The following is an 86905-nucleotide window of genomic DNA, read 5'->3' on the forward strand; positions in this document are numbered from 1 at the left end:
TATATAGTACCTATGGCTAGTTAACTGATTAATAAGCAAAAATTCGAAAACAAACATAAACGCGGCTACCTAAGGTAGCCGCGTTTATTACTTTTAAAAGGTACTATTTGTTCAAAGGCTCTTGTTATTGAAGATTTTGAGCAATACGTTTTCCTAACTCTACGCTCTGGGCAAGTTCACTTTCATCAGGTGTCCACATAAGGCGGACTCCATCATCGATTACTTCAAACCCAGCTTTTTTCAGTTCCTCATTTAAAAGCTTAGTGGCTTCGCCACTCCACCCGTAACTTCCAAAGGCAACTCCCTTTTTATTCTTAAACTTCAACCCTTTGATCTCCTCCATAATCGCAGCTATCGAAGAAAGATAGCCGTTGTTCACAGTGGGAGAGCCTACGGCGATGGCTTTGGAACGGAACACCTCACCGATAATTTCTGTCTTATCAGAACGAGCAGAATTATATAGCTTCACAGTGAGCTTTGGATTAACCATGCGAATTCCAGCAGCAATGGATTCTGCCATTTTCCTTGTAGCGTTCCACATCGTATCATAAATGACGGTGACTTGATCTTCCTGATAGTCGTTAGCCCATTCTAAGTATTTATGCACAATCTGCAGCGGATTGTCCCGCCAGATCACCCCATGACTGGGGCAGATCATATTAATCGGCAACTCCATTTTGACAATCTCATTGATTTTTGCAGTGACCATTTTGCTGAAGGGTGCAAGAATATTACCATAATATTTGAGGGCTTCAGTATAAAGCTCACTCGTATCTACTAAATCATTATACATATGTTCAGAAGCAAAATGTTGACCGAAACCATCATTACTAAAGAGGATATTATCCCCGGTTAAATAGCAAAACATCGTATCCGGCCAATGAAGCATCCGAGCTTCAATGAAGATAAGTTCACGGCTCCCGATATTCAGGCGATCCCCGGTTTTAACTTCGACAAAATTCCAGTCCTTATGATAGCTTCCTTGGAGAATCTTTTTGCCATTTCCAGTACAATAAATTGGTGTATCTGGAATTTCTTCCATGAGAAAGGGAAGCGCACCACTATGATCCACCTCATTGTGGTTCATAATAATATAATCAATCTCATGCAAATCAATTTCTTGCTTTAATTTTGCTACAAACTCACGACCGAAAGGCTCCCAAACTGTATCAATAAGGACTGTCTTTTCATCTCGAATGAGATAAGAATTATAGGATGATCCCTTCTTCGTTTTGTACTCTTCCCCATGAAAATTTCGCAGCTCCCAATCGATTTTACCTACATATGTAATCGTTTCATTGATTTTAAAAGACATGACTATAATTCCTCCTTCCATTAAATCCAATTTAATATATATTGTCCCCGAAAGCAAGTTTTTTAAAGAAACCTATCGATAAGAAAATTAAACTTATACTGAATGGTACAAAACAAAGGACCGATTTTATCTTATAGTCATAGACGAAAAATCGGTCCTACTCACCCTATTTTTAGGGATTTATAAAGAAGACCAGTCCCATGGTAAATGAATAGATTAAGAAGAGCACTTGCAAAGAAACTAATAATCTTGCGGTGATGGATTCTGGAAAAACAGAGCTTCCTGTGGTAGCAAAGGTTGTGATGCTAAAATAAATAAAAGTAATGATTTCTTCAATAGGATCATCTTTGATATTATCTGTAAAACTACTCTTATCCAAACGGTAAAGCCAAATATAAACCGAAGCAAAATACATAAGCTGGACCGCAATAGCGCCCGCAATAGGCCAATAGATATCCATCAGATGTCCATCTGCTACAACGAGAACAGAGTAGACATAGGCAGCGAGTCCCGCTGTCACAATAGCGCTATAGGTAACACTACCTAACTTCCCCTTTAGCGCCTTATCATTCTCTCCCTCTAATCCCCTAAAAAGTGTAGTAAATATAAAGTATGCCGCTGTCCCTACCATGGCTGGGGCCAGGAGCCATACATTAGATACTGCAGTAATTTTTGCGTTAATTCGTTCCGCTTCCTGGGAAATAACAGGGGCAACCTTTTTCATATGACCAAGAAAACTAGGTCCTGAATAACTTAAGGGGTAAGAATCCGGGTAAGATGAATAATCTCCTAATGGTCCATGCACTAATAACCCCCCTTTCAACTCTCCTGCATATGGTATTTTATTCCACAGCGGAGATTCTGTTCACCTTTCCTCTTCTTTCAACTATGTTAAAGAAGATCCCAGAAACTTGCGCTCTGGGATTTTATTATTTCAGCTTGCTCTTCTGAACCGGTTTAACACTCTCAAAATTTCTTAGTTCGGAAACGGTCCCAAAGCGATAGCCCTGTTCCCTTAACCGATCAATTATCGGGCCTAAAGCTTGGATGGTTTGTTCCCGCCTTTCTCCCCCATCATGGAGCAAGATGATTCCTCCGGGAAAACTGTTCTTGACCACGTTTTGGATAATTCGCGGCGGCCCCGGATTTTGCCAATCCTTGCTATCAATACTCCACAAGGTCAAGGTATGCCCTTGTTCCTTTACTCCTGCTAAGACGGATTCAGAGATAATCCCTCCCGGCGGGCGGTAATAGGTAGTGCGTTTTTGAAGCAGCTCATATAAAAGTTCGTCTGTACGTGTAAGTTCGCGAACAAATTTACTGGGAGTATAGCTATGTGAGTAGCCATGGTTTGCTATTTCGTGCCCTTCCTCACTGATTCGTTTGAGTAACTCGGGGTTGCCTTGAGCATTCATCCCTAAAACAAAGAAGGTGGCTTTCACGTTTTTTTCCTTAAGTACGTCGAGAATATATCCTGTATAAAGGGGATCCGGCCCATCATCAAAGGTTAAGGCCAATACTTTTTCTTGCGTGTGGACTAAATAGTAAGTCCCCGGATGCTTAGCAATGGAGGGAAGCGCCAAGTCCATGGTCCGGATACTAACCCCCAGTAATACTAAGCTAAGAACTATAATGCTCAGATATAATCCTTTACGAGATAAGGTTATAATACGCAAAAATGCTTCCCTCCTTTGCACCATATTTAAGCATATGCATCACTGCAGGCCCTAAAACCTGAAGTCGGAGGTTCTGTTTAAAAAAGAAACAGAAGAGTAACCGTACAAGAATGACTTGTAAGGTTTTATACGAACAAGTATAATGCTTACAGCACTTCATACTCTCACAAAAGTTGCTATTTACGAACTTACAGTCTTGATAAGCGAGGAATATTATATGACTTCCATCGTTATTGCGATAGGCGGCGCCTTAGGTGCATTATCGCGTTATGAATTGAGCCTTTGGATATCAGACCGTTGGACTCAAGTTTTCCCCCTGCCAACTTTTGTTATCAATATTAGCGGCGCTTTCTTATTGGGTTTTATTAATGTCCTCTTTCTAGACAAGTTATCTTTAGCACCTGAGTGGCGACTAGGAATTGGGGTAGGATTTCTCGGAGCTTTTACCACCTTCTCGACTTTTGGCTTTGAGGTTTTCACTTTACTAGAAAAGGGATTATATTCGACCGCGATTTCTTATGTTCTGTTGAGCACTCTGGTTGGATTGTTTGGGGTTTCTACAGGTGTCGCGCTTGCCAGGTGGCTTTGATAATAACAAATGCTCTCTTATCGATGTGAGTTCTTACTTAGCCTCATCATCTGTAAGAGAGCATTACTTTTATTTGATCGTTTTGCTATCAATATTAATAGGTATTCCTGTGAATTTTCTCCATGAGGAGTTCGTCGCTTGTATGATCCGGACGTGTTTCTGCCGGATATCCCAACGCAATAATGGTCCCAACCTGAAGATGTTCTGGTATTCCCAGTAGTTTTTTCACATATTCGCCGGCTGGTGTGCCATCTTGATAATTCCGCTCCCGAATCTGAATCCAGCAGGAACCAAGACCTAAGTCTTGAGCTTGCAGCTGAATCAAAATAGTAGCGATTGATATGTCTTCTACCCACACATCACTTTTTTGGGAATCTGCGCAGACGACTATCCCTAAGGTAGCTCCTTTGAGTAATTGAGCCCCCACTTTAGCTGCAGCAAGCTGCTCTAAAAGTTCCTGATCCTCTACCAGGATAAATTCCCATGGCCTCCCATTACGAGAGGTTGGCGAGAGTAAAGCCGCACGAATGAGTTGGTCCACTTTTTCTTTTTCGATGGGGGTATCCGTATACTTCCGAATACTCCGACGCCTTTGCAGAAGATCCTTAATAGCCATCTTTGCCTCATCCTTTCTATAGTCACCCATAACAGTAATATCGTATTCCGAACAGCCTATTATTCTTAGCTTTGGTTTTCCATAAGCCGAAGCATCTTTAATCCCATCTCCAGTTCAAGACGATTCTTACTATCCTCGAGGTCGAGTTGAGCAATTTCCTTAATACGCTCCAAACGGTAGAGTATTGTTTTGTAATGGATGAACAATTCCTTAGCCGCTTTACTGGCGTTACCATTGCACTCAAGAAAGATTTCTAGAGTTTTTAGTAGCTCCGCAGCGTTTTCTTGATCATGCTTAAGAATTTTAAGTAACGACTTGGGGATAAACTCTTCTAAAGAGTTCCTTTCCGCGAATTTGCAAAGAATACGAAAAACCCCCAAATCTGAAAAGGCGACTACAGCATTCCCATCATGAAGCATTCCTCCATAGCTCAGCGCATCCAAGGCCTCTTTATAGCTACGGGGGATTTCCTCGGCGCCATTAGCAACATCACCGATACCCACTTCAACACAAAGCTTTTTCATTCTTTTCCTAAGCTGAACTTGAGCCTCTTGTACTATTCTTTTCACCTTAACTAATGAATTTTCTTGGGAATCGTTTACGGGCAAGAGCAGAACAATCTTATCGACTTTATTACCAATAATGAAGTCCCGAGTATGCGTTTTAATCATCCCTGAAATGAGGGACGTTATCTCAGTTTTGATGCTTTGTAAAGCCATCTTATGCTGGGAACGATGCTCCGCATGATATGAGTCCAAATTTTTAAGGTTAAAGAGGACGACATAATAGGAGCGATTCAAATCCCATTCCATCAGATTGATGCGTTCTTGAGCATTGGTTGAGCCTAATTCACCTGAGAGGATATGCTCAAGCAAATCATTCTTAAATTTGTACTCTACTTCCTTAACCGCAAAACGCTTAACCATATCTAAGGTGGTCACAGTAGCTGCTTGCTCAATGCTAATGAAATCCATATCGATTATCGGTTTATTGAGTTCCACAATCGTTAAATAACCTTTAATTTGATTAAAGGCTTGGATTGGGACGACCACTTGAGGTATGCATTGTCCTTCCAGTTCCGGGTAGGTGACGGATTGTCGATAATAAAAAAACTTATCATTTAGATTTTCTCGCAAAGCAAATTCTTCCGGTACCTGAAACCGCTCTAAAGCCGAATGAGTACTTTGGATACATTTAAAGTTTTTGTCATATACTGCAACAGGGTTTCCCACTAATTCTTCTAGGGTATTGACGATCGCTTCCGGCCCTTCGCATTGTAAGGCTAAGGTGGTAAAACGCTCTTGCACATCCTTATAGTACTTTAGCTTCACCACTTGGGAGTTAAAAAGCTCCTCCATGACCGGATACATAACATCGACAAAGCGAATGCTGCCTTCCAGCTCAATGACGGGTAGTCCGTATTGGTTAGCCGCCTCAATGATTTCGGTCGGGATATCTTGAACAAAGCGTCGTACTTTAATGGCCAGAGCGGAAACCTCTTTCTCAGCCATTTTCCGGATAAATTCTTGGTAATCCATCCCCTCACCCGGTCCTGAGTACAAGCTGGTCAAAAGGAGTTCACCACCGGATAACCAATTCACAATATCAGGAGCTTCGATGATGGTAACACCTTTGACCACATTATCAAGTTTCTGGTACCCTGCAACCACTTGGGAGGTTTTCAGAGGGCCTACCCTCAACAAATCCTTTACAGTAATCTCCATGTGTTACCACCTCTTCGCTCTCATTTTGCTGTTACGCTGTCTTTTCAGTTCAATGAACTATAATTGAATATCGCGATTGCAATCCTTCGTATAGATATAGGTAAAGGGTGTACGCCCTACACCATAGCACGCCTGGGGTACATAGGGACCAAACCATATGAAGTCTTCTTTCTTCACCGGAATCCATTGATTATCAATCAGATAGACCCCTTCACCTTCTAAAAGGTAGAGCCCATGTTCTTGGACATGAGTTTCAATAAAAGGATGGCAACCACCCGGTAAAAAGCTCAAGGTATGGAAGTTGACATCGAAGCCTAAATCCGTAGGCAATAAATCCTTAATCCGGACGTTTTCCATTCCATCATAAGGAGCATCAGGCATATCATTGAGTCTTCCGACCACAACCCTCGCTGCAAAGCCTTCTACTGGACGATAACGTTGCTTGTAAAGAAGAAGTCGCCAGGATGCTGAGGAATCATTCTTAAGGCTCATACCTGAAGAAGCAGGAGCAAAAACATAGCCACTCTCGTCGATGCTGTATTCTTTACCCTCAACTAAAACTTTACCCTGACCGTTTAAGCAGTAGACAAACGTTTCGATTCCTTCTTCCTGAAAAGGCTTTACGGTGCCGCCTCCTGGCAAGACCTCGACTGTATACATAGCAAATTGGGGACCATAATGAGGCGAAGCGATAATGCTCACATTACACTTCTCAAGATTCGGCAGAACATTTTTCACACGTCCTTCGGGGGGAATCAAAGCATACCTCCCATGTTGGACCACTGCTCTTGACGATAATAAATCCTGAGGATAACCCATATTACATTCTCCTTTCATTATACCATTGAAATTTAGTTAATTAGCATTATATTCTTAATGTTCGTTACTCCTGCATTTTTACCTTTATCCTAATATGATAAAGCTTCGGGCTCATTAACCCTAGTATTTTACCCTATTATACTAAGAAACATGCTCACTGTCTGAAAAATCAATCCTCAAACTTTATCAATTGGGGATAAAGGAAGTACAAAGGTAATACCGAATAGTATTGCCATGATCATAAAAGGAGATGACGTTGATGAGCCGTATACTTAAAGTCGAAACCTTAACTAAGGAAGCCTTTAAACCCTTTGGCTATCTTTTAAGTCCTAATCCCGGAATTGCACCTTTTAAAAATACCCCTCCCGTGTTTACGGATCGGATGCCCTTTGAGGTGGATGAGGGAGAATCCGAATTCGTCTATGCCCTCTTGGATCGCAAAGAATTTAAGTTTTCGAACTTAGAACGTCATAATAAAGTAACCCAAGGTTTTTTTATGATGACCAGCGGACCGGCAATCATTACAGTTGCTCCGGCCACCGACCCCTCTGACCTAGAATCCTTACCTTCCCTCGACTCGGTACGCGCCTTCCTCTGGGAACGGGATATGTGTTTCGTCCTCCATCGCGGGGTATGGCATGGAACCATTCTTCCTCTGGAACCAAAATTCGCCTATATTTTAGCCACCCGCAAGCAAACCTCGGACGAATCCATCGCTCCACTCTATGACGGCGATGTCCAAATCCGTGAATTAGGAGAGACTTTTGAGTTAAAGCTCTAAAAGAGACTCAGGTTAGCCCGGTGTTAACTCTTTGTACCAGGCAACTGTTCATCTTGTTGTTCAGTTGCCTATTTATAAATAAAAAAACTGAAGGCGTCCCTTACTACTTGCAAAAGTAGTATGGCGACGCCTTCTTTCATAAAACCCTAACCCTAACCCTAACTCCTAATTCCCAAATCCTAAACTTAACCCTATTTCCATCCTTATCCTTATATTTCAACAACACACATAATTTCCACTGCAGCACCACCGGGAAGCTGGTTGGTACCCAAAGCCATGCGGGTATGTCTTCCTCTTTCCCCAAAACAAGTCAACAGCAACTCGGACGCCCCATTCATTACTAAAGGCTGCTGGGTAAAGCTGTCGGCACTGCGAACATAGCCAATGACCTGAACAAATTGCTTAATCCGGTTTAAATCTCCCAGATATTCCTGCAAAGCCGCCAAACAATTACTCATGGCAATACGGGCTGCCTCTTGCCCTTGGTCCACAGTGAAATCCTCTCCCAACTTACCTAAAAACACGTACTCGCCATGGAGTTTTGGGGTATGTCCACAGACATACAGTAGATTTCCTGTCTGAATCACTCTGGCATAAAATCCATCAGGTTCGGAAGGGGCTGGCAGCTCTAGATTGTACTTCACTTTCAAAATCTCTTCAATGTTCAACATAGAGGACTTCACTCCCCTCATCCCTCGATACGCACTGCCGAATCAAGTAGAACATGGTACAATACATTCACTCCATCAGCGCAATCTTCCATACTGCTCCATTCAAGCGGATTATGACTAATTCCATCTTTGGAGCGGATAAAAATCATACCTATAGGGCAAATATTAACCATTTGCATCGCGTCATGTCCCGCGCCGCTGGGTAAACAGTAATATTCCAAGCCTAGATCTTGGCAGGCTTTTTTGGCTGCTAGCTGAAATTCTTGAGAACAAGGTGTCGGAGGAATCCGCTGCAGAATCTCCGTTTCAATCTGTACTCCTCGTTCTTGGCAGATTCCCTCAATTTCCTTAAATATTGAGGTTTCTACTTGATCACTTACTTCTTGAGAGATATCCCGCAAATCCAAGGTAAATTCCACACGCCCGGGAATAATGTTAATACCGCCCGGGAAGACATTGAATCTACCGACGGTCGCCACAGTGCTTCCTGTCTTCTTGGCTTCGCGCTCTATGACCTGGACCATCTCAGCGGCAGCCACCAAAGCATCCTGACGCAGATTCATGGGAGTTGCTCCGGCATGGCCCGCCTCACCTTTGACAATAACCTTCATCCACAGTTCATTGACAATGCCTGTGACGATACCGACGGAGAGATCTTTGCATTCCAATACTTTCCCCTGTTCAATATGAAGCTCGATAAAGGCCTTCAGCTCTTCCTTGGCGCGTATGGCCTCCTGAAGTTTCAGGGAGTCAAAGCCTTGCTCACTCATGGCTTGGGCAACAGTTATCCCTGCTTTATCCTTCATTTCCAAGTCTTTGGGTGAAAGGTCACCGATGACACCACGGCTGCCAAACATGCTAAAGCTAAACCGAGAACCCTCTTCATCATTGAAAGCATACACCTCAATGGGGTGTTGGGTTTCAATTCCTTGCTCCTTTAAAGTCTGAAGCACTTCGATGCCTCCTATTATCCCTAGAGCTCCATCAAAGATTCCGCCATCGCAGACCGTATCAATGTGGGAACCCGTTAGAACCACGGTGGCGTTGGGATCCCTTCCTTCGCGGCGGCCAATCAGATTCCCAACAGCATCTTCACGGATACTTAAGCCTGCTTGCCGCATGTACTCAGCCACTAAGTCCTTCGAGGCCCGATGTTCAGTTGTAAAAGCATGACGGGTTACCCCGCCGGATTCTCTATGACCGATTTTCCCCAATTCTTGTAATCGCTGATATACACGTTCTTTGTTAATCATAACTGCCACCTCTTCATTACTGCTTCAATGGTTAAGCGTTTCTGTTTAATTCACATATTAAGTTAAAATGTTGAAATATTATCTCAATTCTTATATCTAGTTTATCCTTATTTTTTATTATTTCGCGCCCTTTGTCTTTGGCAACTCTGGATAATATTCTTCAGGTCATTCTATCCTTTTAATCCACAGACCTAACAAATCAACCATGTGTAATTACATACCAATTAACTAACCTTAAGTTATCTAGTCAGTAGAAACGCTTTATATAGGACTGTTAGAGATAGATTAATAGGACTGTTAGAGGTAGATTAAAGAAGGGTTGAACTGGCCAAACTAAATATCTTAGTCTTTATAGGATAAACCTTTTTGTGTTTTATTGTCCCAACTTGATAATGTCAAATTATAATATTCAGTATATTCTTAATGTAAATTCACAATCAAATATACTCTATTTCTCCGTTTCGTTAACCATGTAGACCTATTTTAGTTTAGGGGGGCATGAATGTGTTTAATCTCGTCATCAAAAACGGTAAGGTTGTGACTGTTGACAAAGTTATTGAAGCAAGTATCGGAATTAATAGCGGAAAGATAGCCGCCATCATCGAGTCAGGAACAGAGGTCGCAGCCGAAAAGGTCATCGATGCCCAAGGAAAATACGTTTTTCCCGGAGCCATCGATACCCACGCACACTTAAATGATCCCGGTTACCTCTGGAGAGAAGACTATACACACGGGACAGCTGCCGCTGGGGTCGGCGGTTTTACCACCATCATTGATATGCCAATGCAAAATGAACCGGCCATGACCGATGGTAAAATCCTCACCAAAAAGTTAGAAGCAGTTTCTCCTAACGCCTATGTGGATTATTGTTTCTGGGGTGGTCTCGTCGATTATAACCTTAACCATTTAAAAGAACTGGATGAGAAAGGTTGCGTAGCATTTAAATCCTTTATCGGACCAGTTTCTCCAGACTATGTCTCTTTATCCATCGGTCAAGCAAAAGAAGCCATGGAGATTTGCAAAGAGTTCGATGGCCGAGCAGGATTCCACTGCGAAGATTATTCCATTATTAAATGGGAAGAAGCTAGAGCAAAACGTAAAGAGAAAAATGATTGGCAGGATTTCCTGGATTCTCGCCCCGTCCTAGCTGAATTGATTGCTACTCAAAATATCATCGATGTAGCTAAAGAAGTAGGAGCCAAAGTTCACATCTGTCATGTCAGTCATCCAAGAGTTGCCGAAATTATTCGCCAAGCCCAAATTGAAGGTGTAGATGTCACCGCTGAAACCTGCGGTCATTATCTCGTCTTTACTGATCAAGATGTCATTAAAAACGGTAGCCTCTTTAAATGCGCACCTCCCTTGCGTGATGCCGCAGCTATGGAAGGCATGTGGGAGTACATCAACAATGGCACCTTATCCGCCATTGCCTCGGATCACTCTCCTTGCGAGCTCAGTGAAAAAAGCGAAGCACAGCATGGCGTCTTTGGCGCTTGGGGAGGAATTAGTGGCATCCAAAACGTGATGCAAGTGGTTTTCAGTGAAGGTGTCGTGAAGAGAGGCTATTCTCCAACCCTCTTAGCCCGTTCTCTAAGTGAAGGACCGGCCAAAGCTTTTGGTATCTTTGGCAAAAAAGGTGCCCTTCAAGTTGGATTTGATGCTGACTTGGTCATCCTCGATCCTGACAAGGAATGGGAAATCACACCTGAGTCCTTACATTATGTTAACCCGATCTCTGCTTTTGTCGGACTGAAAGGTCAAGGCCTTCCTGTATGCACCTTAGTCAGAGGTCAAGTGGTCGCCCAAGATGGTCAAATCGTTGGTCAAAAGGGCTTTGGAGAGTATGTTAAGAAGTTAAAATAAAAGGAGGTACCTCATGAGCAGTCATTATGATTTGATTATCCGCAACGGACATGTGGTTTGCCCCGATGGTGTACGGAAGGCTGACATCGCTGTCTATGATGAGAAAATCGTTCAGATCGCCGATGAAATTCCCGGCGAGGCCAAGGAAGTGGTGGATGCCACTGGCAAATATGTCTTTCCCGGCATGACCGATGGGCACGTCCATTTTAATGATCCTGGTAGAACTGAATGGGAGACCATCACCACTGGTTCGAGTGCTTTAGCCGCTGGCGGTGGAGTTGCTTTCTTCGATATGCCTCTCAATTGTAGTCCATGCACTTTAGATGCAGTGAACTTCAACAATAAACTGGCCGTAGCACAAAAAGATTCTATAGTGGATTACGGCTTCTGGGGTGGTTTGACTTCTGCCAATTTGGATAAATTGGATGAGCTAGCTGAGTGTGGAGTAATCGGATTCAAGGCTTTCTCCTGCCACAGTGGCATCGATGAATTTCCAAGAATGGACGATTATACTGCTTTAGTCGGTATGGAAAAACTAGCTAAGCTTGGGCTTCCTTTAATGGTTCATTGCGAAAACGCCGAGATTACCAAAGAGTTGACCGAGCTTTCTCTAGCTACTAATCGAGCAGGCGTGCGAGATTATTTCGCCGCTCGTCCACCAATTACTGAGATTGAAAACGTCTCGCGGATGATTACCTTCGCAGAAGAAACTGGTTGTAAGCTGCTTATCGCCCATATTAGCACCGCGAAAGCCATTGAACTTGTCACTGAGGCCCGTAAAAGAGGTGTTGATGTCCGCTGCGAAACCATTGGCCATTATCTCTACCTCACCGGCGACGATGTAGAGCGGCTAGGAACTGTAGCCAAGTGCTCTCCTCCTATTCGCGATAACGCAAACCAATCCAAAATGTGGGGAAAACTTTTCAATAATGAGATCGCTTTTGTTTCTTCTGATCACTCTCCCTGTGATCCTAAACTCAAGGATGGAGAATTCATGCGAGTTTGGGGTGGCATATCAGCCTGCCAAACCACCCTGCAAGGCTTGCTCACTCATGCTTACCATGATCGGAAATTCCCTCTTGTGGATATTGCCAAATTAACCGCCCAAAATGTTAACGAGATTTTTAAGATTCAAGGTAAGGGGAAAATCGAAGTCGGCTATGATGCAGACTTTGCTCTAGTGGACTTAAATCAAGAATTCACTTTGCAAGCAGATGATCTCTTCTACAAGCACAAAGTTAGCCCTTATGTAGGAGATCGTTTCCGGGGTAATGTTACCCAAACCATTCTGAGAGGAACGACTATTTTTAAGGACGGAAAGATTACCTCCAAGCCCATTGGTAAGCATCTCAAACCCACTCTATAGGCTAGACGAAGGTTTTATCTTAGAGAATAATCAAAAAAGGAAGTGAAGACATGTCTGTAAACGCTGAAGCTCAAGATGTTGTGATAGAACATGCTCCAGGGGTAGAAGAAACTCTCTATCCCAAGAAAACCAGCGAACGCACCATGGGACCTATCCCTTACATGTTTATGTGGATTGGCGATGGAGTTAACCTCGGCAATATGACCCTCGGCGGCAGTATGATTATTGCCGGAATAGCTACCTTAAATATTTACCAAACCTTTGCAGCAGCCATCATCGCTATCGGAATCATCTCCCTTATCTTCACTCTAAATGATAGACTCGGCTATAGAACCGGTATTCCTTATGTTATGCAACTACGGATGTCTTTCGGTGAAAAAGGTTCTGTTATATCTTCGCTCTTACGTGGTATCCCGGCGATTGTCTGGTACGGATTCCAAAGCTGGGTTGGCGCCACCGCCTTAAACGAAATTCTCAAAGTCTTTACGGGGGGCTCCTTTGATAGCATTCCCATCTGCTTCGTAGTCCTTCAGTTGGTACAGATTGTCCTTTCCATGTATGGTTTTCATGCCATTAAATGGGTAGAAACTCTTATCTCGGTTGTCTTAATGGTCGCTTTCGTCTATGTATTCGTTCTCCTCATTTCGAACTATAGTGGTGTTATCGCTGAAAAGTGGATCAATACTCAAGGCACCTGGGGTATCGAATTCTTTGCTTTCATTATGGTCCTCATGGGCAATTACGCTGCCATATTCCTTAGTGCAGCAGATTACTCTCGTGAGCTCAAACCTGGAATTAGCGATGCTAAGCGCGGTTTTCTCTACTTCTCCCCTATCGTCATAGCCTATGGTGCAGTCATTGTCATCGGTGCCATGCTGGCTTCGGCTACCGGTAACTCCAACCCTGTTAAAGCTTTAGCCATCGTTTTCAATAATGATGCTGTCACCGTCTTTGTTTCCGCCTTCATCGTCATGGGTGCAGTCGCAGTGAACATGGTTGCCAATATTATTGCACCGACCTATGTCATTCAATTGCTCACCAAAATGAAATATAAGCCTGCCGTTGTTATCACTGGTCTCCTCGGCCTTTGCTCCTTCCCTTGGGTACTAGTCCAAGATTCCTCTTCCGCAGGTTTAGCCATGTTCATTCTTATCTACTCCGCTTTCTTAGGACCTATTGTAGCCATACTCTTAATCGAGTACTATATTCTAAGAAAACAAAAAGTAAATGTGGCAGATCTTTACAAAGCTGATGGCCCCTTCTCCGGGTATAATCCCGCTGCTATCACGGCCATGCTCCTAGGCGCAGCTGCAGCCTTTATGCTGGTAGATCTCGCTTGGATTATCGGTCTTATCGTAGGCGGCACCTCCTACTTCCTCCTCACGAAATACGCCTTTAAAGGCTCCAAGTTCAAGGTGGGTACCATCTTCGAAAACAAATAGAATTAAATTCTGTCTTTTAAAAATAACTACTTCCAGCATATCTGTTGGGAGTAGTTATTTTTTATCGGATTTCAAGGTTACTAAGGCTAGTCTATTGCCGAGTTGAACGCTACTAGACTTTCAAGTTCAACCGATAAACCCTTCATTTCGACTATTGAAAGAAAATCTGTGGACCGTAGAGTAGATTTAGAACATAATAGTATCATATTATGAAACTAGGTTTTATATATTAAAACAAAAACTCTTTGCGATTCTTCTACAACGGTTTAGGCGACCGTGATTTCAATCGTTAAACTGTGAAACCTAGTTTTATCGTTCGAAACAAGGAGGAGTAATTATGGCACTTTGGGGAAATGAAAACGATGTCACCACTTTTGAGGGGTCCAAGGATACAAGTCTGGAACGCATGACTGGAGCTCAGTTTATTGCCGCCTTTTTAGAAAGAAGAGGGGTCAAACAAGTCTACGGGATTCCTGGAGCAGCCATTCTCCCCTTCTACGATGCGATTCGGGAGCGAAACTTTGCATCCTACAACGTCCGCCATGAACAGACTGCGATCTTTATGGCTGACGGCTTTGCACGAACTACCGGCCAAGTAGGAGTTTGTGCAGCCACATCAGGTCCTGGAGCCACCAATTTTCTGACGGGTTTATACAGCGCCTACAGCGACTCGATTCCCCTCCTAGCTTTGACCGGTCAGGTTCCCACTTCATTAGTCGGTAAGGATTCCTTTCAAGAAGCCCCCATTGTAGAAATGGCTTGTCCAGTGACCAAGGCCGCTTATCTGATCATGAAAACAGAAAATCTGCCGACGATCATGAACGAAGCCTGGCAGCTAGCCACAACCGGCAGAAAAGGTCCTATTCTACTCGATCTTCCCTTAGATGTGCAGAAAGGGAGCTTGGAAGTCGATTGGAATGCTCTTGATGCTGTCCTGGATTTAAATTTACAAAACACTCCCAAGCAGGAAATTGCGCAAAGTGAATTGAATACTATCCACAAAATGCTCTGCGCAGCCAAGGCGCCAACTCTGCTGGTAGGTGGGGGCGTTACTCTTGGTAACGCAGCGGCAGAACTTCTCGACTTAGCTGAGCTTCTGCACATCCCCGTGGTATCCAGCTTGATGGGCAAAGATGCATTTCCTAACGATCATCCACTTTATGCAGGGTTGATGGGCACGATGTGCCAAACTCCTCTAGGAAATAAAACCATCCTCGAATCAGATCTTATCATCAATCTAGGGGGACGTTTTGATGGTCGTAGCACCGGAAATATGGAGCAATTTAAGGCCGGAAGAAAAGTAATTCATATTAACCTAGACGAAAAAGAGCTCTCTCGCCATATTCCCACAGAGATTTCCTTAGCTGTGGATATCAAAGACTTCCTAGACCAGTTTCTCAATTTACTACGGGACAAAAACTACTCCCCAAACGCTCAGGCTCAAGACCGCATTCACTCACTTCAGGAGGAACGGACCCGTTTAGCTCGTCAAACGGTGTTCAACACTTTTCCTCTCAAGCCCCAACAAGCCATTGCAGAGGTACGTGAAGCCCTCGACCGAGATGCGATTGTAACTCTGGATTGCGGCATTAGTCAAATCTGGACAACTCAGCTTTTCAATACCTATGTCCCCCGCTCCTTCCTGATCACTGGTCGGGCAGGAACCATGGGCTGGGGATTGGGTGCCGCACTAGGGGCAAAGCTTGCTTATCCGGAGCGCCAAGTCGTTAACCTTTTAGGGGACGCTAGCTTGGGAATGTCCCTACAGGAGCTGGCCACCGCCGCCAAACACAATATTCCTGTCGTTGTTGTGGTATTGAATAACTCGCTCTTTGGCTTAATCCGCCAACAGCAAAATCTTCTTTTTGACCAACGTCGCATTTCCACAGATCTTGAGTACGCGAATCGTGTACAAGGCCATTCCCGAGGGCTGGACTTTGTGGTAACTGCTCAAGGCATGGGCGTGGAGGCGGAATTGGTCGATAAACCCGGTAAGCTGCCAGAAGCCTTGCAAAGGGCCTTTAGTAGCAACCGTCCTTATTTAATCGAAGTTTTAGTCGATCCCCTAGCCCAGTGCTCCGTTTCCTTGGATGGAACCTTAACGGGAGTCCGCGAACTAGAGTAACAAAGAACTTAGGGAGGAATCAACACATGTCTGTAAAAAAAGCAAACCTCGTCGCCAATCTGTCCTTTCTCTTTACTGATCTACCTCTACTGGATCGCTTCGAAGCGGCCAAAGCAGCCGGACTGAAACGAGTGGAATTCATGTTCCCTTACGACTATGAGCCAGCCGAGCTTAAAGAAGCACTGGAAATCAACGGCTTAGAACTGGTCCTCTTTAATCTCCCAGCCGGGAATTGGGATGCCGGCGAACGAGGAATCGCCCTCGATCCCAGCCGTCAACAAGAATTTCAAGCTGGGGTGGCCAAAGCCATTACCTTCGCCCAAGCTCTTCAGGTTAAACAAGTCAACTGCTTAGTAGGTAAGGCCCTTCCTGATCAATCAACGGAGGTATTGTGGTCAACCCTAATTGCCAATATTCGCTATGCAGCCGAACATCTCCAATCTGTCGGTGTTAAACTACTGGTTGAACCGCTCAATCACCTCGATGCGCCTGGATTCTTTCTTAATACGACAGACGATGTGCTCAATGTCATTTCCGCCTCGGAAAGTGATAATGTTTTCCTCCAATACGATACCTATCACGCGGCCCGCGAAGGAGAAGATCTCTTGCAAGTCTTACGTGATAAACTTCCACAGATTGCTCATATCCAAATTGCAGATAACCCTGGCCGTCATCAACCCGGTACCGGTGAGCTAGATTACCATACTTTCTTTAAGACCTTAGAAGAAGTGGGCTATCCCTTTGCCGTCGCTATGGAGTATGTGCCCCAGTCTGATACAGTGACTTCCTTAGCATGGATCAAGGACTTCGAGTAAAAATAGCAACACATGACACCACAGCGGTGCGGATGTATGTTATACAACTCGACTCAGATACAATTATAAATTCACAGGTGATGAAGGCATAGCTGTATAAAAAACCCGATAGCAAAATTACGAGGAGGTACTCATAATGAAAATTGGTTTTATCGGCTTAGGTATTATGGGCAAACCCATGAGTTTGAATTTACTCAAGGCTGGTCATGAACTGGTTGTCTATAATCGCAGTCAAGGATCTGTCCAAGAATTAGTTAAGGCCGGTGCTGAAGCTGGTCTATCTCCAAAAGATGTAGCCGAGCGTTGCTCCCTGATTATCACCATGGTCCCCAACTCTCCCCAAGTCAAAGAAGTGATTCTCGGAGAGAACGGAGTGATCGAAGGCGCCCAACCTGGCAGTATGGTGATCGATATGAGCTCTATTGCACCAGGAGCGAGTCAAGAAGTGGCCCAAAAGCTGGCTGAGAAAAGCATTCGTTTCATGGACGCACCCGTCAGCGGTGGCGAACCCAAAGCTATTGAGGGAACCCTATCGATTATGGCCGGCGGGAATCCTGCCGACTTCGAAGAATTCCTTCCTATATTAAAAGCCATGAGCTCTTCGGCTGTTCTCTGCGGTAATGTAGGTGCCGGGAATGTGACAAAGCTTGCTAATCAAATTATCGTCGCCATCAATATTGCAGCGGTTTCTGAGGCCTTAACCCTTGCCACTAAGGCTGGAGCAAATCCTGAAACGGTTTACAAAGCTATCCGAGGCGGATTAGCAGGAAGTACCGTCATGGACGCCAAAGCACCGATGATGTTTGAACGCCGCTTTAACCCAGGTTTCCGCATCAATCTTCATATAAAGGACCTCAACAACGTCCTGGAAACCGGACATGATATCGGGTCTCCTTTACCGCTGACCGCTTCCGTCATGGAAATGATGCAAACCCTTAACCATAGTGGCTTGGATCAAGCAGATCATAGTGCCTTAGTCCAATACTACGAAAAGCTAGCTAATATCGAGGTAAACAACGAAGCTTAAGCCACTTCAGTTGAATTTTTCAATAATGCTATATACCCCACAATATATACCCCACCGTCCCCACTCCTTGAGTGGGGACTTTTTATATGGTTGAAATTTTTTTTGATTTCAGCCTCATTTAGGATGTTTACCTAACTAACTTCGCATAATAAGCAATGGCAGATTAGCACAGACTATTTTCCATCTACATCAACATGTACTTCACAATCAACAACCAAAAGTTAGCAACAAAAATCTAAAATTCTCGAGAAGGGAGGGAGCAAACACATGAAAAGATCGGGTGAGATTCAGAGACGACCTGAAGGAAGAAATAGCGCCAAATATGAATCCCGTAGCGCCCAGGATAAGCAGGAACAGAAAAAGGAAAAAGACCCTTCAGTATTAGAACAATCCTAGATTCGAGAGCTATTTAAAATTTGAAATGCGCAAAAACGCCAGACATGAACTACTCTGGCGTTTTTACTGTATAGAGTTACGCTATAGTGATGGTCTACTTTATAGCGTTGTCAGCTCTTTAGTAACGGTCTGATCTATGGCGATGTCAGCTCTAAAATGACTTCTGCGCTTTGTGACGGTGTGCTCTATGGTAACGGCTACTACTTAGCAAGGGCTTTCACGCTCTTATGGAGTGCGATCTGTCTTTCACGACACTCTAACATCTTCATTAAGGCCGTAAACATCAAAGCTGATACACCTAAGGCTATCCACCCTGTTGCCATATTGATATAGGTTAAGGCAATCCCCATGCCGAGTGGGCCTAAGGTATATCCCGCATCAGAAATGATAGCTAGGGTAGAAGTCATCCGCCCCCGATGGGATGCTGGGGTATTATCCGCAATAAAGGGAGATACCGTAATCGCCAGAACAATCTCTCCTAAAGTAAAGATAAATGCCCACAGGAATAAAAGTTCAAGTGAATGCAGTATGCCAATCATTCCAAAGCCTACCGCGTAGAGCATTCCACCAATCACCGCTCGCTGCAAGTAAGGAAGATGCCCCGCAAAGCGGGTAACGATCGGGGTAAAGACCATAACGATAAAGCCGTTAAAGGCTGCTAAGAATCCAAAATACTGAGCTCCCATAATAGGATAGTCCTTCATAATCTGCATAGGAAGCATGAACGACCACTGGGAGTACGTGAAATTGTAGCCACACATAATCAGGGCAAAGAAAATCAGCAGGGGCCGTTGCCTAATAACCTTAAAAATAGATCCTTCGACGCAGCGTTCTAAATAGCGCTCCTCATCTTGGATTTCTTCACGAGTCTTACCCAGGGTTTCTGGAATGAAAATAAAGATCAGGGATACTGTCACGAAGATAGCTATACTTTCTGCGAAAAAGAGCCAAGATAAATGGTGTCTGTAAAGAAACCCTCCTAAAATGGGACCTATAGCGAAGCCGATATTCCATCCCAAGTAGGAAAGGGCATAAGCCCCACTCCGGTTAGCGGGTGTTGTAAGGTCAGCTATCAGTGAATCATAAGCCGGCTTTGTCGTTGCGCTGAAAGCTGCGGCTACGATAATGAAATGAATCATATCCTCAGTCGGTTCCATAAACCCAATCCCGAAATAGGCCACAGCAGCTAAGACGGTGAATAAGACAATAATACTTTTTCTGCCGAAGCGATCTACAAGCTTTCCTCCTGATAGGGAGGATACTAGACAAACTACCCCTAAAAGGCTGAGATAAAAACCTGCCTTTCCTTCGGATAGACCTATACTTTGGGTCATTATGATAGTCATCAAGGGTCCCACAAAGGCCCCTATAGCATTGATAATTCGGGCAACGAAGATAACATAGATTTCTCTGGGCATTCCACGATAGGGGTTAAGCATATTGCGTAGTATTGACATCTTCTATCTCTCTCTTCCGTCAATCAACAAAGCCACGGACTTCTCTCCATAGAGAGTTCCGTGGCTTTGTTGAACAAATAAAATAAAGTCACGGTATTAGCCCGTGACTCCACCATCCATTTCCAATTCAATAAATCTTAATGGGTCAAATGGGTAGTCTCAGGCCGTAGAATGAAGTTACAGGATAATTGGTGTACACATAAGCTGGGGTGATATATAGAGTCATAGTAACGGCCTCCTTCCAATAATACGTTAAGTAAGATTTTTCCTATGTAGAAAACTGTACTAAGTATACAATCCACCGAGCAAGTCTGTCAATCCTTATATTTACATTTTCTTTTTGTACTATTAAGTCTTGTACTATTAAACTCTGTACCAATAAGCTCTGTATTATCAAGTCTGTCGTCAAAGCTTCCTATTTTCGATCAGAGCTTATTCAGCATTTCGCTTGATGAAATTCAACACTCTTCGTCTATCTCGTGCTTTTCATGAAGCGAAAAGGAGCGCCGGCTTATGCCCACGCTCCATACTATTTAATTTACTGCAAACCCAATCCTTTGCGTTTCTTTACAATGTGGGCCTCGATGCCTTGGGCCACTTCTACGGGGTCATCGCCGAGAGCGACTTTTCCTCCGGTCAACCCCTCTACATCTTCAGTCAATAGCTTGACTAATTGGGGGGCACCCGAAACAAAAGGAGTGGGTGAAAGATGGGTATAGGCTCCGTAGGCAATGGCGAAGACGCCATCAATCGTGGCCTTTTGCTCCATCCATTCCGGTGCTGTGACGGCAATCGGAAGCTGGGGAATATCCACATCCAAGTGATCGGCAAGTGCGGTGACCAGCATGCTGATCCGTCCGGTATCTGTACAGGTGCCAAAGCTGAGAACCGGGGGTATCTTTAAAGCAGTACAGATTTCTTTAAGTCCTGAACCTGCCATGTTTACAGCATCCATGTTGCATAGTCCGGCTACCTCTAAGGCGTGGTTACCACATCCACCGGCGACCACGAGAATATCCCGTTTAATCAACTCCTTAGTCAGGTTCACGGTATTCCAATCCTGGGGACCATTCCTTAAGGTTGAGCAGTTGGCCAAGGCAACGACGCCTTTGATTTTCCCGGCTGCAATAACTTCGACCAAGGGGTCCAGCTTATTTCCTAACGCCCCCAAGACAGCTTCGGTGGAAAATCCGGCAATCGCTTTCATCTTCTTCTGGGGAACCAAGGGTTTCACTTTACCTTTGCGCTTTTTAAAGTTCTCAATGGCCAGGTCAATAAGTTTTTCGACAATATTATCCGTTTCTGATGGGTCATAGGGGAACTTATGTTGAAGTCCTGGGATATCAATGATGGTGCTGATAGAAACAAGGGTAGCTTGATATTTCTCGGCATACATATCAATCGCCGGCGGGGAACAGTTTTCTTCCATAGCAAAGACATCAACCGTTCCGGTTGCCAAAAGGGGCTCGATGGCCAACCAGTTACCCATTAACCCAACAAAAACATCATCTACCTCAAAACGCTGAAGTAGTTCTTGCCCGGTCTCGATGGACCCCACCACCCGCAGACCTTTTGCACCGGCGGCTCTTGCCTTTTCTTGAACATCCGCCGAACGCGCTCTTTCAATGGTTGCTGCTCCAATCCATGGCTGATGGCCATTGAAGACAATATTGATATGTTCAGGACACATGATCCCTAAATCCACCTCGACCTCGTGCGGTTTGGGGGTGCCATAGAGAATATCCTGTACCATTTCCAATCCGATCTGGGAATTATAGATAGTGGCTAATCCTAAACGTAGAGCTTTTAGCGCCAAAGAAACATGGTTGCCGTCCACGTTGGTTAAGCAGCTTGCCACACAATTTTGTTCTTCATGAACTGTTCCTGAAGGATAGATATTCAAATCTCGCCAAACTTGCTTCCTCTTCTTTGGCGCAAAGGCTTCGACCATCAGGTTAGGTTCTTCCACCCCGACTCGTTGTTGATTCTCTAGAAGATCTGCCAGCTGAATAGCCATTTGGTTAACATCTTGATTCGTATTGATGCCTAGCTTTTCACACATCCATTTTAGTTTTTCGGGTTCCTTAATCTTAAAGGGGGTCTTCCCTTCTGCTGTGGCCTTCAGCGTCCGAAAAGCTTCATAGGCATGGTGACTATATGTACCTGCACCCATAATGTTTTGCAGGAGGAATTTCCGCATAGCCATGGCATCAGGGCCAATACCGCAAACCCCTTTGTCCTGACCTCCCTTATCACTGATCCGACAAGGACCATTGGAGCATAGTTGACAACTTCGGCCTTCAAGGCAGAACTTGCAGCGAATTTTCTCTTGCAATGCGTAGCGATCAAATACATTGGACATCTCATCTTCGCGAATTCTCTTGAGCATCTCCTCCACGGAATCGTGATAACTTACCCGTCCTTCGGTTTTTTCCAGAATCGATTCAGACATTTGCTTCACTCCTTATTCTTTGACCAGTTCCATAAAGAAAAGACCATCAACAAAGAGTTTGCGCCTTTTTAAGGATGAATATGTATCTGCTCGCCGCTAATACTTATTATTAAAAATAATGTATACTTATTCATTTACTACTTATCAACCTACCGGCATTATGGTATTATGTGTATATGTGTACTATAATAGGGGCTCGTTTCTACAGAAATATTAATAGATTGAGGAGAGTGATAGTTGAGTGATTGCTTTTTCGGTCATCTGCTATATGGTCATGATGTTGGCCATCGGGTATTATTCCTATCGAAAGACCGCGAATCTATCCGACTACATGATTGGAGGGAGAACCCTTGGCCCAGCCGTCACCGCTTTAAGCGCCGGAGCCTCTGACATGAGCGGTTGGTTGATGATGGGCCTGCCCGGAGCAATGTTTGTCTCCGGAATAAGCTCAGGCTGGATTGTCGTCGGCCTTACCATCGGTGCTTATTTTAACTGGCTCTATGTAGCACCTCGTTTGCGCTCCTATACGGAAATCGCCAGTGACTCCATTACGATTCCTTCCTTGGACATCGTTTTCATGATACTTCACATGTACTTCGTTTAGTATCCGCACTTGTTATTATTATCTTCTTTACTTTTTATGTCTCTTCTGGTTTAGTTTCCGGTGCCGTTCTCTTTAACACAACCTTTGGCATGGATTACCATACCGGTCTTTGGCTAATTCTTGCCGTCATCGTGACTTACACCCTCATCGGTGGTTTCTTAGCAGTGAGCTTCACTGACTTCGTCCAAGGACTCATCATGGTTATCGCTTTGATTATGGTTCCTGTAGTAACCCTCTGGCACACGGGGGGCCTTGGTGATAGCTTTGATACTATCCGAACCATTGATCCCAACCTCTTAAATATTTTCACCGGGACCACAACCATCGGTATTATCTCCCTATTGGCTTGGGGGTTAGGTTACTTCGGACAGCCCCACATCATCGTCCGTTTTATGGCGATTTCCTCTGTCGGTGAGATCAACAAATCGCGCAAAATCGGCATGAGTTGGATGATCTTCTCGGAAGTCGGCGCCATGTTTACCGGTCTGATAGGGATTGCCTACTTTGCTACACATGGCTTGACCTTAGCCGACCCTGAGACAGTATTCATCGAGCTAGGCAAAATCCTTTTCCACCCGATCATCACAGGATTCTTGATTTCTGCTATTCTTGCGGCAATTATGAGTACGATCTCCTCGCAGCTGCTCGTAACCTCTAGTTCCCTGACTGAAGATATCTATCGTATTCTGTTCCGCCGTTCAGCCTCGGATAAAGAGCTGGTTTTCGTCAGCCGTCTTTGTGTTTTGCTGGTTGCTCTGCTGGCCACCTATCTAGCCTGGACCCAAAATGATACGATTCTCAACCTAGTAGGCTATGCTTGGGCGGGCTTCGGTTCTGCCTTTGGCCCGGTTATTATCATGAGCCTCTACTGGAAACGAATGACGAAGTGGGGAGCACTCGCCGGTATGGTCATGGGTTCACTCACCGTTATCCTTTGGGAACAGTTCCCTGCCCTTAGTGCTGTCTATGAAATTATTCCTGGTTTCATCATCGGCTTGCTCTCGATTATTATCGTTAGCCTTTTGACGACTGAACCTTCAAAAGCAGTTCAAGATGAGTTTGATAAATCTGCGGCTGAGACCAAGAGTAAATAGTAAATAGGATAAGTAACGTAATTCCTCAATTAGCAGCAACCCGTTACGGAATATTTGGTCACAATAACGCAAAATTAAAGTGCACCTCCAAATGTTGGACACAAAATCTAACATTCGGAGGTGCACCTTTTTATATAATCTCGTTTAGTAAAAAATCCAGCTTAAATCTGATCCTAGGGCGAAAGATGAGCGGTGTTAGCCATTTTCCTCCATGATATTGCGGGCAATCATCACTCCGCAAGCCTCTGCCTGAGCTAGACCGCGCGTAATCCCTGCACCATCTCCCCCTGCATAAAGTCCCGCTATTTCGGTTTCAAAATTGCTTTTCAGCTTAGGACGCGAGGAATAGAATTTGGCTTCAACCCCGTAAAGCAAGGTGTGCTCGGAGGCAATACCGGGAGTTACTTTATCTAAGGCCTCGATCATTTCAATAACGCTTTTCATAGTGGAATAAGGCAGCACAAGCCCCAAGTTACCGGGAACGGCTTCCTTTAAGGTAGGCTCGACGAAGCTCTCTTTAATCCGCTTGTCCGTGGAGCGACGCCCTTTCATAATATCTCCAAAGGTTTGAACTAAGACACTACCGTTAGATAAGTCATTAGCTAGTCGGGAAATATTCTTGGCATATTCTGTGGGCTTATTAAAAGGATAAGAGAAGTTGTGGGAAACCAGCAGGGCAAAGTTAGTATTATTGCTACCCAGATTTTTATCGCGGTAAGCATGTCCGTTAGCCAGCATTACACCCGTGTGGTTTTCAATAACCACATGCCCGGAAGGGTTGCTACAAAAACTTCTTACAGTGGTACCTACAGAAGTCCGATAAATAAACTTCCCTTCATATAGGTTCTCATTAATATCTTCCATGATGGTGTCTAGAGTTTCCACACGAACCCCCACATCGACTTGGTTGCTGCCCATTTCCAACTTGTATTTCTTCAAGACATCAGCAAACCACTCTGAGCCATCTCGGCCAGGAACCACCACAACCTTGGGCGCGTGGTACTCCTCTCCCTTAGCGGTGCGGATTCCCTTGACCTGCAGTTGCCCTGCCACTTCATCTGCCATAATATCAGCGACTTCTGTTTCGAAGACCATATCGATTTTCCCTTTAAGAAACTCGTAAATATCCTTAAGAATTTCTAGGTTTAATTCCGTTCCCAGATGGCGAACTTGGGCGCGGAGCAATTTGAGGCCGGCACCTAGAGCCTTCTTTTCAATCTCCTTCACTGTAGGAGTGTTGGGATCCGTTAAAGCGGAGGTGGCTCCATGCTTTAGGTTAATCTCGTCCACATATTTGATCAGGCTCAAAACTTCTGACGGTGGCAGATACTCGGTGAGCCATCCCCCAAACTCTGTGGTTATATTGAACTTCCCATCCGAATAGGCTCCGGCACCACCAAAGCCATTGGTGATTGAGCATGCCGGCGTACAGCTGGCAAACTCCCTTTGCTTATTGGGCGGCGGGCATTTAGAAAGGGTCTTCTTTAAAATGGGACAACTGCGTTTATAGATATCCCGTCCCTTTTCAATCAAAAGGACAGCGAGCTGGGGGGCCTTGATCGCTAATTCGTAACTTGCAAAAACTCCGGCGGGACCTGCTCCAATGATGATCACGTCATACTTTTTCAAGATATATTCCTCCTCGGTTAAGCTTGACACTACGCAAACCTTATAAACTATACCTTATGTTTTTAAATAATTCAACTCTAAATCCGAACATTCCTTTAAAAAACCACAATTTTGTTTGGATTGAACGAGGCTCCGTTTAGGGGGGGCATTCACCCTCTAGACGTTAGTCCAGTGCTGAGCTAGTTTGGTTTATTCCTCCACTATATACATAATAATCTAGCATGATAGAATGTTTGTTTCTATTGATATAGAACATACATTCGCATATAATAGATAGAGCAGGACTAAATTCAGCCGTTCGTTACCAAAGGATTTCTATTCAGGTGGTGCTTGATATTGAGCAAACATATTATCTTTCACATTGATGTGAATTCGGCGTATCTTTCTTGGGAAGCAACTTACCGACTCCAACAAGGGGATTCCTTGGATCTAAGAACCGTCCCTTCTGTAGTAGGGGGGGATCCTTTAACCCGGCATGGTATTGTCTTAGCTAAATCCATACCTGCGAAAAAATACGATATCAAAACCGGAGAAACCTTATACTCTGCCCTCACTAAATGTCCGGACCTGATCATCGCTAAGCCTAATTATCTCCTCTTTCGCCAATGCAGCCAAGCTTTAGGAGATATCTTAAAAGAGTATTCCCCTCTTATCCAGCAATTTTCCGTGGATGAATACTTTGTGGATTTCACCTCGCTGGATCAGCTTTGGGGAGATCCCCTTAAAGCGGCCCATGTGATTAAGGATCGGGTTAAAAACGAGCTGGGCTTTACCGTAAATATCGGTATTTCCACCAATAAGCTGTTGGCAAAAATGGCCTCGGAATTCCAAAAGCCCGACAAGGTCCATACCTTATTTTCTGAGGAAATCCCCGAAAAAATGTGGCCCCTACCCATCGGAGAGCTCTTCATGGTGGGAAGAGCAACCTCCCAAAAGCTTCTCTCACGCAATATTAAAACCATTGGCGACCTAGCACATACCGATCCGCGCATCTTAAGAACAGCCCTAAAAAGCCACGGTATCCTGATTTGGAATTATGCCCATGGGATTGAGAATTCCCCCGTTCGACCCGGCGGCCACGTGAAAGTCAAAGGTATGGGCAATTCAACCACCCTGCCCTTCGATGTGGATCGTCGCCAGGAAGCTCACCTAGTCCTGCTCTCGCTCGTGGAAACCGTCAGCGCTCGCTTAAGACATGATCAGTATTTCGCCCAACTTGTAGCCGTTTCCTTTCGGACCCACGAATTTCTCTCCTACTCTCATCAACGAAAAATCACTCACCCCACAGACTGTACCAACGAAATCTGGGAGATCGCCTGTGAGCTCTTCGACGAATTATGGAAGGGCCAACCCCTAAGACATATGGGCGTGCGGGTCTCCGAGCTTTGCCATAATGATTTTCTGCAGTTATCCTTCTTCACTAAGAACTATGAGAAGGAGCGAAAAATCGACCAGGCTATCGATGTGATTCGAGAGCGCTTTGGCTCGAGTGCGATCATGCGTTCCTCTTATCTTCACTCCGGTCTCAAAGCCATGACCGGAGGGGTAATCGCCGAAGAGGAATATCCCATGATGACCAGTCTGCTTTAGGCTCATCAAATCATCAACAACAATAACACACCACACAAGGAGGAATGTTTAAGTGAAGGTTATCATGCAACCCATTGAGATGGTGGCTCGTTTCAATGAGCAGGGCATTCCCTGTCCTGTAAAATTCAAAGCCCGCTTCGAAGGAGTTCCTGTGGTCATTTCCATTGATAAAATCATCCTAAAAACTGAGGAGAAGCTGGCCGGCAATCGCATGATTATTTTTCGCTGCCAAAGCGTTATCAATGGGCTTCTCAAGGTTTTTGAACTGAAGTATGAACTCAACACCTGCAAGTGGTTTTTAGCCAAGATGTAATCAGTTCTTAGCCAAAAATATAATAGTCCACGGCTGTCCCCTGTGAGGGTAAAAGCCGTGGACTTTTGAATTGCACCTATTGCTTTGAGCTGCTATTTAACCCTACTGCAGCTCATCCTACTCGTTGTCAGCGCCGATTTTTTCCTGTGCTCTCTTCTGTAACCAGCTTTTAAGATAAGCATAAAACGGTGGTATTGCCGAGATTCCAATGATCGCAAAAATCACTAGGGTGAAGTTATCTCGTACAAAGGGCAAATTGCCAAAGAAAAAACCACTGAAAAGGGCAACCGTGACCCATAAGAGGGCTCCGATGACATTGTAAGAAATAAACCGCATATATTTCATGGCACCGACACCCGCTACAAAAGGAGCAAAGGTTCGAATGATCGGCAGAAAACGGGCGATGATAATGGTCTTTCCGCCGTGTTTTTCATAGAACCTCTGTGTCTTCATTAGATTCTCATGATTAAGGAAACGCATTTCCTTCGCGAATACCTTCGGCCCAAGGAAGCGTCCGATCTCGTAATTGACGGTGTCGCCGAGGACAGCAGCTCCGAGAAGCAAAAAGAACAAAATCTTAACATCCAAAGCACCAGCGGCGGCAAATGTTCCCGCCACAAAAAGCAAAGAATCTCCGGGAAGAAACGGTGTCACAACAAATCCTGTTTCTGCAAAAATAATCAAAAAAAGTATGAGATAAGTCCATAATCCATAGGTACTAATAATTTCACCAAGGTGCTTGTCTAGATGAATAAATATATCGAGCGCAGTCTGTATAAATTCCAAGATCGAACCTCCTATTTTTCAGCCTATCTGTCGCAAAAACTTCAATATATCTTTGCATCATAAATCTCTGAGCCAATTTCCGAATTATCATGTCATCTGAATTATCATATCTTCTCGAGGGTAAAAAATCAATTTAAGAACAACGAATTTAAGAAAAGCTTAATAAATACCTTGGAAAAGAAGACAAAAAGAAACTCGAAAAGAAAAACCGCCAATAAAGACGGTTCAGGTCGACAAGAGCAAACCCTTGTCTATATAAAAAAGGTAGGAGAAGAATGTCATGTCTGAATCATAACACACAAAATTAAAATGCGAGTGAAGAAACAGCAAACTCTTTGTTAACATTGTGTGAAAACAAGTTAAGCGCCCCTTGGCACCTGTCGCTATGAAGGCGGGTGTCAAAGGGCGCTTAGTCGGGTGTTAATCTTCTTGGAATAAGACAGTCGAAAGATATCTTTCTCCTGTGTCTGGGAGAAGGACAACGATCTTTTTGCCCTTATTTTCGGGTCTCTTAGCAATTTGTGTGGCCGCATAAGCTGCTGCACCGGAGGAAATTCCGACAAGGAGGCCTTCAGTTTTCGAGAGCTTGCGGGAGGTTTCAAACGCCTCTTCATTCTTCACCTGAAAGATTTCATCAATGAGTTCCGAGTTATAGACACCGGGAACAAATCCAGCGCCGATGCCTTGAATCTTATGGGATCCGGGATTTCCTCCTGAAAGAACAGGGGAATCGGCAGGCTCCACAGCAATGACTTTTACGCCTGGTTTTTTCTTCTTAAGCACTTCACCCACACCAGTTACGGTGCCACCCGTTCCGACCCCGGCGACAAAGATGTCGACTTCTCCGTCCGTGTCGCGCCAAATCTCTTCGGCCGTGGTTTTTCTATGAATCTCGGGGTTAGCCGGATTATTAAATTGTTGCGGAATGAAGGAATTCGGATATTCTGCTGCTAATTCTTCGGCTTTTTGAATAGCACCTTTCATGCCGGCAGGTCCCGGAGTAAGAACAAGTTCGGCTCCGAGGGCTTTGAGCAGGTTTCTTCTCTCCACACTCATTGTTTCCGGCATGGTTAAAATCAAACGATAGCCGCGTGCAGCAGATACGAAGGCCAGAGCAATTCCTGTATTACCACTGGTCGGTTCAATGATCACAGTATCCTTAGTAATCAAGCCTTTTTCTTCAGCATCTTTGATCATGGCATAACCAATTCTGTCCTTAACACTGGAAAGGGGATTGAAGTATTCCAGCTTCGCTATGACCGTGGCTTCTAATTCATTAGCTTGATTATAATTGGACAACTCTAATAGTGGGGTATTTCCGATAAGGTCGGTTAAACTCTTAGCAATCTTTGACATGCGATTTCCTCCTAAATATTAAACTTAAGCATTCGACGCCAGTCTTGCGCGTGATGTTTGTTTTTTTATTATCCTAGTATTCTTATATGTTTTATTGTCTTTATTTTAATACGCCCTCTCGGAGCTGTCAAGAGCAAATTTAAGAAACCTTAGGCGCATCTAAAAGCTCAGGTGTATCTAAAGTTCATGCATATTTAAAGTTCATGTGTATCTTTATTATTCTACAATGTCCGGAGAAATACTCTCTTGTTCATCCTGGCTAAACTGACTCAATTCAGCGATAAAGGCCTCGGCAGCCTTGGTGAAATAAGTATCGTATCCTCTGGCAATGACAAAGTCGCGAGCCAGATAGGGAGTGCTTTTATCGAGGGTTATAATCATCAATTCTTTGGCCTTTAATTCTTTTTGGATAATCAATTTAGATACCATGGCAATTCCCAAACCACTGATGACGGCCGCCTTAACTCCTGTATTGCTGCTAAACACATAGGAATGTCGCATTTTAATTTTTAAAGCTTGCATAAAATGATCACTAAATTCACGAGTTCCGGAGCCTGCTTCGCGGAGGATCCAGACAAAATCTTGGAGATCCTTTGCGGAAACGCTCTTGCTCTTTGTTAATGGATGAACCGGGGGAGCAATCAATACCATCTCATCTTCCATGAAAGGCTCAACCATAAACTCCCTATCATTCATTTCCCCTTCTGCCAAAGCAATATCTAAACGCTTTTGGCGTAGTCCTTGAGCAATCTCTTCTGTATTCGCGATAGTCACTGAAATGTTGAGTTGGGGATATCTGGTTGCCATTTGGCTAACGAGTTCCGGCAAAATATATTCGCCGATGGTAAAGCTTGCCCCGATCCGGAGTGTTCCTGTAACCACACTCTGGATTTGATTAATTTTCTCTTTCGTTTCTTTGTATTGATTAATGATCTTGGTCGCTTCTTCATAGAATATTTCTCCCGCCGGTGTAAGCTCTACATGCTTTGATGATCGATTGATTAACTTAGTCCCAAATTCACTCTCCAGATTACGGACATGTGAGCTAACAGCAGGTTGAGAAATGAAAAGATCCTCCGCAGCTTTTGAGAAGTTTTTTTCTTCCGCCACTTTTTTAAAAATCTCCAACGGTTCAATGATCAAAAGTATTACCTCCGTTCAAATATATTCAAGTTATAATTTTTCCCTATGGGATCTATTTGCAATTCAATTTGCATTGACTTCCCTGTCAAGAGTAAAGTATGAATGTGCTTAATCTTTATCTTTACTTTACGTCAGGAGGTTCTCATGTCAATTATAAACTACATAACAGAAAAAACTGAACGTCCTTTTCATTGGGCCCATAGTAATTTTGCACCTTTTTTCTTCGGTGTTCTTTTTACGATAGGCATTGCCGCATTCGCCGTAGGGCTTGCTAACTTACCCGGCCTTAACAAGATTGGAGCTATGCTCTGTGCCATTTTTGTTGCGGTTCTTTATCGCAATACAGTTGGCTATCCTGAAAGCTGCCGTGTCGGCATTCAGTTTTCAGCTCAGAAAATCCTCCGCTTAGCTATTATTCTATATGGCTTTCGCTTGAATATCCAACTAATCTTTCAACAAGGTCCTTCACTGCTGCTCCAAGGCGGACTGACAATTGCTATCGCTATCATTACGACCCTTTGTGTCTCTAAATTGATCAAGGGGGATCCGCAGCTTTCCCTTCTCTTGGGAATCGGAACCGGGATTTGCGGAGCTGCAGCTATTGCCGCAGTTTCTCCTATCCTCAAAGCAAAAGATGAAGATACTGCTATTGGTGTGGGTATCATTGCCTTAATCGGTACATTTTTTACATTAGCGTACACACTACTTTATCCTTATTTGGGACTTACCCCCGCTCAATACGGTATGTGGAGCGGGATCAGCCTTCATGAGATTGCTCATACCGCTGCAGCCGCCGGTCCCTTAGGGTCTGAGGCTTTAACTACAGCATTAATGGCCAAGTTGGCAAGAGTCTTCCTCCTAATCCCCGTCAGCTTCATTCTGCTCTGGTGGGTGCGTCGCAATTCGAAGGAAGAAAAAGACCCAACTCAAACAGCTTCCTTCCCTTGGTTTTTACTGGGATTCATCCTGACAAGTATTATTGGGACATATTTCTCCATTCCCACTGCAGTATTAGATAGCATCGCCACTCTCTCCACCTTTTTGATGACTGCCGCAATGGTTGGCTTAGGGTTAAATGTTCATTTAGCAAGCCTACGCGCTCGTGCTCTCCGCCCTCTCCTCGCCATGTTCATCGCATCCATCTTAGTCTCCGCAGTTTCCTACTTTGCTCTGTTCATTTAAGTATACCTTGACTAGTTATTTTCTAAAAGCAACCCGATACTTCAGTCATTCCGCAGGCGAGATGACTGAAGTATCTTGATCCGGCCCCCTCAGGGTAATATAAATAATTATTAGCTAAAAAAGGATGCTCCAACAAAGGAGCATCCTTTTTACTTCTATTTTTACTTCTATTCTTACTTCTGTTTTTCATCCACTATTCTACAGCTTTGATAATCAGCCTACGGCTTTTCTAAGCGCTTGATCAAGATCATAGATAAGGTCGTCCGCATCTTCAATGCCAATGGAAAGTCTGACCATATCCGGGGTCACCCCGGCTGCTAACAGATCCTTCTCTGACAATTGAGCGTGGGTCGTGCTGGCCGGATGAATGACCAGTGATTTGGCATCCGCAACATTAGCCAGCAAAGAGAATATTTCTAAGCTATCAATGAATTTTTTACCGGCCTCCACTCCTCCTTTGATGCCAAAGGTGAAGATTGAACCCGCTCCTTGGGGAAGATATTTTTGAGCGAGCTCATAATACTTGCTCTCTTTAAGATTCGGATAGTTGACCCAGGACACATGAGGATGGCTGTTTAAGAATTCCACAACCTTCTTCGTATTCGCCACATGTCTTTCCACCCGCAGCGATAAAGTCTCTAAGCCTTGGAGGAACAAGAATGAATTAAAGGGACTTAAGCAAGCACCCGTATCCCGCAAAAGCTGCACTCTGGCTTTGGTGATATAGGCAACAGGACCAAGAGCCTCCACGTATTTTAGCCCATGATAACTCTCATCCGGCTCCGTTAAGCCGGGAAAGCGCCCACTACCCGCCCAATCAAACTGCCCTGAATCCACGATGACTCCACCGATGGATGAGCCGTGACCGCCAATAAATTTCGTCGCTGAATGTACGACAATATCAGCTCCCCATTCGATAGGACGAATCAGGTAGGGCGTGCCAAAGGTATTGTCCACAATCAAAGGCACCCCATTTTCATGGGCGATTTTGGCTATGGCTTCGATATCCACCAGATTGATTCCCGGGTTACCGATGGTTTCAATATAAAGAGCTTTGGTCTTCTCCGTAATGGCCTTGCGGAAATTTTCCGGATCATCGGGATTGACAAAAATGGTCTTAATCCCTAGTTTGGGGAAAGTTGCTGAAAAAAGATTATAGGTTCCCCCATAGAGAGTGCTGGCTGAAACGATCTCATCACCCGCTCCGGCAATATTGAGCACCGCATAGGTGATGGCTGCAGAACCCGAAGCCACCGCAAGAGCCGCAACTCCGCCCTCTAAGGCGGCCACACGTTGCTCGAAAACATCCGTGGTCGGATTCATAATCCGGGTATAAATATTACCTGGTTCTTTTAAACCAAATAAATTTGCCGCATGCTCTGCATCGTTGAACACATAAGATGAAGTCTGATAAATCGGCACCGCCCTCGAGCCTGTCGTGGGATCGGCTACTTGTCCGGCATGAACCTGTAATGTATCAAATTTCAATTTTCTCTCGCTCATAGTGTCACTCCCTTAATCCTTATTAATCTACCTTAGCGGGACCAGAACTATTAGTAAATCCTCGCAGGCCAAGTGAACTCCAGTATTTTAATATGTTTACTTGGCTTTAAAATGATTTTAATTATATTCTCTATCTTTGTCAATAGAAAATCACTCTGTATTATATATTTTTTATCTTTTTTGCTCTCTATCATTGAACAGATTGGCATAAAAAAAGCTGCCTTCATCTAAAGGCAGCTTTACGCTTAAATATAATACATAATGGCACCATTGCCACTCATCGCTTTATACTCCTGAACGAGATCCTCCAAGGTGATGGAATCAACAAATTCATTAACCCGTTCAGTCATCTGATCCCACACCTTAATTTGGATGCACTCCTGAATGCTTGCCCCGCTGTCATGGTTCAATTCCTCATTGGCTACGGATAAATCTCCTTCTAAAACCCTAAGAATCGTACCCACTCTTATATCCGAGGCTTTATCGGCTAAGATATAACCGCCCTGTGCACCCTTCACGCTTTTGATAATTCCAGCCTTGCGCAAGGAGGAAAAAACCTGCTCCAAATAATTTTCGGAAATAGTTTGACGCTCTGCAATATTCGAAAGAGGAACATGCTCCCCCTGGGAATGAACAGCTAAGTCCAGCAATGCTCTTAGTCCGTATCTTCCTTTGGTCGATATTTTCATTCCTTAACACTCCAAGCTTAAGAATTCTGATTGGTTTAGTATCAATGGTAATATGAATGCTGAACTTTGTCAAACGCTTAGGGGTTTCAATTATCTGACCGAAATATACCCCGTCTTCTCTACGAGACTTTGACCCTCTTCCGATAAGATCCACTGGATGAGCTTTTGATTATTCTCATTCGTATTGGACTTTAGGGTTACTGCATAGACTGGAACAGTGAATGGGTAGCTGGCATTGCGCACGGTTTCCGGGGTGGGTAGAACCCCGTTCACTGCAAGATACTTAATCTGATTGTTTTTCACCATTTCTGAAGAATAGTATAGGAAAGAGTAACCTAAGGAATTCTTGGCATTTTTATAGTCCGCAACTCGGCTGATGATTTCTCCCATCCCCCCCGCATAAGATTCTCGGGTGGGTTCGACCATCTTCAAGCCCTTCATCACTCGGTTCTGCATGATGGTCTGGCTTCCAGAGTTCTCCGGACGCTGGTACGCCAAGATTTCCCGATTGGGTCCCCCAACCTCTTTCCAGTTGGTGATCTCCCCGGTATAGATCCCTTGAAGCTGTTCTAAAGACAGATTTTCAAGGGGGTTTTGCGCATTGGTAAAAAACACAAACGCCTCATTGGCGATCGGGGTAAGCAGAAATTCGTCTCCTTGGGCTTGAATATATTCCCGATGGGCCTGCGAGGGTTCGGCCACGAAAATGATATCTGTCTCTCCAGCCATGAGCCTTTCATAGGCTCGATTGGTTTTTGAACATTGCACAATGTTCAGGGGATACTCTTCGCTCTGGACAAAAGCAAGCTCATAGTTTTTCTCTGACTTATCCACATTCTCTCGGTAGTATTCCTCTAGACCTTGGTATACCGCCTCGACAAAGGCACCGTAAACCGGATAAGCAGCGGTTGCTCCATCCAAGCGAGGCATGGACTCCAGTTCATTAAACTGGAGGCTGGCCTTTTGGTCGAGCTGAGCCAGACCATTCTTCTCTTTAAAAGGGGCAATGCTCATCAGATCGAATTCGCTTAGTTCACTTCCTAAGCTAGATTTCCCATAACGAATTTCAATCAACCCGTCGGCAATATTATCTTTGGCTATCAGCCCTGAAATCAGCATACCGCTTGCGCACAACACGGCCAAGCCCACTTTTAGTTTTTTGTCCGGGACACCATCTTCTACTACAGGCGAGGATTTCCGCCCAGCGATCTCTTGAAGCAGAACTCCGACAACAAAACCTGTGTATCCCATCAAATCAGCCACGATAAAGGCTACCTGATGCCCTGACAAAAAGAGCAGAAAGCCCAAAGGAAAATACACAGGATTTTTTAATACGGCCCAAAACCAAAGTGACGAATTGATATTTCCCCCGCTCATCACCATAAGTATTGTTATCGCTATTAGGGTGTAGATGACAGGAATCACTACGGGAACATATCTCCTCCGCGGGGATTCAGGCTGATTCTTGATCAAGCGAGAGTGCATAAAACCGATAACTCCCCCCACAAGGAGGGGAAGGATAAGAGCTACCAGTCCATAGATAAACCTTTCCGTATCTCTGCCACTGTCAGCAGGTAAAAATCCACCATCAAGACTATATAACATAAAAAATCCCAGACTTAATAGGATAGGCAAAATAACCATCTGATTGAGCAAAGTAATGGAAAAATATTTTTTATTGGCTTGCATAGGGTTGCTAACTCCTCTCCGTGTCTCTCAGTCGTTCAAAGCCTAAATAGCGTGTTCCTTGAAAGCTAAGCCTTCCTATATCTCCCTCAGCCAACATCCCATACTCCTGCGCCTGAACTTGAAATTCCATCCTATCTCCACTCTCTACTTCAAAAGTCACATAGTATGTCGTACTGCGATGATTATGATGTACCCCGCTGCCATTGTTATGATGATGTGAGGTCACATGATCTCTCTTAGTCACAATTTGTGAGGGCACAATTAGTACCGGCTGCGCATTATTATATCTCCAGGTCCGGATTCCTTGAATAATCCCTACAAATATCATGCCAAAAACAACAACAAATCCTATGGTTACCAAGATCGGAACTACGGAAAACATCATATCCGATTGAAAAAACAAATCAAAAGCGCCTCCTCTTCGTTGTATTAACACGTTATACTATTCTCGACTGGAATTTAATATCCTTTTAATCCGCCATTAATTTACAAGGGCTTCCGGTTAAGCTGATGAGCTTAGCCGGAAGCCCTTGACGTAGTTTTACTGCCTCAAACCATAGGTCTGGTTTACATCAAGCACAAAAATAATGCCATGACCAGGATTATCTATATGAAGCTCTTGGCGAATGGCCGTAACAATCGCTTCTGTGGTAGAGGTCTCTGCGAGAATCATCACGATTTCCTTCTCCGGCTCAATAGCCATCGAGAAAAGGGTATGAGTCTCATGGATACCCGAACCCCGAGCATTGATGATGGTTCCCCCTCTAGAGCCAGCTTTTGTCGCTGCTTCCATGACATCTTCGGCCATGCCCCTGTCGACAACGGTGTATATCGCATTGTACATTGGGTTTTCTGCACCTCGTCTTTCTTCTTCATTGCGATAAATATGATGATGGCCTACAAAACCCCTTACAGAGCTTGTAAAAGCAATCCCGTGATTTGGTTTATGCAATGCTAGCTTTTCATTAAGGGCTACGAGGGCGTTTTGCGCTGCGTCTTTTTCCCCAATCATCATAACAATTTCTTTGCGAGTGTCTGTTAAATCTAACAGCTTGAGGATAGGATTGTTGACCGTCCCTCGCCCTAAACAAATGGTCCCGCCGGATATTCCGTGCTGCTTGGCAAACTTAAGCACCTTAGTTCCCACGCCATGATTCACCACAAAGGAAATCAATTCAAATTCCATTGTCTTAGGGCTATCCATCATGTTCTTCTAACCCTTCCTTTACCGATTTAATCTTAAAAATAAACCCTAGAGTTTGCAGAGCAATGATCGGTGTCATGGCGACCATCGCAATAACTCCAAAACCATCGACCAGCACATTCGCGCCCTCAATCGCCTCCGCGGCGCCTTGAGCAAAGGCTAAAATAAAGGTTGCCGTCATCGGTCCGGAAGCGACTCCTCCTGCGTCAAAGGCTATTCCCACGAATAATTTAGGCACAAAATACATCATGAGGATGGAAACCACATAACCCGGTAAAAGAAAATGCCATAACTGGAGTCCGGGAATAAGGATTCTTACCATGGACAGGGCCACCGCAAAGGCAACCCCAATGGATAAAGCAATGAGTACCACCGGTCTCCTTACATATCCACTTGTAACATCTTCTATTTGATGTGTCAATACGTAAACAGCAGGTTCAGCTAAAACTACCACAAGCCCGATGAGAAAGCCAATGCCCACGACGATTAACTTATTATCTAAAGCGGCTACACTGTAGCCGATCTTAGTTCCGACTTCCATAAAACCGGCATTAACACCTGTTAAGAACAGGACCAACCCGATAAACGTATAAAGCAAACCCTTAAGCACTTTGCGAAAGGCTTTTTTCGATATTTTAAAAGAAATTTTTTGGAACACTAAGAATACCAGAATAATCGGTGCTAAGGCAATCAAAATCTCCCAAGCCACAATGGGCAGTTTATGCAGAAAAGGGGCAAGAACCGACGTGGAAGTAGCCGCAGCCTCTTGCAGACTCCCCGTAATCTTATCTTGCTTTGATAGAATGCTCATAATCATTACGGCCAGAATTGCACCAGTCGAGGTCACCGCCACAAGACCAAAGCTATCTTTTTCCGAAGCCTTGCCATCTTTTTTCAAGGATGAAACCCCTAAAGCAAGCGCCAGCATGAAAGGCACTGTTAGTGCCCCGGTGGTTGCTCCGGAAGCATCAAAGGATATGGCCAGAAATTCCGAGGAAGTAAAAAAACTTAATCCCAATATCAATAAATAGAGAACCGTCAGCAGCTTGTATAAAGGAATATTATAAACGATACGCACCAGACCACTCGTAAGCATCACTGCAATGCCGATGGATACCACAACCACAATGCTCAGCTTAGATATCACTCCTGAGGTCACCATATCCACTTGTCCTGCTAGAATATGCAGATCAGGTTCGGCAATGGAAATGAAAAATCCGAGCAACAAGCCTGCCCCAATAATGATCCACAATTTATTGCTCTTCGCTAAGGTTCCCCCCATGAGGGTTCCTACTTTGCTAATGCCAATATCCACCCCAAAAAGGAAAATCGCTAAACCAATCACAATCAATAAGGCCCCTAGAAGGAATCGATAGATTAAATAGGGTTCTAGAGCGGTGATCGTGAAATTAAGAACCAACACGATGACAACGATAGGGATAACGGACCATAGAACTTCTTTTAGCTTTTCTAAAAGTACACTCAAATAAACTTCCCTTCCCTTCTGTCTTTTAGTTTTTACGCCTGGCGGCGCTTATAACGCAAGTATTCAATAAATCTTTCCACCTCCTCAATCTCAAGTTCCGTTAGATCATCCACATTGATCTCCTTAGGAGAATGAGCTTCAGGAAATGAATTCTCATCGAGATATCCCGCAACTCTCATCAGTTCGTAGTAATTTAGATGGAGAGCCAGCGCAATGGCTTTGAGTACGCTGGGAGATGGGTGCTTTCGTTCCCCATTTTCTAAACGATAAATTTCTGTATGGCTCAAATTTGCCAGGGTCGCCAATTTCCGGATGGAGATCTTTTGCGCTGTTCTATGAACGGATAGATAATCTCCTAAAGCAATCATTTTAGCACCTCTTCATTTTATCCGCTGATTACCAGCCATAAGTCAGGAATCACTCAATCTAATCAATTGGAATATTTCGATTATTACTAACTTAAAAAGTATAACATTTTTTGTATCCTCGTGTCACCAGTTATCTCTTTTTTGGTGACACTAGGATAATCTTTCATCATAACTATTGAACAAATGAACCATCTGCATACAATTGTTGACTCCAATTCCAAAATTATGTATAATATAATAAACTCGTTAGATTTTGCGGATGAATAACCTTCTCGATCGCCTGTGGCTTTGGGGATCAAGGATACTACTTCCCAGTAACGGGTCGAATAAAATCTTGGAGGTTTTTTCTGATGTTTGAAGACAAAGTATTATCCTGTAAAGATTGCGGTGCAGAATTCGTTTTCTCAGCTTCAGAACAAGAATTTTACGCAGAGAAGGGCTTTACAAACGAACCCGGCCGCTGCCCTTCTTGCCGCGCAGCAAAAAAAGCACAAAGCCGTAACGGTGGCGGATACTCTTCACGACCACAAAGGGAAATGTTCCCTGCAACTTGCTCATCTTGCGGCAAAGAAACTACAGTTCCGTTTCAACCTACCGGTGACAAGCCTGTATATTGCCGTGATTGCTATACCCCTCGCAATCGTAGCAACTGGTAATTTCTAGAATCCACAAACAGAACTCTGAGCCTAACGGCTCAGAGTTCTGCTTTTATTGGCAATCCGAGCAATATCTTCCTCACCTGCGGCGCCGATTCTGCATAACGAAACCATGATTGCTCGCGAGGATTTAAAGGTTACGATTAAAGTTACCTATATAAATATTTATAATTCATATGTTAAACTTTTATGAATTGCACCCAAAAATACTTGCCTATGCAACAAAAAGCAGGTATGATAGAGAAAAATGGAACAAATCGCGAGGTTACTGATATGCCAACATTCCAAGAATATACTTCACGATCATTTGGGCATAAAGTGAACAAGTCGGCACGGCTCATGTCACAAAGAATGGCCCAACTATTTAAAGAAAACGGTTATAATATTTCGATAGAGCAATGGCGACTTCTTCTCTATTTGTGGCGCGAAGACGGGGTAACCCAAAACTTCTTGGCAGAGACCACAAGTAAAGATGAACCCAGCGTTTCTAGGATTATTAATACCATGGAAAAAAACAATCTAGTTATTAGAGCCAGACATCCTCATGATCGTCGCACAAATCTTATCTACCTCACGGAATCCGGAAGGAATGTACGCGATGGCTTGATGGCTATCGGGGCAAGAATGAACAATGATATCACTGATGGTGTAGATCCTGATGAGTTAACAGTTTGCGTTAAAGTATTAGAAAAAGTATTAGACAACTGCAATAAGTTGTTAGGAAATTGATTACTCTTTGTTTATTGATCTCTATAAGCATAAACTATGCCTATAGTTGAAAAATAAAGAAGAAGAGAGTTAGTATAAGGAATATTGCCTTATATTAACTCTCTTCTTTAGTATTATAGACATGCTGTGGGATTGACTTGCAAGCGTATCTGCTAAATTAGTTTATCTGTATAGCCGTAAACCTCTAAAACCTCCCTGACCCCAAGACCAGCGTCAAGTATCCCTGCACTGGTGCCAAATATATAACGTCCCGGTCTGGTAGCCTTTAAGAGTTCATCCACCTTATCGCTTCCTCCTGAGCTAAACCATGCCAGGCTATACCCGCCCATCAGACAAAAATCTTCGCCTACAGCTTCTCGTACCTTCATCATATCCATGACGGACTCTAAAGAATGGAGGCCGTTAAAGCCCATCTCCTTTATATCCCGAAGAACAAGTTGTAGGTCTCCGTCAGAATGGAAGAATATCGGCATCTCCCTGCCGGTGGCTACTCGGGCGCATCGCCCTAGTTCTGCGCGCAATTCCTTAAGATAAGAAAAAAAACGTTCTCTCATGGTCCGTGGCGATACATACAGTCCGTGATTATAGGCTATATCGTCGGCAATTAAAATACCATGTGCTCCGGAAGCTATAGCAGCCCGCCCCAACTCTAAACTCCTTTGGATCGACTCTTGGACCAAGCAATCCATCTTATCCTGATCCTTGACGATATCCATTAAAAACTCGGTAAAATCATGATAGCCATGCCCCACTCCCTGAAAGGGTCCATCGATCAAAGCAAAGATGAAAAAATCGCTTTCCTCTTGCCAGCGTCTTAATTCTGCCCAAGGATCATCTTGGCTTTCGGCATCTGCCATAAAAACAAGGGCGTCGAGCCCTAATAATTCCGTCGCTTGCCGGCGTTCCTCGAAGCCAACCCCTTTTAAACTTTCGCGTGAGGTCATTTGCAGGAGTTTGGTTATCAAGCCATCTTCGATATGAAACTCCCCCTTGGGAAGTTTATCTACTGGTTGCCCATGAATCATAGCTAAGACTCTTTCAATCTTCGTCATATTCCCTCCAGATAATCAACGAGATAGGGTAAAAAAGTTCAGGCAAAGTAAACTTCACCTGAACTTTTTATTTAGCGTACGTAATTTCTAGGATTGACGGTATCGCCATTGACGATGACCTCAAAATGCAAATGGGATCCGGTTGAGCGTCCTGTGGAGCCAACTAAGCCGATGGTTTCTCCTTGAGAGACAGATTGTCCCACAGAAACCAATAATTTTGAGGCATGAGCATAGCGAGTCTGAATACCATTGCCATGATCGATCACGATGCAATTACCATAATTCCCTTGCCAGCCTGCACTGATAACAGTTCCTGCCGCCGCAGCTACAAAGGATTCTCCAACCGGTCCGGCATAGTCTATACCCGTGTGGAATTCTCCACCCCGATAGCCATAATAAGAGCTTGTACTTCCCCCATAAGGCCTAACTAAGCCCGGCACAACACCACTACCCCGGGAAGCGCTGGCTACTTGTACCCGCTTCGGTCCTTTCGCGACCACCTGCGATACTGCTTCTTTCGTGACTTTCTCGTCAACAACGGCTTTAGAAACTACTTTATCATTTTTTTGCACATAAGAATATGTAACGACTTTTTCCCCATCAGCTCCAGCTTTAGTTACCTTGGAGGTCCCGCTGGCTAATTTGCTATCAACCTTTGTCACCACATCAAAAGGGATGGTTTCCGTATCGGTTTTCGTCCCTTCAAAAACCACCGTAAGATAAGGTGTGATTTTCTCAATCATTATCTTTTCCCCAGGCTTAATCACCGTATCCAGTGTTGTCCCTGGGTTTGCAGCCAGAACTTCCACGGTTTTGAGATCATTCTTACGGGCGATAAGCCACCAAGAATCGTTTTCCGCTATGACGTATTCTTCTTTTTGGATATTTCCTTCTTTGAGCTTAGCGAAGGCTGCATCAACTGTGGTGACCTGTTCGGGCAATACTTCAACATCTTTAATCTCGATCTCTTCATCAAAAGAGACATTTTTAACGACGTTCTTTTCATCCTCGTGAACGTAGATTCCTTGATAAGCTTTTATCAGTTCATCGACATCCTTTTGATCCGCCAGATTAAAAAGGGAGTTGCCCGCAATGTTAACCTCAACGGCCTCAATATAAAGGGTCAGCTTTTCTTTGAGCTCCGCTTTGGATAAGGCAGTAAATTGATTATCCATCCGTGCCGTATTGAATTCAATTTGGTCATGGGTCTTGGCCGTTTCGCCAAAAGCAGCACCCTCTTCGGCGAGGATTTGTTCGACGAGCTCTTCGCCTGCTCTAACATTTTCCACGATCCCAACGTTTACTCCATTGACGACCACATAAGCTGCCGGAGCTGTGGAGCTTAGATAAAATCCCCCTCCTCCGAGGACTAATAATGCTGTTAACGCTCCCCCGATCACCTTTGGGGATTTCCACGATAGTTTATTTAAAGACTGAAGCCAGGACTGAAGCCGAATCTTTGACTCTGTAATAATCTTCACAGGCTGCATCGCTTACCTCCTAAATCACAAACAACTTCGCTTATTATACAGGATGGATGTGAAGATTTTGTGAAAAAACATAGGATTTTTTATGATTCTCATAAAAAAATTCTATCTCCACAAATCTCTACAAAAAGCGCTTTATTTCTCACGCGACGGATTGCGGCCCTGCCGCGCGTATTTCTGCCGCGACCTGCTTAAATTGTTCAAAGTTCTTTCGGAAACGCTCAGCCAATTCTTTGGCATTGTGGTCATATGCTTCTTTATCCTGCCAAGTGAGTCTTGGCTTCAACACCTCACTGGGTACCCCAGCCACCCGATCGGGGACCAAAATTCCAAAGTTAGGGTCAGCCGTAAACTTGGCCTTTGCCAGAGAGCCGTTCAGTGCTGCCGTAATCATAGCCCGGGTGTATTTCAAGTTAATCCGCTTACCTACTCCATAGGCCCCACCGGACCAGCCCGTATTCACCAAATAAACTTGAGTGCCATAGTTATCAATTCTCTCCCCTAACATCTGTGCATAAACTTGGGGTGCCAAGGGGAGGAAGGGGGCACCGAAGCAGGTGGAAAAGGTTGCCTGAGGTTCGGTAATTCCTCGTTCGGTACCTGCCAGCTTGGAGGTGTAGCCGGATAGAAAATGATACATTGCCTGTTCCTTGGTCAATTTAGCAATGGGAGGCAATACCCCAAAAGCATCCGCAGTGAGGAATACAATAACCTGAGGCTGTCCTCCTACCCCAGGGATAACTGAGCCTTCGATATAATCAATCGGATAGGCAGCCCGCGTATTCTCGGTTAGAGATGCATCGTTGTAATCTGCCACCTTCTCATCCGAATTCAGCACTACATTTTCCAGAACCGTTCCATATTTAATCGCATTCCAAATCTGGGGTTCTTTTTCTTGAGAAAGGTTAATGCATTTGGCGTAGCACCCGCCCTCAAAATTAAAGACACCATTTTTGGACCAACCATGCTCATCATCCCCGATTAAAAACCGCTCAGGATCAGCAGATAAGGTCGTTTTACCCGTTCCGGACAAGCCAAAGAAGAGAGCCACATCCCCATCTTTGCCGATATTCGCCGAACAATGCATGGGTACAACTTCCCGTAAAGGCAAAAAGTAATTCATAACGCTAAAGATAGATTTCTTCATTTCTCCGGCATAATGGGTGCCACCGATTAATACGACACGTTTCTCAAAGGAGCAGATAATAAAAGCCTCGGAGTGGGTCCCATGAACTTCCGGGTCGGCTTTGAATCCAGGTACAGCGTAAATCGTGAATTGAGCTTGATGATTTTGCAATTCCTCTTGGTTAGGACGAATAAAAAGCTGGTGAACAAAGAGATTTTGCCAGGCGAATTCATTAATAACACGAATAGGTAGCCGATATTCTACATCCGCTCCGGCAAAGCCATCAAAAATGAATAGCTCCTCTCTTGTTTCTACATACGCTTTCACTTCATCGTAGAGACGCTGAAAATTCTCCTGAGAAATCGGACGGTTTACCGAGCCCCAGTCGATTTGATCATGAACAGAAGGTTCATCGACAATAAACTTATCTAAAGGGGAACGACCTGTATATTTCCCCGTACTGACATGAAATGCACCAGTTGAAGAAAGAACACCTTCACCGCGTTTAAGGGCACTATTCACTAGTTCTGAAACCTCTAAATTATGATGAATTGTTTGATCCATGATAACGTAACTCCTTTTTCCGTGATAAAATATACAAAATACATTGCGCATACAACACACATTCATCATTATAACAGCTGTTACGCAGATTTGGCACCCATATTTTCGATATTCTTTAAAAAACTATTTCCAAGACGATGCCTGACCCGCAAGATAACGCAAGCTGATGCAAGAAAAACGCCGGAAAATCCTCTTCTGAAGTTTCCAGCGTTTTTATAGGTTTTGCATTTTTGTTTGGTTTTATGGTTTAGCTAGTTTCTGCAATTTTAGATATATAGTGTGTGTTGTGTTGTTCTTTGTTTCTCCCCTAGAACGCTCTATTCCGCAGCATAGTAATTGATCAAGCTACCTTTGAGGATGATTTCGCGCTCATCTTGAGTCAGAGGATTGAGTTGGAGCTTCATCTCTTTAACCCCTGTCGCTGTTACCAGTTGACCAGTGATGTATTCATCCTCATTCAAGATGCTTTGACGAATCCCTGGGATGAAAATAGTGTCATCCACCTCGAAGGTAATATTCTCATCAAAGTCCCAAGTAAAGGGGAGCATGCCCCAGTTGATTAGATTGCTGCGATACCGTTTTGTGGCGTACTCTTGAGCGATGTTAGCCATGCCACCTAGAACCCTCTGGCAGGATGCTGCCTGTTCCCGGGCGGAGCCATCGCCAGGTTTTACAGCATAAATCACCGTACCTATTCCGGTATTCGCTAGAGCGTTCTCCGCAGTTCCAAGGGCTGGATCAGCCTTAAGCATTTGCTCAGCTACTGCGCGCAATTCCTCCGTTACACCGCTAAGATTTTTTTGACCGGACCGAATACCTTGACGTTCTTTCTCCAAGGCATGAACCGCCTTAGCACGGGATACATAGAGTGGTTCCTTTCGAGAAAGGGTGAATTCGGCAAGTCGTAAGGGGTTGGAACGGTAAGAAGAGGTTTCCCCAGACGGAATTAACTCATCCGTGGTGGTCACCGGATCATGGACCACTGCGGCAAATTTTAAGAGGATATTCTCCGGGAGGGCAATCATCTCCGGCCAGTCGGCGATATTAGGACCAAACTTCAACTCCGTTTCGGGCTTAGCTTGACCGAAGCCTTGATATACTCTCTTCGCATAGATATCGGCATTGAATTCATACTCAGAGTCTGCGGGTGTATACTCAACCTCTGTAGCAGGAGTGAGTCGACCGCCATTGATTACGGTGGCGGCTATGGAACGGGCGTCCATCAACGCAACCGAAGAAATCTGCAGATCACCCGGTTTGGAACCCTCCCGGTTAGGGAAGTTCCTAGTGGTATGGCGAATACTCAGCTGACCATTGGCCGGTACATCCCCCGCGCCAAAGCAGGGACCACAGAAGGCTGTCTTGATCAGCGCTCCTGCTTGCATGAGCTTGCCGATGGCGCCGCGCTTGATGAGCTCGTAGTAAATAGGCTGACTGGCAGGATAGACACTAAAGGAAAAGTAATCACTACCGACGGATTGGCTATCGACGATAGCGGCTACATCCATAATGTTTTCATAGCTACCACCGGCACAGCCGGCAACGATCGCTTGATCTACAAACAGGCGACTATTTTTGATGCGATCCGTCAGGTTGAAATTGATTTTCGGGTTATCCAGCTGTTTTCTGCCCTCTGTCTCTACCTGCTTGAGGATATCATAGGGGTTTTGGTTGAGCTCCTCAATCGTATAGGCGTTGCTGGGATGGAAGGGTAATGCAATCATCGGTCTGATCTTGCTTAAATCTACGTGAACCATGCCGTCATAATAAGCCACATTCCCCGGCTCGACTTTGGCATAAGCTTCGCCACGGCCATGGATCTCCATATACTTCTTCACTTGCTCATCAGTGACCCAAATGGAGCTTAAGCAAGTAGTCTCCGTGGTCATCACATCGATGCCGCTCCGGAAATCAACCGATAAGTTCGCAATACCGGGGCCCACGAACTCCATGACTTTATTTTTGACAAAGCCATTGTTGAAGACGGCCCGAATAATCGCTAAGGCCACGTCTTGGGGTCCTACCCCAGGCTGTGGTTTACCTTCCAGATAGATGGCGACAACTCCGGGATATTTGATATCATAGGTCTTCTGCAAGAGCTGTTTAACAAGCTCCGGTCCTCCTTCGCCGACACCCATGGTACCAAAGGCTCCATAACGAGTATGGCTGTCTGAGCCAAGCAGCATCTTGCCGCCGCCGGTCATCATTTCTCTCATATATTGATGAATAACTGCTTGATGGGCCGGAACAAAGATGCCACCATATTTTTGGGCCGCGGAAAGACCAAACACATGATCATCTTCATTGATGGTTCCCCCGACTGCCGATAAGCTATTATGACAGTTGGTCAAAACATAAGGAAGGGGAAATTCCTTTAAGCCGCTGGCACGGGCCGTTTGGACAATCCCTACATAGGTAATATCATGAGATGTCAAAGCATCGAAGCGAATCTTTAATTGCTCCATATTGCCGGAAGTGTTATGTCGGGATAAGATCTGATAAGCCATCGTATTTTGCTGGGCACTTTGACGATCCAGTACAACTTCTTGAGGAAGCTGTTCCGGTTGGACGGGTTGCCCCGCCAGATCATAAAGCACATTTGTATCCTTAACCTCTAAGGCTTGTTTCCCTCGAATCAGGTATATGCCATTATTAATTAAACGTACCATGTTCATCCTCCATACTCTAAGGTTTTTCTACGATTCTTCTTCCTCTACTGAGGCATGGTTTAAATTTACCGAGAATTTTACATTCTATCAACCTTTTTACACCATGTATACAATATTTAATAGTTTTTTAGAAATTAGAAAATGATTTGACACTCCCCGACTTTGGTTTCTTGCCAATTGAGGATTAAATGATCCCCTTCCTGCACTTTCCCCACCCCTGCAGGAGTTCCCATGAAGATAACATCCCCGGCTCCGAGTCCAAATTCCTTGGCGACATATTCCAGAATCGTTGGAATGTCAAAAATCATGTCTTTAATATTCCCGCGCTGGACTTCTTGCCCATTCTTCAGCAGAGCGAAATCATGCTCCTTAGTCGCTTCCATACCGGCGAAAGGCATCCATCGGGAGCAAAGAGCAGAATTGGGGAATCCCTTAGCAGGCAACCAAGGATAACCTTTCTTTTTCAGTTCGTCTTGCAACTGCCTTAAGGTGAAGTCCACCCCAATTGCCATCTTATCAATCAGTTCATCGGCGGTCATGCCTTTTTCGTAAGCATGGGCCAGATGGATGACGAGTTCCACTTCATAATGCACGGCCCCTTTGTCGGTCGGCATTTTGATCGTCTGCCCCTTGGTCTCCGTATAAGCATGAGTTGGTTTCGTAAAAATCAGCGGAGCTTCCGGCACCGCATTATTTAATTCTTCAGCATGTACTCGGTAATTGCGACCCACGCAGTAAATATTTCGAATCGACATGTTTCCCCTCATTTCCCTCATTTACTTATATTATTATAACTATATTATTATAACCTAGATGTCTACCACGATGCCACAAGTCAACAGAGAAGTCTCGACTTAAGAAAGTATAAGGAAGTGATAAAGGCACGCTTGTCCCAAATACGAAGGCGCCTTCGTATTTGGGACAGGCCTAGCTATAGCTTAGAAAAAAGGAGCACAGACGGGCTTTTACCAGCTAGATAAAGCGTACCTGGGCACGCACAGTAACAAAAAATTGCCCTTCCTGTTGGTTTTCAACAGGAGGGGCGAATCAATCTTCCTTTTCATCTAGCATACAGAATCCCATAAAAATTCCGGGAATGCGATTCCAAGGTTTTTTCAGAGTTTGGTTATAGAGCTTTACAGACTGGATATATATATCTTGACTACGCAGTAAAATATTCTTTGCATTTATCTCCTCTAGCCCGTCTTCTGATTGTAGATACTTTTTGTGACAGACGATGAGTTGACTTCCGGCACTTTGAACTGTAGATTGTTTAGCCAACAGCTCTTGGCGCGCCACCCAAAACCACAAAATCACAAAAGCTGTGGTGCTAATTCCTGCGACCAAATAGATGATTATTGTAGTCATGCCAAATCCCTTCCTTCTACCTTTCCAAACTCAGCCATACATAGAAATAAATACTAACTAAACACATTTTCATGCTATACTTATTCTGTTATCTAAGACTTTTCAAGCTACTTCAAGGTTGACTAGAAACCAATTTATCCAAAATAGAGCAAGCTTTTACTAGATGAGCGAGGGTAATCATAATGATATCTTTATCTATCATCAATTCCTTATTTGTTTTAATCTATGGACTGATCATCTCTTTATCCTTTGCGAATGTTCCTCTGAAACGGAATTTAAAAAGCATTGTTTTTATAGCCCTCGGCTTATTATTACTACAATTTGTTTTGTATTTGTCTTTGGGTGAAGATTTTTTATATAAATCCTATCCCATTATTACGCATATACCCTTAGTTATTCTCTTGGTATGCTATTACAAAAAGCCAATTAACATCGCCCTAGTTTCTGTATTAACAGCCTATTTATTATGCACTCCACGAAAATGGTTCGGCACAATAATTTCATATTTTTGGGGATATAGCCCTGATGTCTCCTATTGGGTACAAATCGTTATCACCATACCTTTGATGGTACTAATCATAAAAACAGCAGCACCCATCATCGTAGGGTTGAAGCAAGAAGGTCAGAAGGTTATTTCTTTATTTATATATGTGCCGCTAACTTTTTACCTCATCGCATACGGCATTACCGTATACAGTGATTTGTTGTATAGCGGGGGACCTGCGGTGGTGGAGTTCTTGGACTCAGCTATTGTTGTTGTTTATTTTTTATTCTCAGTTATGTATTTGAAAATCTCTAAGCAAAAAAGGGATATCGCGAGAGAAAATGCCAATCTACAGCTACTTTTCAAACAATCTGAATTTGAAATGTCTGCCCTAAAAGAAACCCAGAAAGCCGTTGCTATATACCGGCACGATATGCGCCATCATCTTTCCCTGATCAGAGGTTATCTTGCGGATGGAGAACAGCAGCAAGCCTTAGACTATATTCAGCTTACCCAAGCGGATATTGAGGAAATGACCCCCGACCGCTTTTCGAATAACAACACTGTCAATCTTATTCTTTCTTCCTTTGCGAATAAAGCAAAGACAAACGGTGTCAAATTCATAGTGAAGGCTAACTTACCGCCGAGTCTTCCCTTTCCCGAAACTGAGCTTTGCGCTTTGCTTTCCAACGGACTTGAGAATGCAATTAGCGCTGCATCTCAGGTAAATGATGAGCATTCTAGAACAGTGCGTGCTAACTGCCAAACTCATAAGGGTAAATTGCTCATTCTCATTGAGAATAGCTATACTGGCCAGTTAGTAATGAAGAACGGTCTGCCACAAAGACCAGACAATGACTCCGATCACGGCTTCGGCACCAAAAGTATCATGATGATTGCCGAGAAACACAAAGGCTACTGCTCCTTTGCAGCTAACAGTGCTATTTTCACTCTTAAAATTGTGCTGCCCTTAGGCAACGGTTAGAATTTATTCCTTTAAGGTTGCTCTTGGCTTTTTTTGAATAGCGTGCCGCCCTGGTTATTAACAACCTCTTGGCGGCACGCTATTTATTGAGTGGAGCCCTTCCTGTTCGTTACAGCCTCCCTTGCTACCGGTTATTGCTTTGCAACAACCCAGAGATAACTTTCCTCACCTCTGCCTCTCCCTATATTCCTAGGAGCTGTTTTTTCTTGGCGACAAACTCCGTCTCTGTGATTATCCCTTCTTCCAGTAAGTCTTTAAAGCGCCTGATTTCTTCGATGCTATCCACCGGTGTTTCGGTCGCCATTCCCTGTAGTAAAGGATTAGCCCTACCCACAAGCATTTCCTCCGCATCCGGGAAAGCAATATACATTAAGGAGCTAGCTAGCTCTTCTAACTTAGCCGCAGTCAGATCATACTCACGCATATAGGAGTTCGCATCGGGGTAGGTATTGTTGAAATCAGGGCCACTCACTTTAAATTCGATAATCTGCCAATAAGGATGCTCCAGCTTCAGCTCAATGTGAAATTCTTCAAAGGGCTCAGGTAGATCCATTCTTGGACGATAGCTATTTTTGTTGTCCACATCCTGATCAAGCTGATTAGCTACCTGCGCTGTCATTCTAATCATCGCCATCTGAGGAGCTAGAGCGGCAACACGGTCAGGCACACTGCTGGTATAACGCTTTAATCCAGCTGAAGATCCTTCAAAAAGAAGCTCCTGATCCTCTTTAATCGTAAAGGACTTGAGATGACTACCTGAAAAAACCATTTTGTCAGGTTCTCCACTCATACAAAAAAGCTTATTATAAAAATCAAAGATAACTTTTTCACGAAAGAAACCAAAATCAAGATCTTTTGATATCACAAAGTTTTCGCGCAGAACCTGGTTTTCCTCCAAATACACAAAATGCTCTTTGATACTTTGAAGGGTCAAATTATCCTGCAAGCTAGGCTCCATATCGATTCTACCGTCACAATCACTGCAAAGGGGCTGTTCTTCAATCACTCTGGCAAAAATCCGCGGGGTTGCCCCCCCACAAATTCCGCAAGGGTTTCTCTTGGATGAAAATAATCCCATAGTAAGTTCCTCCCTTAAAAACTCTTTACCTTGTTCCACCGCCACGGCCACCGCCAACTGAGCCTCCACCGCCTCCCAAGGATGAAAACCCACCACTACCCTTGCTACGGACTACCTGTGCTCGTCTTTCTTCAGCTTGCCGCATGTTAACGACCATCATTTGACTATAGGCATAAGATGTACTTAAGTTTTGGCTGTATTGCTCTACTTCAGGCTCTAGCCGGGGGTAAACTTCCTGCATCTGCTGGGCTACCTTGTCTGCGATGCCAAAAAGTAAAGCATAGGATAATAACTCTTGCCAAAGGGGCATTTCTTGCACCCCCCGCTCGGCCACTAGAGAGAAATCCTCCAGATAGTGCTTAAAGCCTACCAGTTCCCCTAACTCTTTTTCACCGCTTGGGGTGAGATCATTAAGTTTTGCATCCCGTTCCCAGCGGGTCAGGCACTGCCTTTCCTTTAGATACCTAATACCCCCTATATTCGATTGGTTAATATAATTTCGCAGCAGGTTATAGTTTTTATCAGCGAATCTTGGCAGCTCCTTAGGCTGTAAGACTCCGTCTGACCCTGCCGCCCCTTCTAAAACTGTATACAAATACTCATCATATTCGTTCATCTCTTTGTGGTTACTGCCTTTAAGCTCTAGGCTAACGATTTCCTTTGTCTTGCCCATAAACCCCACCTCTTCCAGCCGGACAGGAGCTAGACAACCCAGCTGTATCAAGCGAAGCATTCCCGTCCCCAGAATCGCACCATCCTCACAAAGCTCAAACATTCTTCCTAAAGCGTAGGTTGCTTGAATATTACCGTTGTTGGGTACCTCCCGAAAATAACCCACTTGCTGGGCAAACTTTTGCATTTTCTTAGCAGCACTTCTCTTTTTGTGCTTGCTAATCAACAGGATAAGTGCCAGGGGGAATCCCATCGAGATCACTACCGTTAAAAAGGCTGCCAGCGCTGAAACTTCCTCCTCAGGACTTTCCTTGTCATAATTGCTAGCTTGAAAGGCTCCATCCTTGACCTCTGCAAAGCTAGAATTCTCAGTCCGCGCAGGCTCAAGAAGACCTTTGTTAAAATTCATCATAACTGTTACATGGTTGTCCCCAGTTATTGGTTTCTCCGTAAAAGCTCTGATTGCCCCGTCTTCAAAAACCACCTGACCCTCATAGCCGAAAGCCCAGATGTCGCTCACCTCATCATTAAGGGGTATTCCATCAGCTAAGCGTATTTCTACCTTCACATCCGTAGGGGTGGTATTCATGCCGCTATTAACAAATTGAAAGTTCACCCCGTCCAGATCGGTATAGCTTGTAATGACGTTTTCCAACCGATACTCAATAGCATAACGGTTGTTCCCATACTCACTAATACCGAAGCAGATCTCATAACCTTCATCCGTATAGATGAGCCCACATTTATAAGCTTTATCCTCAAAGCCGGCCTCGATATCCCAGGGCTCCACCACCTGATAAACTCCCTTGTCGTCAGCCACCCTCAAATCATTGAGCTTAAGATAATCCGCCGCTGCCAAGGGGATATAGACCTCGGTTCCTTCATCAAAATCACCCTCCCATACCTGGCTGACATACATTGAACCATCGTCATAGACGACAGCCTCTATATCAATACTCCCGACCTGATTTTGGGCAAAGACCTGATGAGCTTCACTCGTTACTAGGACTATAATAATGAGAATACAGCTAAGATATCTTAAGATTGTTTTCATAGTAGACCTCATTTCATGCTGGGCATAATCGCCTTATCCCCCTGCTCTTGCAAATACTCTCTTTGTCGAAAACCCAGCATTCCTGCGATCAGCAATACTGGAAACATGCGAATCTCTCGATTCAGCTTGGTCACACTATCGTTATATATTAAACGACTGGTACGCACTAAATTTTCGTATAAATTGACTGCTTCCATGGTCTCCGCATAGGTCTCATTGGCTTTAAGTTCTGGATATTGCTCAGCCACCATGGCAATCCTCCCCAAAGCCTCAGCAATAATCCCCTCCTGTCTTAAGACATCTTTTGGAGATGAAGAGGCAGTGATGACACTGCGACGTGACTTGATCGTCTCAATTAGGGTCTCACTTTCATGCTGAGCATAGCCCTTGGTTAAATCCAATAAAGCTGTCAAAGCGTCAAACCTCGAGGACAGCTGGACGCCAATCTGGCTCATAGCATTGTTGATATTCTCATCTAAAACCACCAGTCTGCGCTGAGTAGACATAACCCAAAGTACAAGGAGCACCACAATGATGCCTAAGATTATCAATGATTTTAGCAAAAAAAGCCCTCCTTCATAAATATACTTAGCGTAAATACCTCAATACGAGCATAGCAAAAATAACTTCAAAGAAATATTTAGGGCGTGAAATGTAGTTTTTCCGCCCTGAAAAATTGAACAAAGTTTCTAACAATTTCCTATTTTTATGATAAGATAGACTTGGATTATTATTAACATTAGGAGGCCTAGCTGCTGTGCTGAGAATTGCCATTTGTGATGATGATGTACAAGAACTTACCCGCCTTACTAATTTAGTAAAAAAATACCAGGCTGAGAAGAAAGCTTCTATGAAATATGTTACTTTCTCCAATGCCATAGAGCTTTTAGAAACCATGCGCAACGATATCTATGATGTCCTACTCCTTGATATACTAATGCCTGGTTTAAACGGTATGGAGGCCGCACATGAAATTAGGGAATTTGATAGTGGGGTGAAAATTATCTTCTTGACCTCTTCACCTGAATTTGCAATAGAAAGCTATGCTGTTGACGCTTTTTACTATCTTCTCAAACCCTGTGCTCCAGAAAAGCTCTTCCCTGTTTTAGATAGTTTTTTTTTGGATTCACAAAAAAAAGAAGCTGCCTTACATATTAAAGCTGCTTCCGGAATGGTACGCATTCCCTTTAGTAAACTAGAGTTTTTAGAGGTCATTAATAAGAAACTATATTTTCACATAACAGATGGCAGTGTCAAAGAATTCTACGGTTCTCTCTCGGACTTTGAGCCTGAGCTACTGAGCCGTGAAGAATTTATTAAGGTGCACCGTTCCTGCATCGTGAACATGGGCTACATCCAGGAATTAAATACTAGTGAGCTTATTACCTGTGCTCAGCAAAGCGCTCCAATATCAAGGCTACTTTACGGAAAAGTAAGAGAAGCTTATATGCAGTATTTGTTTGTGGAAAAAGGGGCTTTCTAATGTCCTCTGTCCTCTTCACTTAATTCGACAGACTCGTGATCGGCGCTGGAATTCTGCCGCCTCTACGAATAAACTCCCGGGAAGAAAAGGGATTTAGCTTAATCACCGGAGCTCCACCCAGAAGTCCCCCGAATTCTACCCGTTCGCCGACCTTTTTGCCGATGGCCGGAATGACCCGTACCGCAGTTGTCTTCTTATTAATCATACCGATAGCTGCCTCATCGGCGATAATACCAGCGATCGTCTCCGGTTCGACATCCCCGGGAATAGCTATCATATCCAAGCCCACGGAGCAGACACATGTCATAGCCTCTAGCTTTTCAATGCTCAAAGCTCCTTCCTCTACCGCGCGGATCATGCCCGCATCTTCCGAGACAGGAATAAAAGCTCCGCTCAACCCCCCCACATGGGAGGAGGCCATGGCGCCGCCCTTTTTCACGGCGTCATTGAGTAAGGCCAAGGCAGCAGTGGTTCCGTGAGCTCCGCACCGCTCCAGCCCCATGTTCTCTAAGATTTCTGCCACACTATCCCCCACCGCTGGGGTGGGAGCTAAGGAAAGATCCACAATCCCAAAGGGCACATTTAGAGCCTTGGATGCCTCACGACCAATGAGTTCACCCATACGCGTAATCTTAAAGGCTGTGCGCTTAATCAGGTTCGCTATTTCTCCTAAATCCGCATCCGGGCTCTTCTTGACCGCATGAGCCACCACGCCGGGCCCACTGACCCCTACGTTGATCACCGTTTCCGGTTCGCCTACCCCATGAAAGGATCCGGCCATGAAGGGGTTATCTTCCGGTGCATTGCAAAAGACAACCAGCTTAGCAGCGGCAATACCATCTTGGTCCGCGGTGCGGCGAGCACATTCAAGAATGACTTCTCCCATGGTTAAGACCGCATCCATATTGATCCCGGTCTTCGTAGAACCGATATTCACCGAGGAGCAAACCCGATTCGTTTCTGCTAAGGCTTGAGGAATAGCTGCGATGAGGGCCCGATCTCCTTTGGTTAGGCCCTTTTGAACTAAAGCCGAAAAGCCTCCCAAAAAATTGATGCCCACCACCTCTGCCGCTCGGTCCAGGGCTTTAGCTAAGCGCACCATTTCCTCCGGGTTAAAGCTTGAGCCGAGAAGAGCGATCGGCGTTACGGAAACCCGTTTGTTGACGATGGGAATCCCATAGCGAGCGGATAGACTTTCCCCTACACTCACGAGATGCTCCGCTTGCTGAGTGATTTTATCATAAATCTTTTGTTCCACGCGCCGAATATCATCTCCGGCACAATCCAACAAGCTAATACCCATGGTGATTGTGCGGATATCGAGGTTCTCATTCTCTACCATCTCAATGGTTTGTAGTATTTCGTGGGGAGCGATATGCATTTTCATCGTTTTACCCCCTTAAACCCGATGCATGAATTCAAAAATGTCTTCATGCTGAACATTAACTTTTAAGCCACGGGCTTCGCCCTCACTCTGCAGCTGCTTCGTGAGATCCCCTAAGGACTCGATTGCTCGAGTAACGTCGACAATCATAATCATGGTAAAAAAGCCCTGGAGAATCGTTTGGCTAAGATCTAAGATATTGATGGATTTTTCAGCTAAACGCCCGGTCAACCAAGCGATAATACCGATCTGATCCTTGCCGAGAATGGAGATGATCACGCGGTTGGAGGTTTCCTTAGTACTTTCTAAGCTCATTTTCCTTACCCCTTTTTCTTACTTAATACTCTTTGTATGCTTCCCAATTTGGACAATAAAAAAGAGTCAACTAAAAGTTTGACTCTGGTGAGCAAAAAGAATTCATCTGAGCCGGCACCATCCATTGTAAAGAATCGTAGTCCAAAACGCTCAAAATGCTCTTCCTCTGTCCTTTTGCCTGAGAGATTGGACAGCATATCAACTGTCTTGCCCCTTCGGCGTCCTTGCGGAACTCTCCAGAGTTCTGTCCATTTCCAGTTTACCATCGGCTTAACACCCATGCACTCCTGAGAACTTCATCCAGTCCTATTAACTTTATATTGTATTATAAGCACAGTAGCTAAAAATTGCAAACCCAGTCTAAGGAGTCCCATTTACTCAAGAATTCTTCTTAAGAAAATATCTCTTCTTCGGCCGCGGTGGATAAAAGCGAATCGAAGGCTTTGTTAACCGAATATCAGCAAACCCCGGAATCACTCGCACTGTCTCCGGTTGCTGAGGGTCATTGAGGTCTATGGTTGTCAAGGCACCCGTGGTGCATGCCTCCACACAGGCTGGGGGTAGCCCATAGTCCTGACGGGGATAGCACATCTGACAGCGGGTCACTTTATTGGTATTTATATTGTACTGGGGAGCATCATAAGGACAAGCCTTGACACAGATGCGGCAACCGTTGCAAAGGGAAGTGTCGATCTCCACAATCCCATCTTTTCGCTTATTAAAGGCATGCTTAGGACAGACGCGAAAGCACTCTGGACTATCGCAGTGGTTACAGGCCATAGATAGGTATGTCCCCACATCGATTTCCTTAACATGTCGCCAGTGGATATTAGCAGGGGTATGGTTTTCATTGCGGCAGGCCATCTCACAAGCACGGCAGCCGATGCAAAGGTTGGCATTAAAGAGGAAGCCCTTTCTTTTAAACATCTTTTCTCCCCCTCCTGATGTTGACTTTGCAATCAAAATACGGAATACTCTCCCCCTCTTGTCCTTGGCCACTGATCAAACTATTAATAGGATAGCGATCACTTTGCTCCACGAGGATGACATTCTCCGGAAGATCAGGGTTAATCTTAGCTCGACCACTTATCGATCCAGTCTCATTATAGATCTCAACCCAAGAATCCTCACGGATATTATGCTGACGGGCAATCTCCTCCGCCAGTTCGATGATGGGCTCCTCCGTTCCCTCCGGATTGAGCCAGGTTAACGTTTCATATTGGGTATGGAACTTAAGCAAGGATTGGGGGGTAAGCAGATTATAGGGAAACAGCGCCGGCGCGGAAGTCATCAGAGAGGACTCTGCGTCTTGGCCAGAGATGTGGTTTTTAGCAAACAGGTGCGGCAAAAATGTGGGGAAATTGTATATCCATTGGGCGGAGGGCGCTTCCTTTCCTCTTGTAGTTTCCTTCCTTCTTTTGTAGGAACGCTTCTTAAGATCAACAGGGTCCTCTAAGTCATAAAGTTCTCTAACCTCCGGGGATAACTCCCCTTCGATCCAATCCCAGGGTGTCTTTTCAGAGGGAAAATTTGAGAACCCAGGTTGGAGTTCATTGAGCTTAACCGTTAATTCCCTAGCAATTTGTAAATCACTCTTCGCTTCATAGAAAGCAGGTAATACCTTTTGGTTAAGGGAAAGCCAGTTGTGCCAAAAGCTTACATGCAAGTCTTCTTCCTCAAAGAAGGAGGCAGCTGGCAGGACAAGGTCAGACTGTCGAGCGGTGCGATTCAGGTAAAGATCCACCGTGACAATCAGCTCCATCTGCTGAAACAAATCACGCCAGGCTCGAAGATTATAATCTTGGGCTAAAGGATTGCCACAGGATAGCCAAAGCATTTTAAGGGGCGGATCCTGAAGTTTCATCGCGCTACGTGGGTAATCGTTGACAGGAACCTCACGAGAAGCAGGGACTAAGGGATGTGGAACCCCCTCATGCTTTGCTAAGGATTGGGGATATTCCTCCTGAGGGCGATGGAGAAAATACACCCCACCCCCGAGTGAGTTATAGCTCCCTGTCAAAGCGGCAAGCGCACTCACGGCTTTGACCGATTCCCCTCCCTGACGATAACGTTGCATGCCGAAGCCGAGCCAATTGGCGACGGGGCGAAAGTGAGCATAGAGCTCAACCAGGTCTTCAAGGACCGCTAAAGGAACTCCCGTCTGTGAACAGACTTCATCAAGGGTAATCTTCTCAAGTCCTTCCCTATATTCCTCAAAGCCTTGAGTCACTTGCTCAAGGAACTCATGATCGATCTGACCACTCTCGATGAGTCGTTTGGCTATACCCCATGCCAGCCACCTATCGGTGCCTGGCTTGATCTGAATATAATAATCCGCTCTATCCGCTGTATGGGTCAGGAGCGGGTCGATCACCACCAGCGGGGTTCCCTTTTCCCGTGCTTCATAGATGAATTTCATCTGGTTAATATTCGTATTGGCCGGGTTGGCTCCCCAGATCACGATCAGACCGGCATTGCTCATGTCTTCTGGGTCAGGACCGCTAAGCTCGCCTAGGGTCTCACGAAGTGCGGTTTCCCCCGTTGCGGAACACATATCTCCTACGGGTCGGGTATGAGGACCCAAACTCGCGAACATTCCTTCCACGGCATGATGCAGGAGTCCGGCATTGCCATTGCCTTTATAATACCCTAAGCCCAGGTTGGAACCGTAGCGGTCATTCAGTTCAAGCATTTTCGCAGCGATCATCTCATAGGCTTGGTCCCAAGAGATCCTTCGCCACTCCCCTGATCCCCGCCTTACCTGTCGCAGCGGGTACTTCAAACGATACTCATCCAAGGTATATTGAATCAGGGAATAGCCCTTAGCACAGAGCCTCCCCCGAGTATAGCCGTGCTCGGAGTCGCCAACGACTCGCGTCAGCTTACCCCCGCTCATATGGGAAATCATGCTACAGGAACTATAGCAATGACGCGGACACGTATTACGAAACGTTGGCATACCGAGCACCTGCCTTTGTTGGATAAAAATAGTATAGGGCAAGATACTTCACTGCGTTCAGTATGACATAGCCCAAATACGTTGTCATCCTGAGCATAAGCGAAGGAGTATTCCCAGAGTAGGATAGCCTTTATACTTCTTGATCAAGTTTTCCTTTATGCAAACGACGGATTTTAAAAACAGCCGCAAGATCCAAGCGCGTATTAATATCTGCTAAAGAACGTCCCAGAATTGCCTCAACTTTATTCAAGCGGTAACGCAGCGTGTTCCGATGCAAAAACGTAGCTTCAGCTGTCTTATTCATATCGAATTGGTTATCCACAAAGCTCTCTAAGAGAGAAAGCAGATTATCTTCGCCCTCATCCTGCTCAGGCAAGGCCCCCAGGACATGATGATAGTATTCTTTTAAATCCTCAAGGTCATGTTTATACAAGATTCGCTCTAAACCCATATCACTAAAAAACGGAACAGCAACCCCTAGTAGGCTTCCCATCTCGTAGGCGACTTTGGCCTCTTGGTAACTGCGAAAAAGGTTATTGGGTTGGTCGTACGTTTGCCCTACTCCGCAGGCGATCCAGTAATTGGGCACTCCTGCTTTGAATTGACTCGATATAGATTCGATTAAGGAGGCAATTTCCTGCTTCTGATCCACTGCTTTTTCCTTCTCCACTGGGATAAGGGCCACGACTTCATTACGATTCACAGTAGTTGCAGGATTTTTATAGTATCGATCAATCAAGGTCCGATCCACAATCTTTTGCAGGATCTCCATAAGATGCCAATCAGAAGAATGGGGCTCTAAATCAGGGACCATTATAAGCAGCACCGTGTGCGGTCGGCGGAAGTCCCAGCCCCATACCTCGCCCATAGTGATCATATCTTCGTTGCGTTTAAGGTTTCCATAGAGCAAATCATAGAAGAAAGCGTTCTTTGTTTTATGTTTTTCCTGTTTCAGCTCCAACTTGTTCTGAAGATGGATAGAATATAAGGATAAGGCAGCTTCGATAATGGCTTGAAAAGCCTCAAAGTCCGGTGTGGCTTTATCATATAGTACAAAAAGATAGCCCAGAACTCTGCCATTCGGAGCGATCGCCCATCCTGCCCCTTCCAGACGCAAATTGTCAGTAGATAGTGTGCAAAGGAATAGGGTCTCGTTATCCTCTCGACCTCCTTCTACCTCAACCTGAAAAGAGTCTAAATCAGGATGAAGAAGCGTCGTGGAAATGGTCTCATAAGCAGGAGCAGAAACTAGGATAGGATGATTCAACACCTCTGCAACGGCACAAGTGAGAGCGTCTAACCCCTGGCTGGAGGTTTTCAGCAGCTTCCGCATGTAATTTGGCATTGAATTATTCTTTCCCATAATGCTTCATACCTCCCGTTCCCCTTAGTAAACTGAAATTTTAGCTAGATGTAGTTTAGCTTATATCTTAATATAATTCTATCCCAAAGATCATTTCGTTTGTTACAGTGCACAAATACCTAATCAACACTTTGTGCATGTGAACATTTGTTTTACTCAATTCCATTATATAATGAAAATAGACTTAGCAAAAGTCCTAGAGCTTCACGATTGGTCAACGGACTAATGATAATATTTAAGGTTGAGACACTGCAATCTCGAATGTTATTATTAGTACGAACAGTGTCGTTAAATCGTGGTAAGCTTGCATCCCATATCGACGGAATTAGTCTATAGATATTTTAATGGGGAGGTTAAAGGTGTATGGCAAATCTTCTTCAGAAAATAACCGAGAAACAAATAAGCCGAAGAACATTCCTAGCCGCTACTGCAGCAGGAACTGCCGGACTAGCTCTTTCCGGTTGTGGCAACAGCCTAATAACGACAAGTGCTGAAGGTGTTCCCGACTCAGAAGGAAAATGGATTACCGCATCTTGCTGGCATAACTGCGGCGGGCGTTGCCTTAATAAGGCCCTAGTAGTTGACGGTGTGGTTGTTCGCCAAAAAACAGACGACACTCATCCTGATACTCCCGATTACCCCCAGCAAAGAGCCTGTATCCGCGGGAGGGCACATAGACAACTTATATTTGGCGCGGATCGCTTGAAATACCCTATGAAGCGTAAACATTGGGCGCCTGGTGGTGGCGACAAGTCATTGCGTGGGCGCGATGAATGGGTAAAGATCTCTTGGGAAGAAGCACTTGATATCGTCGCTAGTGAAATTAAGAATGCCCGGGCAAAATCCGGAAGTAGGTCGATTCTGTCAGCTGCTCAGATGAATAGTCCTGCCGGTAATCACACAGTTAGAATGTTAGCTGCTACGGGTGGTTGCACAGTCAACACAGGTACAAGATCTTGGGGTTCGTGGATGGCGACTCCCCAGTTTATTGGAGGCCTTCCGCCGACAAATACTGGGATGACAATCAATGACAGACTTGACCTACTGAATTCTGAAACAGTGATCCTATGGGGTAGCAATCCAGCTTGGAGTTCTGTTTCCGGCAGTGTATATTACGCAAGAAGAATCAAAGAGGCTGGTGCAAAGTTCATTGCTGTAGATCCTTTCTATAATGAAAGCATTTCGTTGTTAGATGCCGAATGGATACCCATTCGCCCAGCAACTGATACTGCGGCCATGTTGGCAATTGCCTATGTAATGATTACCACTGACGACCCTATGAGCAATCCTATCATCGATTGGGATTTCCTTAAAGAGAACACCGTAGGATTTGATGCCGAGAGCATGCCGGAAGGTTCTGATCCTAAAGACAATTTTAAGGATTACGTCCTTGGAACCTATGACGGAGTGCCTAAGAGTCCTGAATGGGCGACTAAAATTTGTGGAGTTAAACCCGACCAAATCCGCTATTTGGCCAAGGAGTTTCGTAAAGATAAAAAAGTTGCATTTTTACCCGCTTGGAGCTTTGCTAGAAATAATAATACAGATAATCTACCGCAATTAATCATGACCTTAGGGGCCATGGGAGGACATATGGGTAAATCTGGCCACAGCACAGGGATCTGTTGTCACGGTTATGCCTTTAACGGCGGGCCCCAATTACTTCAACCCGGTAAGAACGGACTTCCACCGGTAAAAAATCCTGTGACCGATGCCATTATGGACCCAGAACTATGGTCGGCTGTAATTAACGGTAAGTATAATTTCTGCGGTAGCCATGATAGCAAGGTTTATGTTAAGGGTGAATCAAGGGATATCGATATCAGGATAATTTATCATGGCGGCACGGGCAATGTCTTACAAACCCGCGAGGGTACGACCCTGGGAATTGAAGCCCACCGCAAAGTTGATTTTGTTGTTTCCCACGGTTTTGCATTGAACGCTAATGCCCAGTACTCGGATGTGGTTCTGCCTATTACTACCGAGTGGGAAAGATTTGGGGGCTATTTAGTTAGAGATCGGGAGATTAATATTGTTTGGTCACAGGTTACAGAACCCCTCTACGAAGCCAAGGATGACCAGTGGATTGCTATAGAATTATTAAAACGTCTTGGTGAGGATCCGAAAAAAATTTATCCTATTGATATTAAACAGCAGTTCTTTAACGAAATTGCCGGTGCTCAGGTTGTTACACCCGACGGTAAAGGAATGGAAGCCCTTGTAACCATTACAGACGGGGATATTGCAGAATGGGGCGTAAAAGGTCACCCGCAGCAAGGTCGCATTGGGTTTAAGGAGTTCCGTGAACAGGGAATTTATCGCGTTGAGCGGAAGCCCGGTGATAACTTTGGATATATTGCCTATAAGGATCCCGAGGGGCCGGTACCGGGTGCAACGGAGAAAAAGCTTCTAGGTCAACGGAAGCTGTTAATCTATTCCAAGGAACTGGAAACAGCCATTAATAATATGGGATATAGTACGATTAAGGCAATTCCTACTTATATTCCCCCCGTGGATGGCTATGAGAAGACCTTTAGCAATTGGGAGACCCAAGAAAAAGGCGAATACCCCTTCCAAGTTATGAACCCACATTACCTAAGAAGGGTCCACTCCACCTTGGATAATGTTCCTTGGTTACAGGAAGCTTGGCCAAACCCGGTATTTATAAATGAAGATGATGCAAAAGACCTGGGAATCGCCGATGGTGATACGGTATTGATGACTGGACCCCACGGAAAAACACTTCGGACAGCAACTTTAACACAATGCTTTATGCCTGGTGTTATTGGCCTACCCCACGGATCATGGCTTGATATGGATGAAGAAACCGGAATTGACCGTGGTGGCTGTGCTAACATTTTATGCGGATCTACTCCAACAGGCCAAGGCATTTCAGGTTGGAATACTGCAATTTGCCGTATCGAAAAATACGCCGGCACCCCATTGGTTCCGGATGTGCAAAAACCACAAAGAATTGTGTTATAGGAAGGGGGAATCTAAATGAGCAGATTAGGTTTTTATTTTGACATGGAACGCTGTATCGGATGCAAAACGTGTCAAGTAGCTTGCAAGGACAAGAATAATTTAGATATCGGTATATTATTTAGGAAAGTTACGTCGTTCGAAACGGGCGTTTATCCAAAACCCGGCACCTATCATTTCTCAGGCACATGCAATCACTGTGCTGACAGCAAATGTTTGAAAGGCTGTCCAACGGGTGCCCTTTATTATGCGGATGATCAAACAGTTCAACATGACAAGAATAAGTGTATTGGTTGTAGATACTGTGTATGGAACTGTCCCTATGGCGTTCCCCAATTCATTGAAGAAAGTGGGACCATCAGTAAATGCGACAGCTGCAAGGATTTGCGTGACAAAGGCGAAAACCCAGCCTGTGTTGACGCCTGCATCATGCGTTGTCTGGAATTCGGTGACTTAGATGAACTTGCCAAAAAGCATAATACTAGTGTTCTTGTCCAGGACCTACCTATACTGCCCTCATCTTCGGTCACCGATCCTTCACTTTTGATTAAACCAAGAAACTGTGCCCTAATTCCTAATTTCAGGGAGAAGGAGATGTAATCCATGGAAGAATTAGCCTTGATTATCTTCACGATCTGCGTGCAGTCTGCTATCGGAATCATGGTATTCGCCGCTATTGCAAAGTACTTGAATAAAGATGGAATCTTTAAAACTGCCGTAGTTTGTGCTGCCGGTTTGGCCATCATCGGCCTCCTCGCCTCCTTCCTACACTTAGGGCAACCCATTCGCGCCCTCAATTCCCTTGCTCATTTTGCTACTTCTTGGTTGAGCCGCGAAATCTGGTTTACCAGTGCTTTCACAGGCCTTACCGTTTTGGCTGCTCTCATGATCTTATTTAAGCCTACAGCCAAGGGTGCTATTCAGGCCTTAGTTGCCCTTGCTGCTCTGATTGGCTTGGTGGATGTCTATGCAATGGCCTCGATTTACACTTTCACTAGCATTCCTGCCTGGAATTCCGGCTCGGTCACAATTGAGTTTTATGCTGCTGCTTTATCTATGGGTGCTGTGTTCTTCCTGGCTCTAAGCGGAGCGGAAGGCGCTAAAGTCCGCCAGTCGGCAACGATTATTGCTGGAATTGCAGTTGCACTTCAGGTCGTATCCATGGCAGGCTACACTATCCAACTGGGTACGAACAATAGCTTAGCTGCTCAACAAAGTCTTTCCGTTCTTAGCGGTATGAGTGGTGCCATGATCGTCAAATGGCTCTTCATCCTTTTTGGTACGGGATTGCTTTTCCTCCCCCTCCAGAAGCAGCAATTCAACGTTAGTGCTTCGGGGCAAGCAACTGCAGTAGTCGCAGCGGCAGGAACAGCTAGCATCAGCCTTTATGCTGCAGCAGCCCTTCTTATTATTGGTCAAATTGTCGGCCGCTACCTCTTCTATTCCATCATGATTATTAGCCGAGTTGGTTTAAGTTAAATTATACTTCAGTTCCTGCCACCCCTTTCGCATGCCATTATAGGAAGGGGTGGCTTTTCACTTGACTTTCCCTCCCCCTTGTCCGAAACTGTGGATAGGAGGCATGAAATAAAAACCAAAAAACGCAAAGGCGGTGCCCGATATGACTTCACAAGATGACGGAATTGCCATAATCTTAGCTAACCGACACTATCTCTACCAGCTACTACAGCATATCTTTGGAAACGAGCCTAACCAAGAGCTACTTGACATCGCCACAAACGAGCACACCCAAGAAGCCTTAGAATTAATGCTTGATGAGGAAAACCCCAACCTTAATACTTACATTACCTTACTAACAGAGTTAAGGGTGGCTCTAACCACTGATACCGAAGGAACTCTGGATAAGCTAAAGAGTGAATACACCCACTTAATGATTGGCCCCAATAAGCTGCCCGCTCCCCCTTGGGAATCCGTTTATGTAACTAAGGAACGGGCACTCTTCCAGGAAAGCACTCTAAAGGTACGCCGCACCTATCTAAACTATCAATTCTTACCGGCCAATTATCCCCACGAAGCAGATGATCACCTTGCTTTCGAGTTAGATTTTATGGCACATTTAGCAAAACTGACACAAGAACGCTTTGATAAGCAAAATTTTCATGAGGTAAAAAAACTGCTCTCCGATCAGAAAGCCTTTTTAGAGGAGCATTTACTGGTCTGGATCGGAGATTTTGCTAAGGATATTCAAGAATCTAAAACGCATCATTTTTATCCTCACCTGGCTGCCTTAACAGAACAGTTCTTGCAAACAGATAATTTAGTTCTGGATGAGCTTTTATCTTTACTTTAAATTGATCAAAGGGTCGGATCTTACCGCTTTTAGGGAAATTCCTCACTGTTCTCAGAATGACTATCTAAAAGGGACGCTTCACTTCACGTGACGCGTCCCTTTGCTAATCCATAATCTTTTTGGATATCAGCGAAAGTTTGCTCTGAAGACTTATAATTTCCTTTTAAAATCCTCATATCCTTTTCCCAATACAGCAAAGTACACTTTCTAAAAGTGCAATCTAAAAGGAACCAAGGTTCAATGTCCCTTGGTTCCCCCATAGATTCCGCTTAATTCAACTTAACTTAATCCAACAGTGTTGATAACCATCACTGCATAGAAGAGATAGCGTCCAATAATTTGACCAACAACCACCAGGGCTGCTGCAAGATAAACTGTAGTGCTTAAGGCACCTTCAGTAGTTGCAGCTACTTCCACCGCAGCCTGTCCGGCAGATACCTTAGTACCACCTATACCCACGGGGAACATTAGCATTCCTGCACCAAGGAGAATGAAGAGCCATTTCATTGCCATTACTCCGCTCATACTGTTTAAGAGTGCCAAGCTCTGTCCTGCTGCTAAGTTATCGCTAGTTCCCAATTGGATATAGTAGAGTACCATGGCGGCTACTTGCAGAGCAACTGCAGCACCTACGGTTAGGGATGCTGCTTTCTTTAGGCTAGCAGCTTCTTTCCCACTTAAGGCGAGGAAAAGGATTGCTCCCAAAGAGATAGCAGCAGCGTAGAACTCCACATAAATCGAACCATGCTGCCATGCAGGGACGGAGGCATAATTATAGATCGAAGCCATAACATAAACATCGACTAAGCCGACCACTGCGGCGAGTGGTGCCAGTACGTTGATAGCACCTTTAGCAGTAGGCTTAACTAGGATCAAGACAGCGGCTAAGACAGTCAATCCGGTGAAAATAGCGGTAAACCAAATTTCCCGGCTTAACCACGAGGTACCAAAGTGAGCAAGAGAATTCAAAGCAGCGAGGGGTCTGCCTAAGTGGAGAAGTGAGGCAAGGAGTCCGACAATCGCCAAGCCTGCTGCTGTGACGATAGCAGGCTTAAACTGCCCTTCCTTGTTCAAAGACTTACCCAGAGCCACAAAAATCATTATACCGATGGCCGCTTGAATACAGATCGAGAATAAGATTAATGATAGATTTTCCACCGCTTACACCTCTTTCTCTCTCGGATTGGCATCCATTGCACAGCTTTTGGGCTTAATCAGCACCGAAGGCTCCGTAAGATTTGCCTCCGGCAAAACGGATAGTTCTTGTACTAAATCAGCTCCATGTTTTGCTTTAAGCTCCTCTAAGTCACCAAATTCCAAGCATCTCATGATACAAGCATCCACACATGCAGGATTTTCTCCTTGGTCCCGAAGGCTCTTGCAGCTATCACACTTCCCGACGATGCCACTTTCTTCAAGGAACTGTGGTGCACCGTAGGGGCAGTTCCAGATGCAGTATTTACAACCGATACACTTATCCTTGTTGTGCTGTACAGTTCCATCCTCCGCATAGTGCATGGCACCGGTGGGGCAACCCTTGACACATTTCGCCTCTGCACAGTGGTTGCAAGAAGAGGAGTAATTGAAACCATCAGGTCTTGGATAAACGCCGGTTTCAAAATTCCTGACCCGGCGATATAAGACGCCGATCTTGTTATTATTTTTGTCTTTACAAGCTATTTGACAGGTACGGCAGCCGATACAGGCTTCCATATCGAAATAAAAACCTAATTTGCCCATTTCTACTTACACCCCTTTCCTAAAATACGATTCTTGCCGGTTTTTCCACATCGGAAATGAGTTTCGAGGCCGAGTATTTCTCAATCTTGGCAATACCAGTATTAAATCCGGAAACCCCTTGACCAGTCGGAACTTGGCCACTGAGAATATTGTCAGCTCCGCCTTTATCGATACCCGTCTTTTCATCCACATCAACCCAAGCTCCATGGGGTAGAGCAACTACGCCTGGTCTTACTCTTTCCGTTAGGCAAGCATTTCTTAAGATTTTTCCATAAGGGCTGGTAATAAGCACTGTCTCCCCATTGCCGATTCCATTAGCTTGAGCGTCTTTGGTATTTAGGAAGACTGGATTATGCCAAGCTTCTTGCAGCCATTTCACATTATCAAATACGGTATGCGAGCGGCGTAAATAGTGTGGGTTAATCACTTGATAGGGATACTCCCCTTTAGCCTTACTTTCCCAATCTTGGAAGGTGTCTTGATAGCCATTGACAGGTGGAATATAGGAAGGAATGGCTTGAATCTTGCTAAAGCCCATATCATTGACGGTTTTCGCTAACTGACGACTATAGATTTCTAGCTTACCGCTCTCCGAAGTTAAGGGATTATTTTCTGGATCTTTAACAAAGTCTTCATAGGCTATATAGCCATAGTTATCCCCTTGGGACCGTTTGACTTGATAGACCCCTTTTTCCTTTAGTTCAGGGTAGGTGATTTTACCTGTTTGAGGTTTGCCAGTAACACCTAGTTCTTTAATATCTGCATCTGTGATGGTGACCAGAGGACCATAGGTTTTTCCATCTTCATTGACTACGGTGGCGCTAGCTAAAGCATTAAAGAATTGCTGCTTTTCGTCAAAGGGGAAAGCTTCTTTTTCATTAAGGCCTAACTTTTTTGCTAACTCGTTAGCTATCCACTGGTCGCTCTTGGCTTCAAAGAGAGGCTCGCTAATCTGGGAATACATAATGAGCATTTCCCTGTTGCCGCTATGAACCAAGCTTCCTCCAGAGAATCCGCCGACTTTCTCCCACTCGGTGGTCACCGGCAGGACAATATCTGCATACTTGGAGTTCGTGGTTACAAATTGGGAATGTGATACAACGAGATCTACTTTGCGATGAGCTTCGATCCCTTTCGTCATGCCATCGCTGGTTTGCAGAGTTGCTCCACCAGAATGGTATATGATGTGAATATCGATATCTCTTTGTTCGCCGGACTTGTATTGATCTGCAGAGGTAAAGTCTCCGCTTCCTGTAAAGGTGTATTTGCCGGTGAGGATAGCATCCCAGACTTCTCCGGCGTTGATGCTGTCATCGACTGGATTGGCAATTCCGGGCAATCCGTTAGAACCGGCACAGACTAAGGCCGGCCCACCGTTACCGGAAGTGGCATGCATGGTGCTACCGGTCATGTGACCAGATTTGCCCATATGCCCCGTCATGGCACCGATTGTCATAATTAATTGGGGTAGATTATCGGAGTTAGTCGTTCTGGCGGAAGCCATTCCGCATAAGAAAGCTACTTTTTTATCCTTACGGAATTCCAAGGCTAATTTTTCAATTTGAACCTTATCCACTCCGCAGATCTCGCTGGCCCAGGCTGGTGTTTTAGGGACGCCATCATAAGTTCCCAGAACATAGTCTTTGAAGTTTCCTTTGGGATCTTCCCCTTCAGGCATATGATCAGCATCAAAGCCGAGACAGTATTTGTTTAAGAAATCCCAATCGATCAAGGGATTCATCGTCGGGTGGTCTTTGGTCAGGAGCACATTGGCAATAGCCAGTAATAACGCCGAGTCAGTACTGGGACGAACCGGTACCCATTCTGCCCCTAACATAGAATAGGATTCATTGTAAAAGGGGTCAATGCCGATAAACTTGGCTCCAGCTTTCTTAGCTTGCAGATAATGCCAGCTCGAGCTTCCCATAGCACTCCAAGCCGGATTCATGCTGAGCATAATAACTGTCTCACAGTTACGCATATCAAAACGGTCGTTAACGGTTTGATCCCATACTCCTAATTGTAGGAAGCCTACCTTTTTAGGAGTCATGGCCCAGCTACCGAAGGAGTTGGTGTTCCAATATTCAGCGTATCCTCCAAACAACCCTAGGGTTCTGGAGATATCGGTGATTCGGCTACTCCAGCCACCAATGTGTAAAATGGAGCGGTTGCCGTAATCTTTTTTCACGCGCTGTAGCTCATCGGCAATATAGGTTAAAGCCTCATCCCAGCTAATTCGTTCCCATTCGTCTTTCCCACGTAGAGATTTGTCGCCGCCACCCGGTTGCCAGTTCTTACGCTTCATGGGGTATTTCAAACGATCAGCACCGAAGACCTGCTGACGCTGAGAACGTCCTCTTAGACAACCTCTTTGTTGTGGATAATCCGGCGAATCCTCATGGGTATCATCAGTTTTTTGGCGAACGACGACTCCATCGACAACCAAGGCCTTGTTCAAGCATCGTCCACCGCAGTTATGCCAACAGGCAGCAGAAACCCACTCACCTTGCTCTTCTCCGAGGGCATTAATATTTCCATCTACTGATGCTAAGCCACTTCCGCAGCCGGTTAGAGCCAAGCTGGCCGTACCGGCCGCCGTAGCTTTTAAGAAACTTCTACGGCTAATTTTGTTGTCCGTAATCTTTTTTAGCAGACTTGACATAAATCCCTACCTCCCTTTTAATTCTAAAGCCTATGACATCGGGAGCCCTGTGCCTCTAGGAACAAACAGGAATGTCTCTATCTACCCCCATTTGACTAGGAGCCGCCCCTGAATCTATAATCAGTATATAACGGCCCCAACTTCGACCATATGTTCACAAGTACAAAATAGCACGAGTTTTTTTAGACGCCCTTACAAAGTTCTTAGGTGTGGTTGCATCTATAATTCTATTAGCATGACTATCCATCTGACCTAATTTTCTTCATCTAAGATCTATTCTATCATTTTTAAGTTGGATAGGTACATGACAAGCCATTGACACTTAATGGGAACCCTATTTATATGATAAGGGATGATGAAGCATGGATATGAAATTCACTGTTCCTGATTATATGCAGGAATTAGCCTTGGCTTCGGGACAAGGCCTTGATCAACTGAATGCTGCCTTAGCCAAGACATTGAATTACCCAGTCATAATTTCTTCATCTGCCTATAAAATATTTTCTTCCTCTTCTCAGTATAATTTTGAGTCTTTTTATATTTACTCCAACCAATCTAGGGTCGGTAGCGAAGCACTTTTTGCTTGCCAAATTTTGACCGACTCTTTTCAATCACCTGCTATAGGACGAGTAGTTGCACCCTTTAGTCGCATCCTAGGTTATATCTTTGTGCTTACTGATGATCGCGCTCCAGACCCAATCAACTTCAAACCCCTTTTGGATTACGCATCTTCTCTCTGTGCTGTCCATCTCCAAGGCCGACTTGAGCTTAAACAAGAGCAAAGTAAGTTTAAAAATGCTTTTCTCTATGATCTTATTTATGGAAATCTAAAACGCAATGACGACATCATCGCCACCGGTGAAATGTGGGGGTGGGATTTTCGTCGCCCTCACACTGTCATGGTTTTTCTCCTGCCTGAACCGGACCTTAATCTTAATACAACCGAATCGCACCTCATGGATATACTCTCAAGAATTGTTGAGCAGAATTTTGTGGAGTCTTACTATAAAAACTCAGCTTCGATCTTTCGCCAAAATGAACTCCTCGTCTTTATTCCCTTGCAATCCGACAAGCCCGCTCAGCATAAGGAAGAGATCCTTGTATTTGCTGATAAAATCCTCACCCAAGTTGAGGATACAGACTTAAAAGGTCTTGTAACCTGTGGCGTTGGCCAGACCTATGCTCAGCCTACTGAACTTTTCCGCAGCTATCAAGAAGCTAAAGTAGCCTTTGAAATGGGGAAGCTTTTAGACCTCGCTGTTCCTTTCTTTAGTGACCTAGGCTTAGAGCGGATTCTTTACAAACACGATCTCCAGGATTTAAAGGAGTACTACGTTCATGTCCTTGGGGAATTGCATAGACAAGACGACCCGGAGAGCTCCCTAGTCACCATCCTCGAAAGTTTTGCCGAGAATCAGTTTGATGTGGGCAAGACGGCTAAAGCCATTTTTATGCACCCTAATACTTTGCGCTACCGGATTAACAAAATTGAAACCATCTTAGGTAGGTCTTTGGCAGACAATAATACACGTCTAGATATCGTGGCCTCCCTAAAAATAAGACGACTTCATGGTACAGATGAACTCTTATCAGTTTAAACGTAAAACACGCCCAGTGACGGGCGTGTTTTTTCAAATTAATTCGCGCTTATTAAAGGAAGCCGTTGCAAAACGCCGCATAGCTTTCATTCTGGTTAGCCATACAATATGGGCATCATTCTTGGTATTCTGAAGCATCTGGGGAACAAAGAAGGCCGCAACGGTCTCGGGCTTGTCGGCAAGAATATTAAATATCTTTTTAAACCTCTGTTCCTCAATCACAGGGGACTTTTCACCATCCGGGGTTTTAGTAATGAAATCAGTAAGCATCATGCCCGGGGAAAGGAGCCCTACCAATACCGGTTTCCCTTCAAGCTCCTTGGCCAGTCCCTTCGTGAAATAGGTCAGAGCACTTTTTGTGGTGCCATAAAGGATGGTCTTTATTTGTATCATGCCGTTAGATCCTAGACCTTCCATATTCCATACCTGTCCGCTCCCTTGGGACAACATGTTGCTCACGGCAACTTGGGAGCCAAAAATCATTCCTTTGATGTTGGTGTCTATTACTGCTTCGACATAGCTTGGCTCTGTATCATAAGCAAACTCATGGGGGACGTTTTGACCGGCGTTGTTAATCCAGTAATCTACTCGGCCCCATTTTTGGGCTGATTCCTGCCAAAGTTTTTCTAGTTCCTCTTTTACCCTTACATTGCAGGGAACATACAAAACCTTATCGGAGAACTCAGCCAGTTCTTTCTTGGCAAGTTCGAAGGATTTTTCGCTTCTACCTGAAACAGTAACGTTGCATCCTGATTTCAAAAACTCTTTTGCCATGCATAGCCCTACACCCCTAGTGCTTCCGGTTATAACTACAGTTTTCATACTAATATTACTAGCCATGGGTCAGCACCACCTTCCAAATCGTGTTAATACTTTTACTATACCACAAAATGGGAAAGGCGTTTACATAGACCGCCAAGAATTGGCGGCCTCTTTTACTATAGCTTTCATTGCTGTGCGAAGGAAACACTCCCGTAGTAAAATCCTAAATGCTCATCCCCAGAAATATCTTCCGAAAAGAATTCTTTAACTCGTTATCGCTGGCTGTTGCCTCTTCACACCAATAGTATAGAGTTTTGGCATGATGTGCAGTGGTACCTTCGCAGTTTCGGCAGATGCCAGTTAATGAACTATATATACTCATCGTTTCAAACGGTCTTTTCACCTTTTCTCTGTCCCGGCTTATGGCATCCCGGGGACAGAACAACTGACAGATCCGGCAATCCAGACACAGCCCACTGGTAAAGTGCATCAACATCGGTCAGATGGTTACCTCCCTTATCGCTATCGGATTAATTCCCTTGATTAGCTGGAGGGGGCTCTTTGGCACCTTGTTGGTATGGCTGCCTAAAATCATAACCTTAATGGGCTACAGTCTGAATTCGGATCCTCACTGAACCGCTTGCTAAGGCCTGGGCGCCATAAGCAAGAAAGGATTTTTCCCAGCTGTCCACATAGGACCCGGTAGCCCATTCCGCCATGATCACGGTGGCCCCTTCCGGCAGATCCAGCTCCGCCAAAGGAGTTTCCCCTAAGTTTTCCGTACCGACGGGATAAATCGTTAATTTATTCTTGGTTTTGACAAGAGCAATATCCTGATTAGGAGACGTAAACGCATCCAGGGCATCGGGGACCCGGTCTTTAATCTTGTACCAGCTTAAAACTAAGGTATCATAAAAGATCAAGTTGGTCGGAGGAATCATTTTGAGATCAAAGTCTGTTTCCTGAAAATCCCCGCCCTTTTGATAATGGATTCTCCCCACCAGGGACCAACGGCCGTTTTTACGTATCAAACCAAAATCTTCCTCAGACACATCCTGGTTAGTTGCGGATATACCTTTCTCCTTTAGAGTGGCAGTGGCCTGCTCTCTAGCGTTCAGATAGGCGTTTAAGCCCTTGACGCCAAGCAAATCGGACACTTTAATACCAGCCGAAGACGAAATCTTGTCCACAGGAAACACCTGCAAGTGGTTATATGCAACTTCTCTCTTTTCGATAGCAACATAATCATTACCGATGTAATTGATCACTCTTTCTGCCGAGTCGGGATAGGTTTGTTTACCTGTTTCTGTTTCTGTTTCTCTTTCTGTTCCAATTTCCACTTCCGCTACCGCATCTGACTCCTCTTCCCCTTTCTTCAGGTCGGGGGCCTTGGCTGTTACATTACGGGCAGTCATTAAATTACCTGGCCCAATCGCGGTGGGGAGGTTTCGCACGCTAAGTTCCCAAAAGCCACTGGTCCTCGGGAAAAAAATCTGTTCGGAAGCCAGGAGCGGTTTTAACTGCTTCTGTTCGACAGCAATCCATAAGGTCTGATAGGTGTAACCGGAGGCTGAAGGTGTCCTCAAGCCCAGCAAGACACCGGAACTTCCTTCCCTGCTGTCCTCACTGAGATTCCGGGCATTTGTATTCGCTGCATTTAGGGTACTGTCCGCCTGATCGGCAACCTTTTTTAACAGAAGAGCTTTGTTGTGCACGAAAAAAATCGTTTCGACATCATCCAATTTCATGAACTCGCCCAGATAATTGCCGGCGGCGTAGACTGTAATCACATCCACCTTCTGAAATATCGGTCCAGAAATACCGGCAGGCGCAATATATTTTGTCAACAGGTAATCGTCGGCCTTCACCCTTTTGATTTTATAGGTAGGATTAGCCCAAACCTGGCCGCCAAAAGAAACGGCATCCGTCGCAAATTGGACATCACTTCCCACCCATTGCTGGGCTGCTCCTCTCCCACTGCTGCCGTTGCTGTCCAGCTCCTGAAGCACGCTCCATTTACCTCCCAGAGGACTGACAGGGTTGGAGGGCGGTATAATCTTACCGGCCGAGGCTCCCGAAAACTCGGCACAGCCTCCCAGGAAAAGCAACAAAAGGGCAAGAAGGAGCAGGAGGGATTTTTTAAACATTGACAGACACCTCTCTGGGTAAAGTAATGACCACAGTTGTCCCAACATTGACTTCACTGCGGATTTCCAGCCGACCTTTCATCAGGGTGACGATCTCTTCACAGATGGATAAACCGATCCCGTTGCGGGAACGTGAGCTTTTGCCTTTGTAAAACTTCTCTTTCACCATGGGCAGCTCCTCGACAGCGATACCGCACCCGGTGTCAACTATGGTAAAAGTGTAGTCTTTTTCTCCTACCTCGGCCTGAAAACGGACACTCCCCTCGGCAGCCGTAAAATTCAAGGCATTATCCAGAATATTGATCAAGACTTGTTTTAACCGATTAGGGTCAGTCAACAGGTCGGGAAGGTTTTCCGGGTAATCCACTGTAAACTGGATAGTTTCTCTTGTGGCCCGCGGAGTCAGTTGTTTGCGGATATGCTCCATCAGTTCGGCCATATTGACCTCTTCATAACTCAGCTTGATCCTGCCGGAAACAAATTTGGAAAAGTCCAGGAGTTCTTCCACCATCCGGGTGAGCCGTTCGGACTCTTTGGCAATGATGCCAAGACCGTCGTTGAGCATTTCTTTCTGCTGGAATTTTTCGCTTCGCAAGGTTATCGCCCAGCCCATAATAGAGGTCAGAGGAGTTCGCAATTCATGGGAAACCGAAGAGATAAAATCATTCTTGAGCTTTTCCTTTTTAGTTATTTCCTCAGCCATATAGTTCAAAGTATCGGCAAGCTTGCCGATCTCATCATCCCTTCTTTTCCTGTTCTTGACTTGAAAATTCCCCGCCGCCATATTTTCGGCCACGGCTGTCACTTCCTTCAAGGGAATAAGAATGGTATTGGCTAAAAATATGCTCAGAAAGCCCACAACTATGGCCACAAAAAGACCGATGACGATAAATATTTTCGCCGTGTCTTGAATATCCTGATCGATTTCACTGGTCGAAGCAATAAAGCGTAGAGCGCCGACGATTTCTCCCTCGGATTTCAAAGGATACGCTACCGCCATCACTTTCTGGCCGTTTAATTGCCCCACCCATTCTCCCATCTGGTCATTGAGGGCATCCTGAATATCCTCCATAGACTCCTCTTGTTCCGGAATCATCCCCAGGGAGTCCATGACTATCTTCCCATCTCGATCGACAATCTCCACCTGAGCATTGCTTTGATTCCAAAAAGCATCCACATTATAGAGGATGTTATCATCCAGGGAGGTATCGGAATAATACTTTGAGTACATATCGGCACTTATTTTTACCTGATTGGTCAGATTACTCCTGAGGCTGCCGTAAAAATTCTGCTGGACAGTATAGATGAGCAGTACTTCCAGGATGGCAACCGAAACCAAAATCACGATCATGAAACTGGCCGTCAGTCTTCCTCTGATCCCTTTCATGGTAGCCTCCCTGCCGTCTCCGTTTGCCAACGATAACCCGAACCCCAGATTGTTTTTATGTAGCGGGGAGCAGAGGGGTTGTCTTCAATTTTTTCACGGAGCCGTCGGATATGTACATCTAAAGTTTTCGTATCCCCAAAATAATCTTCCCCCCAGACCACATTCAGCATCTCCTCCCGACGCAGTGCTTTCCCCGGATTCTCCATAAACATTTTTAACAAGGAGTACTCCGTAGGGGTCAGCTCCACTTCCCGATTGTCTTTGAGGAGTTTATTAGCGGCTGTATCCAGATGCAGGCTACCGTAGGTATAGGCTGCTCGACCGGTTTCATAACGGGACCGGCGTCTTAACATGGCTTTGATCCTAGCAATTAGTTCATAGGGATTAAAGGGCTTGACCATATAATCATCTGCCCCCAGCTCCAGACCCATAATTTTATCCGTATCCTGCCCCTTGGCTGTCAGCATGATGATCAACGGGTCCGGCATGGTCTCGCGAATGTGCCGACATACTTCCAGTCCGTCCATCCCCGGCAGCATCAGATCCAGCACCACCAAATCGGGAAAAAATACGCCAAGGAGAACCAGGGCATCCTCCCCGCTCTCCGCTTCTCCCACTTCATATCCGGCCATCTCCAGGTTGAGGGTAATGAAGCGCCGGATAGAGGCTTCATCTTCAACAACCAATACTTTTACCTTATTCTCGTGCACATGCTCATCCCTTAATTTTATACTTTAGGTTTTTTTACACTATCAGACCTATTGGAGCTTTGCGGCATCCGGTCACTATTATAACACGATTTTCTTATTACTTTTGTGAATTAAGACCTAAGGCCTCGACCAGCATCTCCTCGTAGACTGCCACCCCGGGCTGGGTTAGATGAACTCCGTCGTCATAAAAGTAATCCTTATGACCTTTGCTGACTGAATGCCAATCAAGCAGTTTCGTCCTGGGGTAAGACTGGGCTACATTATGCAAGGTCTCATTAACCTCTCCTTCCCAAGGCTTAGGGACCCGGGTATTGATCAGGAAGATTTCGCTACTTCCCGGCAGGGAGTCCAGAATCTGCTTTAATTGTTTTTCGCTGAAGGGGCCATTGTTTCCTAACTCAATAATCACGGTATTCCCCAGCTTCCCTTCTTCCCGAAGTTCGGCTATAACCTCCGCGGCTTGGTACATCTGTCTGCCCAGCTGTGCGTCGATGATAATCCCCGCCAGCCGTTCCTGCAACACAGGCGCAACATTGATCATTACAGAGTCACCGATGATCGTGATATCTCGATTCTGCGCTGCTCCTGCCGGATTTTCCCCGGCTACATCATCTACACTATCTTCACTATCTTCACTATCTCCATAATCTATATGATCTGCACAATTTATATTATCTTTTTGTTCCCTCTCTTGTGTTTCAACTTCGCTGGGTTTTGTATTTTGAGCTGCAATAGCTTGAGCCGAGATTGGCGTGCTTTCATTAGGGTTGATAAACAAAAGCAGAGCCATCAGGATGATACTAAGGGAAACTTTGGTGGTTACCCCCCATGGTTTTTGCCACCACTTAAGAGTGTGAGTGAGTATTTCTGTTTGTGGCAGTGGCATATTATGTGTCTGAGGCTGGGGCTGGACCTGCGTCTTAGTCCGTCTCCGCCCGCGTCTCCGCCTTCCGTACCGGATGGGATCCTCGATAAGGTAACGGGAGAGTGCTGCCAGAACAATGCATAAGCCGATTTGCCAGAGAGTACGAGAAAGGTTCAAGTCTCCCGTATTCACGACGGGATCGCTCAGAACGATAACTGGGTAATGCCACAGGTATATTCCGTAGGAACACTCCCCCAGCCAGCGCAAGGGCCGCCAGCTGAAGATCCGACTCAAAATGCTGGCCGGATGAGTCAGAACTGCCACTAAAATAGCCGCCGCAACAGAGAACAGCAAGAGTCCTCCCTGATAGAGGAAGGGCTGGTATTGGTTGGTTCTCCCCATCAGCAAAAGCACTATTAATAAGCTCAACACACCTGTAATATCCAGAATCTGTTTATGGAAACCAGTGAGCTCTCCGCTCATTTTTCCCCTGGGCCACACCATGGCCAGAACTGCCCCTACCAGTAAAGAGAAGGCACGGGTATCCGTTCCATAATATACCCGGCTGGGATCTTGACCCGGTAGATAGATTATGGCCATGGCCACCGCCGATACCAAGATAAGGGCTATCGTCACCCCCGTCAGGCATTTACGTTGACGAAACCAACTTAAGCCCAGCCCCAAAAGAAGGGGCCAAATGAGATAGAACTGCTCTTCTACTGCTAAAGACCAGAGATGTCCCAAAGGAGACGGGGGACCGAAGCTTTCAAAATAAGAAACCTGATGAAAAATCAGATACCAATTACTGATATAAAAGACTGCAGCTAACGCTTCCTGCTGCAAGGCCGCCAAACGCTCCGGAGCCCATAGCACCATCCAGGTCATTACCCCCGCCAGCATCACAAAAACCGCTGGGAGGAGCCGCCGAGCCCGGCGCAGCCAAAACTCTTTCAAGTCAATGCCTCCGGTGCTCTCCCATTCCTTCATCAATAAATTGGTGATCAAAAAACCTGACAGCACAAAAAACAGCGTTACCCCTAAAAGCCCTCCCGGTGCCCAGGCTAAATTGAGATGGTAAGCAATCACGGCCAACACCGCCAAAGCCCTCAGACCATCCAATCCCGGCATATAGCCGCCGGAATCAGTCCGCACTCTTCTTCCCCTTTGTTGTCGGTCAGCTTGTTCATATGTAAAACCATTTATCTTGCTGCAATTCATATCTCTTCACTCTCCGCTTGTGTCAGGCTTCAGGGTTTTTCGTCATGGCTTTTTCTTCCTCTACACCTTACCAAGTTTTGAATGACATTGCTTTACAAAAATCTTTAAAAATTCTTACGAAAAAGTTAATATTCGCAAGGGCATTGTCGAAAGGGCTTAGGGCTTAACCATCTTCCGCCAGTCTGTGCGACGCCTTGCGCAGATTCTTCTTGGGGCCTCAGCGGCACCGGGCAATGGCGCATACTTAACCTTGAGACACTTTTAAGCTTGTTATGAGGTTTGTGTAGATTCCGCTTGCGGTCCGCTCGCCAACTTTTGGAGAGGCAGCGCAAAGATAATAACGGCCACAGCGGCACTAGCTGCTATCCATAAACCAATAGTCATTCCTTTCATCGGGCCTAACGCTGTTATGACCGCAGTATATATAGAAATACCAATTGCCGAACCAAGGCCCTGCGCAAGCTGAACGACAGAGTTGCCTTGCTGGCGAATCTCCGCCCTGATCTGGATCTGGGGGGCAACTGCCGGAGCTACACCGCCTGCGGTGCCGTAGAAACCGGCCAAGAAGGTGAGAAAGTAAACAGTAATAAGAGGGGTGGTTGGTTTGAGTAAGAAGATAATCGCCACAGTTACAACGACTCTAAGGACACCACTAAACCAAACTAAGACGGTGCGTCCATTTCCGGCCTTGGCTATCATCCGTCCCAGGATCGGCCCCATAAAAATGCTCCCCTTGTCCGAAGCAGATTTCAAATTTAATCTGTCTATTCAAGGGGAGCACATTACTCTGCTTTGAGGCCGTTTGGCTACAGCCCCTTTATATAAAGTTATCTAAAACTAGTATTTCTCGATCATATTCAGGAACTTATCGAGCTCCTTCTCTTCCATATGGAAGCCGTGCTTATCCTCGGGATAGGCACCGGTACGGACATCGTTGCCCCAGGCAGCGTAGGCACCGGCTGCCCACTTAAAGAAGTCGGCATATACTTTCGCATGAGAAGCAAGTTTGGGCATCATGTTGAAGGTGTCGAAATCAACCATCTCGCAGCCATCGGCAGCGCCGCCTGCGGCGATGGAGATCACCGGCACACGCAGCTTTTTGGCAATGGCATTGGTGACTTCGATGGGAGTCAGCTCGACGGTCATGGCCATCATGCCGTTTTCCTGATACTCATACGCCATGCGGAAAACCTTCATGGCATCTTCGGCAGTCTGGCCCAAACGCTTGTAGCCGCCATGCCTGCTTGTCTGCCAGCCGGACAATGCGCCCACGTGACCGAAGACCACCAGGTGGTTATCCGTCATATACTTCAGGGTCTCGTTGTTGACGCCCATCGGGAGCAAGGAGTCGGCACCTTCATACATGTATTGGGAGCCATACTCCAAAGCCTTTTCCTTGGAGGCGAAGGTCGGTGTCTGCATAACGAAGTTAATGTGGATAAGCTTTGCGGCGTTACGAACGGTACGAATCCACCAGGGTGCGTTGGCGATGGACATGGTCATGTTCTCGGCGGGAACGGTCAGGCGGCAGATGTCGCAACCGGCCATTTCAGCGGCCATGGTGAAATACTGATCTCTGTTGGCAGGGCACATCTGAACGATCGGGGTGCCCTCGTCCTTGAGTTTCTGCAGATAGGCGATGGATTTGCGTCCTTTCTGCATTTTGGACGCCTTGACATTTTTGTCCTCCGCTTTGATCTCAATATCCTTTTCTTCTGACATGATTGTCTCTCCTCTCATTAATTTAATGTTTACCAATATCGTATCAACGATAGGTCAACTTTTTTTACAGGAACATTCTTGGCCCACCAACGGCAGCGTCCCCCACTAGATGATAGCGTTGACATAAACGAAGTCGATGGCCTTTCTTACCAGTAAATCATCTCTCAGCAACTCCAGATCCTCGCCGAGAAAATCCTTCACCATATCCAGGGGTATGTGCTGCCTGGCTGCTATGGACTTCGCCTCTTCCTCCAGCTCTTCTCTGGTTACCTCAAAGCTCTCTGCATCGATAATTCCCTTGAGCACTATTCTGGTCTTCACCGACTTGAAGGCTTCTTCCTTGAACTTATCCATCTGAGCAGTTAAATCTTCCTGCCTGAAGTCGGTATATCCGCCGAGCACCATACTCTCGTATTTGAGCTTATGCTTCAGCTCCCTGACCATCATTGCGACTTCATTATCGACTAGGTCCTGCGGAACCTCGATGTCGTTAGCCTCCAGGACCTTGGCAAGGATCTTATCAAGGACAGCGTCCTTCATCTGCATTTCGGCGTTTTCAGCGAAGGTCGCGTTTTTAACCTCCTCCACCTTAACGCCCCTGTAGTTCTTTACTGGGCTATCAGGCACGGTATCCCTCTCCTCTATTTGTTGACTCCAATTAACCGAGGCAGATACCGCCATCGATTTTCAGGGTGCCTGCATTCATGAAGGCAGACTCATCGCTGGCCAGATATACTGCGCCTCCTGCTATATGCTTAGGATCGGCTGCGACATATCTTTCTGTGACCCATTCTCCGGCGAGAATCCAGTCCCGGGAGCTTTTGTTGTAGCCGCTACCACGATGGATTGCAGCACCTTTGTTAGCCATAGCCTTCGCCCCCCACGCAGGATCGGCGCTGATCGCAGTCATAAAGGGACCGGGCTGGATAGTGTTAACGCGGATGCCGTTCCGACCATATTCGAAGGCCATGCACTGGGCTAGAGACTCAGAACCGCCCTTAGAGGCTATGTAGGCTACACCGGCGGTGCATCCTTCTACCGCGCCGTTGGAGGTGACTAAGATCATACTTGCTCTGATTTCATTAGAAAGGAAATACTTCAGGCATGCACGGGAAATCTTCATAGAACCGGTCAAATTGACGGCCAGCACATAATCCCAGTCTTCGTCTGTCACTTCTTCAGCCGTGGCAAAATAGTCCATGCATCCGGCAAAGTGTGCCAGTACGTTGAGAGATCCAAAAGCTTTAACGGTTGCCTCAACAGCATGAGCGCAGTCTTCATTGCTGGTGATATTACCGATAAAGGGAACCAGATTTGCTGCCAAGCCCATCTCCTCCGCTTCCTTCTGCAGAACAGCCAGTCGGTCGCCTTTATTGTCCATCGCCAGAACTTTGCAGTTTTCACGCAAATATTCCAGAGCGGTTGCCTTGCCCATGCCGGCTCCGGCACCGGTAATGATAGCGATTTTACCCTTTAATCTGTCCGCCATAGTAAACACTTCCTTTCATTATCATCAATGCTTCACATCAGTCCTTATCGCCCCAGGGGAGTTGGTGAATCTGGTTATATTATCAGTTTAATCAACTTGGCTTTCCATACACAAAACTATGTAATTTTCGTAATATTGTGTAATTTTGCCTCATCTACATGCTGCAAATAAAAAGGACGTGAAAGCATCTTTTCACGTCAAATCATTTTGGCTTGAACCATAGAATAAATTGAATCACCTGAATCTTGTGATATAATTGACAATAGATAGCCAGAATCATCCAGTTCCTTTTGCCAACGGATGATATTATTATACGAGGGGGATTATGATCATGATACAATTTGATCATTTGCAGTGGTTGAAAATTCATGATTTCTTACTCGATATAGAGAATGCCTGGGAACCAAAAGACTTTTGCATGCAAGTGATGGATAAACTCTATGCGCTGATATACTATGATAAAGCTCGTATCTATATCATCAACAATAATGGGCAAGTAAGTAATGAGTTTTTATGTGGCGTGGAAAAAAGATGGAGCGAGAATTATCTCTCTTATTATTCAAAAATAGAAAACAGCCGCTACTCGATCTTTCGCAATAGTAAATATTCCAATCCGGAAATCCACGGTTCTGTAACTGATTGGGAGAATCATAAGATTGATGAATTTGTTACCTACTATATCAAGCCCCAAGGTATAAAACACAGCTTGGGGTTTACGCTCTATGACGACGCTTTTGGGAAAGGGATTTTTTGCTTTGACCGGACAAGTGGTACGGGATATCAGAATAAAGATCTAGGATTAATTAGCATTGTCCATCCCCATCTGCAAAACTTACTTAGAAATACATTTGTTTCTGTGACATCAGACACTTCTTATAAGAAAAATCCGGACATCAAATGTCTACTTACCAAAAGAGAACTTGAGATAGCTGAATTACTCTACGAAGGAGTAAGTCCAAATAATATAAGCAACAAATTGTTCATAAGCCGGTCCACTACATATCGACATATTGCCAATATTCATGCCAAGCTTAATGTATCCAACCGGCAAGAGTTGATCATCGCCTTATTCAGCTATTTTCAAGGAGATACATCCGATACACTGAATTAGCATGACCGGTAGCGGTTCCCAAACTTACCGGCAAAGAGCCAAAGATCCCGACGGCAATAGATAAAGCCAGATTAGTAAGGGCTATGTTTTCAGCTTTGGAAAACATAGCCCTCTTTGTGTCCTGCGCTTGCTCATCGACTAGCCGCTTCCTACAAAAAAACCTCAGCCAGCTCGACCTTCAAGCCACTGAAATAGGACGATTCAGCATATTCATGAGCCCCCTTTTGAAAAGCCCTGATGTCGCTTATTTCCTCTTGCTCAAGAACATAGATGTTGATCAGCTTATTTTTCGGATCAACCATCCAGTATTCCTTCACGCCGCACTGCCGGTATAGCTCCAGCTTCTTGATAATATCCTTGCTTCTGGTGAAGGTTGACAGAACTTCAACCACCAGGGTGGGCACTCCTTTATACTTACCCTTTTTGTCCATATTTTCAGGGTCACAGATAACGAGGATATCCGGCTGAACCACACAGATGTTGTCCTGTGCTTTAAATAAGGTAACATCAAAGGGTGAAGTGAGGGGAATACACTTTTTGTGTTTAAACCAAATATAAAAGGTACCCATTATTTCGCCAACGGCATATTGGTGTTCATATGAGGGGGAAGGCAAGTTGTAAATGACGCCGTCGATTAGCTCAAACCGCTGGTCGGAGTCCTCCACCAGTTCCATAAATTCTTCATAGGTCACTTTTTCTCCGCGGGTTTGATACTCCGCGGCCTCTTCGGCCACCGGACTTTTCTGGGGGTCATCACAGGGCAGGATTCTGGCAATATCTCTGCCATTTTTGGTCACGATGATTTCTTCATTGACCTCCACAAACTTTAAGTACTTGCCAAAATTGTTTTGAACCTCCGTCGATGGAACCCTCATTATTATGCCTCCATATTAGCTATTTGCTTATTATTATTCATCTATTTAGCTAATCTGTCAATGTAGATCTATCAAGTTAGCTAATGCAATCGTCCTCTGCTTTACTTCCATTTTAAAATCAATCTTAAAGTCTTAAAACATACTCATTTTTTAAAGATAAATATTGGCAATGCTCAAGAAGTAATATATAATTAAATTTATAATGATTATAATTTGCATTATCTCTTTATCGAGATTTATGCAGTTTTTCTCAAACTATAAAATTAAAGGAGGTCATTTCATGGAGGAAAAAAGATGCCCGGTAACGGGTCACACCCGTAATACCAATGCAGGAGGTGGCACCAGGAACAGAGATTGGTGGCCCAATCAGTTAAACCTTAATACTCTTCACCAAAACTCCCCCTTGAGTAATCCCCTTGGCCCAGACTTCGACTACGCAGAAGAATTCAAGAAGCTTGATTTGGCTGCCGTAAAGCAAGATCTTTATGCACTGATGACCGACTCTCAGGATTGGTGGCCGGCTGACTACGGTCACTATGGTCCCCTCTTTATACGAATGGCTTGGCATAGTGCCGGTACATACCGTTTGGCCGACGGACGGGGCGGCGCCGGCAACGGAACTCAGCGTTTTGCTCCGTTGAACAGCTGGCCGGATAATGTGAATCTGGATAAGGCTCGCCGTTTGCTCTGGCCGATTAAGCGAAAATATGGGAATAAAATCTCTTGGGCTGATTTAATGATCCTAGCCGGCAATTGTGCTTTGGAATCCATGGGAGTGAAAACTTTTGGTTTCGCCGGCGGTCGTGTGGATGTCTGGGAACCGCAAGAAGATATTTATTGGGGCTCTGAAGGTGAATGGTTGGGCGACCAACGTTATTCCGGGGAGCGGGATCTGGAAAATCCCCTTGCAGCAGTGCAGATGGGACTGATTTATGTTAATCCGGAAGGTCCCAATGGCCAACCCACTGTGCTCGCTTCCGGCCGCGATGTGCGGGATACCTTCGCGCGTATGGCCATGAATGATGAAGAGACTGTCGCCCTAGTTGCCGGCGGCCACACTTTTGGCAAATGCCATGGTGCTGGTCCTGCCTCCCATGTCGGGCCGGAACCGGAAGCCGCCGGGCTGGAAGAACAGGGTTTAGGCTGGAAAAGCACCTTCCGTAGCGGCAAGGGTGGGGATACCATCGGCAGCGGTATCGAAGGTGCCTGGAAACCCAACCCCACCACCTGGGATATGGGTTATTTAGATACCTTATTTAAATATGACTGGGATTTGGTGAAAAGCCCCGCCGGCGCATGGCAATGGATTCCCACCGACCCGGCCGCGGCAACTACTGTTCAGGATGCTCACGATCCTGCCAAGCGCCATGCCCCTATGATGACTACGGCGGACCTCTCCCTAAGAATGGATCCGATTTACGGACCGATAGCCAAAAGATACCGGGATAACCCGGAGGAGTTCGCCGATGCCTTTGCCCGAGCTTGGTTCAAGCTGACTCATCGTGACATGGGACCCCGCTCCCGCTATCTCGGCCCCGAAGTTCCTGAGGAAGAGTTGATCTGGCAGGACCCTGTCCCCCCTGTCGATCACAAGTTAATCGAGGAACAGGATATCGCTGAGCTCAAAGCCAAGCTCTTGGCTTCCGGCCTTTCCGTCTCCCAGCTGGTCGCCACAGCCTGGGCTTCCGCTTCCACCTTCCGGGGTTCGGATAAACGGGGCGGAGCCAACGGAGCACGCATCCGCTTGTTTCCTCAGAAGGATTGGGAAGTTAATCAGCCTGCGCAGTTAGCCACTGTGTTGGCCGTTCTGGAAAAGATCCAAGCTGAGTTCAACAGCTCCCAGTCCAGCTCCAAGAAGGTTTCACTGGCCGACTTAATCATCCTGGGCGGTGCCACCGGTATCGAACAGGCCGCTAAGAACGCTGGTCACACCCTAGTCGTTCCTTTTAAGCCGGGCCGCACCGACGCAACGCAGGAGCAGACTGAAGTATATTCCTTTGCCGTCATGGAACCAAAAGCAGACGGTTTCCGCAACTACCTAAAGGGCAAATATTCTGCATCGGCAGAGGAAATGCTGGTAGACCGGGCTCAACTTCTCACCCTGACCGCTCCGGAGATGACGGTTCTTCTCGGCGGCCTGCGTGTATTGAATGCAAATTACAACCAATCGCAACATGGTGTCTTTACTAAGCGTCCGGAAACTCTCACCAACGACTTCTTTGTTAATCTTCTGGACATGAGCACCGAATGGAAAGCAGTTTCCGAAGAAAACGCTCTGTACGAGGGACGGGATCGGGCCACAGGCGCGCTAAGATGGATCGGTACCAGAGTCGATCTGGTCTTCGGCTCAAACTCTCAACTTCGGGCACTGGCCGAAGTCTATGCCAGCAGCGATGCACAAGATAAATTCCTTAACGACTTCGTATCCGCCTGGAATAAAGTAATGAATGTCGATCGGTTTGATTTGTCCTGAGTTAGGTTTATATTAATTGAGAAAAACCGCCATTTTGAATTGAACCCGAAAAGTTAGAAAAAAATCTTTAAGCAACCATATTGGAATGAGTTCGATATTCAATCGGGCTCATTCCTTTTAATTTGGATTTGATTCTGCGATTATTATAGTACTGAATATAATCATGTAGCTCTTGGATGAAATGTTCAATAGAGTCGAATTCTTGAATATAAAGAAGTTCCGATTTTAGGATTCCGAAGAATTCATTTCTATAACTATGACCGGCTTCAGGAACGCTTCGACAACCGTGCTCCTATGGAAGTTCGGGCTGCTGCACTTGAAACAGATTCTCCTGCACAATATCCCATTCCAGAGAACAAGCGTATTCTGAGGTACAAGGCAAAGTTTGCCGCATAAAAAATA

72 protein-coding genes, 2 pseudogenes and 1 riboswitch are annotated in these 86905 nt (G+C 45.2%); of the genes and pseudogenes, 24 read left to right on the forward strand and 50 right to left on the reverse strand.

The features are described 5' to 3' along the window. Positions 1–124 precede the first annotated feature (124 nt). The 3 genes from AAC978_RS10710 to AAC978_RS10720 form a co-directional block, all read right to left on the reverse strand. Positions 125–1315 (reverse strand): anaerobic nitric oxide reductase flavorubredoxin, encoded by a 1191-nt coding sequence (locus tag AAC978_RS10710; protein ID WP_341548028.1) that lies wholly within the window; start codon positions 1313–1315, stop codon positions 125–127. A gap of 172 nt (positions 1316–1487) precedes the next feature. Further along, positions 1488–2120, reverse strand: a complete 633-nt coding sequence (locus tag AAC978_RS10715; RefSeq protein ID WP_341548029.1) for a hypothetical protein — start codon at positions 2118–2120, stop codon at positions 1488–1490. A gap of 124 nt (positions 2121–2244) precedes the next feature. Beyond that, positions 2245–3015: a polysaccharide deacetylase family protein gene (locus AAC978_RS10720; protein WP_445900304.1), complete on the reverse strand. Its 771-nt coding sequence runs from the start codon at positions 3013–3015 to the stop codon at positions 2245–2247. A 193-nt stretch (positions 3016–3208) separates the two neighbouring features. On the opposite strand from AAC978_RS10720, the gene crcB reads away from it, so the two are divergent. Next, positions 3209–3580, forward strand: coding sequence for a fluoride efflux transporter CrcB (gene crcB, locus AAC978_RS10725; protein WP_341548031.1), 372 nt, complete (start codon positions 3209–3211; stop codon positions 3578–3580). 94 nt (positions 3581–3674) lie between these two features. On the opposite strand, the gene AAC978_RS10730 is transcribed toward crcB, so the two are convergent. The 3 genes from AAC978_RS10730 to allE all read right to left on the reverse strand — a co-directional run bounded on the left by AAC978_RS10730 (position 3675) and on the right by allE (position 6739). Then, positions 3675–4196: a nitroreductase family protein gene (locus AAC978_RS10730; RefSeq protein WP_341548102.1), complete on the reverse strand. Its 522-nt coding sequence runs from the start codon at positions 4194–4196 to the stop codon at positions 3675–3677. 65 nt (positions 4197–4261) lie between these two features. Then, complete coding sequence (locus AAC978_RS10735) at positions 4262–5920, reverse strand: PucR family transcriptional regulator (protein ID WP_341548032.1); 1659 nt, start codon at positions 5918–5920, stop codon at positions 4262–4264. A 57-nt stretch (positions 5921–5977) separates the two neighbouring features. After that, positions 5978–6739, reverse strand: coding sequence for a (S)-ureidoglycine aminohydrolase (gene allE / locus AAC978_RS10740; RefSeq protein WP_341548033.1), 762 nt, complete (start codon positions 6737–6739; stop codon positions 5978–5980). Between the two features lie 259 nt (positions 6740–6998). On the opposite strand from allE, the gene AAC978_RS10745 reads away from it, so the two are divergent. Further along, positions 6999–7520, forward strand: coding sequence for an ureidoglycolate lyase (locus tag AAC978_RS10745; RefSeq protein ID WP_341548034.1), 522 nt, complete (start codon positions 6999–7001; stop codon positions 7518–7520). Between the two features lie 209 nt (positions 7521–7729). Here AAC978_RS10745 and AAC978_RS10750 read toward each other — a convergent pair whose 3' ends face one another. After that, a complete protein-coding gene (locus tag AAC978_RS10750) occupies positions 7730–8191 on the reverse strand; it encodes a RidA family protein (RefSeq protein ID WP_341548035.1) in 462 nt (153 codons plus the stop codon). A gap of 17 nt (positions 8192–8208) precedes the next feature. Then, complete coding sequence (locus AAC978_RS10755) at positions 8209–9444, reverse strand: Zn-dependent hydrolase (RefSeq protein WP_341548036.1); 1236 nt, start codon at positions 9442–9444, stop codon at positions 8209–8211. Between the two features lie 504 nt (positions 9445–9948). Here AAC978_RS10755 and allB (AAC978_RS10760) point away from each other — a divergent pair. The 7 genes from allB (AAC978_RS10760) to AAC978_RS10790 all read left to right on the forward strand — a co-directional run bounded on the left by allB (AAC978_RS10760) (position 9949) and on the right by AAC978_RS10790 (position 18478). Then, a complete protein-coding gene (allB, locus tag AAC978_RS10760; protein WP_341548037.1) occupies positions 9949–11307 on the forward strand; it encodes an allantoinase AllB in 1359 nt (452 codons plus the stop codon). 13 nt (positions 11308–11320) lie between these two features. Further along, positions 11321–12673 carry an allantoinase AllB gene (allB, locus tag AAC978_RS10765; protein ID WP_341548038.1) on the forward strand — a complete coding sequence of 451 codons (1353 nt, stop codon included), beginning with the start codon at positions 11321–11323 and terminating at the stop codon, positions 12671–12673. 50 nt (positions 12674–12723) lie between these two features. Continuing rightward, a complete protein-coding gene (locus AAC978_RS10770) occupies positions 12724–14115 on the forward strand; it encodes an NCS1 family transporter (protein ID WP_341548039.1) in 1392 nt (463 codons plus the stop codon). A gap of 337 nt (positions 14116–14452) precedes the next feature. Further along, a complete protein-coding gene (locus AAC978_RS10775) occupies positions 14453–16240 on the forward strand; it encodes a thiamine pyrophosphate-binding protein (RefSeq protein ID WP_341548040.1) in 1788 nt (595 codons plus the stop codon). Between the two features lie 26 nt (positions 16241–16266). Further along, on the forward strand, positions 16267–17055 hold the full coding sequence (gene hyi, locus AAC978_RS10780) for a hydroxypyruvate isomerase (RefSeq protein ID WP_341548041.1): 789 nt from the start codon (positions 16267–16269) through the stop codon (positions 17053–17055). A 136-nt stretch (positions 17056–17191) separates the two neighbouring features. Continuing rightward, entirely contained in the window at positions 17192–18082 is an 891-nt protein-coding gene (garR, locus tag AAC978_RS10785) for a 2-hydroxy-3-oxopropionate reductase (RefSeq protein ID WP_341548042.1), read from the forward strand. A 267-nt stretch (positions 18083–18349) separates the two neighbouring features. Next, on the forward strand, positions 18350–18478 hold the full coding sequence (locus AAC978_RS10790) for a hypothetical protein (RefSeq protein ID WP_341548043.1): 129 nt from the start codon (positions 18350–18352) through the stop codon (positions 18476–18478). A 200-nt stretch (positions 18479–18678) separates the two neighbouring features. Here the strand turns inward: AAC978_RS10790 and AAC978_RS10795 are convergent, their stop codons facing one another. After that, on the reverse strand, positions 18679–19917 hold the full coding sequence (locus tag AAC978_RS10795; RefSeq protein ID WP_341548103.1) for an MFS transporter: 1239 nt from the start codon (positions 19915–19917) through the stop codon (positions 18679–18681). Positions 19918–20473: 556 nt separating this feature from the next. Next, positions 20474–22387: an anaerobic carbon-monoxide dehydrogenase catalytic subunit gene (gene cooS / locus AAC978_RS10800; protein ID WP_341548044.1), complete on the reverse strand. Its 1914-nt coding sequence runs from the start codon at positions 22385–22387 to the stop codon at positions 20474–20476. Between the two features lie 241 nt (positions 22388–22628). Between cooS and putP the strand changes: the two are divergent. Continuing rightward, positions 22629–24085, forward strand: a pseudogene (putP, locus tag AAC978_RS10805) (sodium/proline symporter PutP). 195 nt (positions 24086–24280) lie between these two features. Here the strand turns inward: putP and AAC978_RS10810 are convergent. Then, positions 24281–25714 carry an NAD(P)/FAD-dependent oxidoreductase gene (locus AAC978_RS10810; protein ID WP_341548045.1) on the reverse strand — a complete coding sequence of 478 codons (1434 nt, stop codon included), beginning with the start codon at positions 25712–25714 and terminating at the stop codon, positions 24281–24283. A gap of 336 nt (positions 25715–26050) precedes the next feature. Between AAC978_RS10810 and AAC978_RS10815 the strand changes: the two genes are divergently transcribed. Next, on the forward strand, positions 26051–27304 hold the full coding sequence (locus AAC978_RS10815) for a Y-family DNA polymerase (protein WP_341548046.1): 1254 nt from the start codon (positions 26051–26053) through the stop codon (positions 27302–27304). A 52-nt stretch (positions 27305–27356) separates the two neighbouring features. Next, entirely contained in the window at positions 27357–27617 is a 261-nt protein-coding gene (locus AAC978_RS10820) for a hypothetical protein (protein WP_341548047.1), read from the forward strand. Between the two features lie 117 nt (positions 27618–27734). Here AAC978_RS10820 and AAC978_RS10825 read toward each other — a convergent pair whose 3' ends face one another. The 3 genes from AAC978_RS10825 to AAC978_RS10835 form a co-directional block, all read right to left on the reverse strand. Continuing rightward, positions 27735–28403 (reverse strand): DedA family protein, encoded by a 669-nt coding sequence (locus AAC978_RS10825; RefSeq protein WP_341548048.1) that lies wholly within the window; start codon positions 28401–28403, stop codon positions 27735–27737. A 420-nt stretch (positions 28404–28823) separates the two neighbouring features. After that, positions 28824–29759, reverse strand: coding sequence for a cysteine synthase A (gene cysK / locus AAC978_RS10830; RefSeq protein WP_341548049.1), 936 nt, complete (start codon positions 29757–29759; stop codon positions 28824–28826). Positions 29760–29975: 216 nt separating this feature from the next. After that, positions 29976–30902, reverse strand: a complete 927-nt coding sequence (locus AAC978_RS10835) for a LysR family transcriptional regulator (RefSeq protein ID WP_341548050.1) — start codon at positions 30900–30902, stop codon at positions 29976–29978. A gap of 144 nt (positions 30903–31046) precedes the next feature. Here AAC978_RS10835 and AAC978_RS10840 point away from each other — a divergent pair, with 144 nt between their 5' ends. After that, a complete protein-coding gene (locus tag AAC978_RS10840) occupies positions 31047–32084 on the forward strand; it encodes a YeiH family protein (protein ID WP_341548051.1) in 1038 nt (345 codons plus the stop codon). 213 nt (positions 32085–32297) lie between these two features. Here the strand turns inward: AAC978_RS10840 and AAC978_RS10845 are convergent, their stop codons facing one another. From AAC978_RS10845 to AAC978_RS10875, 7 genes are all read right to left on the reverse strand, one after another. Beyond that, the gene (locus AAC978_RS10845) at positions 32298–33587 is read right to left on the reverse strand and encodes a homocysteine synthase (protein ID WP_341548052.1); all 1290 of its coding nucleotides are present in this window, start codon (positions 33585–33587) and stop codon (positions 32298–32300) included. A gap of 245 nt (positions 33588–33832) precedes the next feature. Then, positions 33833–34276: an RrF2 family transcriptional regulator gene (locus AAC978_RS10850; RefSeq protein WP_341548053.1), complete on the reverse strand. Its 444-nt coding sequence runs from the start codon at positions 34274–34276 to the stop codon at positions 33833–33835. Positions 34277–34366: 90 nt separating this feature from the next. After that, on the reverse strand, positions 34367–35965 hold the full coding sequence (locus AAC978_RS10855; RefSeq protein ID WP_341548054.1) for a PstS family phosphate ABC transporter substrate-binding protein: 1599 nt from the start codon (positions 35963–35965) through the stop codon (positions 34367–34369). A 7-nt stretch (positions 35966–35972) separates the two neighbouring features. After that, positions 35973–36368 carry a DUF2500 domain-containing protein gene (locus tag AAC978_RS10860; protein WP_341548055.1) on the reverse strand — a complete coding sequence of 132 codons (396 nt, stop codon included), beginning with the start codon at positions 36366–36368 and terminating at the stop codon, positions 35973–35975. A 138-nt stretch (positions 36369–36506) separates the two neighbouring features. Further along, positions 36507–37172, reverse strand: coding sequence for a P-II family nitrogen regulator (locus AAC978_RS10865; protein ID WP_445900305.1), 666 nt, complete (start codon positions 37170–37172; stop codon positions 36507–36509). Then, positions 37162–38655, reverse strand: a complete 1494-nt coding sequence (locus tag AAC978_RS10870) for a DUF1538 domain-containing protein (protein WP_341548057.1) — start codon at positions 38653–38655, stop codon at positions 37162–37164. The genes AAC978_RS10865 and AAC978_RS10870 overlap by 11 nt, the downstream gene beginning before the upstream one ends. Before the next feature lie 32 nt (positions 38656–38687). Next, entirely contained in the window at positions 38688–39023 is a 336-nt protein-coding gene (locus tag AAC978_RS10875) for a helix-turn-helix domain-containing protein (RefSeq protein WP_341548058.1), read from the reverse strand. A 350-nt stretch (positions 39024–39373) separates the two neighbouring features. Here AAC978_RS10875 and AAC978_RS10880 point away from each other — a divergent pair, with 350 nt between their 5' ends. Both AAC978_RS10880 and AAC978_RS10885 read left to right on the forward strand, forming a co-directional pair. Then, positions 39374–39679 (forward strand): zinc-ribbon domain containing protein, encoded by a 306-nt coding sequence (locus AAC978_RS10880; RefSeq protein ID WP_341548059.1) that lies wholly within the window; start codon positions 39374–39376, stop codon positions 39677–39679. Positions 39680–39952: 273 nt separating this feature from the next. Then, positions 39953–40408, forward strand: a complete 456-nt coding sequence (locus AAC978_RS10885) for a MarR family winged helix-turn-helix transcriptional regulator (protein WP_341548104.1) — start codon at positions 39953–39955, stop codon at positions 40406–40408. Positions 40409–40560: 152 nt separating this feature from the next. On the opposite strand, the gene AAC978_RS10890 is transcribed toward AAC978_RS10885, so the two are convergent. The 6 genes from AAC978_RS10890 to AAC978_RS10915 form a co-directional block, all read right to left on the reverse strand. Beyond that, complete coding sequence (locus AAC978_RS10890; RefSeq protein WP_341548060.1) at positions 40561–41460, reverse strand: uroporphyrinogen decarboxylase family protein; 900 nt, start codon at positions 41458–41460, stop codon at positions 40561–40563. 71 nt (positions 41461–41531) lie between these two features. Beyond that, the gene (locus tag AAC978_RS10895) at positions 41532–42950 is read right to left on the reverse strand and encodes a peptidoglycan DD-metalloendopeptidase family protein (protein ID WP_341548061.1); all 1419 of its coding nucleotides are present in this window, start codon (positions 42948–42950) and stop codon (positions 41532–41534) included. A gap of 139 nt (positions 42951–43089) precedes the next feature. Further along, complete coding sequence (gene pckA / locus AAC978_RS10900; protein ID WP_341548062.1) at positions 43090–44637, reverse strand: phosphoenolpyruvate carboxykinase (ATP); 1548 nt, start codon at positions 44635–44637, stop codon at positions 43090–43092. Positions 44638–44954: 317 nt separating this feature from the next. Further along, the gene (locus AAC978_RS10905; RefSeq protein ID WP_341548063.1) at positions 44955–47306 is read right to left on the reverse strand and encodes a hydratase; all 2352 of its coding nucleotides are present in this window, start codon (positions 47304–47306) and stop codon (positions 44955–44957) included. A gap of 134 nt (positions 47307–47440) precedes the next feature. After that, positions 47441–48061 (reverse strand): fumarylacetoacetate hydrolase family protein, encoded by a 621-nt coding sequence (locus AAC978_RS10910; RefSeq protein WP_341548064.1) that lies wholly within the window; start codon positions 48059–48061, stop codon positions 47441–47443. A gap of 292 nt (positions 48062–48353) precedes the next feature. After that, positions 48354–48674: a hypothetical protein gene (locus AAC978_RS10915; RefSeq protein ID WP_341548065.1), complete on the reverse strand. Its 321-nt coding sequence runs from the start codon at positions 48672–48674 to the stop codon at positions 48354–48356. A gap of 338 nt (positions 48675–49012) precedes the next feature. On the opposite strand from AAC978_RS10915, the gene AAC978_RS10920 reads away from it, so the two are divergent. Then, positions 49013–50143 carry a sensor histidine kinase gene (locus AAC978_RS10920; protein ID WP_341548066.1) on the forward strand — a complete coding sequence of 377 codons (1131 nt, stop codon included), beginning with the start codon at positions 49013–49015 and terminating at the stop codon, positions 50141–50143. A gap of 181 nt (positions 50144–50324) precedes the next feature. On the opposite strand, the gene AAC978_RS10925 is transcribed toward AAC978_RS10920, so the two are convergent. From AAC978_RS10925 to AAC978_RS10935, 3 genes are read right to left on the reverse strand one after another with little or no spacing between them, the layout of a single operon-like run. Beyond that, the gene (locus AAC978_RS10925; protein WP_341548105.1) at positions 50325–51314 is read right to left on the reverse strand and encodes an SHOCT domain-containing protein; all 990 of its coding nucleotides are present in this window, start codon (positions 51312–51314) and stop codon (positions 50325–50327) included. After that, complete coding sequence (locus AAC978_RS10930; RefSeq protein WP_341548067.1) at positions 51247–52947, reverse strand: DUF2207 family protein; 1701 nt, start codon at positions 52945–52947, stop codon at positions 51247–51249. Before AAC978_RS10930 ends, AAC978_RS10925 begins: the two co-directional genes overlap by 68 nt. Positions 52948–52955: 8 nt before the next feature. Then, on the reverse strand, positions 52956–53510 hold the full coding sequence (locus AAC978_RS10935; RefSeq protein WP_341548068.1) for a LemA family protein: 555 nt from the start codon (positions 53508–53510) through the stop codon (positions 52956–52958). Between the two features lie 194 nt (positions 53511–53704). Between AAC978_RS10935 and AAC978_RS10940 the strand changes: the two genes are divergently transcribed. After that, positions 53705–54430, forward strand: coding sequence for a LytR/AlgR family response regulator transcription factor (locus AAC978_RS10940; protein ID WP_341548069.1), 726 nt, complete (start codon positions 53705–53707; stop codon positions 54428–54430). Positions 54431–54449: 19 nt separating this feature from the next. Here AAC978_RS10940 and AAC978_RS10945 read toward each other — a convergent pair whose 3' ends face one another. The 5 genes from AAC978_RS10945 to AAC978_RS10965 form a co-directional block, all read right to left on the reverse strand. Next, complete coding sequence (locus AAC978_RS10945) at positions 54450–55817, reverse strand: PFL family protein (protein ID WP_341548070.1); 1368 nt, start codon at positions 55815–55817, stop codon at positions 54450–54452. Positions 55818–55829: 12 nt separating this feature from the next. Next, positions 55830–56129, reverse strand: coding sequence for an ACT domain-containing protein (locus AAC978_RS10950; protein ID WP_341548071.1), 300 nt, complete (start codon positions 56127–56129; stop codon positions 55830–55832). A gap of 156 nt (positions 56130–56285) precedes the next feature. Continuing rightward, positions 56286–56379, reverse strand: a riboswitch (glycine riboswitch). A 128-nt stretch (positions 56380–56507) separates the two neighbouring features. After that, entirely contained in the window at positions 56508–57056 is a 549-nt protein-coding gene (locus AAC978_RS10955; protein ID WP_341548072.1) for a 4Fe-4S dicluster domain-containing protein, read from the reverse strand. Continuing rightward, entirely contained in the window at positions 57049–59088 is a 2040-nt protein-coding gene (locus AAC978_RS10960) for a molybdopterin-dependent oxidoreductase (RefSeq protein ID WP_341548073.1), read from the reverse strand. The genes AAC978_RS10955 and AAC978_RS10960 overlap by 8 nt, the downstream gene beginning before the upstream one ends. A gap of 130 nt (positions 59089–59218) precedes the next feature. Beyond that, the gene (locus AAC978_RS10965) at positions 59219–60451 is read right to left on the reverse strand and encodes a PucR family transcriptional regulator (RefSeq protein WP_341548074.1); all 1233 of its coding nucleotides are present in this window, start codon (positions 60449–60451) and stop codon (positions 59219–59221) included. A gap of 363 nt (positions 60452–60814) precedes the next feature. Here AAC978_RS10965 and AAC978_RS10970 point away from each other — a divergent pair, with 363 nt between their 5' ends. The 4 genes from AAC978_RS10970 to AAC978_RS10985 all read left to right on the forward strand — a co-directional run bounded on the left by AAC978_RS10970 (position 60815) and on the right by AAC978_RS10985 (position 65744). Next, the gene (locus tag AAC978_RS10970) at positions 60815–63436 is read left to right on the forward strand and encodes a molybdopterin-dependent oxidoreductase (RefSeq protein WP_341548075.1); all 2622 of its coding nucleotides are present in this window, start codon (positions 60815–60817) and stop codon (positions 63434–63436) included. Between the two features lie 15 nt (positions 63437–63451). Continuing rightward, positions 63452–64033 (forward strand): 4Fe-4S dicluster domain-containing protein, encoded by a 582-nt coding sequence (locus AAC978_RS10975; RefSeq protein ID WP_341548076.1) that lies wholly within the window; start codon positions 63452–63454, stop codon positions 64031–64033. Positions 64034–64036: 3 nt separating this feature from the next. After that, positions 64037–64912 carry a dimethyl sulfoxide reductase anchor subunit family protein gene (locus tag AAC978_RS10980; protein ID WP_341548077.1) on the forward strand — a complete coding sequence of 292 codons (876 nt, stop codon included), beginning with the start codon at positions 64037–64039 and terminating at the stop codon, positions 64910–64912. 142 nt (positions 64913–65054) lie between these two features. Beyond that, positions 65055–65744, forward strand: a complete 690-nt coding sequence (locus tag AAC978_RS10985; protein WP_341548078.1) for a TorD/DmsD family molecular chaperone — start codon at positions 65055–65057, stop codon at positions 65742–65744. A gap of 279 nt (positions 65745–66023) precedes the next feature. Here the strand turns inward: AAC978_RS10985 and AAC978_RS10990 are convergent, their stop codons facing one another. Genes AAC978_RS10990 through AAC978_RS11000 form a run of 3 tightly spaced genes read right to left on the reverse strand, consistent with a single transcriptional unit; the run spans position 66024 to position 70146 of the window. Further along, positions 66024–66902 (reverse strand): dimethyl sulfoxide reductase anchor subunit family protein, encoded by an 879-nt coding sequence (locus tag AAC978_RS10990; RefSeq protein ID WP_341548079.1) that lies wholly within the window; start codon positions 66900–66902, stop codon positions 66024–66026. A gap of 3 nt (positions 66903–66905) precedes the next feature. After that, the gene (locus AAC978_RS10995) at positions 66906–67484 is read right to left on the reverse strand and encodes a 4Fe-4S dicluster domain-containing protein (protein WP_341548080.1); all 579 of its coding nucleotides are present in this window, start codon (positions 67482–67484) and stop codon (positions 66906–66908) included. Between the two features lie 19 nt (positions 67485–67503). After that, positions 67504–70146, reverse strand: a complete 2643-nt coding sequence (locus AAC978_RS11000; RefSeq protein ID WP_341548081.1) for a molybdopterin-dependent oxidoreductase — start codon at positions 70144–70146, stop codon at positions 67504–67506. 362 nt (positions 70147–70508) lie between these two features. Between AAC978_RS11000 and AAC978_RS11005 the strand changes: the two genes are divergently transcribed. Next, positions 70509–71744 (forward strand): PucR family transcriptional regulator, encoded by a 1236-nt coding sequence (locus AAC978_RS11005; RefSeq protein WP_341548082.1) that lies wholly within the window; start codon positions 70509–70511, stop codon positions 71742–71744. Positions 71745–71777: 33 nt separating this feature from the next. On the opposite strand, the gene AAC978_RS11010 is transcribed toward AAC978_RS11005, so the two are convergent. The 10 genes from AAC978_RS11010 to AAC978_RS11055 form a co-directional block, all read right to left on the reverse strand. After that, positions 71778–72584, reverse strand: a complete 807-nt coding sequence (locus tag AAC978_RS11010; RefSeq protein WP_341548083.1) for an SDR family NAD(P)-dependent oxidoreductase — start codon at positions 72582–72584, stop codon at positions 71778–71780. Positions 72585–72729: 145 nt separating this feature from the next. Further along, complete coding sequence (locus AAC978_RS11015) at positions 72730–73002, reverse strand: hypothetical protein (protein ID WP_341548084.1); 273 nt, start codon at positions 73000–73002, stop codon at positions 72730–72732. 103 nt (positions 73003–73105) lie between these two features. After that, a complete protein-coding gene (locus tag AAC978_RS11020; protein WP_341548085.1) occupies positions 73106–74653 on the reverse strand; it encodes a hypothetical protein in 1548 nt (515 codons plus the stop codon). Continuing rightward, complete coding sequence (locus AAC978_RS11025) at positions 74646–76040, reverse strand: sensor histidine kinase (RefSeq protein ID WP_341548086.1); 1395 nt, start codon at positions 76038–76040, stop codon at positions 74646–74648. Before AAC978_RS11025 ends, AAC978_RS11020 begins: the two co-directional genes overlap by 8 nt. Then, positions 76037–76750, reverse strand: a complete 714-nt coding sequence (locus AAC978_RS11030) for a response regulator transcription factor (RefSeq protein ID WP_341548087.1) — start codon at positions 76748–76750, stop codon at positions 76037–76039. Before AAC978_RS11030 ends, AAC978_RS11025 begins: the two co-directional genes overlap by 4 nt. A gap of 97 nt (positions 76751–76847) precedes the next feature. Next, complete coding sequence (locus AAC978_RS11035) at positions 76848–78833, reverse strand: acyltransferase family protein (RefSeq protein ID WP_341548088.1); 1986 nt, start codon at positions 78831–78833, stop codon at positions 76848–76850. Positions 78834–79103: 270 nt separating this feature from the next. Beyond that, entirely contained in the window at positions 79104–79553 is a 450-nt protein-coding gene (locus AAC978_RS11040) for a hypothetical protein (protein WP_341548089.1), read from the reverse strand. A gap of 117 nt (positions 79554–79670) precedes the next feature. Continuing rightward, on the reverse strand, positions 79671–80555 hold the full coding sequence (locus tag AAC978_RS11045; RefSeq protein WP_341548092.1) for a 3-methyl-2-oxobutanoate hydroxymethyltransferase: 885 nt from the start codon (positions 80553–80555) through the stop codon (positions 79671–79673). A gap of 105 nt (positions 80556–80660) precedes the next feature. Further along, positions 80661–81236, reverse strand: coding sequence for a hypothetical protein (locus tag AAC978_RS11050; protein WP_341548094.1), 576 nt, complete (start codon positions 81234–81236; stop codon positions 80661–80663). After that, positions 81214–82044 carry an SDR family NAD(P)-dependent oxidoreductase gene (locus tag AAC978_RS11055; RefSeq protein WP_341548096.1) on the reverse strand — a complete coding sequence of 277 codons (831 nt, stop codon included), beginning with the start codon at positions 82042–82044 and terminating at the stop codon, positions 81214–81216. The genes AAC978_RS11050 and AAC978_RS11055 overlap by 23 nt, the downstream gene beginning before the upstream one ends. A 331-nt stretch (positions 82045–82375) precedes the next feature. On the opposite strand from AAC978_RS11055, the gene AAC978_RS11060 reads away from it, so the two are divergent. Further along, a complete protein-coding gene (locus AAC978_RS11060; protein WP_341548098.1) occupies positions 82376–83155 on the forward strand; it encodes a helix-turn-helix transcriptional regulator in 780 nt (259 codons plus the stop codon). 149 nt (positions 83156–83304) lie between these two features. Here the strand turns inward: AAC978_RS11060 and AAC978_RS11065 are convergent, their stop codons facing one another. Beyond that, positions 83305–84030 (reverse strand): type II toxin-antitoxin system Phd/YefM family antitoxin, encoded by a 726-nt coding sequence (locus AAC978_RS11065; RefSeq protein ID WP_341548100.1) that lies wholly within the window; start codon positions 84028–84030, stop codon positions 83305–83307. Positions 84031–84310: 280 nt separating this feature from the next. Here AAC978_RS11065 and katG point away from each other — a divergent pair, with 280 nt between their 5' ends. After that, positions 84311–86503: a catalase/peroxidase HPI gene (katG, locus tag AAC978_RS11070; protein ID WP_341548101.1), complete on the forward strand. Its 2193-nt coding sequence runs from the start codon at positions 84311–84313 to the stop codon at positions 86501–86503. Positions 86504–86570: 67 nt separating this feature from the next. Here katG and AAC978_RS11075 read toward each other — a convergent pair. Further along, positions 86571–86747: pseudogene (locus AAC978_RS11075) on the reverse strand (IS3 family transposase); the annotation flags it as partial. Positions 86748–86905 lie beyond the last annotated feature (158 nt).

The organism is Desulfitobacterium sp. THU1 (assembly GCF_038181555.1).
Taxonomy (GTDB): Bacteria; Bacillota; Desulfitobacteriia; order Desulfitobacteriales; family Desulfitobacteriaceae; genus Desulfitobacterium.

Excerpts from the sequence above, each read along its gene's own strand:
- AAC978_RS10710 (WP_341548028.1), bottom strand. The coding sequence starts at position 1,315 with ATGTCTTTTAAAATCAATGAAACGATTACATATGTAGGTAAAATCGAT.
- AAC978_RS10720 (WP_445900304.1), bottom strand. The coding sequence starts at position 3,015 with ATGGTGCAAAGGAGGGAAGCATTTTTGCGTATTATAACCTTATCTCGT.
- crcB (WP_341548031.1), top strand. The coding sequence starts at position 3,209 with ATGACTTCCATCGTTATTGCGATAGGCGGCGCCTTAGGTGCATTATCG.
- AAC978_RS10730 (WP_341548102.1), bottom strand. The coding sequence starts at position 4,196 with ATGGCTATTAAGGATCTTCTGCAAAGGCGTCGGAGTATTCGGAAGTAT.
- AAC978_RS10735 (WP_341548032.1), bottom strand. The coding sequence starts at position 5,920 with ATGGAGATTACTGTAAAGGATTTGTTGAGGGTAGGCCCTCTGAAAACC.
- allE (WP_341548033.1), bottom strand. The coding sequence starts at position 6,739 with ATGGGTTATCCTCAGGATTTATTATCGTCAAGAGCAGTGGTCCAACAT.
- AAC978_RS10745 (WP_341548034.1), top strand. The coding sequence starts at position 6,999 with ATGAGCCGTATACTTAAAGTCGAAACCTTAACTAAGGAAGCCTTTAAA.
- AAC978_RS10750 (WP_341548035.1), bottom strand. The coding sequence starts at position 8,191 with ATGTTGAACATTGAAGAGATTTTGAAAGTGAAGTACAATCTAGAGCTG.
- AAC978_RS10755 (WP_341548036.1), bottom strand. The coding sequence starts at position 9,444 with ATGATTAACAAAGAACGTGTATATCAGCGATTACAAGAATTGGGGAAA.
- allB (WP_341548038.1), top strand. The coding sequence starts at position 11,321 with ATGAGCAGTCATTATGATTTGATTATCCGCAACGGACATGTGGTTTGC.
- AAC978_RS10770 (WP_341548039.1), top strand. The coding sequence starts at position 12,724 with ATGTCTGTAAACGCTGAAGCTCAAGATGTTGTGATAGAACATGCTCCA.
- AAC978_RS10775 (WP_341548040.1), top strand. The coding sequence starts at position 14,453 with ATGGCACTTTGGGGAAATGAAAACGATGTCACCACTTTTGAGGGGTCC.
- hyi (WP_341548041.1), top strand. The coding sequence starts at position 16,267 with ATGTCTGTAAAAAAAGCAAACCTCGTCGCCAATCTGTCCTTTCTCTTT.
- garR (WP_341548042.1), top strand. The coding sequence starts at position 17,192 with ATGAAAATTGGTTTTATCGGCTTAGGTATTATGGGCAAACCCATGAGT.
- AAC978_RS10790 (WP_341548043.1), top strand. The coding sequence starts at position 18,350 with ATGAAAAGATCGGGTGAGATTCAGAGACGACCTGAAGGAAGAAATAGC.
- AAC978_RS10795 (WP_341548103.1), bottom strand. The coding sequence starts at position 19,917 with ATGCTTAACCCCTATCGTGGAATGCCCAGAGAAATCTATGTTATCTTC.
- cooS (WP_341548044.1), bottom strand. The coding sequence starts at position 22,387 with ATGTCTGAATCGATTCTGGAAAAAACCGAAGGACGGGTAAGTTATCAC.
- cysK (WP_341548049.1), bottom strand. The coding sequence starts at position 29,759 with ATGTCAAAGATTGCTAAGAGTTTAACCGACCTTATCGGAAATACCCCA.
- AAC978_RS10840 (WP_341548051.1), top strand. The coding sequence starts at position 31,047 with ATGTCAATTATAAACTACATAACAGAAAAAACTGAACGTCCTTTTCAT.
- AAC978_RS10845 (WP_341548052.1), bottom strand. The coding sequence starts at position 33,587 with ATGAGCGAGAGAAAATTGAAATTTGATACATTACAGGTTCATGCCGGA.
- AAC978_RS10850 (WP_341548053.1), bottom strand. The coding sequence starts at position 34,276 with ATGAAAATATCGACCAAAGGAAGATACGGACTAAGAGCATTGCTGGAC.
- AAC978_RS10855 (WP_341548054.1), bottom strand. The coding sequence starts at position 35,965 with ATGCAAGCCAATAAAAAATATTTTTCCATTACTTTGCTCAATCAGATG.
- AAC978_RS10865 (WP_445900305.1), bottom strand. The coding sequence starts at position 37,172 with ATGATGGATAGCCCTAAGACAATGGAATTTGAATTGATTTCCTTTGTG.
- AAC978_RS10875 (WP_341548058.1), bottom strand. The coding sequence starts at position 39,023 with ATGATTGCTTTAGGAGATTATCTATCCGTTCATAGAACAGCGCAAAAG.
- AAC978_RS10880 (WP_341548059.1), top strand. The coding sequence starts at position 39,374 with ATGTTTGAAGACAAAGTATTATCCTGTAAAGATTGCGGTGCAGAATTC.
- AAC978_RS10885 (WP_341548104.1), top strand. The coding sequence starts at position 39,953 with ATGCCAACATTCCAAGAATATACTTCACGATCATTTGGGCATAAAGTG.
- AAC978_RS10890 (WP_341548060.1), bottom strand. The coding sequence starts at position 41,460 with ATGACGAAGATTGAAAGAGTCTTAGCTATGATTCATGGGCAACCAGTA.
- AAC978_RS10895 (WP_341548061.1), bottom strand. The coding sequence starts at position 42,950 with ATGCAGCCTGTGAAGATTATTACAGAGTCAAAGATTCGGCTTCAGTCC.
- pckA (WP_341548062.1), bottom strand. The coding sequence starts at position 44,637 with ATGGATCAAACAATTCATCATAATTTAGAGGTTTCAGAACTAGTGAAT.
- AAC978_RS10905 (WP_341548063.1), bottom strand. The coding sequence starts at position 47,306 with ATGGTACGTTTAATTAATAATGGCATATACCTGATTCGAGGGAAACAA.
- AAC978_RS10910 (WP_341548064.1), bottom strand. The coding sequence starts at position 48,061 with ATGTCGATTCGAAATATTTACTGCGTGGGTCGCAATTACCGAGTACAT.
- AAC978_RS10915 (WP_341548065.1), bottom strand. The coding sequence starts at position 48,674 with ATGACTACAATAATCATCTATTTGGTCGCAGGAATTAGCACCACAGCT.
- AAC978_RS10930 (WP_341548067.1), bottom strand. The coding sequence starts at position 52,947 with ATGAAAACAATCTTAAGATATCTTAGCTGTATTCTCATTATTATAGTC.
- AAC978_RS10945 (WP_341548070.1), bottom strand. The coding sequence starts at position 55,817 with ATGAAAATGCATATCGCTCCCCACGAAATACTACAAACCATTGAGATG.
- AAC978_RS10950 (WP_341548071.1), bottom strand. The coding sequence starts at position 56,129 with ATGAGCTTAGAAAGTACTAAGGAAACCTCCAACCGCGTGATCATCTCC.
- AAC978_RS10955 (WP_341548072.1), bottom strand. The coding sequence starts at position 57,056 with ATGTTTAAAAGAAAGGGCTTCCTCTTTAATGCCAACCTTTGCATCGGC.
- AAC978_RS10960 (WP_341548073.1), bottom strand. The coding sequence starts at position 59,088 with ATGCCAACGTTTCGTAATACGTGTCCGCGTCATTGCTATAGTTCCTGT.
- AAC978_RS10965 (WP_341548074.1), bottom strand. The coding sequence starts at position 60,451 with ATGGGAAAGAATAATTCAATGCCAAATTACATGCGGAAGCTGCTGAAA.
- AAC978_RS10970 (WP_341548075.1), top strand. The coding sequence starts at position 60,815 with ATGGCAAATCTTCTTCAGAAAATAACCGAGAAACAAATAAGCCGAAGA.
- AAC978_RS10975 (WP_341548076.1), top strand. The coding sequence starts at position 63,452 with ATGAGCAGATTAGGTTTTTATTTTGACATGGAACGCTGTATCGGATGC.
- AAC978_RS10980 (WP_341548077.1), top strand. The coding sequence starts at position 64,037 with ATGGAAGAATTAGCCTTGATTATCTTCACGATCTGCGTGCAGTCTGCT.
- AAC978_RS10985 (WP_341548078.1), top strand. The coding sequence starts at position 65,055 with ATGACTTCACAAGATGACGGAATTGCCATAATCTTAGCTAACCGACAC.
- AAC978_RS10995 (WP_341548080.1), bottom strand. The coding sequence starts at position 67,484 with ATGGGCAAATTAGGTTTTTATTTCGATATGGAAGCCTGTATCGGCTGC.
- AAC978_RS11000 (WP_341548081.1), bottom strand. The coding sequence starts at position 70,146 with ATGTCAAGTCTGCTAAAAAAGATTACGGACAACAAAATTAGCCGTAGA.
- AAC978_RS11005 (WP_341548082.1), top strand. The coding sequence starts at position 70,509 with ATGGATATGAAATTCACTGTTCCTGATTATATGCAGGAATTAGCCTTG.
- AAC978_RS11010 (WP_341548083.1), bottom strand. The coding sequence starts at position 72,584 with ATGGCTAGTAATATTAGTATGAAAACTGTAGTTATAACCGGAAGCACT.
- AAC978_RS11015 (WP_341548084.1), bottom strand. The coding sequence starts at position 73,002 with ATGTTGATGCACTTTACCAGTGGGCTGTGTCTGGATTGCCGGATCTGT.
- AAC978_RS11020 (WP_341548085.1), bottom strand. The coding sequence starts at position 74,653 with ATGTTTAAAAAATCCCTCCTGCTCCTTCTTGCCCTTTTGTTGCTTTTC.
- AAC978_RS11025 (WP_341548086.1), bottom strand. The coding sequence starts at position 76,040 with ATGAAAGGGATCAGAGGAAGACTGACGGCCAGTTTCATGATCGTGATT.
- AAC978_RS11035 (WP_341548088.1), bottom strand. The coding sequence starts at position 78,833 with ATGAATTGCAGCAAGATAAATGGTTTTACATATGAACAAGCTGACCGA.
- AAC978_RS11040 (WP_341548089.1), bottom strand. The coding sequence starts at position 79,553 with ATGGGGCCGATCCTGGGACGGATGATAGCCAAGGCCGGAAATGGACGC.
- AAC978_RS11045 (WP_341548092.1), bottom strand. The coding sequence starts at position 80,555 with ATGTCAGAAGAAAAGGATATTGAGATCAAAGCGGAGGACAAAAATGTC.
- AAC978_RS11050 (WP_341548094.1), bottom strand. The coding sequence starts at position 81,236 with ATGGCGGTATCTGCCTCGGTTAATTGGAGTCAACAAATAGAGGAGAGG.
- AAC978_RS11055 (WP_341548096.1), bottom strand. The coding sequence starts at position 82,044 with ATGGCGGACAGATTAAAGGGTAAAATCGCTATCATTACCGGTGCCGGA.
- AAC978_RS11060 (WP_341548098.1), top strand. The coding sequence starts at position 82,376 with ATGATACAATTTGATCATTTGCAGTGGTTGAAAATTCATGATTTCTTA.
- AAC978_RS11065 (WP_341548100.1), bottom strand. The coding sequence starts at position 84,030 with ATGAGGGTTCCATCGACGGAGGTTCAAAACAATTTTGGCAAGTACTTA.
- katG (WP_341548101.1), top strand. The coding sequence starts at position 84,311 with ATGGAGGAAAAAAGATGCCCGGTAACGGGTCACACCCGTAATACCAAT.